The following is a 112,710-nucleotide window of genomic DNA, read 5'->3' as shown; positions in this document are numbered from 1 at the left end:
GTGACGGTACACAGGATCAGCGTCTCGGCGTTGATGTAATCGCGGGCCATGCCTTCGGGGTCGTAGAGATAGCCCATGCCCCCGGTCATGCCCGCGCCGAAGTTGGCGCCGATGCGGCCAAGGATCACGGCGACACCGCCGGTCATGTATTCGCAACCGTTCGAGCCACAGCCCTCGATCACCACTTTTGCGCCCGAGTTGCGCACCCCAAAACGCTCACCCGCACGACCTGCTGCGAACAGATAGCCATCGGTCGCACCGTAAAGCACGGTATTGCCGATGATGGTGTTCTCGGCCGCAGTCAGCGGGCTCGCCATCGGCGGCCGCACGACGATGGTGCCGCCCGACAGGCCCTTGCCGACATAGTCGTTCGCATCGCCCGAGACCTCGATCTTGAGGCCCGGTGCTGCAAACGCGCCCAGCGACTGGCCTGCCGAACCCGTCAGCCGCACCGTCAGGTGGTCGGGCTGCAGATTGTTCCGCATGCCAAAGGTCTGCACGATCATCGACGAGGTCCGCGTGCCGACCGTCCGCAGGGTGTTCCGCACCGCATAGGACAGCTGCATCTTTTCGCCATCGGAGAAGAAGCGGCTGGCGTCGCGGATGATTTCGGCATCCAGCGTGTCCGGCACGGCATTGCGCGGTTTCGAGCGGTCGTAGACGATCTTTTCCGAACCATCCACGGTGATCAGCAGCGGGTTCAGGTCGAGGTCATCAAGCGACTTGTCACCACGGCTGACCTGCGTCAGCAGATCGGCGCGACCGATGATCTCATCAAGCGAACGGGCACCGATGCTGGCGAGGATCTCGCGCACTTCGGTGGCGTAGAAGGTGATCAGGTTGACCACCTTGTCCGCCGAGCCGTTGAACATGGCGCGCAGCTTTTCGTCCTGGGTGCAGACGCCCACCGGGCAGGTGTTCGACTGGCACTGACGGACCATGATGCAGCCCATGGCGATCAGCGCGGCGGTGCCGATGCCATATTCCTCGGCCCCCATCATCGCCGCCATGACGATGTCGCGACCGGTGCGCAGGCCACCATCGGTGCGCAGCGTGACGCGGTCGCGCAGACGGTTCATCGCCAGAACCTGATGCGCCTCGGTCAGGCCCATCTCCCACGGGAGGCCGGCATATTTGATCGAGGTCGCGGGCGAGGCGCCCGTGCCGCCATTGTGCCCCGAGATCAGGATGATGTCGGCTTTCGCCTTGGCCACACCAGCCGCAATCGTGCCGACGCCCGAGGACGCCACCAGCTTCACCGTGATCTTGGCGCGCGGGTTGATCTGCTTCAGGTCATAGATCAGCTGCGCCAGATCCTCGATCGAATAGATGTCGTGATGCGGCGGCGGCGAGATCAGCGTCACGCCCTTGGTCGAGTGACGCAGCCGCGCGATCAGGTCGGTGACCTTCATGCCGGGCAGCTGGCCACCCTCGCCGGGTTTCGCACCTTGGGCGACCTTGATCTCCAGCTCTTCGCAGGCGTTCAGGTATTCGGCGGTGACGCCGAAACGGCCCGAGGCCACCTGCTTGATCTTGGCGCAAGGGTTGTCGCCATTCGGCAGCGGGTGGCTGTGTGCCGGGTCCTCGCCGCCTTCGCCGCTGTCGGATTTCGCGCCGATGCGGTTCATGGCGATGTTCAGCGTCATATGCGCCTCGGGGGACAGCGCCCCCAGCGACATGCCCGGCGTCACGAAGCGCTTGCGGATCGAGGTGATCGATTCGACTTCTTCCAGCGGCACCGGCTTGCCAAGCGCCTTGATGTCCAGAAGGTCGCGCAGGTGGATCGGCGGGTTCGCCCGCATGGTCGCAGTGAACTGCTTCCAGACGTCATAGGACGCTTTTTCGCAGGCCAGTTGCAGCAGGCGCATGGTGTTGGCTTCCCATGCGTGCTTCTCGCCCGAGCGACGCGCCTTGTAGAAGCCGCCAACCGGCAGCAACTCGGTCGCCCCGGTGTCGAAGCCCTTGGCGTGGATGCCCTCAAGCTTGGCCTGCAAGCCGTGCAGACCGATGCCGGAAATCCGCGACTGCATGCCGGGGAAATATTCCGCGACCATGGCGCGGGACAGGCCCACCGCCTCGAAGTTCAGACCGCCGCGATAGGAGGACAGGACCGAGATCCCCATCTTGGCCATGATCTTGAGCAGACCCGCATCAATCGCCTCGCGATAGTTGCGCATGTTCTCGATCAGGCTGCCGGTCAGCAGACCGCGCTCGATGCGGTCGGCAATGGTGTCCTGCGCCAGATAGGGGTTCACCGTGGTCGCGCCGCAGCCGATCAGTACCGCGAAGTAATGCGGATCGACGCATTCGGCCGAACGCACGTTCAGCGAACAGAAGGTGCGCAGGCCCTTGCGGGTCAGTCCGCTATGCACGGCGCTGGTGGCAAGGATCATCGGCAGGCCGATGCGGTCCGGCCCCAGCTTTTCGTCGGTCAGGACCAGATGGCCCGCGCCCGAGCGGACGGCATCCTCGGCCTCGGCGCGGATGCGGGCCAGGGCTTCGCCCATTGCCTCGGGGCCGGCGCCGTCGGCGAAGGTGCAGTCGATCTGCGTCACCGTCTCGCCGAACAGCTTGGTCATCTCGGCGAATTCGCCATTGGCGACGAAGGGGCTTTCCAGCACCAGAATCTCGGTCTGGGCCGAGGATTCATCCAGCACGTTCTTGAGGTTACCGAACCGCGTCTTCAGGCTCATCACGCGGGTTTCGCGCAAGCTGTCGATCGGCGGGTTGGTGACCTGGCTGAAGTTCTGGCGGAAGAAATGCGACATCGGGCGATACTGGCCCGACAGCACCGCAGGCGGCGTGTCGTCACCCATCGAGGCCAGAGCCTCTTTGCCGTCCTCGGCCATCGGGGTCAGCATCGATTCGATTTCTTCGATCGTGTAACCGGCGGCGATCTGGCGACGGCGCAATTCGTCGGCGTGGAAGACCACCTGCTCGGGCAGGTCCTTCATCACCTCGGACAGTTGCACGACCTTCTCCAGCCATTCGCCAAAGGGCTGGCTGTTGGCCAGACGGTCCTTGATGGCGCGGTCGTGGTAAAGGCGGCCCTCTTTCATGTCGACGGCGATCATCTGGCCCGGCCCAAGCGCGCCTTTTTCGCGCACGGTGGTCTCATTGACCGGAACCATGCCAGCTTCCGAGCCCGCGATCAGCAGGTTGTCGCCGGTGATGACGTAGCGCAGCGGACGCAGGCCGTTGCGGTCCAGACCGCCGCATACCCAGCGGCCATCGGTCATCGCAAGGGCGGCGGGGCCGTCCCACGGCTCCATCACGGCGTTGCAATAGGCATACATGTCGGCCCAGACCTTGGGCATGTCGGTCGTGGCTTTCGACCATGCTTCCGGGACCAGCATGGTCTTGGTCATCGGGGCCGAGCGGCCCGAGCGCACCATGACCTCGAACACCGCGTCCAGCGCCGCCGAATCCGACGATCCTGCCGGGATGATCGGCTTGATATCCTCGGCCATCTCGCCAAACGTGCGGCTGGCCATGCGGATTTCGTGGCTTTTCATCCAGTTGGTGTTGCCCTTCAGCGTGTTGATTTCGCCGTTATGGGCCAGCATGCGGAAGGGCTGCGCCAGCCACCACTGCGGGAAGGTGTTGGTCGAATAGCGCTGGTGATAGATGGCAAAGGCCGATTCAAAGCGCTCGTCTTTCAGGTCGGGATAGAATTCCGCGACCTGCTCGGCCAGCATCATGCCCTTGTAGATGATCGAGCGGCAGGACAGCGACGCGAAATACAGCCCTGCGATCTGGGCCGCGATGGCGGCTTTCTCGATCCGGCGGCGGATGATGTACAGCTCGCGTTCGAACTGTTCGTGATCGATGTCCTTTTCGCAGCGGATCAGGATCTGCTCGATCTCGGGGCGGGTGGCATTGGCCTTTTCGCCCAGAACGGCGGTGTTCACCGGAACGTGGCGCCAGCCATAGATGTAATGGCCCATGCGCAGGACTTCGGATTCCACGATGGTCCGGCAGGATTCCTGCTGCGCGAAGTTCGTGCGCGGCAAGAAGACCTGACCCACGGCGATCAGCTTGGACTGGTCGGGCTCATGCCCGGTGCGGCGAACCTGATCGTAGAAGAAGGGGACGGGGATCTGCACATGGATGCCGGCGCCGTCGCCGGTCTTGCCATCGGCATCGACCGCACCGCGGTGCCAGATCGCCTTCAGCGCGCCAATGCCGCTTTCGACCACCTTGCGGCTGGCCTTGCCGTCAAGGCTGACCACCAGACCGACGCCGCAGGACGAATGCTCGTCCTCGGCACGGTAAAGCGAGTTCTCCGCCATCCAGTCGCGGCGGGCCTGTTCCTGTTGTTCCCAGTCCATCACGTCCGTGCCTCCTTCAAGATCATAAGCTGCCTGAGCAGATCGGGCTTTCCACCCCGGACCATCTGCAGGTCGCAATCATATTCCGGCTTGGTTGCGCCAAATCCGGGCTGTCCCGGAAAGGCAAAGCTTACCGGACTGTCATTGGTATTCTCGCTGGCGCCGGTCCAATCGCTGGAGGTCTCGACGCCACCGTAAAAGCGGCCTTGCGCGCGGCTGATGAATTGCTGCCCCTCGCGCTTGATCAGCTCGTCGCCGGACTCGCTGTAGGTGCTCAGCCGGAACTTGGTGATTTCCAGCTCGACCCCGTCGATATCGACCTTGTCGCCGGTCAGCTCGTCGCGGCCGACATGGTGCAACCGCTCGCCATTGTTCGAGCGCGTCCAGAAATCGAATTCATCCGCGCCGGTCTTGATCAGGGTCGAGAATGACGCGTCATCCCTGGCCCCTTCCTCCAGCGTGTCGACCAGACCGGTGTTCAGGTCGGTGCTTTCCATCCAACGCGTCTCGCGGTCGATGCGGGACTGGTAGGTCGGCCCGTCCGGGGTGAAGTAGACCACCCATTGATCGCCCGGAGCATCCGCGCTGCAGCGATAATGCTGCGAGACCGTGCAGCCGCGGTTCTGCACCGTGACCTCCAGCTTGCAGCCTTGCGGCGGCGTGAAATTCGCCGCCATGGCGGGCAGGGCGGAAAAGGTCAGCAAGGCTGCCATTCCTGCAATCCCGCGCGCAACATGCAACGCGCGCTGCCGGTCTACGCGCGGTGTACAGCCTGTGGTCGGCTTGTGCACCATGGTCACACCCCTATTCGGCGGCAACGCGGGCAGCGCCGGTCAGGTAGCCGGCGATGCTGTCGGCGGCCTCGCGGCCGTCGCGGATCGCCCAGACCACCAGGCTTGCGCCCCGCACGATGTCGCCCACGGCGAAAACGCCGCTCAGGCTGGTCTGATGGGTCTGGAAATCGGCCTTGATCGTGCCCCAGCGGGTCACTTCCAGACCGTCCACACCCCAAAGACGCGGCAGTTCCTCGGGCTCAAAGCCAAGCGCCTTGATGACCAGATCGGCGGGCTCGTCGTAATCGGCGCCTTCGATCAGTTCCGGCGACTGGCGGCCCGTAACATCGGGCTGGCCCAGACGCATTTTCTGCACGCGGACGGCGCTGATGGTGGGCACGTCGCCGACTTCGTCCATGTCGCGTTCCTGCGCTTCCATGGCCTCGCCGGTAACATGGCCGGTGAAGGCGCCGGGGGCGGAAAGCCACACGAATTCAACGCCTTCTTCCTCGGCGTTCTGCACTTCGCGCTGCGAACCCGGCATGTTGGCGCGGTCGCGGCGATACAGGCATTTCACCGATTGCGCGCCTTGGCGGATCGCCGTGCGCACGCAATCCATCGCGGTGTCGCCGCCGCCGATGACGACGACGCGCTTGCCCTTGGCGTTCAGTTCCCCATCCAGGTAATCGGGAATCTCGTCGCCCAGATCCACCCGGTTCGAGGCGGTCAGATAGTCCAGCGCCCGCACCACGCCCTTGGCGTCGGCATTGTCCAGATCCAGATCGCGGGTCTTGTATACGCCCGTGGCGATCAGCACCGCGTCATGCTTGCCGCGGATCGCGTCAAAGCTGATATCCTCGCCGACATTGGCGTTCAGGACGAACTCGACCCCGCCATCGGCCAGCAGCTTGTTGCGACGCTCGACCACGTCCTTCTCCAGCTTGAAGCCGGGAATGCCATAGATCATCAGCCCGCCGGCGCGGTCATGACGGTCATAGACGGTGACCTGATAGCCCATGCGACGAAGCCGGTCGGCAGCGGCAAGGCCGCCGGGGCCAGCGCCGATAATGCCAATGGATTCAGGACGTTCGACAGGCGGGACAATGGACTGGACCCAGCCTTCTTCCCATGCGGTGTCGGTGATGTATTTCTCGATCGCGCCGATGGTGACGGTGCCGTGGCCCGATTGTTCGATGACGCAATTGCCTTCGCACAACCGGTCCTGCGGACAGATGCGACCGCAGATTTCCGGGAAGGTGTTGGTTTCCTGGCTGCGCAGATAGGCTTCCTGCGTGCGCCCTTCGGCGGTCAGGCGCAGCCAGTCCGGGATGTTGTTGTGAAGGGGGCAGTGGCTCTGGCAATAGGGGACGCCACATTGGCTGCAACGGCTGGCCTGTTCCTTGGCCTTCGCCTCGGCGAATTCACGATAGATCTCGTGGAAATCCTCCGAGCGGGATGCCGCGTCACGCTTTTCAGGCATTTCACGCCCGATGGTGACGAACTTGAGCATCTTTTGCGTGGCCATGGCTGCGCATCCCCCCGAAATCTGACTGGTCAGAGGGTGATAAAACACGGCTGAAATGATTAAAAGTCAGCACGACTGACCTATTTGACGATTTTTCCCGCTACAGGACTAAAATCGGCCCCGCATTAGCGAGAAATAGGTCAGCATAGTTTACCAACCTGCTGCCAGAGCCGCCAAAGCGACCACGCCCACGATGATTCGCCACCAGGCAAAGACCGCGTAGCCATGGACCGAGACGTAGTTCAGCAGCACTTTCGCCACCAACAGCGCAGACAAGAACGCGCAAATGAAGCCGATGACGATATTCCCGGCCGAGGCTGCATCGAGGATGTCGCGATTCTTGTAGAGATCATAGACAAAAGCGCCCAGCATCGTCGGCATGGACAGGAAGAAGCTGAATTCGGCGGCAGATCGCTTGTCCGCGCCCAGAAGCAGCGCACCGGTGATCGTCGCGCCCGAGCGGGACACCCCCGGAATCATCGCCAGACATTGGATCAGCCCGATGCCGATGGCGCGGGGGATCGGAATGTCCTCGGCCGAATGATAGCGGGGATTCTTGGCCATCCGGTCCACGAACAGCAGCACCACCCCGCCAAGGATCAGCATCGAGGCGATCAGCATCGGCGTCTCGAACAGGACTTCCTTGATAATGCGATGCGCCATTACCCCGATCACGGCGGCGGGCAGAAAGGCCAGCAGCACTGACGCGATGAAGCGCCGCGCGCGCGGATCATGTGGCGCGCTAGTAAAGATGCGCCACAGCCGCCCGGCATAGACGCTGAGGATCGCAAGGATCGCGCCGAACTGGATCAGCACCTCGAAGGCGCGCCCCGGTGAGTCGAAGCCCAGGAAATGCCCTGCCAGCAGGACATGTCCGGTGGACGAGACGGGAATGAACTCGGTCAGCCCTTCAAGCAGACCCAGCAGGGCGGCAACGATCGTGTTGTGTTCCATCAGCTCCGGCGCAGGTTCTTCGCAGTTGCGGTCATCGATTCGTATTGGCCCGAGGGGCGGAAGCGCCACAGGTATTCATTGATGACCGCCGAAGAGGCCGTCGGCACGATCCCCAGATCGGCAAAGGTCTTGTGGTTCCCCGAAACGACATTGGGATGGCTTAGCGAGCGCAGCTGGTCGCGGGTCAGGATGCGGTTGGTCAGCAGGCCGCCGGTCAGGAATTGCACCCCGTCCAGCACTGCGGCCATGATCCCGGCGATGAAACCCGGAACGCCCAGCACCAGCTTGCGCCGGTCGATGGCGGTCAGCACCTGCTGGGCCAGTTCACGCATGGTCACGACATCCGGGCCACCCAGCTCATAGATGCCGGGCTGGGCCTGACCACTTGCGCCCTTTGCGGCGGCGGTGGCGACATCCATGACATGCACCGGCTGCAGCTGCGCATTCGCGCCCGGCAGCGCCATGACCGGCCCCAGCCGCGACATCGAGGCGATGCGGTTGTAGAAATGGTCGTCGGAACCGAAGATCACCGAAGGACGCAGGATCACCGCATCCGGGCGCGCGGCCAGCACCGCGGCTTCGCCCCGGCCTTTCGACGCGGCGTAGTGGCTGTCCGAATCCTTGTCCGCCCCCAGCGCCGAGACATGCACGAAATGCGCGATGCCGCGTTCAGCGGACAGGCGTGCCACGCGGGCGGCTGCATCGACATGGACGGCGTCGAAGGTGTTCTTGCCTTCGTTGACCAGAATGCCCACGCAATTCACCACCGCATCGGCATCGGCCATGCAGGCTGCGACCGAGCGGTCGTCGCGGACGTTGCAGGGAACCGGCTCGATCTGGCCCGGCGCGCCATAGGTGCGCACGATGCCGGCTTCGTTGGGGCGACGGACGGCGACGCGGATGCGCCAGCCTTGGCTGGCCAGAACCTTGGCGATCTGCCGCCCGAGGAATCCGGACCCACCATAGATCGTGACAAGCTTGGCTGCGGACATGGCTCTCGCTCCTTCGCGGGGGGTCTTGGGTGGCGTGCTTTTCCGCTCATTACCCAAGGCTGTCGGCTGCGGCAAGTCGCGGGCGCATCGACGCCGCGATCTGATCCGCCACCCGCAGCGCATTCGCCGCAATGGTCAGGCTGGGATTCACCCCGTTCGAGGTCGGCATGAAACTGGAATCGGTGACGTAAAGATTGCTCAGCCCGTGCACCTTGCAGTCGCGGTCCAGCACGCTGGTCGCCGGATCGTCGCCAAAGCGCAGCGTACCGCAGGGATGGGCGAAGTTCAGTTGCGGCGCCGTGCCCATGAACATCGCCCGATGCGGATGGAAGGCTGCCCGCATCGCCTTGCGAAAGATCGCGCGGCGGCGGCGCAGTTCATCCGAGATGTCGTAGTGAAAGACAAAGCGATCCTCATCCTGTGCATCGGGGATCAGCCGGTTGGTGGGGTAGGGTAGGTCCTCCAGCACGCCGACGAACAGCTTGGCGCGCCCCAGCATCCCTGCCGCGATGCGGGCAGGAACGCGCAAACCCATCCGCAAGGGCCGGACACGGCGCAAGGCCGACATGTCGAAGCGGTTGTGCATCGCGTGCAGGATTTCGCCATAACCGGCGGTCAGGCCCATGGATTGCACCGTTCCCAGCCGCGCGCCATTGCGGAAATACAGGTCCCGCATGCTGATCGAACGCGAGGCGGCGCTTTCGTCGCGATTCTGTCCGGCCCAGATGGCGATGATCTCGCTCATGTGGAACATCAGGTTGCGGCCGACCAGATCGTTGCGATTGCCCAGCCCCTCGGGCCAATGCTCGTTTTTGGAGCGCAGCATCAGCGAGGGCGAACCCAAGCCTCCGCCCGCCAGCACATAGTGCCGCGCGCTCAATGTGATCGGCTTGCCCTCACGCAGGCACAGAAGCGAGGTGACGCCCGTTGCATCCGCCTCGATGCGCGAGACGCTGCAGCGGTCGAGCAGCGCGGCGCGTCCGGTCTCGATCGCGGGCAGTACCCCGGCCGAGCGGCCATCCATCTTGCAGCGCCGCGTGCATCGCCTGCCAAAGCAGCCCTCGCAACCCGGAACAAAGCGGGCGGCCATATGGGTCTGATAGGGGTGCATCCCGGCCCGCTTCAGATCCGCCATCAGGTCGATGTCGGATTGCGGCAAGGCGCGCGGCGGGGCGGGCAGGGTCGCCGCCTGGGGGTCCAGCGGATCGGCCTCGCCGCTGATCTGGTAATAGCGTTCGGCCAGATCGAACCAGGGCCGCATCTCATCATAGCTGACCGGCCAGCCGCCGGTCGGGTGCGGCAGGTGCTCGGCCGTGTCCAGATCGTGGCGTTCAGGGCGTTCCAGCGTTGCCGCGTAAAAGGACGAGGTTCCCCCAACGACCGAGCCGATCATGCCGTCCAGTTCGCACCATTTGCCATCCAGCCGGGCCGAGATCGTCTTGGGCCACGCCCCACCGGCAACCCGTGCGTCGGGGTCGATGGTATCGGGGGGGACCGGCGGCACGACATTGTCGCCAAGGTCCGGACCCTTTTCCAGAAACAGGACGGACAGACCCTGTTCGGCCAGTCTGCGCCCGACACTGCCGCCACCGATGCCGGTGCCAATGACGATCACGTCCCAGGTCATTGTCGCGATATCGGCCAACATCCGGTCCCCCGATGCGATTTTCTCCATAATTTCTATGCCAATACCCAAACCTTACAAGTTGCCGGAATGGTCAGTCCCGATTCCCGGCATCGCTTACGCCGATGGCGGAATCGGGCGTGCAGGAAAAATATGAAGCTTCGATGAAAAATCGACTTTCACCCCATTGACGCCCCCCGCGACTGTCTTTAATCAGCCGCTCACACCACCTGCCCAGGTGGCGGAATTGGTAGACGCGCACGGTTCAGGTCCGTGTGCCGCAAGGCGTGGAGGTTCGAGTCCTCTCCTGGGCACCAAAACGAAAACCCTCGAAAGCGTCACGCTTTCGGGGGTTTTTGCTTTCCGGATTCCACGTTTGCGGCGGGGTGGAACGGCCCTCAGAATGCCTTGTCGACGAAATCCGAAAAAACCTTCCACATCGAGTTGACGCCGCCCGCGACTGCCTTTAATGACCCGCTCATACCACCTGCCCAGGTGGCGGAATTGGTAGACGCGCACGGTTCAGGTCCGTGTGCCGCAAGGCGTGGAGGTTCGAGTCCTCTCCTGGGCACCAAAACAAAAACCCTCGAAAGCTTCATGCTTTCGGGGGTTTTTGCTTATGTGGCGTCGGGGTCGGCCCTGATCGAAAGCCCCGCGCGGGCTTGCGGATCGCACAGGCTCCGGGCAAGGCTGCGGCCGCAATGGCTGCGCTTCAGCCACGATCCGTCGAAAGGCAGCCATGATTCCCCGTTTCGGCCCTCCGCCCGGTCCTCATCCCTACCGTCATCGTGCCGGAGCCTATGCGGTTCTGATCCGTGATGGCCGGGCGCTGGTCACCTTTCAGCACGCGCCCGAGCCGGAATTCCAGCTGGCCGGAGGCGGGGTAGATCCCGGCGAATCGCCCGTCGCGGCGCTGCATCGCGAAGTGCGTGAGGAAACCGGCTGGTCCATCGGCTCGGTTCGGCGGCTGGGCAGCTATCGCCGCTATTGCTGGATGCCGGACTACGATTTCTGGGCCGAGAAACTGTGCACCATCTATCTGGCCCGACCGATCATGCGGTTGGGTCCGCCGACCGAGCCGGGCCATGATGCGCATTGGGTCGCGCTGTCGGACCTGCAGGGGCTGCTGGCCGATCCCGGCTCGCGTCATTTCGCGCGCCTCGCCTTGGCGGGGCGCTGATCGCGGTCAGATCAGGAATTCGGCCAGAACCGGATCGCGGGTGATGTCGCGATGCCCGATCCCCGCCGCCTCCAGCCGCTCGCGCAGCCGGTCGAGGTTTTCGGGCGAGGTGGTCTCGATCCCGATCAGGATCGAGCCGAAGTTCCGCGCCGATTTCTTCAGATATTCGAACCGGGCGACATCGTCATCCGGGCCGAGCAGCTCAAGGAAATCGCGCAGCGCGCCGGGGCGCTGCGGCATGCGCAGGATGAAATAGCGCTTCAACCCCGAGAAACGCTGGGCGCGTTCCTTGACCTCGGGCAGGCGCTCAAAGTCGAAATTCCCGCCCGAGCAGATGCAGACCACCCGCTTGCCCGCCAGATCGGGGATGTCGCGCAGCGCGTCGACGGCCAGCGCGCCCGCAGGCTCCAGCACGATCCCCTCGATATTCAGCATTTCCAGCATGGTGGCGCAGATCCGGTCCTCGGGGGCCAGATGGACCTGATCGGGCGAAAACCGCCGCAGATGCTCAAAGGGCAGGGCACCGATACGCGCGACCGCCGCGCCATCGACGAAAGTATCGACGGCGGGCAGGGTGACGGGCGCACCGGCCAGCAGCGCGCCTTGCAGGCTGGCGCCGCCATCGGGCTCGGCGAATTCGGCGCGGGTGCTGGGGGAAAGCTCGGCAAACAGCCGGGTCACGCCCGCGGACAGCCCGCCGCCACCAACCGGCAGCACGATCACATCCGGTGCGCCGTCCATCTGGCTCAGGATCTCAAGCCCGACGGTCGCCTGACCCTCGATGATATCGGGATCGTCGAAGGGCGACAGGAAGGTGGCCCCCTGTGCGCGGGCAAATTCCTGCGCGGCGGCCAGGGTCTGGTCGAAGTAATCGCCGGTCAGCACGATCTCGACCGCGCCGCCGCCAAAGATCCGGGTCTTGTCGATCTTCTGCTTCGGTGTCGTCACCGGCATGAAGATCGTACCCTTGGCCCCGAAATGACGGCAGGCAAAGGCCACGCCTTGGGCATGGTTTCCGGCGCTGGCGCAGACGAAATGCCCCGCAGCCCCCGCGCCGATCTTGCGCATGGCGTTGAAGGCCCCGCGCAGCTTGTAGCTGCGCACCGGCGTCAGGTCTTCGCGTTTCAACCAGATCTCGGCCCCGTATTTGGCCGAGAGGTGGTCGTTCTTCTGCAGGGGCGTCGGCTCGAAGAGGTCGCGCAGCGCGATCTCTGCCTGGCGGACAGAGGCGGCAAAGTTTTCCATGCCCGGCCAATGGCGTGAATTATGCGATTTGGCAAGGGTTTCAGCGCAGTGGTCGGGCCTCGACGTAATGCCCCCACAATGTTGTCAGCACAGACAGATAAAAGAGCACCGAAAACCAGTAAATCCCGAGTTGTGCGGCAATCCACCAGACACTGGGAAGTTTACCAAAGTTGGTATGACCGCCCGCCAGTGCTTGGAAGCCCCATTGAAACAGCATGTAGCCTAGAACGAGGATAGCCAAGGTTCGGGATGTTTTGCCCATGGCGATCCAACTGCGCTTGATCGGTTTTGCCGCGCCGATGGCCGCCCCCGGCAAAGCCGTGCTAAGCCTTAGCACAAAGATATAAAAGATGAACGTTCCCGCGACGCTGAAGAAGCGCGTGGCAGCGGGGATCGTTTCTTGGTTCACCATGCGCATGGCAGTGAGGGCAAACAGGAGCATTGGAATCGCGATAGCGGCCATCAAGACGAGCGTGAGCAGCATCGTCTTGAGATATGGCAAGATCTGACGCGGTCGAGAAAAGGCGCGTTGCACTTCGGCAAGCAGCACGAACCTATGCCATCTCGTTGCTAGCCATGCCGCCGAGAAGAGGATTGCGCCGAAGGTCAGAGCCCAGACAAAAAAGAAGAAGAAGATAGACTGTGGTGGAGCGTGCAGCCCACCCAACATGAAAATCGCCAGCCCGAGGGCGGCTGTCTGAACCAGTAGCGGCCCGATGGAAAGCAATATGGCCTGCCGCCAATTGCCCGCGAGTTGCATGAAAGAATGTCTTAGAATGCGAATTGACTGCATGATTTTCCCAAAATTTCGCAGAGCCTAATTTCCCCCGTCCCCTTGTGACAAGCGGCGAATGGTCCTATTCCCTGCGCGACATTCCAAGGGGGCTTACCGCATGACCGACGCGCCGAAGAAAGTCGTCCTTGCCTATTCGGGCGGGCTCGACACCTCGATCATCCTGAAATGGTTGCAGACCGAATATGGCTGTGAGGTCATCACCTTCACCGCCGATCTGGGGCAGGGCGAAGAGCTGGAACCGGCGCGCGCCAAGGCCGAGCTGCTGGGCATCAAGCCGGAAAATATCCATATCGTCGACGTGCGCGAAGAATTCGTGCGCGATTTCGTCTTCCCGATGTTCCGCGCCAATGCGCTGTACGAGGGGCTGTATCTGCTGGGCACCTCGATCGCGCGCCCGCTGATCTCGAAGCATCTGGTCGAACTGGCCCATAAGCACGGCGCCGATGCCGTGGCGCATGGTGCGACCGGCAAGGGCAACGATCAGGTTCGGTTCGAGCTTTCGGCCTATGCGCTGGACCCCTCGATCAAGGTCATCGCGCCGTGGCGTGAATGGGACCTGACCTCGCGCACCAAGCTGATCGAATTCGCGGAAACGAACCAGATCCCGATCGCCAAGGACAAGCGCGGCGAAGCGCCCTTCTCGGTTGATGCGAACCTGCTGCACACCTCGAGCGAGGGCAAGGCGCTGGAAAACCCGGCTGAGGCCGCGCCGGAATATGTCTATCAGCGCACCGTTTCCCCCGAGGAAGCGCCGGATACCCCCGAATTCATCGAAGTCACCTTCGAGCAGGGCGATGCCGTCGCGATCAATGGCGAGGCGCTGTCGCCCGCAACGATCCTGACCAAGCTGAACGAACTGGGCGGCAAGCACGGCATCGGTCGCCTCGATTTTGTGGAAAACCGCTTCGTCGGCATGAAATCGCGCGGAATCTACGAGACCCCCGGCGGCACCATCCTGCTGGAAGCCCATCGCGGCATCGAGCAGATCACGCTGGACGCGGGCGCGGGTCACCTGAAGGACTCGATCATGCCGCGCTATGCCGAGCTGATCTATAACGGCTTCTGGTTCTCGCCCGAGCGCGAGATGCTGCAGGCCCTGATCGACAAGTCGCAAGAGCATGTCACCGGCACGGTCCGGCTGAAGCTCTATAAGGGCTCGGTGAATTGCGTCGGCCGCTGGTCGGACCATTCGCTTTACAGCGAAAAGCACGTCACCTTCGAGGAAGATGCCGGCGCCTACGACCAGAAGGACGCGGCTGGCTTCATCAAACTGAACGCGCTTCGCCTGAAACTGATCGCGACCCGCAACGCGCGCGTCGCCAAATGATACGAAGGGCCGCGGGCGATCCCCGCGGCCCTTTCGATTCCGGCGCTCAGGTCAGGGCTTTTTCGAAATAGACCCGCTCGAACCCGTCCTCGGACCGCCTGCCTGTCTCGGTGAAGCCCAGATGCGGATAGATGGACAGGTTCGCGACCATCTTCTGGTTGGTGTATAGCTGCACTGCTGACAGCCCTGAGCGCCGCGCCTCATCCTCGCAGAATTTGATCAGCAGCTTGCCGACGCCCCGGCCCGCGGCCTCGGGCGTCACGGCCACGGCCTCCAGATGCATGGCGGTTCCGTCGGGAAAAAACACGACATAGCCCAAAAACGCGCCGTCCCTGTCGGTTGCCACATGCACCTGCCTGGCAGCGATCTGGGCGGTAAAATCCGCGACCATGGGTGCCGGAGGCCGTCCGATTGCGGCGATATAGGGGCCATAGGCGGCCGTGGCACAGGCCCTGATGGCGGGTTCATCAGCGGGGTCGGCGGGGCGGATCAGGATCGGGTTCATGCCGGTAATCGATCATGCCCGATCGCCACGGGCAACGGAAACCGCCCGCGATCTTTCATTCCCGCGCTTTCCCCGCCACTATGTCCCGGAACTGATCAGAAGGCCGCGCCATGACCCGTCCCGCCCATATCGCCATCGTCACCGTATCCGACCGCGCCAGCCGCGGCGAATATGAGGACAAGGGCGGACCGGGAGCCGAGGACTGGCTGCGCGCCACCATCACCTCGCCCATGACCATTACCCGCACGATCATCCCCGATGGCCGCGAGATCGTGGCCGAAACGCTGCTCAATGTCGCTGACCGGGAACATGCCGATCTGATCCTGATCACCGGCGGCACCGGCCCCGCCCCGCGCGACCAGACGCCCGAGGCGATGGCCGATGTCATGGAAAAGGAACTGCCCGGCTTTGGCGAGGAAATGCGCCGCGCCAGCCTGCTTGAAGTGCCGACCGCGATCCTGTCGCGCCAGACGGCGGGGATCCGGGGCCAGACGCTGATGATCACCATCCCCGGCAAGCCCTCGGCCATCGCGACCTGCCTTGATGCGGTTTTCGCGGCGGTTCCCTACTGCCTTGACCTGATCGGCGCGGCCCGGATCGAGACCGATCCCGCCCGGATCAAGGCGTTTCGCCCCAAGGCGTGACTCTTTCTTGCCCAAATATCCCGGGGGGCGCCAGACCGGCCCCATCGAGGGGCCGATCTGGCGGGGGGCAGAGCCCCCCTTTCGCGCAGCGGCTTGAAACTGGACAAAATCCCCCCGCTCGTATCGGATAGGGGAACGCCCGCGTCCTTCGCGACGTTGGCCGCAGTCAGGTGAAAGGACGCAACCGGCCATGGCCGATGATCCCTACAAGGCGCTGGGTGTCAGCAAGACCGCCAGCCAGGATGAAATCAAGAAGGCCTATCGCAAGATCGCCAAGACCGATCATCCGGACCTGACGCCCGACCCGGCCGCGCATGAGCGCTTCAAGGCGGCCTCCTCGGCCTATGACCTGCTCAAGGATGCTGATCAGCGCGCCCGCTTTGATCGGGGCGAGATCGACGCTTCGGGGCAGGAGCGCCAGCAGCGGCACTATTACCGCGATTACGCGCAGGCGGGAGACAATCCCTATCGCCCCGGCGCGCAGGATTTCGACGATCTGTCCGACGTGTTCTCGGACCTGTTCGGGCAAAGCGGTGCCTCGCGCAAGCGGGGTGGCGGCGCGCGAGGTTTCGACATGCGAGGTCAGGATCAGCGCTTCACCATGGAGATCGACTTCATGACCGCCGCGCGTGGCGGCTCGACCCGGATCACCATGCCTGACGGTGCGGTTCTGGATGTGAAGATCCCTGAAGGCGCGCGCGACGGCCAGATCATCCGCCTGCGCGGCAAGGGCGCCGCCGGCTATGGCGACGGCACGCCGGGGGACGCGCTTTTGACACTGGTCATTGCCGAAGACCCCGACTGGCGACGCGACGGCGATGACGTTGAAACCACCCTGCCGATCACGCTGGATGAGGCGGTTCTTGGCGGCAAGGTCGAGGCCGAGACCATCGACGGCCCGGTCATGCTCAGCATCCCGCGCGGAGCCAGCACCGGGCAGAAGCTGCGGCTGAAGGGCCGTGGCCTCAAGGGCGAAGGCGGCCAGCGCGGCGACCAGCATGTCGTGCTGAAAATCGTCATGCCGCCCCGTATCGACGACGATCTGGCGCGATTCATGGAAGAATGGCGGCAGAACCATGGCTATGATCCAAGGAGGGGCAAATGACGCGCAGGCATTACACCCTGACCGAAACCCTGATCGAACTGCCCGAGATGACCCGCGAGCAGTTGGAGACCTATATCAGCAGCGGCGTCGTCCAGCCGGTGCAGTCCGAAAGCGGCCCGCTGTTTCGCGATCTGGACATCGCCCGGCTGCATCTGGTGGTCGATCTGTCCGAGGGCTACCATCTGGACGATGAGGCGCTGGCGTTGGTCCTGTCGCTGGTCGATCAGTTGCACGGGCTACGCGGCGACATGCGTGCAATTCTGGACGCCGTGGCGCGCGAGCCCGCCGAAACCCGCATCCGCCTGAAAACCGCGATCCGAGAGGTGCGGGTCGTCCGTCGGGACTAAACGTCACCCAAGCGTCACCCGGCCTTCAAGGCCATGTTACATGCGCGCGCCACATCCGCGGGGACCTTGCCAACCCCCGAGGAAATCATGACGTTTCGCCTGACCCTCTGCTCGCTTGTTGCGCTGGCGGCTGCATCGCCCGCCGTCGCCGAGCCGGTTTTCAACCGCATCGCCAGCTTTGCCACCGCCGACAACATGGCCGATGGCGAGGACCGCGCCCGCGCCACCTCGGCCGAGATCATGACTGCGACCGCCGATGGCATGGAGCTGATCTATTCCGACAGCCCGCTGAACGCGATCGGGCTGATCGACATCACCGATCCCGCCGCGCCCAAACCCCTTGGCAATATCCCGATGGATGGCGAGCCGACCACGACTGTGGTGCTGGGCGGGACGGCCTTTGTCGGCGTGAATACCTCGGAAAGCTTCACCCAGCCCTCGGGCGTGCTGCGTTCGGTAGATCTGGCGTCCAAATCCGTGATCGCCAGCTGCGATCTGGGCGGGCAGCCCGATTCGGTGGCGCTGTCGCCCAAGGGCGACTGGCTGGCCGTCGCGATCGAGAATGAGCGCGACGAAGAGGTGAATGACGGCGCTCTGCCCCAGATGCCGGCGGGTTTCGTCACCCGCCTGCCGATCAAGGACGGGCAAGTCGATTGCGCCGGAAAGCAGGTCGTTGAACTGACCGGGCTGGCTGAAATCGCCCCCGAGGACCCCGAGCCCGAATATCTGGACTTCAACGCCAATGGCGATCTGGTCGTCACGCTTCAGGAAAACAACCACATCGTGGTGATCGGTGCCGATGGCAAGGTGGCCTCGCATTTCAGCGCGGGCGCGGTCGATCTGGCGGGCGTCGATACGGAAAAGGACGGCAAGCTGAACTTTACCGGCAGCCTGACCGCCGTGCCGCGCGAACCCGATACCGTCGCATGGTTGGACAATGACCACTTCGCCACCGCGAATGAAGGCGACTGGAAGGGCGGCTCGCGCGGCTTCACCATCTGGAAGCGCGACGGTTCGGTCGCCTATGAGTCCGGCGCCGAGTTCGAACATGCGCTGGTCCGCATCGGCCATTACCCCGAGGGCCGCTCGGGCAAGAAGGGCGTTGAGCCCGAGGCGCTGAAATATGCCGAGTTCGACGGGAAAAAGTTGCTGTTCGTCGGTTCGGAACGCGGCAGCGCCATCGGCGTCTATGACGTGGCCAATCCCGCCCAGCCGAAGCTGACCCAGATCCTGCCCTCGGGCATCGGGCCGGAGGGGTTGGTTGCCATCCCCGCGCGCGGCCTGTTTGCCAGCGCCAATGAGACCGATCTGGGCGAGGACGGCGCCGCCCGCTCGCATGTGATGATCTATGCCCGCACTGACGGCACGCCCGCTTATCCGACGATCGTCTCGACCGGCGATCAGCTGATCGGCTGGGGCGCGCTGTCGGGCCTGACCGTCGATCCGCAGGATGCGACCGTCGTCCATGCGGTCAGCGACAGCGCCTATGCGGCGGAACCCTCGATCTATCGTATCGAGACCGGGACCACGCCCGCCCGCATCACCTCTCGCATGATCGTCACCAAGGACGGCAAGCCCGCCGAAAAGCTGGATCTGGAAGGCATCACCGCTGACGGCAAGGGTGGCTTCTGGCTGGCCAGCGAAGGCAATCCGGAAAAGGAAATCCCGCATCAGATCCTGAATGTCGATGCGCAGGGCGCGGTCCAGCAAAGCATCGAGCTGCCCACCGATCTGGTTGCCGGTTCGACCCGTTTCGGGCTTGAGGGCATCGCGCTGGCATCGGACGGCGCGCTGTGGATGGCCGTCCAGCGCGAATGGAAGGACGATCCCAAGGGGCAGGCAAAACTGCTGCGCTTCGATCCTGCCACCAGCGAATGGGCGGGCGTCCGCTATCCGCTGGAGCAGGGCGAAGGCTGGGTCGGTCTGTCGGAACTGACCATCCATGATGGCGACATCTATCTGGTCGAGCGCGACAACCTGATCGGTCAGGCGGCCAAGCTGAAGCAGGTGACCAAGGTGGCCCTGGACGGGCTGGCCCCTGCCGCGCTGGGTGGCGATCTGCCGCTGGTCGAAAAGCAGGTCGTCCGCGACCTGATCCCCGACCTGAAGCAGTGGAACGGCTATGTTCAGGACAAGGTCGAGGGCATGGCGATCACCCCGGATGGGCTGGTCTGGACCGTGACCGACAATGACGGCGTCGACGATGCCTCGGGCGAGACCTTCCTGTGGTCCTTCCCGCTGGGCACGCAGACGGCTTCGAACTGATCTTCGGCAAAGAAAAAAGCGGCCCGCAAGGGCCGCTTTCGCACGTCACGCGAGGCTCAGCCCAGAAAACTCAACCGGTCCAGCGCGCCTTGCAGGATATAGCCCGCCGCGACCTGATCGATGACCTCGGCGCGGCGTTTGCGCGAGGTGTCGCCCTCCAGCAGGGCGCGTTCGGCGGCGACGGTGGACAGGCGTTCGTCCCAATAGCTGATCGGCAGCGGTGTCAGGCGTTCAAGATTGCGGACAAAGGCGCGGGTGGATTGTGCTCGCGGTCCCTCTGACCCGTCCATATTGCGCGGCAGGCCCAGAACCAGCCCGACCAGCGCGCGATCCGCGACGATCTTCAGCAGCGCCTCGGCGTCCAGCGTGAACTTGACCCGTCGGATCACCGTCAGCGGCGAGGCGACGCTGCGCAACCCGTCACTGACCGCGACGCCGATGGTCTTGGTGCCCAGATCCAGCCCGGCGATGGCGCCGGTGCGCGGCAGGGCGGCGGCGAATTCCTCGATCGTCTCGCAGATCATTGCAGTCCCGATTGCTTGCCCGCGGCCTCGATGGTGGCGAGCGCCTCGGGGATTGAGGCGAAACGCGTCCGCGCCTCGCCCAGGATGTCCTGCGCATGATCCTTTTGGCCAAGGACGACAAGGGCGGAAATCAGCCGCGCCCATTCCTCGGGCGTGCCACCCTGCGTCGCCAGCCGCGATTCCAGCCCCTTGACCATGCCTTGGATCATCTGCTGACGGTCTTCGGGGGTCATGTCCTGCGCCGCTGCCATCGTTTCGGCATCCGGGCCGGGCAGCGCGCCGGGCTGTGGGGCGGATTGCTGGTCGGGCGGCGTGTAATCGGGCACGCCTGCGAACCAGGCCAGATCCTTGATCGAGGCACGAACCAGCCCGTGCCAGGGCGCATTGTCGATATCCTCGACCAGCAGATGCGACCAGATCGGGAAGGCCAGATCGGGGCGGCCGCTCTGGATCTGCAAGAGGCCTGACAGGAAGCGTGCCTGTTGTTCCATCGGGTCCAAGACAAGCGCGCGGTCCAGATGGTCCTCGGCTTCGCGGGTGATCAGGCCACCCGCGGCCTCGATCGTCAGTCCGGCAAGACGGGTGTAATCGGCAGCCGAAGCCTTGTCGCCGCGCAGCGCGATCAGCCGGGTCTGCGCCTCCTTGGCGGCGACCAGATTGCCCAGACGTTCCTCGTGCTGGGCCAGCAATTCCTGCCCGCGCTGATCGTCGGGATTCTTGGCGACGGTCGCGCGCAGCTGTTCGATCAGCGCGGCATAATCCGCATCGGGTTGGGCGCGTTCGGGTTTCGGCGCGGCCTTTTCGGCCTCGGCCTGACTGGGGCGGTTGGCGTAATTGGCCTCGGCATGCGCGATGCGGGTGCCGATGGGTTCGTCCGGCATGTCGGGCGAGCCCAGATGCCGATAGAGCAGCACCGTTCCCAACAGCAGCAGGCCCAGGACCGCCAGCGCCACCGGACCACCGGCTGTGCGGCCCGAGGCGGTTTCCGTCGCCAGCGCGCGGTCGGCGGCCAGAACCTTGCGGCCGATTTCATTGCGCAGGCGCTCGGCCTCGGCGGGTTCGACGACGCGGCGCTCCAGATCGCGTTCGACCTCGCGCAGCTGGTCGCGATAGATCCGCAGGTCATAGGCGGCAGCAGGCTGTTCGCCCGCCGCGCGGCGACGCAGCAGCGGTGCGGCAATCGCAATCGCAACGATGGCCGACAAAGCCGCGCAGATCATCCAGAACATCGCATACTCCCATGGCGCCCCCGTCTTCTATCCGTTCCGGAGGCGCGGAAAAAGTCAATGTGGCGCGAGCGGCCGTGCGGAAGATCTGCGCCGCTCCCTGTCGCAATTCGACAATTGGCCCGTCGCAGGCCTGACTTGCCGGACGCCTCGCGAAAATCCACTCTGCTGACCGAGTCTTTTGCAAAGGTCACGCCCCATGTCCGCCAATCCCGCATCGAAAAGCACCGGCCGCTATTCGGTCTTTGCCATCGCGCGCGAGGCGATGCGCCTGCATTCCGGCTGGAAACGCGCCTGGGCCAGCCCCGAGCCGAAGAAGAAGTATCAGGTCGTTATCGTCGGCGCGGGCGGGCACGGGCTGGCCACGGCCTATTACCTTGGCAAGAATTTCGGCATCACCGATATCGCGATCATCGAAAAGGGCTGGCTGGGTGGCGGCAATACCGGGCGCAACACCACCATCATCCGCTCGAACTACCTGCAGGACCCCTCGGCGGCGATCTATGACAAGGCGCTGAAGCTGTATGAAAACCTGTCGCAGGACCTGAACTACAACGTCATGTTCAGCCCGCGCGGCTTGCTGATGCTGGCCCAGACCGAACATGAGGTTCGCGGCTACAAGCGCACGGTCTATGCCAACCAGTTGCAGAATGTCTCGACCGAATGGGTCACGCCCGAACGCATCAAGAAGATGCTGCCGATCATCAATATCGATGGGCCGCGCTATCCGGTTCTTGGCGGGCTGTATCAGGAACGCGGCGGCACCGCGCGGCACGATGCCGTGGCATGGGGCTATGCGCGGGCCTGTTCCGCCATGGGCATGCATATTATCCAGAATTGCGAAATGACCGGGATCGAGACCGAATCCGGTCGCGTCCGCGCCGTGAACACCGGCAAGGGCCGCATCGAATGCGACAAACTGGCGCTGGTGGTCGCGGGCCATTCCTCGGTTCTGGCAGAGAAGGCGGGCTTCCGGCTGCCGATCGAATCGATGGCGCTGCAGGCGCTGGTCAGCGAGCCGATCAAGCCCTGCTGCGATCTGGTGATCATGGCCAACACCGTCCATGGCTACCTGTCGCAATCCGACAAGGGCGAGATGGTGATTGGCGGCGGCACCGACGGCTTCAACAACTATTCCCAGCGCGGCTCGTGGCAGCATGTCGAGGAAACCATCCGCGCCCTGATCGAGACCTTCCCGATGCTGTCGCGGCTGAAGATGCTGCGGCAATGGGGCGGGATCGTCGACATGACCGGCGACCGCTCACCCATCCTGTCGACGACGCCGGTCGAGAATATCTTCGTGAACTGCGGCTGGGGCACGGGCGGGTTCAAGGCCATCCCCGGCTCGGGCTGGGCCATGGCGGAACTGGTGGCCAAGGGTCAACCGGGGCCTCTGGCTGCCGATTTCGGGCTGAACCGTTTCCGCGAGGGGCGCTTCATCGACGAAAGCGTGGCAGCGGGGGTGGCGCATTGATCCGGCAGGAAATCTGCGGGCGGCTTTCCGCCAATCGTGACGGCGCAAGAAAAATGCTGCGATTTCAATGGAACTCTTGGCGGAATAGTGCATTGGTCCCGCACGTCACCATGACCAAGGAGTTTTCTTCATGGCCGAACAAAACAAGAGCAATCTGTGGCTCATCATCGGCGCCATCATCGTCGTGCTGGCCGTCATCTACTGGTACATGTCCGGCTCGACCGAGCCGACCGCACCGGTCGATAACGGCGCCGTCACGACCCCTGCGCCGGCTACGACCGATGGCGCTGTCAGCGTCGAGCCCGCCGCTCCGGCCACGACCACGCCCGCACCGGCCGAGCCTGCTCCGGCCGCACCCGCAACCCCTGCCGAACCGGCGACGCCTGCCGAGCCTGCTGCTCCGGCAACGCCTGCTCCGGCTGGCACCACCCCGCCCGCGAACTGATCGCGCTGCGGCATTAAACAAGGATCGAGGGGCTTTCCGCCCCTCGGTCGACATTGCGGCGCGGCTGATCCACATCGGCCCGCGTAAAGTCGGGATTGCGCGCTGGCGGATAATGCCCGTCGTGACGCAGCCTGCGCCTATGGCCAGCAGCACCCGGCCTGAACTGTTTTCCCATGTCCAGAACCCCACCCGCGTCCGGCCCATGGCCTTGGCGCGACTGACCATGCGCGCCTGTCACGCAAGGAGTGAGTGATGCTGACCCTGACCTGTCCCTGCTGCGGCATCCGCGCCGAGGAGACCGAGCTTGCTCCGGGTGGCGAGGCGCATCTGAAACGCTTTGGCCCTGGGGCGAGCGACGAGGATTTCGAATCCTACCTGTTCGCGCGCAAGAACCCCAAGGGCGTGCATTTCGAGCGCTGGCGCCACGCCTATGGCTGCGGCAAGTGGTTTCTGGCCGCGCGCTGCACCGCCACGCTTGAGGTGTTCGGCACCTACAAGGCGCAGAACCCGCATCCCACCCCCGAGATCGTTGCCGCCATCCGCGCCAAGCGCCCGGATTGGACGCCTGACTGGACCGAAACCTCGCCTGCCGAAAGCCTGACCGAATGAGCGATAACGGACCCTTCCGCCTGTCCCGCGGCGGCCGCCTGATCGACCGCGCCTATCCGCTGCCCTTCCGTTTCGACGGTCGCCACCTGCGCGGGCTGCGGGGCGATACGCTGGCCTCGGCCCTGCTGGCCAGCGGTCAGCTGATGATGGGGCGCAGCTTCAAGTATCATCGCCCGCGCGGACCTCTGGCCTCAGGCGCCGAGGAACCGAACGCGCTCCTGGGACTGGGGCAGGGCGGCAGGTTTGAGCCGAACCAGCGCGCCACCACCACGGCGCTTGTCGCGGGCATGGTCACGACCAGCCAGAATTGCTGGCCCAGCCTGAATGTCGATGTGGGCGCGGTGAACAACTGGCTGTATCGATTCCTGCCGGCGGGCTTCTATTACAAGACCTTCATCCATCCCCGCCCGTTCTGGAAACATGTGTTCGAGCCGGTGATCCGCCGCTCGGCCGGTCTGGGCAAGGCCCCGACCGAGGCCGATCCTGACAGCTATGAACAGGCCTATGCCCATGCCGATCTGGTTGTGGTCGGTGGCGGCATTGCCGGGCTTCTGGCGGCGCGCGATGCCGGGCGGCAGGGCAAGACCGTCACTGTTCTGGAACAGAACCCGCATTGGGGCGGACGCACGCCGACCGATCACGCCGATGGCCAGTCGCGGATCGACGCGGCTCTGGCCGATCTGCGCGCCATGCCGAATGTCACCCTGCGCCGCAATACGATGGCGACCGGGCTTTACGACCATGGCTACCTGATCGCGCGCGAGGCCTTGGCCGATCACGATCCGAATGCCGGGCTGCCGCGCCAGCGGTTGTGGCGCATCCGGGCCGGGCATGTGGTGGTTGCCTCGGGCGCGCTGGAACGTCCGCTGAGCTTTGCCGGCAATGATGTGCCCGGTGTGATGCTGGCCTCGGCCGTGCGGGATTTCATCGCGGATTATGCCGTGGCGCCGGGGCGGCGCATTGTCGTGGTGACGAATAACGACGACGCCTATCGCACGGCGCTGGCGGCGCTGGATGCCGGGCTTGAGGTGCCTGCGGTGATCGACGCCCGCGCCAACCCTTCGGGCGCGCTTCCTCAGGCTGTCCGCGCGCGCGGCATCCGCATCCTTTCCGCCAGCGCCATTGCCGGGGTCAAGGGCGGGCAGGGCGTTCAGGTGGTGCAGGTCTGTTCGCATGTCGGGGCGGGTCAGGTGTCCGAAACGATCGAGGCCGATTGCGTCGCCATGTCCGGCGGCTGGTCCCCGGTCGTGCATCTGTGGAGCCATTGCGGCGGCAAGCTGAACTGGTCCGATGCGCAGGCGATGTTCCTGCCCGATACCAGCCGTCCGCCGACCGGCGACGATGGTGCGGCGATGGCGACCCCGGTCGGGGCGGCGGCGGGCGATTTGCTGGTCGCCGGGGCCACCGGGGCCGAACCCGAACAGCCCTTGCTGCCGGTCTGGGTCATGCCGGTCAATGCGACCAAGGCGATGAAGTTCAAGATGTGGCTGGATTTCCAGAATGACGTGAAGGTCTCGGATGTCGAGCTGGCGGCGCAGGAAGGCTATGCCAGTGTCGAACATACCAAGCGCTACACCACTCTGGGCATGGCGACCGATCAGGGTAAGGTCAGCAATATCAACGGCCTTGCCGTGCTGTCCGCCGCGCTGAAGCAGCCGATCCCGCAGACCGGCACCACCACGTTCCGCCCACCCTATACGCCGCTGACTCTGGGCACCATCGCGGCCGAGGCGCGCGGCGATCTGTTCCAGCCGCTGCGCAAGACCCCGATGCATGGCTGGCATCAGGCCAAGGGCGCGCATTGGGAACCGGTCGGCCATTGGCGCCGCCCCTATTGCTATCCACAGGCGGGCGAAACCCATGCCGCTGCGGTGGCGCGCGAAATCCGCGCCGTACGCGGGGGCGTGGGGACGCTGGACGCCTCGACCCTTGGTAAGATCGTCGTCAAGGGGCCGGATGCCGGGCGTTTCCTCGACATGATCTATACCGGGATGATGTCGACGCTGCCGGTCGGCAAATGCCGCTACGGGCTGATCTGCAACGAAAACGGCTTCCTCATCGACGATGGTGTCGCCGCACGCCTGTCCGAGGACACCTGGCTGGTTCACACCACCACCGGCGGCGCCGACCGCATGCACGCCCATATGGAAGACTGGCTGCAATGCGAGTGGTGGGACTGGAAGGTCTATACCGCCAACGTGACCGAGCAATGGGCGCAGGTCGCCGTGGTTGGCCCGCAGGCGCGCAACCTGCTGGAGCGGTTGGGCGGCATGGACCTCTCGCCCGAGGCGTTGCCCTTCATGGGCTGGGCTGAGGGTCAGATCGCCGGGATTCCCGCCCGTATCTATCGCATCAGCTTCTCGGGCGAGTTGTCGTTCGAAGTCGCCGTACCCGCCGGGCGCGGGCTGGAGCTGTGGGAGAAGCTGCACGCCGCCGGGGCCGATCTGGGCGTTACGCCCTATGGGACCGAGGCCATGCATGTCATGCGCGCCGAAAAGGGCTTCATCATGATCGGCGATGAAACCGACGGCACGGTGATCCCGCAGGATCTGGGCCTGAACTGGGCGATCAGCAAGAAGAAGTCCGATTATATCGGCAAGCGCGCGCAGGAACGCAGCCACATGACCGATCCCCTGCGCTGGAAGCTGGTCGGGCTTGAAAGCCTTGACGGACGGATGCTGCCCGATGGGGTTTACGCCGTGGACGAAGGGGTAAACCCCAATGGCCAGCGCAATCTGCAAGGGCGGGTGACCTCGACCTACATCTCGCCGACGCTGGGCACGCCGATCGCCATGGGGCTGGTCCGCCACGGTCCCGACCGCATGGGCGAGGTGCTGGAATTCCCGGTCGCGGGCGCGGAAACCTACAAGGCGCGGATCGTCGATCCGGTCTTCTACGACAAGGAAGGGAGCCGCGCGAATGGCTGAGGCTTTGGCACATATCCGCGAGATCACCGATCTGGGCATGATCCAGATCCGCGCCGATCTGACCGAGGCGGGGGCGGCCATCACCAAGGCGGCGGCCATCCCGCTGCCGGGGCCGACCTCGACCACCACCAATGGCAGCCGACGCCTGTGCTGGATGTCGCCGGATGAGTTGCTGCTGGTGTTGCCGCAGGCCGAACTGGCGGCGGCGCTGGCAGAGCTGACGACGGCGCTGGCCGGGCAGCACGTGCTGGTCCTTGACGTCAGCGACATGCGCGCGGCCTTTGCCATCGAGGGGGGCAGGGCCGATCAGGTTCTGGCCAAGCTGTCGCCCACCGATCTGGCCGCGATGCCTGCCGATGGCATGCGCCGCAGCCGCGCGGCGCAGGTGGCCTGCGGCTTCTGGCGGCAAGAGGGGGGATTCGTTCTGATCGGCTTCCGCTCGGTCGCGGATTACCTGCGCGGACTTCTGGACAATGCGGCGCGGGCGGGAACCGGCCTCGATCCGCGTTGACAGGGCGATTGCCCCCTTGTGCTTGACCGTCTGACGGCTTTGGATGGGGCCAGCACAGCTTGGGGTTCCGATGCGCCAGCTTATCACCGCCGCCGTGATCGCCGCGTTGCCGCTTGGCGTGCAGGCGCAGGACGCACAGCCCGATCTGCGGGTGATGATGTGTCAGTTGATTGATGAAAGCGGCACCGGCTGGGTGCCGGATTTCCTGATGTTCACCCGCCAGAATGCCGGGCCGCATGCCGGCCGGATCGAGGTCTATGACCCGGTCCTGCAAAAACTGGTCCGCCATCCGATCAAGGCGGTGGTGACGGTGGATGACGCCAGGGGTCGTACCTATGGCTGGGCGCTGGGCCGGGTGCGCAACAATTCCGGGCAGCGGACCGAACGGCTGGATTACCGGCTGCGCGTCAGCAAGTCCGATGGCACAGCCGAGCTGCTGGTGACGGCGCAGGGTTACCAGAACACCATGCGCGGGGTAGGGGAATGCGCCACCCCTTAGGCCGGATGCGGCGGAACCTCGCTCTGGCTGGCGCGTTGTGCCGCCTGACGCCACCGCCTTGGCATTGCCGCGATCTGAGGGCTTTTCCCTGCCCGCCGGCTGTGTCAGAACCCTGTTCCGAACCCCTTGGAAAGGACTTCGAAAATGGCCTTCACGCTTCCCGATCTTCCTTATGCCCATGATGCGCTTGCCGCAGGCGGCATGTCGAAAGAGACGCTGGAATTCCACCACGACAAGCACCACAAGGCCTATGTCGACAAGCTCAACGAGCTGGTTTCGGGCACCGAGTGGGAAGGCAAGAGCCTTGAGGACATCGTCAAGGGCACCTACCAGTCGGGTGCCGTGGCGCAGAACGGCATCTTCAACAATGCCAGCCAGCATTGGAACCACGCCCAGTTCTGGGAAATGATGGGTCCCAATCCGGGTGCGATTCCGGGCGATCTGGAAAAGGCGCTGACCGAATCCTTCGGCTCGGTCGACAAGTTCAAGCAGGATTTCGCTGCGGCAGGCGTCGGTCAGTTCGGCTCGGGCTGGGCCTGGCTGGTCAAGGATGCGGATGGTTCGCTGAAGATCACCAAGACCGAAAACGGCGTGAACCCGCTGTGCTTCGGCCAGACCGCGCTGCTGGGCTGCGACGTGTGGGAGCACAGCTACTACATCGACTTCCGCAATGCCCGCCCGAAATATCTGGAAAACTTCCTGAACAACCTGGTGAACTGGGAAAACGTGGCCTCGCGCCTCTGACCCCCGGCTTTTGCCTGTTGCCAGTGAACGCGGCCCGCCCCTTTTGGCGGGCCGTTTTCTTTCTTGTCGAAATATCCCGGGGGACGCCACAATGGCCCCATCGAGGGGCCGTTGCGGCGGGGGGCAGAGCCCCCCTCTTGCCCTTGCGGCCAAACAGGCGCATGTCCGAAACCTTGTATGGAGGCGCGCATGTCTGAATGGGGCAAGGGATTCTGGGCGATGATCGGGGTCTGCCTGACCTGGGGTCTGTCGCCGCTGTTCTATCACCAGCTTGCCGATGTCGCGGTGATCGAGGTGCTGGCCCATCGCACGCTGTGGTCGCTGGTTCTTTTCCTGGGTATCCTTGGCTGGCAGGGACGGCTGGGCGAATTCCGGCGCACGCTGTTCGGTCCTTTCCTGCCGCGACTGGCCTTTGCGGCGACGGTGATCTCGATCAACTGGGGCATCTTCATCTGGGCGGTGCAGGCGGGCTATGTCGTTGAAAGCTCGCTGGGATATTACATCTTTCCGCTGATCGCCGTGGTCATGGGATTGGTGTTCTTTGGCGAGAAACTGTTGGCCGCACAGGGCGTCGCCGTCCTGATCGCGGCGCTGGCGGTCATCCTGCTGACCTGGGGCCTTGGGGTCGCGCCATGGATCAGCCTGTCGCTGGCGATCAGCTTTGCGCTTTACGGTGTGGTCAAGAAATCTCTGCCGGTGGGTCCGGTCTTGTCGGTTGCCTGCGAGGTCGCGATCCTGGCACCTTTGGCGCTTGGCTGGCTGCTGGCGCAAAAAGCCGGGATCATGCCCGCCGCCTTGGCCCATCCGGTCAGCTTTGGTACCGACATGCAGATGTCGCTGCTGCTGGCGGCTTCGGGTGTCATCACCGCCGTGCCGTTGGTGATGTTCAGCTATGCCTCGCGCCGGGTCGAGATGTCGACGCTGGGGCTGATGCTTTACCTGAACCCGACGCTGCAATTCCTGTGCGCCGTTCTGGTCTTTGGCGAGAACTTCACCCGCTGGCACATGATCGCATTCGCGATGATCTGGCTGGCGCTGGCGATCTACTCGGCCTCGGCGCTGATCGGCCAGCGCGCTGAGGCGCGCCGCAACGCTTGATCCCCTGCCTTGCGCGCCGCCATTGGCAAAGGGGCGCATCCCCGTATAGAACAGCGCGAAAGCAGACGGGGACGACATGGCGAACCAGAACGACAGCTTCATTGACGAGGTCACCGACGAGTTGCGCCGCGACAGGCTGTTCAAGGCCTTCCGGCGCTTTGGCTGGATCGCGATCGCGCTGATCCTGGCCATCGTGGGCGGGGCCGCATGGCGCGAGCATGCCAATGGCAAGGCCCAGTCCGAGGCTCGCGCCTGGGGCGATGCGGTGCTGGCCGCGCAGGACACCAAGGACCGCGTTCCGGCGCTGGAAGCGATTGACGCCGGCGATATCCCCGGCCGCAAGCTGATGGCCGAAATGCTGGCCGCCGGCACCGAGGCCGAGGCGGGCGAAAACGGCAAGGCGTCCGAACGCCTGCTGGCTGCTGCCGATCTGCCGGGGCTTGATCCGCTGTTGCATGACCTTGCCCAGCTCAAGGCGGTGATCGTCGTCGGGCAGGAAATGGATGCGGCGCAGCGCGACACCATCCTTGCCAATCTGTCCAAACCCGGCGCGCCCTTTGAAATGCTGGCGCTGGAACAGAAGGCCGTCGCCCTGATCGGCGCGGGCCGGACCGAGGACGCGACCATGCTGATCCGCCAGATCCAGCAAAAGGACGGCCTGTCCGAGCCCTTGCGCCGCCGCCTTGCCGAGATGATGATCACGCTGGGTGCCGACCCGGACGAGGCGCAAGGCCCCGGCCCGCAATCCACCACCGTGGCCCCGTCCGAATAACGCGAAATACGCCGGCTCTGCCGGAAGAACAAAAGTAGGCGTGCCCCGTCCCGCCGCAACGAGGAGACAGCGATGACCCGGTTGCCCCTTATCGCCGCCCTGACCGGCATCGTGGCCCTTGCGGCCTGCAACAAGAACGACCAGCCCTTGCCCGGCGAACGTCTGGACCCGCGAGCGGTAATCTCGCCCGACGGTGTCCCGGTACAGGGCGCGACCGGCCCGACCACGACGGCGCTGTCGCTGCCGCCGGTGCGCGGCAATGCCGACTGGCCGCAACGGGCGGGCAGCGCCAGCCACGCCTCGGGGAACATGGCCATTGGCGCGGGCACGAATCGGGTCTTTGCGACCTCGATCGGCGCGGCATCCGACCGCCGCCACCGCATCACCGCCGATCCGATCGTGGCGGGCGGGCTGGTCTACACGCTGGACAGCCAGTCGACCGTCACCGCCTCCAGCACCGGCGGTGGCCGCGTCTGGAGCGCCAGCCTGCGTCCTTCGGCGGAAACCTCGGACAGTGTCTCGGGCGGTGGGCTGGCCTATGAGGGCGGTCGCGTCTTTGCCACCTCGGGCTATGGCGAGTTGGTCGCGCTGGATGCGCGGACCGGCGGCATCGCATGGCGGCAGCGGGTCGATGCCCCGATCAGCGGCGCGCCTTCGGTGGCCAATGGCGTGGTCTATGTGATGGGCCGCAATGCCACCGGCTGGGCGGTTCGCGCCAGCGACGGCAAGGTGCTGTGGCGCGTCTTCAGCAATAACGGCATGGCGGGCGTCATGGGCAGCGCCGCGCCTGCGGTTGCGGGCGGCACGGCGGTTTTCCCCTTCTCGACCGGGCAGATCATCGGCGTCGACACGACCGAGGGCACGCAAACCTGGCAGGCCAATGTCGCGGGTTCGCGGTTGGGCCGTTCGATCACGCTGTTCCGCGACGTGACCGGAGATCCGGTGATTTCGGGCAACACCGTCTATGCCGGGACCAGCTCGGGTCGGGTCGGTGCCTATGATCTGGAGACCGGTGCCACGAAATGGGAAGCCCCCGAAGGCGCCTCCAGCCCGGTGCTGGTCGCGGGGAATTCGGTGTTCCTCGTCAATGACCAAGCCCAGCTTTTGCGGCTGGATGCGGCGAATGGCGGGCGGGTCTGGGCGCAGAAGCTGCCCTACTTCACCAAGCAGATTGTCAGGAAGCAGGATAAGGTCTGGAATCACTATGGACCGGTGCTTGCAGGGAATCGGCTTTACCTTGCCGGCTCGGACGGGTATCTGCGCGTCTTCGATCCCGCCTCGGGCGCTTTGATCGGCACTGCCGAGATCCCCGGCGGCGCCGCAGCAGCACCGGCCGTCGCAGGCCAGACCCTTTACGTCGTCACTCATGACGGCCAACTGATAGCATATAGATGAGCTTCACCCTCGCCATTGTCGGGCGGCCGAATGTCGGCAAGTCCACGCTTTTCAACCGCCTCGTCGGCAAGCGACTGGCGCTGGTCGATGACCAGCCCGGCGTCACGCGCGACCTGCGCGAGGGAGCGGGCCGCCTTGGCGACCTGCGTTTCATCGTCGTCGATTCGGCGGGCCTCGAGCTTGTCGATGATGACAGCCTGCAAGGCCGGATGCGCCGCCTGACCGAGCGCGCCGTCGATGAGGCCGATATCTGCCTGTTCGTGATCGACGCCCGCGTCGGCGTCACCGCGGCCGACGAATATTTCGCCGACATCCTGCGTAAGCGGGCCAAGCACGTGATCCTTGCCGCCAACAAGGCCGAGGGCCGGGCTGGCGAGAACGGTTTCCTCGAGGCCTATGGCCTTGGCCTGGGCGAGCCCCTGCGCATCTCGGCCGAGCATGGCGAGGGGATGGATGACCTGTACCGCGTCCTCGTCCCTCTGGCCGATGTGTTCGAGGCTCAGAACGTCCAGCAGGCGCCGGAAACCGATGTCGATGTCTCCGAGGATGACGACGAAGACGATTCCGAGGATTGGCGCCCGAGCGCCGCGAAGCCCCTGCAGGTCGCCGTGATCGGTCGTCCGAATGCCGGGAAATCGACCCTCATCAACAAGATCCTGGGCGAAGACCGTCTGCTGACCGGCCCCGAGGCCGGGATCACCCGCGATTCGATCTCGGTCACCACCGACTTCATGGGCACGCCGACCCGCATCTTCGACACGGCCGGGATGCGCAAGCGCGCCCGCGTCACCGACAAGGTGGAAAAGCTCTCGGTCGCCGATGGCTTGCGCGCCGTGCGCTTCGCCGAGGTGGTCGTGGTGCTGCTGGACGTGGGCATCCCCTTTGAACAGCAGGACCTGCGCATCGCGGACTTCGCGGAAACCGAGGGCCGCGCTGTCGTGGTCGCCGCGAACAAGTGGGATCTTGAGGAAGAAAAGCCGCAAAAGCTCAATGAGCTGCGCGAGGCCTTTGAACGTCTGCTGCCGCAGCTGAAAGGCGCGCCGCTGGTCACCGTCTCGGCCCGCACCGGCAAGGGGCTGGACCGCCTGCACAACGCGATCCTGAAGGCGCATGAGGTCTGGAACCGCCGTATTCCGACCGCCCGCCTGAACCAGTGGCTGGGCGCGATGACCGAGGCGCATCCGCCGCCGGCTCCGGGTGGCCGCCGCATCCGCCTGCGCTACATGACGCAGGTCAAGACCCGTCCGCCGGCCTTCGTGGTCATGGCGACGCATACCGACAAGATCCCGGACAGCTATCAGCGCTACCTGATCAACGGGTTGCGCGCCGATTTCGACATGCCCGGTACGCCGATCCGTCTGACCTTCCGTGATCAGGGGACCAAGAACCCCTATCTGGCCAAGGCCAACAAGATCAATCAGTCAGGCGCGCTGTCGAAGCACAAGCACCGGCAAAAGCCCAAGGAAGCCTGATCAGGTCGTGACCCTGACAAGGGCGACGGCAATGACCGCGATGGCCAGCACGGCCATCGTGGCCAGCGCCGCCTCGACCGAGACCGAGCCCGCGGCCAGCCCGATCATCCCCCAGATGACGGCGACGCTGTAGCTGATCGTTCCTCCCAGCCGCAGCTGGACATTCACCGCGGCCAAGGCTGCGATCAGGATGGCGATGCCCGCCGCCAGCACCATCGGTGCCCGCAACTGGGTCTGCAGCAATGTCGCAAAATAGGCGCAGGTGACCAGCGTGGCCCAGCCCGCGGCGAATCCCAGTGCGCCGCTGTTCCTGATCCGGTCGCCCAGCCGCATCGCGCTGAGCGCCGCGCCCAGAAAGCCCGCCAACATCACCGCGCATAGCATGATCCCCATCATAGGGTGGCCGTCTCGCAGCCATGGCCATGTCGCCCCGGCAATCAGCCCGACGATCAGCAGCGCATATTCGTCATGGCGACCGCCCTCATCGGTCAGCAGGCAGCGGATGGCGTGAAACCCCAGCGCCAGCCATGTCACGACCAGCAGGCCCATCATGGTCAGGACGCGGGGTTGCAGAAACTGCCCGCCCAGATCCAGAAACACGTTCTCGCTTTCGAAGACCATGCCCATGCCGAATTCGGTCGCAGGCTCCAGCGCCAATGCGACCGGGCGCAGGGCATAGCCGAATGTGCTGGCGATAAAGGCCAGCGTGGCGATCAGCAAAAGGGGGGCTGCGGCTTGTCTCATGTCTGCGGAACGCCGCTCGGGTCCGCCGGGTTCGATGGCGCGGAAGGAATTCCGCACCATCGTGTCGCTTTCAGCGCTCAGACCAGCTCGCCATCCGCGCCCAGACGGGTTTTGCCGCGCAGATAGGGGTGCAGCGCCTCGGGCAGGATGACCGAGCCATCGGCCTGCTGACCGTTCTCGAGCACCGCGATCAGCGTCCGTCCGACCGCCAGGCCCGAGCCGTTCAGCGTGTGGACGAACTCGGGCTTGCCACCCGCTTCGGGGCGATAGCGGGCATTCATCCGCCGCGCCTGGAAATCGCCGCAATAGCTGACCGACGAGATCTCGCGGTAACGGTCCTGACCCGGCAGCCAGACCTCAAGGTCATGGGTGATGCGGGCGCCAAAGCCCATGTCGCCGCCGCACAGCACCATGGTGCGATAGGGCAGCCCCAGCTTCTCCAGCACGGCTTCGGCGCAGCGGGTCATGCGGCCATGTTCGGTCAGACCGTTTTCAGTATCGGTGATCGAGACCATCTCGACCTTTTCGAACTGGTGCTGGCGCAGCATGCCCGACGTGTCGCGGCCCGCGCTGCCCGCTTCCGAGCGGAAGCACTGGCTATGCGCGACCATGCGGCGGGGCAGGCTGGCATGTTCGACCAGATCGCCATTCACGGTATTGGTCAGCGTCACCTCGGATGTCGGGATCAGCCACCAGCCTTCGGTGGTCTGATAGCTGTCCTCGCCGAATTTCGGCAGCTGGCCGGTGCCTTCCATCATCTTGGACAGGACCAGAACCGGGGTCCAGGTCTCGGTCAGGCCGTGCTGGTCGACATGCAGGTCCAGCATCATCTGGGCCAGCGCGCGATGGATGCGTGCGACACCCTTCTGCAGCACGACAAAGCGCGAGCCCGACAGCTTGGCCGCGGTCTCGAAGTCCATGCCGGGCTTCACGCCTTCGATCTCGAAATGCTCTTTCGGGGTAAAGTCGAAACGACCGGGCTCACCCCAGCGGCGGATTTCGACATTGTCGTTCTCATCCGCTCCGGGGGGGACGCTGTCGACCGGCAGGTTGGGAATGCCCATCAGCAATTCGGCCAGCTTCGCGTCCAGCGCGGCAGCCTCGGCCTGAAGCAGGGCGTTTTCCTCTTTCTTGGCGGTGACGAAGGCGCGCAGCCGCTCGAACTCGGCCTCATCGCCGCGACCCTTGGCGGCACCGGCTTCCTTGCTGGCGCGGTTCTGTTCGGCCTGAGCGGCCTCGGCGGCGCTGATGCGGGAACGGCGGTCGGCGTCCAGCGACAGGATCTCGGGCGAAACCGGGGCCAGGTTGCGCAGGCTCAGGGCTGCATCAAAGGCGGCGGGGTTTTCGCGGATGGCGCGGATGTCGTGCATGGGCTGACCCGTTCATCTATCTGGTTACGGTGCCCCAGATAACGCAAGCCCGCGCAGGGCGAAAGCCTTCAGGCCGAACCGCGTGCCTGCCCGATCATGCCGCGCAGGACCGGAAAGAACCGATCGGCGCCGGGGTAGCCCTCATAACGGGCGATTTCGGCGCCGTTCTGAACAAGGATGAAGCTGGGCGTCAGCCAGGGCATCCGCGCTAGGGCCAGCCCGTCGGGATAGGGGCCATCGACATCAACCATCACCAGCGGGGCCTGCCGCCCCTCGGCATGCTGGCCATAGACCGGTCCGATCTCACGGTCCCAGCGGGCGCACCAGACGCAGCCCTTGCGCCGGATCATCAGCAGCCCCAACCCGCTCCCAGCCTGCGCGAGGGCGGTCCAGCCTCCGGCCAGGGCCAGCCCCAGCAGCGCGCGACGTGTCGGATGATGGGCTTTCCAATCCATGACCTCGACACCTAGCTCCAGCATCTTCCCGCGACAAGCCTGCGGCCCCTGCGGTTTCTTTCTTGTGAAAATATCCACGGGGGTGCGGGGGCAGTCAGCCCCCGCTGAACAGCGCCAAGGTCGAATCGATTCCCCGGTGGAATCCCCTTGCCCCAGCTGTCACGGCCATGCGATGCGGGGGCCCGCGTCAAAATCCTCGGGCAAATGCTGCATTTCGATCCCGCCTGCGCCGCAAAACCCCGGCAAAAAGACTTGACGCGCCCCCCACGACCCCGTATTTCCCCCAGACAGATTTCCGGGCGCTGCCACGCGGCGCCCTTTCATATTGCGGGCAGCCGCCCGTGCAGGATCGAATCGAAGGAATAAGATCATGTCGCGCGTTTGCGAACTGACCGGCAAGGGCCCGATGAGCGGCAACAACGTGTCCCACGCCAACAACAAGACCCGTCGCCGCTTTCTGCCGAACCTGAACGAGGTCTCGCTGATCTCGGACAAACTCGGCCGCAGCTACCAGCTGCGCATTTCGGCCCACGCTCTGCGTTCGGTCGATCACCGTGGTGGCCTTGACGCCTTCCTCGCCAAAGCCCGCGACGAAGAGCTCTCGGACCGCGCGCTGAAAATCAAGCGCGAGCTGGGCAAAGCCTGATTCACGCTGCGCCTGCCGGTCGATCGATTCGCGATCGGCGGGAATGACAGTGACGAACCCCGCCCGAAACGGCGGGGTTAAGTCAATTCAGGGATGCGCTTTGCGGAACCTGTACCGCGTTCTGCGCCTCGACCTGCTCGATCAGGTCCTCGACCTTTGGGCCCAGTTCCAGAACGATCGCCTTCACCCCGGCAGCCGAGGGATGCAGCTTGTCGGGCTGCAGCATGGTCAGCATCTCGGGCTTGGGCAGGGCAAAGAACGGCGCATACAGGTTTTCCAGCAGCAGCGCATCATGCACGCGCGCCAGCCTTGGCCAGATCGCGGCCCAGGTCCGGCCCTGCGGATTGTCCGAATCCGGCAAGGCGATTCCCACCAGCAGCAGAGGCCGGTCACCGTCCCCCGCCTGTTTCATGATGAAATCCAGATTGCGGGCGGCCTTGCCGGGGGCCGTGCCGCGCAGCAGGTCATTGCCGCCCAGCTCGACGATCACCGCGTCGGGGGCGTGTTTCTCCAGATCCTGCTTGATCCGACCCACGCCATCTGCAGTGGTCTCACCCGAGACACCCGCATTCAGCACTTCCACATCGTGCCCGCGCCCGCGCAACCAGCCTTGCAGCTGGGGCACAAGGCCGTCTTCGGCAGGCAGGCCGTAGCCCGCCGTCAGGCTGTCGCCAAAGGCGAGCAGCCGAACCGGATCGGCCCATGCCGCCAGAGGCAGACACAGGCCGATCACCAGAGCAATTGAACGAATCGTCACTTGAACCCTCGGAGCCTCAGCGCATTGGTCACCACGAAGACCGAGGATAGCGCCATGGCCCCGGCCCCCAGCATGGGGGACAGCTGCGGTCCGCCAAACGGAACCAGCACCCCCATGGCCACGGGAATCAGAGCTACATTATAAGCAAACGCCCAGAAAAGATTCTGCCTGATATTGCGCATCACCGCCCGCGACAGGCGGATGGCGCGCGAAACGCCCAAGGGATCGCCGCTGGCCAGTACGACCTCGGCCGATTCGATGGCAACATCGGTGCCGGTTCCGATGGCGATGCCGGTGCGGGCGGCGGCAAGGGCAGGGGCGTCGTTGATGCCGTCACCGACAAAGACCGTGTCCTTGCCCATCTCGCGGATCGCGCGCAGCTTGCCCTCGGGCAGGACGCCCGCGATGACCTGACCGATGCCCAGCTTTGCTCCGACCGCCTCGGCGGTGGCCTGCACATCACCCGAGAGCATCACCGTCCGCAGGCCCATCCGGCGCAGTTCGGCAACGGCCTCTTGTGCGTCGGGGCGGATTGGGTCGGCCAGCGCCATCACCGCGACATGCTGTCCGTCGATCGCCAGATGCACCGGGGTCGCGCCATCCTTGGCCCAGCCTTGGCCGCGTTCCAGCAGGTCCGCGTCGGCACTGACCCCGCCCTCGGCCAAGGCATCGGCATTGCCGATCAGCAGTGCGCGTCCCTCGACATGGGCTGTCAGCCCGCGTCCGACCGAGGCGCTGACACCCTGCGCTTCCGACAAGGCGATTCCTTCGGCCTGCGCGGCGGCAACGATGGCCGCGGCCAAGGGATGCTCGGACCGCGCCTCGGCCGAGGCCGCCAGCCGCAGCACCTCGGCCCGTTCCAGCCCGTTCGTCGCCAGATCAGTCAGGGCGGGTCGGCCCTGCGTCAGGGTGCCGGTCTTGTCGAAACCCACCACCTCGGCCTCGGCCAGATGCTGCAAGGCGTCGCCGCGCCGGAACAGCAGCCCCAGTTCCGCGCCGCGTCCGGTCCCGACCATGATCGAAACCGGCACCGCCAGCCCCATGGCACAGGGACAGGCGATGATCAGAACCGAAATCGCCGCCACCAGCGCATCACCCAGCGAACCGGTTGCGATCAACCAGCCGGCAAAGGCCAGCACCGCCAATGCGATCACCACCGGGACAAAGATAGCCGTCACCCGGTCCACCACCGCCTGCACCGGCAGCTTGGTCGCCTGCGCCTCCTCGACAAGGCGGATGATCCGCGACAGGACGGTATCGGCACCGGTCGCGGTGACGCGATAGGTCAGGGCGACATTGCCGTTGACGGTCCCGCCAGTCACGGCATCGCCCGGCGATTTGACCACCGGGACCGGTTCCCCGGTCAGCATCGATTCGTCGATTGCGCCGCTGCCTGCGGTCAGGATGCCATCGACGGCGACACGCTCGCCGGGGCGCAGATGCACGATGTCGCCGGGTTTCAACTGGTCGATGGGCAGTTCCACCGCATTGCCGTTCCGCTCGACAAGGGCGGAGTCGGGGCTGAGTTCGACCAGCCGCCGGATCGCCGCCCCGGCCTGCCCCTTGGCGCGGGCCTCAAGCCAGCGGCCCATCAGAATCAGCGTGACGATGACCGCCGCCGCCTCGAAATAGACATGGCGGGCATTTTCCGGCAGCAGGTCGGGCAGGAAAGTCGCGACGGTCGAATACAGCCACGCCGCCCCCGCACCCAGCGCGACAAGGCTGTTCATCTCGGGTGCGCCGCGCAGCAAAGCGGGGATGCCGATGCGAAAGAACATCCGCCCCGGCCCGGCCAATGCCGCCGTGGTCAGGACAAATTCGATCAGCCACAGCCGGGTCTGCCCGATCGTCCCATGCAGCCAGTGATGCAGGCCGGGCAGGGCGTGGCCGCCCATTTCTGCCAGAAATACCGGCAGGGTCAAAGCCAGCGCGATCAGGAAGTTGCGCCGCAGGGTCGCGGCATCGCCTCCGTGGTCATGCATGTGATGCGCGGAATGGTCCGCGACGACATGGGTCGGATAGCCCTTGGCGGTCACGGTCTGGGCCAGCAATCCGGCGGGCGTCGCGGGCGAATGGGTCACATGCGCGCTGCCAGTGGCAAGGTTCACGCTGGCCGAGCTGACACCCGGCACCGCCGCCAGCGCCTTTTCGACACGCCCCACGCATGAGGCGCAGGTCATCCCCTCGATCCCCAGCCGGGTTTCAAGGGGGGCGGCGGGATAGCCCGCCTTGTCCAGCGCGGTCACCGCCTCGGCCAGCGCCTGTGGCGTGGCGGCATGGAAATGCGCCTGACCGGTCGCAAGGTTCAAGCGCGGCGCGCTGACCCCCGGCACTGCTTGCAGCGCCTTTTCGACGCGCCCCACGCATGAGGCGCAGCTCATCCCGGTGACGGCCAGTTGCGCGTCACCTTGGTCGATATTCGAATGTTGTGTCATCTTTCCCGATCCTGTCTGAAGGGCGAAAATCGCTGTTCAGGCAGAAAGAGGCGGGGCCTGTGGTCGTCGCGGCGCGCGCTGCGGCATTTCCGCCACCGGCACGCGCAGCAGGCGTGGCGGTTGCAATCGTGTATGTGACAGGCGCAGCCGCGCGGTCACGTGACAGCGGCAACCGCGTAGCCCGCTGGCCCGGCACAGATACGCGGCACGCGTGGTCGCGCGGCGCGGCGGCTTGGGGGCGGGCATGGTCGCACAGCACATGGCGGGGCTCCTTCACGATGCAAGCTAGGCACGATTCCGCAGGCTTTCAAGCGTGTCACGGCGCTTTGAGTTGATCCCCGCTCAGCGAATCGTTACCGGAAACCCAAACCTTGCTTGAAGTCAGGAATGGATGATGAACCGCCGTCAGATGCTGATGCTATCGCTGCCTCTGGTCGCCGCGCCTTCGCTGGCGCTGGCCCAGAACAAGAACTTGCCGGCCGCGCCGGCAGCCAAACCCGTCGCCAAGCGTGACCCCTATGCCCCGACCGAGGTCGCGATCCGTTCGGATTTCGAAGTGGGCAGCATCGTCGTCGTGTCCAAGGACTTCTTCCTGTATCACGTCGTCGCGCCGGGCCGCGCGGTCCGCTACGGTGTCGCCGTCGGCAAGGACGAGCTGGTCTGGAAGGGCCGCGCCACCGTTGGCCGCAAGACCGAATGGCCCAGCTGGACGCCCACGCCCGCGATGATCAAGCGCAAGCCCGAGCAATACGGCAAATGGGCCGATGGCATGCCCGGCGGCCCGACCAACCCGCTGGGGGCGCGTGCGCTGTATCTGTATGACGCCAAGGGCAATGACACCTCGATCCGCATCCACGGCACGACCGAGCCGAACTCGATCGGCCGCGCGGTGTCGAACGGCTGTATCCGCATGCGCAACGAGGCGGTGATGGACCTGTTCGAACAGGTGCCGACCGGCACGCCCGTCTACGTCTACTGATTGGACATCCGTCTGAAATCCCTGTCGGATCCGGAGCTGGCCGGGTTCGACACCATCATCGACACACGCGCCCCCTCGGAATTCCTTGAGGATCACCTGCCCGGCGCGATCAACCTGCCTGTCCTGTCGGATGATGAACGCGCGCAGGTCGGCACGATCTACAAGCAGGTTTCCCCCTTTGACGCCCGCAAGATCGGCGGCGCGCTGGTCGCGGCCAATGCCGCACGCCATATCGCCGGGCCGCTTTCGGGCTTTGGTGGCGGCTGGAAACCCTTGGTCTATTGCTGGCGGGGCGGGCAGCGCTCCGGAGCATTCGCCACGATCCTGTCGCAGATCGGCTGGCGTGTGGGTCGGATCGAGGGCGGCTACAAGGCATGGCGCGCTTTGGTGGTTGCACGGGTCGAGGCCCCGGTCGCCCCTCCGGTCATCGTCCTTGACGGCAATACCGGCAGCGCCAAGACCGAGATTCTGCTGAGGCTGGCAAAACGCGGCCATCAGGTCATCGACCTTGAGGGGCTTGCCAACCATCGCGGCAGCCTGTTCGGGGCGATGCCCGGCGACCAGCCCAGCCAGAAACTGTTCGAATCACGCCTCGCCATGTCGCTTGAAGGGCTGGACCCGACCCGCCCGCTGCTGGTCGAGGCCGAAAGCTCTCGCATCGGTGAGGTGAACCTGCCGCGCGGCATCTGGCAGGCGATCATTGCTGCGCCGCGCATCCGGCTGACGATTCCCGTGCAGGCCCGCGCCGCCTATACCGCGCAAAGCTATGCCGATGCCTGTGCCGATCCGCGACGGCTGATCCGGATCGTCGACAGCTTGCGCCCGCTGCATCCCGGGGACCGCATTGATGGCTGGTTGCGCATGATCGACAACGCCGATTGGATCGGACTTTCGGCGGGCCTGATGCGCGACCATTACGACCCGCGCTATGAAAAACACCGCGCCAGGCATGATGACGGACGCGGCGCGGTGGTGGCTTTGGACAGCCTGAGCGATCTTGAGGCCGCGACCTCGGCGGTTGAGGCCGCCCTAGCCGCGCAGAAACCGGCGTAGCACCTTTTCCAGCTTGGCCGCACCCAAGGGCGCCATGGCCTTGGTATGCTCATGGCTGATCGATTCGTCCGACAGGCCGGCGCCCATATTGGTCACGACCGAAACCGCGGCGCAGCGCAGCCCAAGGAAGCGGCCAAGGATGATCTCCGGCACGGTGGACATGCCGACCGCATCCGCGCCCAGCACTTTCGCCGCCCGGATCTCAGCCGGGGTTTCAAACGACGGCCCCGAGAACCAGCAATAGACCCCTTCGGGCAGATCGACCCCTTCGGCCTCGGCCGCAGCCTTCAGTCCGGCGCGGATTTCGACGTCATGGGAATCGGTCATCGGCACGAAGCGCGCCTCGGAGGCTTCGCCGATCAGCGGATTGGTTCCGGCGAAGGCGATATGGTCCGACAGCAGCATCAGCGATCCGGGCGGCAGGTCCGCGCGCAGCGATCCGGCGGCGTTGGTCAGGATCAGCCGCTGACATCCCAGCGCCTTCAACACTTCCAGCGGCAGGCGCATGACATCGGCGCGCCCCGATTCATAGTAATGCGCCCGCCCGCCAAAGACGGCGACCCGCCGCCCCTCAAGCTGTCCGATCACCAGTTGCGGCACATGCCCCGAGACTCCGGCATGGGGAAAGCCGGGCAGGTCGGAATAGGGGATCGCAACGCCATCAACCGTCGCCGCCAGATGCCCCAGACCCGAGCCAAGGATCAGCCCATATTCCGGTGCCTCAGCCCCCGCACGGTCGCGGATCAGCGCGGCAAGCTCAGCGCTCTTTGACATAGGGCTCTCCTCCGGCGCGGGGCGGAATGGCACGGCCGACGAAGCCAGCCAGAATGATGACCGTCAGGATATAGGGCAGCGCGCTCATGAACATCGAGGGCACGGTGATGATCCCCAGATCGAGGTTCGGGAAGCGGTTCGCCAAGGCCTCAAGCAGACCGAACAGGAAGGTCGCCCCCAACGCCGCCCATGGCCGCCATTTGGCAAAGATCAGCGCGGCCAGCGCGATGAAGCCACGGCCAGCCGTCATTTCCTTGACAAATCCGGCGGAAATCCCGGTCGCCAGATAAGCCCCGGCGATGCCGCACAGCACGCCGCAGATCGCCACGGCGCCGTAGCGCAGACGCGTGACGGAAACCCCGGCGGTATCGACCGAGGCCGGATTCTCACCCACTGCCCGCAACCGCAGCCCAAAGCGCGTGCGGTAAAGTACCCACCAGGTCAGCGGCACCATGGCAAAGGCGACATAGACCAGGATCGTATGGCCGGAAATCAGCTCGGCATAGATTGGGCCAATGACCGGAACCGGGCGCAAAGCCTCGGCAAAGGGCAGGGTGATTTCCGAAAACCGTGCCGGACCCGCCAGCGCAGGCGTCCGCCCGGCAAGGCCGAAGATCTTCTGCCCCAGCAGCACTGTCAGCCCCGAGGCCAGAAAGTTGATCGCCACGCCGGAAATCAGCTGATTGCCGCGGAAGGTGATCGCGGCCAGCCCGTGGATCGCCGACATGGCCAGCGCCCCCATGATCCCCGCGCATAACCCCAGCCATGCGCTGTTCGTGGCATAGGCGACCGCCGCCGCGGCAAAGGCCGCCATCAGCATCTTGCCCTCAAGCCCGATGTCGAAGACCCCGGCGCGTTCCGAATATAGTCCGGCCAGACAGGCCAGCAGCAGGGGCGTCATCAGCCGGACCGCGGAATCAAGGATCTGCAGGATTGTCGGGAAATCCATCACGCTCTCCCCTTGCGCAGCGCCATGAAAATCCGCTCAAGCGGCATCCGCACCATGTTGTCCAAGGCCCCGGTGAACAGGATCACCAGCGCCTGGATGACCACGATCAACTCGCGCGGGACCGAGGTCCACAGCGCCAGCTCACCGCCGCCCTGATAGAGGAACCCGAACAGCAAGGCCGCCAGCAGCACGCCAAAGGGGTGGTTGCGGCCCATCAACGCCACCGCGATGCCGATGAAGCCCGCGCCCTCGACCGCGTTCAGCACCAGCCGCTCGGCCTCGCCCATGACGTTGTTGATCGCCATCAGCCCGGCCAGCGCACCGGAAATCAGCATGGCGATGACGGTGATCCGCACGGGCGAGATCCCGGCATAGACCGCCCCGCGTTCGGATTTGCCAAAGGCGCGGATCTCATAGCCCAGTCGCGAGCGCCAGATCAGCAGCCAGACCAGCAGGCAGGCGATGACAGCGACAAAGAAGGTGACATTGGCCGGGGTATTCTTGCCCCACTGCATGCCGAATGCCAGCGCCATATCCGTCAGTTTCGGCAGATGCGCTGCCTCGGGGAAGCGGGCCGAGGCCGGGTCCATGCTGCCCACCGGGCGCAGCAGGTTGACCAGCACATAGTTCAATAGCGCCGCGGCGATGAAATTGAACATGATCGTGGTGATGACGATATGGCTGCCGCGTTTCGCCTGCAGCCATGCCGGGATCAGCGCCCAAAGCGCGCCAAAGACCGCCGCCCCGACCATCGCCGCAGGCAGGGCCAGTGCCCAATGCGGCCATGGCACGGCCAGCAGCACCAGCGCGACGCCCAGACCACCCATCGCGGCCTGCCCCTCACCGCCGATATTGAACAGCCCGGCGTGATAGGCGACGGTGACGGCCAGACCGGTAAAGATGAAGTTCGTCGCGTAATACAGCGTGAATCCCCAGCCATAGCTGGAGCCCAACGCGCCCTCGACCATCACCTTCAGCGCCTCGGTGGGGCTTTCCCCGATCGCCAGGATCACCAGCGCCGAAATCGCAAAGGCCAAGACCAGAGAGATCAGCGGCGTCAGGATCACATCCGCCCATTTTGGCATTCGCTCCATCAGCATTCCCTCGTGACACTGGTCTTTCGCCGTTTTCCAAATACCCCCGCCGGAGGCCAGCAGCGCCTCATCACGCGACCCCCGCAGGGCCCATCGCGGGCGGGATCGCCTGCTCGGGCGGTGTGCCCGGCTCGACCCCGGCCATCAGGCAGCCCAGATCAGCGGTGGTCGCCTGATCGGGCAGGCGCTCGCCCATGATGCGGCCGTCGAACATGACGGCGATCCGATCCGACAGCGCCAATATCTCGTCCAGCTCGACCGAGACCAGCAGCACCGCCTTGCCCGCATCACGAAGCGCGATGATGCGCTTGTGGATGAACTCGATCGCACCGATATCGACGCCGCGCGTCGGCTGGCCGATCAGCAGCAGGTCGGGATTGCGCTCGACCTCGCGGGCGACGACGATCTTTTGCTGGTTCCCGCCCGAGAAATTCTTGGCCGCAAGCTCAGGGTTCGGGGGGCGCACGTCGAAACGCTCGATCTTGGCGCTCGCATCGGCGCGGATCGCGGCCTGATTCATCAGCCAGCCATTCTGGAATTCGGGCGCATCGTGATAGCCGAAGGCCACATTTTCCCAGGCGCTGAAATCCATGATCAGCCCCTCGACCTGGCGATCCTCGGGAACGTGACCCACGCCAGCTTCGCGCCGCGCCCGCGCATCCGATCCGGTCAGCGGCAGCGCCGCACCCTTCAGCCGTATCTCGCCTTCCAGCCTTGCACCCTTTTCGGGGTAGCCGCCAAGAATTTCCAGAAGCTGGCTTTGCCCGTTCCCGGCGACGCCCGCGATGCCCAGAACCTCGCCCGCGCGGATGTCCAGATCGATGCCGCGCAGCCGTTCGACACCCGCGGCATCGACCATGCGCAAGCCGCGCACCTCCAGCACCGGCGCGCCGGGCGTGGCCGGGGCCTTTTCGACCCGCAGCAGGACCTTGCGCCCGACCATCAGCTCAGCCAGTTGGCTTGGGCTGGTTTCCGAGGTCTTGACCGAGGCCACCATCTCGCCGCGCCGCATGACGCTGACATTGTCGGTGATCTCCATGATCTCGCGCAGCTTGTGCGTGATCAGGATGATGGTTTTGCCCTCATCGCGCAGCCCGCGCAGGATGCGGAACAGGTGATCGGCCTCGGCGGGCGTCAGCACGCCGGTCGGCTCGTCAAGGATCAGGATATCGGCCTGACGGTAAAGCGCCTTGAGGATTTCGACCCGCTGCTGATGGCCGACCGACAGATCCTCGATCATCGCGTCGGGATCGACCTGCAATTCGTATTCGGAGGCCAGACGTTTCAGCTCGCCCCGCGCTCGCGCCAAGGACGGGCGCAGCAGGCGGCCGTCCTCGGCGCCAAGGATGACGTTTTCCAGCACGGTGAAGTTCTGGACCAGCTTGAAATGCTGAAAGACCATGCCGATACCAGCGCGGATCGCGGTCTGGCTGTCATGGATGGTGATCGGCCCGCCGCCGATCAGGATTTCGCCAGCATCGGGGCGATAGAAGCCGTAGAGGATCGACATCAGCGTCGATTTCCCGGCCCCGTTCTCACCGATGATGCCGTGGATCGTGCCGCGAGGCACGATCAGGTCGATGTTCTTGTTCGCCTGCACCGGCCCGAAGGCCTTCGAGATCCCCCGCAATTCGATCGCGGGGGCCCCGTTCACGGCTTCGGGCCGCGCCGTCATTACTGCACCGGGCAGGTGTTGTCGGTCATGTAATCATGAACCTTGATCTCGCCGCCGGTGATGCCCTTGGTGGCGGCATCGACGGCTGCGGTCATGTCCTCGGTTATCAGCGGCTTGTTGTTGTCGTCCAGCGCGACCGACACCCCGCCCGAGGCCAGATCCATGACCTTGATCCCCGGCTGCACTTCGGTCCCGGCCTTGAAGGCATCATAGACGGAATTGTCGACGCCCTTGACCATCGAGGTCAGGATCTTGCCCGGATGCAGGTGGTTCTGGTTGCTGTCGACGCCGATCGACAGGATATTGGCATCGGCCGCCGCCTGCAGCACGCCGATCCCGGTGCCGCCCGCTGCCGCATAGATCACGTCAGCCCCTTGCGAGATCTGGGCCTTGACCAGCTCGCCCCCCTTCACCGGATCGTTCCACGCGGCAGGGGTCGTGCCGGTATAGTTGATGATGACCTTGCCTTCGGGATTGGCGGCCTTGAAGCCTTGGGCATAGCCGCATTCGAACTTGTGGATCAGCGGAATGTCCATGCCGCCGATGAAGCCGACCGTGCCCGATTTCGAGGCTTTTGCCGCCATCACGCCGGCCAGATACGAGCCCTGCTCCTCGGTGAAGACGACCGATTGCACGTTCGGCTGCTCGACCACCATGTCGATGATGACAAATTTGGTGTCCGGATAGTCGGGCGCGATCTGATTGAGCACCTCACCAAAGGCAAAGCCGGTCATCACGATCGGGTTGGCGCCGGTTTCAGCCAGACGGCGAAGCGCCTGTTCGCGCTGCGCCTCGGACTGCATTTCCAGTTCCTTGTAGCTGCCGCCGGTTTCGGCCTTCCACTTCTCGGCGCCGTTGAAGGCGGCCTCGTTGAAGGACTTGTCGAACTTGCCGCCCAGGTCGAAGATCAGCGCCGGATCGGCCATGGCGACCAGCGGCAGAAGGGACAGGCTGGCACCGGCCAGCAGCGACTTCATCAGGGACATTCCAGAACCTCAAGCTTTTTGCGGGCGTTCCTGCCCGGTTATGGATGGATTAGCGCGCATGGGCCGCCATGCGTCAACAGGCATCTGACGTGGCTAAAGCGCGCGGCGCATCAGGACCGCATCGATGCCGGGTGCATAATAATTCCGCCGCAATCCGACATTTGCCCAGCCATCCGACAGGTAAAGCGCGCGTGCCGCATCATTGTCCGAGGCGACCTCAAGAAAGGCCTCGACCGCGCCGCGTTCGCGCGCGGTGTCGCTGAACTCGGCCAGCAGGTCGCGGGCCACCCCCTGACGCCGCGCGTTGGGCGAGACGGCGACGGTCAGCAACTCGGCTTCATCGGCGACGGTGCGGCCGATCAGGAAACCCTGCGGGCGATGCAGCAGGAAATTCAGCTGGCTGGACAGCAGATCCTCGATCTCGGCCGCCGACCATGGCCGGGGATGTGCGCGAAAACAGCGCAGATGCAAATCGGCAAGGAAATCCGAGGTCATGTCAGGATGACGGGTCCGCGGTCGCGGGCAGGGGCTGCATCGGCTGGGCGCAGGTAGATCGGGGCAGGCCGGGGCAGGTCGGGCTGCTCGCGGCGGTCCAGCGCGATCCGCGCGATGGCCACGGCAAGGGGGTGGACAGGATCCAGAACCGGCGGGCCGGGGGGCAGGGCATGCAGCACGCCCTGATCGGGGCGGGTGTCGTGCCCGGTGCCGAAATCCTGCCAGATCACCTCGCCCGCACGGGCGGGGATGGCGACGCGGCAGGGGCGGGGCAGGTCCAGCGCCAAAGCCTCGGTCACGCCGACGCCCACGGCGGGAATGCCCAGCGACAAAGCCAGGCCACGCGCGGCGGCGACAGCGATGCGGATGCCGGTGAAATTCCCCGGCCCGGTGCCGACGCCGATCACCGACAGGTCGTGCCAGTCCACGCCGCCTTCGGCGATCACCTCGGCCAGCAAGGGGAACAGCCGTTCGGCCTGCCCTTTGGCCATGTCCTCATGGCGATGGGCCAGCACGCGTCCGCCTTGCAACAAAGCGGCCGCGCAATGCGCGGCCGATGTGTCAAAGCCTAAAGACAGTGCCTCAGGCAACGGGACGAACCTCGGTCACCTCGGGGATGTAATGGCGCAGCAGGTTCTCGATGCCCATCTTCAGGGTCAGGGTCGAGGACGGGCAGCCCGCGCATGCGCCTTGCATGTGCAGGTAGACGACGCCGCGGTCGAAGCCGTGAAAGGTGATGTCGCCACCATCCTGTGCCACGGCGGGGCGGACGCGGGTGTCCAGCAATTCCTTGATCTGGGTGACGATGTCGGCATCGGGGCCGTCCTGATCGTTATGGCCGCTGGTCGCAGCGCCTTCCATGACCGGCGCGCCGGACTGGAAATGCTCCATGATCGCGCCCAGAACAGAAGGCTTCAGATGGTCCCATACGGCACCATCGGCCTTGGTCACGGTCACGAAATCCGAGCCGAGGAAGACGCCAGCAACGCCGGGCACGGCAAAGATGCGGCGGGCCAGCGGGCTGGGCGCGGCGGCCTCGGCCTCGGGGAAGTCGGCGGTGCCGGTTCCCAGAACGGTTTCGCCGGGCAGGAACTTCAGCGTGGCAGGGTTCGGGGTGGTTTCGGTCTGGATGAACATGGGCGCGCTCCTTTGATGCGCGATATGGGGATTGAGGGGGGTATGAGTCAAGGAAAACGCGCGCTTCCATTTGTCGCGGCCAGCACAGCAAAGGTGCAGATGTTGATGGCCACATGGCAGAGCGCCGCAAAGCCGGCACTGCCCGAGGCCAGCCGCGTCGCCATTGCGCAAATGCCCAGCAGCGCCGCAGCGATCAGCAGACCCGGCGCCCCGCCCTTGGCATCCAGCGCGGCCATGGCGGCGGCAGGGGCCAGATGCCACAGGGTGAACAGCCCCACGGCGGGCAAGGCCGCCTGCCAATTGGCGCGGGGCACCAGCGCGCCACGCCAAAAGGCTTCCTCAAGCGTGCCATTGATGCAGGCCGCGATCAGCACGGTTACCAGCACATGCGGCGAAAGCTGCGGGATCGCCGGTCCGCCGAAGATGGCCGCGCTGGCGGTCAAGGCCGTCAGCGGCAACGCGGCGCGCCAGCCCGGCCAGCGCAGGTGCAAGGACCAGTCCCGGCGCCAGAACAGCGCCGCCAGCAGAAGCAGCCAATATGCGCAAAGCCCGACAAGGCAGGCGGTCAGCGGGCGCATCCCGCCTTGAGCCAGCCCGTAAAACAGCGCTGCCAGTGCCGGGATGGCCGCCAGCGCCGCCAGCGCCAGCCCGCGATCCATCAGGTGATCTGTTCCAGCCGTTCCCGAGAGATGTCGCCGGGCACGATGGTGATCGGGCAGGGCAGGGTCGCCATCTCGCGCATGAGGCGGGTGATCAGCGGTCCCGGCCCGGTGCTTTCGACCGAGGCGGCCAGGACGATGACGCCGATCTCGGGATCGTCGTTCAACTGGGCCAGCAGTTCGTTGCCCGGCTCACCCTCACGCACGATCAGTTCCGGCTCGACCCCCGGACGGTCGCGCATCCATTTGGCGAAGACCTCGAAATGGGCACGGATTCGCTCGTAAGCCTCTGCGCGCATGACCTCGGCGACGCCCATTCCGTGCTGAATCTCAGAGGCGGGAATCACCGCCAACACCTGAACTGCGCCGCCCGTTTTCGCGGCGCGCATCGCCGCAAAGCGGATCGCGTTCAGGCATTCCCGCGAATCGTCCAGAAAAACCAGGAATTTCCGCATCTTCGTCCCGTCCGTCTGGCCTGCAGATTGGCAAAGACTGGCCGAAAGGACACGCTCACGCAAGTCTGTCGCGCTTTCACCCTTGCGCGCATTTTCAATTTGGATGCCCTATGTTAAGGCACAAACGTTAACGAGCTGACCACTTACACGGGACCGCGCTGTGACAATTCATCACGATTGGGGCAGACGTCATGACCGTTCCGTGGATACGCCATCGGGCGTAGACCTGTCATGGATTGCCGAAGAAGGTCAGGGATGCCGCGTTGGCATGACCTTCGGCAAGCGCGCCTTCGATATTTTCTTTGCGATCCTGCTGCTTGTGCCGCTTTCCGTGGTGATCCTCGCGGTGGCGATCGTGCTGCTGGTCAGTCAGGGACGCCCGCTGTTCTACGTCGCGCCGCGGATGCGTGCGCCGGGCGAGAAATTCAATCTGCTCAAGTTCCGCACCATGCTGCTTGAGGCGGATGATTTCGGCGCAACCGGGGCGCATAAGCATTGGCGGATCACCCGCGTCGGTCGCTTCCTGCGCCGCTCGCGGTTGGATGAATTGCCTCAGCTTTTCAATATCTTGCGCGGCGATATGAGCTTTGTCGGCCCGCGCCCGCCGCTGCCCGAATATGTCGAGCGTTTCCCGGCGCTGTATAATCAGGTTCTCAGCAATCGGCCCGGCGTCACCGGCCTTGCGACGATGATCTATCACGCGCATGAGGACCGGATCATGGCGCGCTGCAAGACCGCCGAGGCAACCGAGGCCGCCTATTACCGGCGCTGCCTGCCGACCAAGCTTCGGCTGGATCTGATCTACCAGCGTCGCCGCAGCCTGCGCGTGGATCTGTGGATCATCTGGCATACGGTGATGACGGTGCTGGTCCCGAACTGGCAGGGTCGGGGCCGTCGTCGGCTGCCCTCGGATCAGGTTGCTCCGTCGAAAAAACGGGCACGAGTCAAAAACCAGATGCCGGCCGAGTGATTCTCTGGGGTTAAGCGCGGTCGATCCCGAACGGGTCCTGCGGATAGCCCACCCCCGACAGATACAGCCCCTGAGGCGGGCAGACCGGCCCACATGACGCACGGTCACGTGCTGCCAGTGCATCCGCCACGCGGTCGGGCGACCATGATCCCGCGCCGACGCGTTCCAGCGTGCCGACGATCGAGCGGACCTGATTGTGCAGGAAGGACCGGGCCCGCAGGTAGAAGCGATATTCGCGGCCCTGCGGGATCTGATGCTCCTCGATGCGGATCTCGTCCAGCGTCTTCACCGGGCTGTTCGACTGGCACATGGTCGAGCGGAAGGTGGTGAAATCATGCAGTCCGATCAGATGCGCCGCACCCTGCCGCATGGCATCGGCGTCCAGCGGGTTCAGCACCTGCCAGACCCGGCCCCGGTCATGGGTCACGGGCGCGCGGCGCGAGGTCAGGCGAAAGACATAGCGCCGCTCATGGGCTGAAAACCGGGCGTGGAAATCATCCTCGACGCGGACGGCGGCCAGAATGGCGACGGGGGCGGGCTTCAGGTGCCAGTTCAGCGCCTCGGACAGGCGGAACGGGTCCCAGTCGCGCTGCAGATCGGCATGGGCGACCTGCCCGGTTCCATGCACCCCGGCATCGGTACGTCCGGCGGCGGCGATGCGGGCGCCCGCCGCGAAACCGGCATCCAGCCGCGCCAAGGCGGTTTCGATAGCACCCTGCACGCTGGGCTGGTCGGCCTGCGCCTGCCAGCCGGCAAAGGGCGTGCCGTCATATTCGATCAACAGGGCATAGCGAGGCATCAGCGGCGCTGCTTTTCGCTTTCGCGGGGGATCAGCAGATCATCCATGGTCATCGGCGTTTCCAGCTCGGGCGGGGCGGCGGGGCGCAGGATGCCTTCGCGCGCCAGACGGTCGCGCAGCACGCCGATCTCGATGTCCAAGTCGGTGCGGCCACCCTCGACCAGCTTGCGGGTCTGGGCGGCGAACTGGCTTTCCAGATCGTTCAGCAGGGTTTCATAATCCTGACGGGCGCGGGCGTCATGGGTCTGCACGTAAAGGTCCGAGAACTTGACCGTCGCGTCCCGCGCGCCCTGCAAATAGACGCCCAGATAGCGGCGCGTGGCGGCAATGTCGCCGGGGTCCTGCTCGATGCGGGCGAACAGCTCGCGCGCGGTGGCGGCGAACATGCCGACGCGGGCCTCCAGACGGCGGTCTCCGGTGCGCAGGATGGCGTCCTGCATGGCCTTCAGATGGGCCTCGCCCTCACTGATAATGCGGGCGGCGCGGTCCTGCTGGAAGCTGTCGATGCCCTCCATGCCCTTGTCGCGCATCGGATCGGTGCCGAAGGACAACCAGTGCAGCACAGCGCCTGCGACGCCGATGATGCCTGCGCCCAGTTCGGCCCCCGGCACATAGGACCCAAGCGCAAGGCCAAGCCCGGTCAGGATGCCGCCGAACAGCTTGCGCGGAATGGCGGGGCGGCGGGCGACGCGGCGGGCGTCATATTCGGCCTCGGCCTGCAGGCCCTCGCGGGTCAGGAACATGCCCGCGGCCACGCCGCCAAAGGCCAGCAGATGCATGACCAGCCCGAACGGCCCCTGCCAGAAGGCGCTGATCAGGAAGGGGACCGCCATGAAGGTGATCCAGCGCGTGCGCGATTCCAGCGGGTGATGAACCGGGCGCGGCACCGGACGGGTGCCGGTCATCGCCGCATTTTGCGCATCCTGACCCCGACCAAGGGGCGAGAAGCGGCCTCCGAAACGTTTGGCCATGATCCGCCCTCAGCCTGCGCCCACGAAGGACGCGTAAAGCGTCAGCCCCATCAACAGAAAGAAGGACAGGCGTTTCGTCGCTTTCCGGGACATCTGCTTCCTTTCATGCTGGGCCGGACGGGTTTCCCGCTGGATATAGGGCCACAGCACCGCGAAAGAAAGGGCAGGACCCGTCAGTCCGCTTGACAGGACCCGCCGTCCTGCGCGAACAGGCAGTCAGCCACGGTTCCGGTCCTGCACCGGATGAAAAGGGAATGCGGTGCGCCTGCAAGGGCAAATCCGCGGCTGCCCCCGCAACTGTAAGCGGCGAGCAAGGGCCATATGCGCCACTGGAACACCGGTTCCGGGAAGGTCGGCCCAAGCGATGACCCGCAAGCCAGGAGACCTGCCGAGGCATCACCCATTTCCGGCGCGGGGCGCGTCCGGGAAGCGGCCATCCGCAGCGGTGAACCTCACCCATCTGCGGAGGCGCCATGACCGGCCCATCCCGCAACCTACCCAAGACTTGCAGGCTTGCCTGCGCAGGAAAGGCCCCGGACATGATCCGCAACCGAAGCTCTTATCTCGCCCTTGTCGCAGCATCGCTGCCCGGTTTCGCGCTGGCGCAGGACACCGCCCCTGCCGTCACCCTGGACCCGCTGGTCCTGTCGGCAGGCTTCCTGCCTGTGGCCAGCGACGGCTATGGCCGCGCCTATAGCGTCGTCACCGCCACCGAGATCGAGGAACGCGGGCTGGTCACCGTGCAGGACGCGCTGCGTGCGATGCCCGGCGTGTCGGTCAGCAGCACCGGTGCCAGCTACACGCAGGTCCGCATCCGCGGGTCCGAGGCCGACCATACCCTGATCCTGATCGACGGGATCGAGGCCGCGGGTGGTGCTGACGAATATATCCTGAGCGGGCTGGAAACCGCCAATGTCGAGCGCATCGAGGTGCTGCGCGGCCCGCAATCGGTCTATTACGGCTCGAACGCCTCGGCCGGGGTGATCAATATCATCACCGACAAGGGCGGGCCGGGGCTGCATTACGGCGGCAAGGTCGAAGTCGGGAACGGGGCCGCTGCCTCGGCCCATGTCAGCAACAACGGCGAGCGCGGCGGGATCGCGCTGAACCTCTCGGCGCGGGACGATCACGGCTGGGACCAGTCGGGCGATGGCGGCGAAAAGGATGGCATCAACCGCAAGACCATCGGCCTGTCGGGCTGGTATCAGGCGACGGACGATCTGCGCCTTGGCGGCAGTCTGCGCCGGGCCAAGGAAAAATACGATTATGACCGCGCCGATTACATGGCCACCGATGCCGACGGCTACATCGTCGATGACAGCGGCCTGTATTTCGACCGCAACGAGTTCCAGGGCGCGGCCTGGGGCGAATATTCCATGCTGGACGGTCGCCTGACCCAGCGGCTGGAATATCAGGACAGCGTGTTCAAAAGCAGCGATACCGGCGCGCCCGAAACCCGTGGCGAGACCGAGAAATGGAAATACCGTCTCAGCTATGGCTTGGACGGGCAGGCGGTCGCGGATGCCAGCCACCTGCTGAACCTGCTGGTGGAAAAGCAGAAGGACGAATCCTCGCTGGCCCCGGATTTCACGCGCGAGATGACCTCGGTTGCGCTGGAATACCGCGCGTTTCTGGAAAACGGTCTGGATATTCAGGCCGGGCTGCGTCGCGACGACAACAAGGTTTTCGAGGATTTCACCAGCTGGAACCTTGGCCTGTCATGGCAGGTGCCCGACCGTCCGTTCCGGCTGCATGCCTCGGGCGGGCGCGGGTTGGTCAACCCGTCCTATTACGAGCTTTACTCGAATGACAGCTTCACTGTCGGCAATCCCTATCTGAAGCCGGAAACCAATCGCGGCTTCGATCTGGGCGTCGAGGCGCAATTGCCCGACGACCGCGGCACCATCGACGTGACCTGGTTCCGCGAGCGGATCGAGGATGAGGTGACCTATGTCTTTGGCGGGGCACCGGATGGGCGCGCGACCTATGTGAACCAAGAGGGCGAAAGTCCGCGCGAAGGGGTCGAGATCGCCGCGCGCGTCAAGGCCACCGACAGCCTGGATCTGGGCCTGAACTACACCTATCTGGACGCCAAAAACCCCGACGGCTCGATCGAGATCCGCCGCCCGCGCCACGAGCTTGGCCTGTCGGCGACGCTGGCCCTGTTCGAGGGGCGTGGCTGGGTCACCGCCGATCTGCGCCATGTCGCGGGCAATTACGACACCCAGTTCTGGGGGATGTATGAAACCGCGGAACTGTCGGACTATACCACCGTCAACCTGTCGGGAGGCTATGACCTGACCGAGAATGTCCGCGCCACCGCCCGCGTGGTGAACCTGTTCGACGAGGAATATTCCGACGTCTGGGGTTATGCCTCGCAGGATCGCACGGTCTATGCCGGGCTTGAGGCGAAATGGTAGCCTTGCGCCTGATGGTCGCCTGCCTTGCGGGCGGCCTGACAATGGTTGCGGCGGCGGCTTTCGCCGATCCGCCGCGCCGGGTGGTCTCGATCAACCTGTGCACGGACCAGTTGGCGCTGCAGCTTGCGGCGCCGGGGCAACTGGTCTCGGTCTCATATCTGGCGCATGACCCGGCCAGTTCGGCCATGGTGACTGAGGCGGCGCATGTCCCGGCCAATCGCGGCAGCGCCGAGGAAGTGTTTCTGCTGCAGCCCGATCTGGTCCTTGCCGGGACCTTCACGCCGCCCGACACCTTGCGGCTGCTGTCGCGGCTGAACGTCCCGATCGAATTGTTCCCGCCGGAAACCAAATTGCAGGACATTCGCGACAACCTGCGCCGCATGGGCCGGGTTCTGGGGCGTGAGGCCGAGGCCGCTGCCACCATTGCCCGCTTCGATAAGGGGCTGGCCGCGCTGGGACCGCTTGAAACCCCGGCCCCCAGCGCGGCGATCTATGCCGCCAACGGCTATGTCGCCGGGCCGGACAGCCTGTCGGGCGCAATTCTGCAGGCGGCGGGCTATCGCAATATCGCCGGCGATTTCGGAATTTCCGAAGGCGGGAACATCCTGCTGGAGCAACTGGTCATCGCCGCTCCCGACCTGCTGGTGCTGGGCGCGCGCAATCCCGGCCATGCCCGCGCCGAGGAATTGCTGGACCATCCCGCCCTGCATGCGCTGGTCGCCCGCCAGCCCCATGCCGTCATCGAGGATCACAACTGGTCCTGCGGCACGCCTGCCGCGCTGGACGCCATCCGGGCCTTGCGTCACGCCGCCCCGAACGGAGCATTCGGACCATGACCCGCCAGCCGCGCCTTGCCTTCCTGTTCGCGGGATTGGTCCTGCTGGTGCTGGGGCTGGGCCTTGCCTCGTTGCTGATCGGCCCGGCCCGGCTGGGCATCGGGCAAAGCCTTGCCGCGCTCTTTGGCCACGGCCCCGAGATGCTGCAGCTGGTGATGCGCGAATTGCGCCTGCCGCGCGCGCTGCTGGGGGCGCTGGTCGGCGCGGCGTTGGGAATGTCGGGCGCGGTCATGCAGGGTTTCCTGCGCAACCCCTTGGCCGAGCCGGGGCTGATCGGGACCAGCGCCTCGGCAGCGCTGGGGGCGGTGCTGGCGATCCAGACCGGGATTGCGGCGGCATTCCCCTTGGGCCTGCCGCTGGCCGCGCTGGCCGGGGCGCTGGTTTCGGTCATGCTGGTTCTGGCGCTGGCCGGACCGCAGGGTGGGGCGTTGGCGCTGATCCTGTCGGGCATTGCGATTTCGGCCCTAGCGGGGGCGGCGACCTCGCTGGTCCTGAACCTTTCGCCCAACCCCTTTGCCGCCAATGAGATCATCTTCTGGATGCTTGGTTCGCTGGCCGACCGCTCGATGCTGCATGTCTGGATCGCGCTGCCGTTCATGGTTGTGGGTGCGGGTCTGCTGCTGACCACTGGGCGGGGACTGGATGCGCTGACCCTGGGCGAGGATGCGGCTGCCGCCAGTGGCATCGACCTGCGACAGTTGCGACTGGTGCTGGTTACCGGGACCGCCGCGCTGATCGGCGGGGCGACGGCGGTTGCGGGGGCGATCGGCTTTGTCGGGCTGGTCGTGCCCCATATCCTGCGCCGCGCGGTCGGGGCGCGGCCCTCGGCTTTGATCCCGGCCTCGGCCCTTGGCGGGGCGGCGATGGTGTTGGCCGCCGATATCGCGGTGCGGGTGGTGGCACCGACGCGCGATCTGAAGCTGGGGGTGCTGACCGCGCTGATCGGCGCGCCGTTCTTCCTGCATCTGATCCTGAAGACACGAAGGAGCGGCGCATGAAGCTGCTGGTCCTGTCCGGCCTGACCTGCGATCAGGGCCGCCGCCGTGTTCTGGACGGTATCGACCTGACCATCCGCGCTGGCGAGTTCGTGGGTCTGCTGGGGCGGAACGGCGCGGGCAAGACCACGCTGCTGCGCGCGGCACAGGGGCTGATCCCGGCGGGCGGCTGGTCCTCGCTGGCGGATATGCCCGCGCATGAGCGCGCCCGCATGGCGGCCTTCATGCCGCAGGGGCGCGAGATCGCATGGCCGATGTCGGTCGAATCACTGGTGGCGCTGGGGCGGATCGCCCATCCCGATGCGGCAGGCGCGGCGGATCTTGCCGCAACCGAACGCGCCATCGCGGCGCTGGATCTGGGGGCGCTGCGCCATCGCCCTGCCACCGGACTGTCCGGAGGCGAGCAGGCCCGCGCCCTGATCGCCCGCGCCTTGGCGCAAGAGACATCGTTACTGCTGGCCGATGAACCGATCTCGGGTCTGGACCCCGCGGCGCAAATCCGGGTGATGCGGCTGTTCGCGGCCTTGGCCAAGGACGGCAAGGGCGTGGTCGCTTCGCTGCACGATCTTGGGCTGGCGGCGCGCCATTGCACGCGGCTGGTGCTGCTGGAGCAGGGTCGGATCGTCGCGGACGGCGCGCCCTCCAAGGTGCTGAGTGCCCGCAACCTTGCCCAATGCTTTGGCATCACCGCGCAGATGACCCAGACCGCTGACGGCCTGTCGTTTCAGGTGCAGGATGTGACCGAGCCGCATTAACCCGATCTTCAGGGCTGCCCGGATAAGGTGCAGGCGTCCCGCCTAATCCGCGCGGGACACTTGGGGAGGCACATCGAAGACCGCTTGGTCCCGCCGACCGAAGATCAGATGAAGCACGCGCAATTTCTGCGTGATTAGGCCGAAGCACATCGGCCTCAGGCCGAGACGCTCAATATCCGGTCCCAGACGCAACGGAACCGGATGCTCGTATGGCTTGTGCCGGTGACAATAGGCGCGTTGATCGCCATCGCGGCAATTGTTCTGCGACCCTGAGGGCCAGCCGTTTCGTCGGAAGGAATGATGGAGCGGGTGATGGGAATCGAACCCACGTATTCAGCTTGGAAGGCTGCTGCTCTACCATTGAGCTACACCCGCATCGCCACTTTCTATAGGCAAGCGCGAAAGGGCTTGCAAGCACTTGAACGCGCGGCGATGCAGATGCTTGACGCAGCAGGATGCGCGCGGCAAGCAGGTTCGCATGATCGACATTCGCCCCGTCGCCAATACCATCGGCAAACTGGTCATCACGCTGGGGGCGGCGATGGTGCTGCCGATGTGCGTCGATTACTGGGCGGGCGACCCGCATTGGAAATCCTTCCTTGAGGCCGCGATCCTGACCATGCTGGCGGGCGGGCTGATCACGCTGGCCACCCATGACAAGAACCCGGCGATGACGCTGGAACAGGCGTTTCTGCTGACCGCCTCGATCTGGGCGGTGCTGCCTGCGGCCGGGGCGGTGCCCTTCATGGTGGGCGAGCCCCATGCCAGCTTCACCGACGCCTATTTCGAGGCGATGTCGGGCCTGACCACGACCGGCGCCACCGCATTTCCCGATCTCGACAACCTGCCCAAGGGCATCAACCTGTGGCGCGGCTTCCTGAACTGGTCGGGGGGACTGGGGATCATCGTCGTCGCGATGATCTTTCTGCCGGTGATGAAGGTCGGCGGGATGCAGTTCTTCAAATCTGAGGGTTTCGACACGCTGGGCAAGATCCTGCCCCGCGCCTTTGACATCGCGCGCGAGATGACCTGGGTTTACATCGCCCTGACCGCGATCTGCGCCATCGTCTATATCCTGCTGGGCATGAACGGGTTCGATGCGGTGGTGATGGCCATGTCGACCTGCTCGACTGGCGGTTTTTCGAATTACGACGCCAGTTTCGGGCCCTATGTCGGGCCGCTGGAATATGCGGCGGCGGTGTTCATGATCCTCGCCTCGATCCCGTTCATCCGCATGGTGCAACTGGTGCGGGGCTCGGCCCAGCCGCTGTGGCAGGATGTCCAGATCCGGGCCTATCTGCGCTGGACCTTCTATGCCATCGCCGCGATCGTCATCTATCGCCTGCTCTGGCTGGAGGCCAAGCACCCCGAGGCGATCATCCGCGAGACCGTGTTCAACGTGGTCTCGACCTTCTCGGGCACCGGGCTTGCCTCGACCGATGTCACGCAATGGGGGCATTTCCCCTTTGCCGTTCTGGTGGTGATCGGGCTGATCGGCGGCTGCACCGGCTCGACCGCCTGCTCGGTCAAGGTATTCCGCTATCTGGTGCTGTTTCAGGCGGTGAAATCGCAGCTGAAGCGCATGCAATCGCCGCATCGGGTCTATCCGCTGCTTTACGACGGCCGCCCGCTGGACCGGGACGTGGTCGATTCGGTGATGACCTTCTTTACCCTGTTCATGCTGACCTTTGGCCTGCTGATCATGGGGCTGGCGATGACCGGGTTGCATCCGCGCACCGCGCTGACCGGGGCATGGACCTCGATCGCAAACGTCGGTGTGCTGTGGGGGCCCGAGCTTAGCCCGAATGGCGCGGTCGACCAACTGCCCACCGCCGCCAAATGGATGATGACGGTGGGCATGTATATCGGTCGTCTTGAGCTGATGACTGTGCTGGTGCTGTTCCTGCCGCGCTTCTGGCGCAGCTGACCGTCAGGGGACGGGGATCGTCGCGGGGGTCGCCGCAGGGGCGGCGCTGACGGTTTCGGCGGGCGGAATCGCCGGTGCTTCGGGCACGGCCTCGCCCGCGGCGGGGGCGAAACGGCCCAGATTGTCCGAGATTTCCGCGGCGATGCGGCGCTGCTCCTCGGGGTCGGTCGCGGGCCAGATCAGGACAAAGCCCTGCACGCGGTCCTCGATCACCTTGCCCTCGGCATGGCTGATATGGGTCTGGTTGCGGCCGTCCAGCGTCACGCTGCCTTTGCGCACGTCGCGCTTCGGGGCCGGAACCCAGCCAAGCGCGGTCACAAGGCCCGCAAGGTCCAGCATCTCTTGCTGACCGCCGGGCTGCGAGAACAGGATCAACGCCGCGCCCGAGCCGTCCTTGGGACCATAGATCGACAGCGCACGCTCGGCCCGGTCGAATTGCAGCCGGTCCATCGGTGCAGGCATGGCCAGCCCGGTATGGGTGTCGCGCAGCCCGGTCAGGCCCATTTCCGCCCGCCATGCCTCGCGGCGGCGGATGAGTTCATGCATCGCGGCGGCAGTATCGGGCGAGGCGCGCAGCCGCACGATTTCCTCGGCGATGGCGTTCTGGGTCATCGGCCCGTCCTTGCCGTCGATGGCGCCATCGTAATGCCCGGCCCAACGCAGGGCGCGCTGGATATCCTCAAGCGCGGGCATTTCGGGCTTGGGGGCGTCTTCTGCAGGGGGGGCGCCCAGTTCGGGGGCGCGACCGGGAACGGCCGGGTCGCCCATGTCCGCAAGGGGGGCAAGGAAGGCGTCCTTGGGCACGGCGTTGGCGCGGCGGAATGCGGCAAGCCATGCCTTGCCGGTCGCCTCATCCATCGGGCCAATCGCCACCGCCGAGCGGCCATTCGACAGGGTCCACAGCCCGGCCTCGGGCAGGGTCTCGCGGCGTTTGGCCAGCAATTCCTCGGCCTTGTCGCGATCGGGAGAGGATTCGATACGCAGGTAATACTGGACGGGCTCTGGCTCCGGCACGGGTTCGGCGACGATCACGGGGGCGGTGGCAGCGGGATCCGTGGGGAAGGTCGAGGCCGAACCGACCGCAGGTGCGGCTTCCGGCACGGCGGGGGCCGCGGGCGTGGGGGTTGCTTCCAGCGCGGCGGTCGGCACGGCGGCGGCGGGCTGGCCGCCGACCTGCGTGACATCCCGACCGGCAGCGGGCGAAATGAAGCTGTCACCGGGAACCTTGCCGTCCGACTTCAGTGTCTGCAGGCGCGAGGTGGCCTGTTCGCGGGGCATCGGCCCCAGCGCGATTCCCGTCCAGCCGTCGCCCAAAGGGAAGGTCACGACATCGTCGAACTGGGCACCCCAGCGCTCGGCCGAGTTGCGGGCGATTTCGGTGCCGCGCTTGGCCTCGATACGGATGAGCACATCCTCGGCCAGTGCGGGCAAGACGCCGACAAGCGGCAAAGTCGCACCGAAGATGAACGCAAAGCGCCGCATGGGCAGTTCCCTCTCATTGACCCTGCGCCGCCCTCTGCCTAGAAGGCGGCTGACCTTACTTGCCAGTTATGCAAAAGGATGCAGCGATGACCAGCCCCCAGGACAATCAGACGGCGAAACCCGTCTGCTTTCAGGACGTGATCCTGCGCCTGCAGTCCTATTGGGCCGCACAAGGCTGCGCGGTGCTGCAACCCTATGACATGGAAGTTGGCGCGGGCACTTTCCACCCGGCGACCACGCTGCGTTCGCTGGGGGCGCGCCCTTGGGCGGCGGCCTATGTCCAGCCCTCGCGTCGCCCGACCGATGGCCGCTATGGCGAGAACCCGAACCGCCTGCAGCATTACTACCAGTATCAGGTCATCATCAAACCGTCGCCCGCGAACCTGCAGGATCTGTATCTGGGTTCGCTGAAGGCGATCGGTCTGGACCCGATGATCCATGACGTCCGCTTCGTCGAGGATGACTGGGAAAGCCCGACGCTGGGCGCATGGGGCCTTGGCTGGGAGGTCTGGTGCGACGGCATGGAAGTCAGCCAGTTCACCTATTTCCAGCAAGTCGGCGGGCATGATTGCCGTCCCGTCTCGGGCGAGCTGACCTATGGTCTGGAGCGCCTGGCCATGTATGTGCTGGGCGTCGAGCATGTCATGGACATGCCGTTCAACGATCCCGCCAGCGCGATCCCGATGACTTACGGCGACATCTTCCGTCAGGCCGAGCGCGAATATTCCCGCTGGAACTTCGAGCAGGCCGATACCGAGATGCTGCTGACCCATTTCAAGAATGCCGAGGCCGAATGCGCCCGCATCCTTGATGCGGCGGACACCGACAGTGCCGGTCGCGCGATCCCGATGGCGCATCCGGCCTATGATCAGGCGATCAAGGCCAGCCATCTGTTCAACCTGCTGGATGCGCGTGGCGTGATCTCGGTCACCGAGCGTCAGGCCTATATCGGCCGGGTGCGCGCGCTGGCGAAGCGCTGCGCCGACCTGTTCGTGACCACCTCGGCCGCGACCGGCGAGCCGCTGCCGGCCTTCCCGGCTGGGGCGTGACGTGAACGGCCGCATTCCCGCGCTGCTGATCCTTGGCGCCGCAGTCTTTGCGGGCGTCGGGGTCTGGTATGCGCAGGAATATGGCTTTTACGACCAGCTTGATCCGGCGGGCGTGACGATCACCGTCATGGCGAACGGTCAGGCTGTCCCGCTGCAGGCTGGCGATCTTGAGGCGATCGACGCCTCAAGCTCGCCCATCCGCTGGCGCGGCTGCTTCCGCGTAGACCAACCCTTGCCCGAGGGTGCTGAACCCTTTGCCAATCCCACGCCGCTGGTCGGCCCGAACTGGTTTTCCTGCTTTGACGCCGGACAAATCGGGGCCGATCTGCAATCCGGCGTGGCCAAAGCCTATCTGTCCCAGCCCGAGATCCGCCCTGACGTGGATCGCGTGATCGCCGTCTATCCCGACGGCCGCGCCTATGGCTGGCACCAATTCAACGACAAGACCCCCGAACGCGGAGTGATGGACTGATGCCCGACCTTCTGATCGAGCTTTTCTCGGAAGAAATCCCGGCGCGGATGCAGGCCCGCGCGCGTGAAGACCTGAAGAAACTGGTAACCGACGGGCTGGTCGGCGCGGGGCTGACCTATGCCTCGGCCGGTGCGTTTTCGACGCCCCGCCGCCTGACCCTGACCGTCGAGGGCCTGACCGCCGAAAGCCCGACCACCCGCGAAGAACGCAAAGGTCCCCGCACCGACGCGCCCGAGGCGGCGCTGGAAGGGTTCCTGCGCTCGACCGGGCTGACCCGCGATCAGTTGGAAGCCCGCGACGACAAGAAGGGTCAGGTCTGGTTCGCCACCCTGACCAAGCCGGGCCGTCCCGCCGCCGAGATCGTGGCCGAGGTGCTGACCGCGACCATCCGCGACTTCCCCTGGCCGAAATCCATGCGTTGGGGCGCGGGTTCGCTGCGTTGGGTGCGTCCGCTGCATTCGATCATCTGTATCCTGACGGATGAGGCAGGCGCGAATACCGTGCCGCTGGAGATCGAGGGCATCACCGCTGGCAACACCACCCGCGGCCACCGCTTCATGGCCCCGGACGAGATCACCGTGTCCAGCTTCGAGGATTATGCCGCGAAACTCCGCCGCGCCCGCGTCATGCTGGATTCGTCCGAGCGCGAGGCCGCCATTCGGCAAGAGGCCGCGAACCTTGCCTTTGCGCGGGGCTGGGAGATCGTCCCCGATGACGGCCTGCTGACCGAGGTCGCGGGGCTGGTCGAATGGCCGGTGCCGCTGATGGGTGCCATCGAGGACCGCTTCCTGACGCTGCCGCCCGAGGTTCTGCAAACCTCGATGAAGGAGCATCAGAAGTTCTTCTCGGCCCGGAACCCGAAAACCGGCCGGATCGAGGGCTTTGTCACCGTCGCCAATATCGAGACCCCGGATCACGGCGAAACCATCCTCAAGGGCAACCAGCGCGTTCTGGCTGCCCGCCTGTCGGATGCTGCCTTCTTCTGGGATAACGACCTGCGGATCGCGAAAACGGGCATGGAGGATTGGGCCGAGGGCCTGAAATCCGTGACCTTCCAAAGCCAGCTCGGCTCTCAGGCCGACCGTATCGCCCGCATCGCGGCGCTGGCGCGCGAGATCGCGCCGCTGGTCGGTGCCGACGCGGATCAGGCAGAGCAGGCGGCAAAGGTCGCGAAGCTTGACCTGCGCTCGGCCATGGTCGGCGAATTCCCGGAACTGCAGGGCACAATGGGCCGCTATTACGCGCAGGCTGCCGATTACCCTGCCGCCGTCGCCGATGCCGCCCGCGACCATTATTCGCCGCTGGGCCCGTCGGATGACGTGCCCTCCGCGCCGGTTTCGGTTGCCGTGGCTCTGGCCGACAAGCTCGACACGCTGACCGGCTTCTGGGCCATCGGCGAAAAGCCCACCGGCTCGAAAGACCCCTTCGCCCTGCGCCGTGCCGCGCTTGGCGTGATCCGGCTGGTGCTGACGAACAAGGCCCGCGTGAACCTGACCGAGATCATCGGCAAAGGCTATCCGGGCGCGGATGCCGCCGACCTGCTGGCCTTCTTCCACGACCGCCTCAAGGTCTACCTTCGCGATCAGGGCACCCGCCATGACATCATCGACTCGGTTCTGTCGATGCCGGGCAATGATGATCTGGTGCTGCTGGTGAACCGTGCCACTGCGCTGTCGGACGTGCTGAAAACCGAAGACGGCCCGAACCTGCTGCAGGGCCTCAAGCGCGCCTCGAACATCCTCACGCAGGCGGAATCCAAGGACGGCGTCGAATACAGCTTTGGTGCCGACCCGAAATTTGCCGAAACCGATCAGGAACGCGGGCTTTTCGCCGCCCTCGACACCGCTGAACCGGCGATCCGCGCGGCGGTCAAGGCCGAGGACTTCCCGGCAGCGATGTCGGCGATGGCCAGCCTGCGCGCCCCGATCGACGCCTTCTTCGAGGCGGTGCAGATCAACACGGACCACCAGATCGTCCGCCGCAACCGCCTGAACCTGCTGTCGCGTATCCGCGAGGCTGGCCGGCTCATCGCTGATTTCGGCCGGATCGAGGGCTGATTTCACCGTTTTCCAAATACCCGCAGGGGTGAAGGTGCGGGCCGCAAGGCCCGGACCGAGGGGGCGGCAGCCCCCTTTCTGCTACCTTCTTCGCGCTTGCGGCATAATGCTGCACACGCCTAATGTGACGGCACCATGACCGCACTCACCGATCCAGATGCCATCGTCAAAATCACCCCCACGGCGGGGATTCAGGTCGCGCGCCACGGCTGGCGGGCGAAATGCCTGCAACGCCTCGTGCGGATGGATCTGCCTGTCCCGACCAGCTTCGCCATTTCGGCCGAGGCGGTGCGCGGCATCGCTGCCGGGCATTTGCCCGATCGCGGCGCGCTTGCCGCGCTGATCGAGCGGGCCGAAGGTCTGGTCAGCGTCCGGCCCTCGGCGGCGAACCCGGCTTGGGGCGGTCCCGGCACGATCCTGAATGTCGGCATCAACAATGAATGCCATGCCCGATTGGTGCAGTCGCGCGGCAAGCCTGCGGCCGATGCGATCTATCTGGGTTTCGTGCAATCCTTCGCGGTCCATGTCGCGCGGCTTGATCCGGACATGTTCTCGGATAATGGTGGCGACCTGCAATCGGCGCTGCGGGCCTACGAATCCGAAACCGATGAGGAATTCCCCCAGGATCCCGCCCGGCAACTCGCCGAGGTGCTGCGTTCGATGGCGCGGGCATGGGATGGACCGACGGCGCGTCTGCTGCGACAGGCCAAGGGCGCGCCCTCGCAGGCACCGCTGGGGTTGATCGTGCAGGACATGGCGCTGGCGATCGGGCCGGGCGTCACCGGTTCGGGATCGATCCAGTTGGTCGACAGCGTGACCGGCGGCCCCGGCATTACCGGACGTTTCCGCGGCCAGACTCAGGGCCGGGCGCAGCGCGAGGGCACCGAGACGCTGTATCTGACCCGCGACCCGCGCGGCCCCTCGCTGGAAGAAGCGGCGCCCGAGGTCTTTGCCGATCTGGTCCGCTACGGCGTCGCCTGCCGCGAACGTCTGCGCGAGGAAATGCAGATCGAATTCGCCATTTCGGACAGCAACCTGTCGATCATCGACGCGGTGCGCGTCCAGCGCTCATCGCGCGCCAGCGTCCGGATCGCGGTCGCTCTGGCCCATGATGGCGTGATCCCTATCGAGGAAGCCGTGACGCGGGTCGAACCGCGCGCGCTGTCCGACCTGCTGCATTATCAGGTCGATCCGCGCGCCCCCCGCGACATCATCGCCAAGGGCATCAATGCCAGTCCCGGCGCCGCGACCGGGCAGATCGTCTTTACCGCCGCCGCCGCACAAGCCGCCGAGGCACGGGGCGAGCGTTGCGTTCTGGTGCGGCGCGAGACCGTCCCCGAGGATATTCGCGGCATGCATGCCGCCGTCGCCGTCTTGACCGAACGCGGCGGCATGACCAGCCACGCGGCGGTGATCGCGCGCGGCATCGGCCTGCCCTGTATCGTCGGGGCTTCGGGCATTTCCATCGACACCCGCGCCCGCACCATGCAGGTCGGCACCCGCAGCTTCCATGAGGGCGAACTCATCACCATCGACGGCACCTCGGGCGAGGTGCTGGCCGGAGAGGCCGAGATGCTGGAACCGGCGCTGGACGACAGCTTCACCCAGCTTCTGGAATGGGCGGATTCGCTGTGCCGTATCCGCATCCGCGCCAATGCCGACACCCCCGAAGATGCCCGCAAGGCGCGGATGTTCGACGCGCAGGGCATCGGGCTGTGCCGCACCGAGCACATGTTCTTTGATGACCAGCGCCTGCCCGCCATGCGCGAGATGATCTTTGCCGACAAGCCCGAGGATCGCCGCCTGTCGCTGGAACGCCTGCTGCCGATGCAGCGCAGCGATTTCGTTTCGTTGTTCGAAATCATGGCCGGTCTGCCCGTCACCATCCGCCTGTTCGACCCGCCTTTGCACGAATTCCTGCCCCATGACCGTGAGGGCATGCGGGAACTGGCGGAATCACTGGACCTGCCGCTGTCGGATGTGACCCGCCGGGTCGAGGCCCTGTCCGAATTCAACCCGATGCTGGGCATGCGCGGCGTGCGTCTGGGGATCACCGTCCCCGAGATCTACGACATGCAGGCCCGCGCCATCTTTGAAGCCACCATCGAGGCCAGCAAGAATGGCGAGCCGGTGGTCCCCGAAATCATGATCCCGCTGGTCAGCGCCCGGCGCGAGGTCGAGTTGGTCAAGACCCGCATCGACGCCGTCGCCGCCGCCGTCCGCAATGAGACCCGTCAGGATTTCACCTATCGCCTTGGCGTCATGGTCGAGACCCCGCGCGCCGCCTTGCGGGCAGGTGACATCGCCGAACATGCGGCCTTCCTGTCCTTCGGCACGAACGACCTGACCCAGATGACCTATGGCCTGTCGCGCGACGATGCCGGGCGGTTCATGGGCACCTATGTCGGGCAGGGCGTCTTTGCCGAGGACCCGTTCCATATCCTCGACCGCGACGGCGTGGGTGAGCTGGTAGCGATCGGCGCGGAACGGGCACGGGCACAGGCGCCGGGCATCATCATCTCGGTCTGCGGCGAGCATGGCGGCAACCCGGAATCGATCGCCTTCTGCCTGCGCGCCGGGGTGAATTACGTGTCCTGTTCGCCCTTCCGGGTGCCTGTCGCACGGCTTGCCGCGGCGCAGGAATCGATCCTGATGGCCCGCGAAAGCGCCGAAAGCGACCCTGCGGCAAAGTCGTAACAGTTTTCGCTTTTGGCCGGAATCTGCTTGTGGGCGTTTTTCGCCTCGGCGGGTTTCCGCCAAAACCCTTTGAATCCCTGTGGATAAGTCGATTCTCGAAAAGGACAGGTAGCAAACCCCGTCGGTTCTTTGGTCTCTGAGTCGCGAGAAGGGGGCCAAAACGGCCCGAGAACGTAACCGACCGGACAGTGAGCCGGATCCATTTAACGGGATCACCATGTCGACAATCATGTCGTGGCTGGCGCGCGTTTCCCTGTGTGTAGCCCTTGCAACCCCTGCTGTTGTTGCCGCTCCGGCGACCGCCGATACCAAATCGCCCAAGACTTCGGATCTGCAATGCCTGTCCGAAGCCCTGTATTTCGAAGCTCGTGGCGAAGGCCACAAAGGCCAGCAAGCCGTGGCCGAGGTCATACTCAACCGCGTAGACCATCCGAAGTTCCCCAAATCGGTCTGCGGCGTCGTGAACCAGAAGGGGCAGTTCACCTACAAGAAAAGCCGCATCCGCGAGCAGGGCGCCTTCAACCGCGCCCAGAAGATCGCGAAAGCCGCCCTGCAGGGCGCTCCGCGCAACCTGACCAATGGCGCGACCTATTTCCACACTGGCGGCGTGAAACCCTCGTGGTCGCGCAAGTTCGAGCGCACGACCCGCATCGGCAGCCACACCTTCTATCGTTCGGATCGCCGTCTGGCCTCGAACTGATCTAATTCTACCGGATCTGTGACGGCCCCGTCCCTTGCGGCGGGGCCGTTTTCCTGTGAAATGCACCCCATGGACCAGCCCGACCGCATCCACTTGCGCGATTACGTCATCTCGGCGGAAATCGGCGCCTTCCAGACCGAGAGGGGCCATCCTCAGCGGCTGCGTTTCAATATCGATGTGGAGCTGCGCGCCCATGTCACCGGCGTCGATGACGAGGTGGACCGCATCCTCAGCTATGACGTGCTGACCGGGGCGGTGGCGACAGTGCTGGCCGACCGGCGCTATGACCTGCTGGAGACGGTGGGCGAGCGGATCGCGGCGCAGGTTCTGTCCCATCCGCGTGCGGCGCAGGTTCAGGTCTCGGTCGAGAAGCTGGATCGCGTGCCCGGCGCGCTTGGCATCACGCTGGTGCGCAGGCAGGGCCGCGTCAAGGCGGCGGATGCCGCAGCGCCCGTCCGGGTGATCTTTCACGGGACCGGGATCGATCTGCCGAGTGGCGCGGTCGTCCTTGTTCCTGACGCGCCGGGTCTGCCGGTCCCGCAGGGGGGCAACGACCGCGAGATCGCACTGCTGGCGCTGGATCAGGCGGCATGGGCCCTGGCGGGCAAGCTGGGTCTGACTGTGGCCGACAGCCGGACCGAGCTGGATTGGGCCGCGGCCGAGGCGCGCGCCGTGGTCTGGGCCCCCGCGCGGATGACGCGCGATGTGCCGCGCCTGTCGCCGCAGCCGCATGCGCTGGCGATCTGGCTGGCCGACAAGCTGGGGGCCAGCCGCCTTGACTGGGCGCTGCCCGAGGGACAGCCCCTGCCGGAACTGCCGGCGATGTTTCACGTGACGACGGGCCGCCTGTAGCCCGCGGGTCGCGCGGGACCAACCGGCCCAAGCGAACGGACATGATGAGCCAGATCTATTACCGCCCCATTCCCGCCGAACATGGCCGCTGGCAGCTTGCCGGCGGTTGGGTGCGTTTTTCGCAATTCGAAATCCTGCGCCGGGGCGAGGCCGTGCGGATTACTGACACCGCCCCCGACGAGGTCATGGCCGCGCTGACCACGCCGCGCCCCCCGGTTCTGGGGCTCGCGATGGACCGGCCGCGGATCATGGGCATCGTCAATGCGACGCCCGACAGTTTCTCGGACGGTGGCAGCTATGATGGCGTGTCTCATGCGCGCACGCTGTTGGCCGAAGGGGCCGAGATTCTGGATATCGGCGGGGAGTCGACCCGTCCCGGTGCGCAGGACGTGCCCGTGCCGCAGGAAATCGACCGGGTCGTCCCGGTGATTGCGGCGATGCGGGGCTTGGCCGGGATCTCGGTCGATACGCGCAAAGCGCAGGTGGCGCAGGCCGCGATCAAGGCCGGGGCAGGGCTGGTCAATGACGTGTCGGGCTTTGATTTCGATCCCGACATGGCGCGGGTAGTGGCGGATTCGGGCCTGCCGGTCTGCCTGATGCATGCGCAGGGCATCCCATCGACGATGCAGGACAATCCAAGCTACGGCGACGTGCTGCTGGATGTCTATGACGCGCTGGCGCAGCGGATCGCACGCGCTGAAGCGGCGGGAATCCCCCGCGACCGGATCGTCGTCGATCCGGGCATTGGTTTTGGCAAGACCGAAGCGCATAATCTGGCCATCCTGCGGCGGATCTCGCTGTTTCACGGGCTGGGCTGCGCTGTGCTGCTGGGTGTCTCGCGCAAGCGTTTCATCGGCAGCGTGGCCGGGGTCGAGCGGGCGGCGGACCGGGCGGCCGGGTCGCTGGCGGTGACATTGGCCGGGGTCGCGCAGGGCATACAAATCCACCGCGTCCATGACGTGGAAACAACAAGGCAGGGTCTGGCCCTATGGCAGGCTGTGACCGGAGGGGACAAATGAGCAGGAAACTTTTCGGCACCGACGGTGTCCGGGGCCGGGCGAACAGCTACCCCATGACCGCCGAAATGGCGCTGCGTCTTGGCGCGGCTGCCGGTCGCTATTTCCGTCGCAAGGGCGAGGATCACCACCGCGTCGTCATCGGCAAGGATACCCGGCTGTCGGGCTATATGCTTGAAAACGCGCTGACCGCGGGTCTGACCTCGACGGGCATGAATGTGCTGCTGCTGGGGCCGGTGCCTACGCCGGCGGTGGGCTTCCTGACCCGCTCGATGCGGGCGGATGTCGGCATCATGATCTCGGCCAGCCATAACCCGGCGGCGGATAACGGCATCAAGTTCTTTGGCCCCGACGGGTTCAAGCTGTCCGATGAGGCCGAGGCCGAAATCGAGGCCATCGTCGCCGGTGACATCGCCCCGGCCCAGCCGCAGAATATCGGCCGCGCCAAGCGGATCGATGACGGGCGCGGACGCTATGTCGAATATGCCAAGACCACCTTCCCGGCCGGGCACCGGCTGGACGGGCTGAAGGTCGTGGTCGACTGCGCCAATGGCGCCGCCTATCGCGCCGCACCCGATGTGCTGTGGGAATTGGGGGCCGAGGTCATTCCGCTGGGTGTCACCCCGAACGGCCACAATATCAATGACGGCGTGGGGTCCACCCATCCCGAGGCCTGCGCCCGCGCGGTGCTGGAACATGGCGCGGATCTGGGCATCAGTCTGGACGGCGATGCCGACCGGGTGATGATCATCGACGAAAAGGGCCAGGTGGCCGATGGCGACCAGATCATGGCGCTGCTGGCGGGACGCTGGGCTGAACAGGGTCGGCTGCGTGGCGGCGCGCTGGTCGCGACGGTGATGTCGAACCTTGGTCTGGAACGCTTCCTGCAAGGTCGCGGCCTGCGGCTGGAACGCACCGCCGTCGGTGACCGCTATGTGGTCGAACGCATGCGGGCCGAGGGCTTCAATCTGGGTGGTGAACAGTCGGGCCATATCGTGATGACCGATTACGCCACCACCGGCGACGGGCTGATCGCAGGCCTGCAATTCCTTGCAGCCCTGTCCGATAGCGGCCGCAAGGCATCCGAGCTGGTCGCGCAATTCGACCCGGTGCCGCAGATGCTGAAGAATGTGCGCTATGCTGCCGGGGCCGATCCGCTATCGACCGAAGCCGTCAAGGCCGAGATCGCCCGGGCCGAGGCACGGCTGAACGGCTCGGGTCGCGTGTTGATCCGCAAATCCGGCACCGAGCCGCTGATCCGCGTCATGGCCGAGGCCGAGGACGAAATCGCCCTGCGCGAGGTCGTCGAGGGCATCGTCGCCGCAGTCGAGAGGGCGGCCTAGGCCACCTTCGTCGGATCGTAGTCGTAAAGCCAGGCAAAGCGCCCGATCAACTGGCCGGGCGCGATGCTGGAAATCATCCGCAGCCCGGCATGGGCGACGGTGCGGGCCGGGCCGGTCAGGTGATAGTTGCGGGCATTGGCATTGGCCGCATCGACAATGCGCTGGCAACGTGGGCGGCGCAGGCTCTGGAACCGCGACAGCGAAGCGCTCAAATCCTTGCGGTTCAGGCAGGCCGCCAGCACCCAGGCATCCTCGATCGCCATGACCGCGCCCTGCGCCATGAAGGGCAGGGTCGGATGGGCGGCGTCGCCGATCAGCGCCACCGCCGGTTCGTGGCCGGCCGGGCGGAACCAATGCGTGGCGACAGGATGGCGGAACAGGCCCCACAGTCCGACTTCATCGATCTGCTCCAGCCAGCCGCCAACCGGGTCGCCAAAGCGGGCAAAGGCCGCGCGCAGATCCTGCGGATCGCCGGGCTGGGACCAGCCCTCGTCCTGCCAGTCGGGACGCTCCATCACGGCCACGATATTGCGCAATCCTCCGGCCAGCGGATAGCTGACCAGATGCCGCCCCGGTCCCATGAAGACCTGCGCGACAGGGGGGGCGTCCGGTTCCGAGGGGATCAGCGCCCGCCATGCCGATTGACCGGTGAAAAAGGGCGACTCGAACCCGTTCAGCAGCGGGCGGATGCGGCTTTTCACGCCATCCGCGCCGATCACCAGATCGCAATCGGTGGGCAGGGTGCGAATGTCATGGCCCAGCTCGATGCGGACCCCGGCCTCAAGGGCGGCGGTTTCCAGCATCTCGACCAGCCGGGCGCGGTGAACGAAGCGGAAGCGGTCATGCGGGCGGTGGCGCGCCAGATCCAGCGGCGCGACCAGCGCCCCGCCCGAGTCGCGCAATTCCACGCGGGTCGAGGGCAGACTGATCGATTCGAACCGCGACCACAGGCCAAGCGCGTCGATCACCCGCACCGCGTTCGGGGAAATCTGCAGGCCGGCACCGACCTCTCGGATCGCCCCCGCGCGTTCCAGCACGCGCACCGAGGCACCGCGATGCGCCAGCGCGCAGGCCGCTGTCAGGCCGGCGATTCCCGCGCCGACAATGGTCACCGACAGGTTCAGTGAACCGGGCATGGCAGTTTCCCCAGGCATAAAAAAACCGCCCTTCCGGCGGCGTCGGACACCGCCGGGACTCGGGGGTGCGGTTTCGTCAATCGTCGCGGTAGACGCGTTCCTTGCGTTCGTGCTTTTCCTGCGCTTCCAGCGTCATGGTCGCTGTAGGTCGGGCATCGAGTCGCTTCAGACTGATCGGCTCTCCGGTTTTTTCGCAGTAGCCGTAGTCGCCGGTCTCGATCCTGCGCAGGGCTGCATCGATCTTGTTGACGAGTTTGCGTTGACGATCGCGGGTCCGAAGTTCCAGTGAGCGGTCGGTCTCCTCCGAGGCGCGGTCCGCAAGATCGGGCACGTTGCGTGCGCTTTCCTGCAGTCCTTCGAGCGTTTCAGCCGATTGATCCAGAAGCTCTTGCTTCCAGGCGATCAACTTGCGGCGGAAATACTCAAGCTGCCGCTCATTCATGAAGGGTTCATCTTCGGCGGGGCGATAGTCTTCGGGCAGAAAGGTCTGGGCTTTCATAGGTCCTCCGGGAGCCGGGCGCCTGTATGCCAGCTCCTTGCGGCCCCCATAAAGTATGGTAGGGCCTTTGTCACTAGGCCTTTCCGGCAGGAATGCATGCTGCGGTTGCGAAGACACGCCCTGCCCCCTAGGCTTCTGGATGTTGCGCAAAGGACAGGCGGATGCGGTTTTCCTCGACAGAGTCATATGTAGCCCCCCCGGATCTGACGGTCGCGGTGAATGCGGCGATCACGCTGGAACGCCCGCTGCTGGTCAAGGGTGAACCGGGGACCGGCAAGACCGAACTGGCCCGGCAGGTGGCGCAAAGCCTTGGCCTGCCGATCCTCGAATGGAACGTCAAATCGACGACCCGCGCCCAGCAGGGGCTGTATGAATATGACGCGGTTTCGCGCCTGCGCGACAGCCAGCTGGGCGAGGCGCGGGTCCATGACATCGGTAACTACATCCGCAAGGGCAAGCTGTGGCAGGCCTTTGAGGCAGATGCCAAGATCGTGTTGCTGATCGATGAGATCGACAAGGCCGATATCGAGTTTCCGAACGACCTTTTGCAGGAGCTCGACCGGATGGAGTTCCATGTCTACGAGACCGGCGAGACGATTCGCGCCCGCCACCGGCCCGTCGTCATCATCACCTCGAACAATGAAAAGGAACTGCCGGACGCCTTCCTGCGCCGCTGCTTCTTTCACTACATCCGCTTCCCCGATGCCGAGACGCTGAAGAAGATCGTCGATGTGCATTTCCCGAACCTGAAGCCGCGCCTGCTGGAGGAGGCGTTGACCCAGTTTCTGGAACTGCGTGAGGTGCAGGGGCTGAAGAAGAAGCCCTCAACCAGCGAATTGCTGGACTGGCTGAAACTGATCCTGGCCGAGGATCTGTCGCCCGAGGACCTGAAGCGTCCGGCGGGCGAGATGCTGCCCAAGCTGCATGGCGCATTGCTGAAGAATGAACAGGATGTGGCCCTGTTCGAACGTCTGGCCTTTATGGCGAGGAGGCAGAGATGATCCGCAAACTGCGTCCCGAGGACCGCGCGGGCTGGCAGCAGCTGTATCAGGGCTATCAGGCCTTTTACGGCTTTCACGAACGTCCCGCCGAGTTCTATGACAAGGCCTTTGCCCGGTTGATGGCTGCTGATACTCGGGACTTTCATGGCTTTGTCGCGGACGTGGACGGCCAGCTTCTGGGCCTTGTCCATTACGTCTTTCACCCGAACCTGTGGCGGGACGAAGGTGTCTGCTATCTGCAGGATCTGTTCACCGCCCCCGAGGCGCGGGGCAAGGGGGTTGCGCGCGGGCTGATCGAGCAGGTCTATGCCGCAGCCGACAAGGCGGGTGTTCCGGCGGTCTATTGGCTGACAGCCGAGGACAATTATGCGGGCCGGATGCTTTATGACCGGGTGGCGGTGAAGTCCCCCTTCATCCGCTACAACCGCAAGGTATGAACGGAAACAGGCGGCCCGATGGGCCGCCTGTTTCCGTTCCGGGGGGAGTCCTTATCAGCGCAGGCCGGTTTCTTCCAGCAGGCCCTTGCGCTTGGCCTCGAAGTAATAGCCGCGCGAATACCATTTCACTGCGGCGTCGTGATTGCCGCCGCCGACCAGATAGGCGCCGCGCAGGTATTTGACGCCGTATTTCAGGTTGGTTTCGGCATCCAGCAGACCGCCGGCCGGACCGCGATAGCCCATGCCGCGCGCGGTGGCGGGCAGGATCTGCATCAGCCCGTAATAGGGGCCGTTGCGCGCGCCGGGGCGGTGATGCGATTCGCGGATGATGACGCGATGGATCAGTTCCGGGGGAACCTGATACTCGGCCGAATATTTATTGATCAGCCGGCGCAGCTCCGGCGTTTCATTGGCGTGCAGGCGGGTGGTTTCCGCCTGCGAGGCGCGGGGCGCGACCAGATAGCGGCGGTCAGGATCGACCGAATTGTCACCGCATGCGCTCAGCGCAAGAACGCCGCCCAGCATGACGAGACTGATCAGAGATTTCATGACTGCCCTCGGTTTTTGGTTGGGCAGAGTTAGACACGGGGTTCCCCTTCAGGGAAACAATAAGATAAGGGCCGCCCGGTCAGGGGCGGCCCATCGGCAGAATCTCGCCACTCGTAAGTGGCCGATCCGGTGATATTTCGCCGAAATCGCGAAATCAGGCGTGAATCGCGCCGCCACCGCAGGCAAGCGCTGCCTCGCGCACTGCTTCCGAGCAGGTCGGGTGGGCATGGCAGGTCAGCGCGATATCCTGCGCCGAGGCGCCGAATTCCATCGCCACGCAGACTTCGTGAATCATCTCGCCGGCGTTCGGGCCGATGATGTGGCAGCCCAGAACCCGGTCGGTTTCCGCGTCCACGATCATCTTGACGAAGCCGTCGGCCTGGAACAGCGCCTTGGCACGGGCGTTGCCCATGAAGGGGAACTTGCCGGTCTTGACCTTGCGGCCCGATTCCTTGGCGGCTTCCTCGGTCAGGCCGACCGAGGCCACTTCCGGCGAGGTGTAGATCACGCCCGGAATGACCGAATAGTTCACATGGCCATGCTTGCCCGCGACGACTTCGGCGACGGCCATGCCCTCATCCTCGGCCTTGTGGGCCAGCATCGGACCGGGAACCGCGTCGCCGATCGCATAGACGCCGGGGACGCTGGTCTGCCAGTGATCATCGACGGCAACGAAGCCGCGATCGGTCAGCGCCACGCCCAGCTTGTCCAGACCAAGGCCCGAGACATAGGGACGGCGGCCGGTGGCGACGAGGACGGTCTCGGCCTCGATCACATGCTCGCTGTCATCCTTGCGCAGCTTGTAGGTGACTTTCGCCGCGCCGTTTTCGACGGTGGTGCCCGAAACGGCGGCGCCCATGACGAATTTCATGCCCTGCTTGGTCAGCAGCTTCTGGAACTGCTTCTGGACCTCGCCGTCCATGCCGGGGGTGATCGCATCGAGGAATTCGACCACGGTCACTTCCGCGCCAAGACGCGCATAGACCGAGCCCAGTTCCAGACCGATAACGCCTGCGCCGATGACGACCATGGATTTCGGGATCTTGGGCAGTGCCAGCGCGCCGGTCGAATCGACCACGGTGCCAGCCGCGTTGTCGACCTCGACGCCCTTCAGGGTCGAGGGCTCGGAACCCGAGGCGATGACGATGTTCTTGGTTTCATACACGGTATCGCCGACCTTGACGCGGCCCGCGGCTTCGATCTCGGCCCAGCCCTTGATCCAGTCGATCTTGTTCTTCTTGAACAGGAACTCGATGCCCTTGGTGTTCCCGCCGACGGTCTCGGTCTTGTAGGACTGCATCTTGGCCCAGTCGACATCGACATGGGCGTTCATCAGGCCCATCTTGGCGAAGTTTTCATGGGTTTCATGCAGCATGTGGCTGGCGTGAAGCAACGCCTTGGACGGGATACAGCCCACGTTCAGGCAGGTACCGCCAAGCGTTTCGCGGCCCTCGACGCAGGCGACCTTCAGGCCCAGCTGGGCGGCGCGGATGGCACAGACATAGCCGCCGGGGCCGGCACCGATCACGATCAGGTCATAGGTGGACATTCAGGACTCCTTGCATCATCGGCGCGACTGTCTGCGCCGGGTCGGTTCATGAGAATAGGGTGGTGACGATCATCACCAGGGTAGCCAGGAAGCCCATGGCCCAGATCAGCGATCGCCAGGGCGACCAGCCAAGGGCATAGGCGGGAATGTAAAGCACGCGCGCCAGCAGGTAGATCCATGCGCAAAGTGCCGTCAGCAGGCTGTCGGTATCGGTCAGCGCCACCAGAAGGCCGGCGATGGTGAACAGGATCAGCCCTTCGAAATGGTTGTCGACCGCGCGGCGCAGCCGTCCCGTCCGGGCCGAGAATTCGGGCTGCTGGTCACGGGGGCTGGTGTTCCACTCGACGCCGGCATCGCGGTTCATCGAGGCGCCAGCCAATCCGATCTGGACGGCCTGCAAAAGTGCGGCAAGGGCAAGGGCGGTGGTTTCAGCTGACATCAGGCGGTCTCGACGAAGTGGAACTCGGTGGCCGAAACCCCGGCCTGACTGTTGAAAACCCCGGCCGCGCCGTCCAGATAGGCCCGCGCCCGCAGGGCGTCCCCGACCTGATAAAGCGCCCAGGCTGCGGTATCGCTTTCACGCCAAAGCTGCAGCAGCGACAACCCGTTATTGCCTCGATCCTCGGCATCCGCGTCGAAGGCGGTGCGGAAGCGGGCGTAATCGGCGACTTTGTAATGGGCGATCATCTGGGTCATGGCTTCACTCCTGCGTTGCGGTCGGAAGCCGCCTTTGGCGAAAACGGGCGGTCCGTCGCGGTTCAACGGACCAGACCGGAAAGAGTTGCGCAGCCCCGAAACCGGGACTGCGCGCCGTCATGTTCCGCAGGACCGGATCAGAGATCCATCAGCAGGCGGCGGGGATCTTCCAGCGCTTCCTTGATGCGCACGAGGAAGGTCACGGCGCCCTTGCCGTCAACGATGCGGTGATCATAGCTCAGCGCCAGATACATCATCGGACGGATGACGATCTGACCGTCGACGACGACCGGACGGTCCTGAATCTTGTGCATGCCCAGAATGCCCGATTGCGGCGGGTTCAGGATCGGCGAGGACATCAGCGAGCCGTAGACGCCGCCGTTCGAGATGGTGAAGGTGCCGCCCTGCATTTCCGCCATGGTCAGCTTGCCGTCACGGCCCTTGGCGCCGAGTTCGGCAATTTCCTTCTCGATCTGGGCGAAGCTCTTCTGGTCGGCATCGCGCACGACCGGAACCACCAGACCGTTCGGGGTGCCGACAGCCACGCCCATATGGACGAAATGCTTGTAGACGACATCGCCGCCGTCGATCTCGGCGTTGACTTCCGGGACCTCTTTCAGCGCGTGAACGCAGGCCTTCACGAAGAAGGACATGAAGCCAAGCTTCACTTTGTGCTTCTTCTCGAACTGGTCCTTGTAGGTATTGCGCAGGTTCATCACGCCCGACATGTCCACCTCGTTATAGGTGGTCAGCATGGCGGCGGTGTTCTGCGCGTCCTTCAGGCGGCGGGCGATGGTGGCGCGCAGGCGGGTCATCTTGACGCGCTCTTCGCGGGCCGCATCCTGAGCCGACGAAGGCGCGCGCGGCGCGGCGGCCGGGGCCGGGGCAGCCGAAGCGACCGGGGCAGCAGCGGCGCGGGCCACGTCTTCCTTCATCACGCGGCCATCGCGGCCGGTGCCGGTGACGGCGTCGCGCGACAGACCCGCTTCGGCCATGGCTTTCTTGGCCGAGGGGGCATCCTCGACATCGGCACCCGATTTAGCCGGCGCGGCTGCCGGGGCAGCGGCTTTCGGCGCATCAGCCTTGGCCGGGGCGGCACCGACAGCGCCTTCGGTGATCACGGCCAGCTTGGCCACCGCATCAACGGTCTCGCCTTCCGGAGCCAGGATCTCGGCCAGAACGCCTGCGACGGGCGAGGGGACCTCGACCGAAACCTTGTCGGTTTCCAGCTCGCACAGCATCTCGTCCTGCGCGACGGTATCGCCGACCTTCTTGAACCAGGTCGCCACGGTGGCTTCGGTGACGCTCTCGCCCAGCGTGGGCACCATGACGTCGACGGATTTTCCGCTCATGTTTTTCTGTCCTTCCTGGGGCTTGGTGCCCGTTTCTGCCTTGGGCAACATTTCCTCGGGGCCGGCATTGCCGACCTCCATGATCTGGGCAAGCAGGGCGTTCGGCGTGACCGTCTCGCCTTCAGCGGCGATGATTTCGGCCAGCTTGCCTGCGACGGGCGACGGCACTTCGACCGTCACCTTGTCGGTTTCCAACTCGCACAGCATTTCGTCCACGGCGACCGTGTCACCCGGTTTCTTGAACCAGGTGGCCACGGTTGCCTCGGAGACCGATTCCCCAAGAGTGGGGACGCGCAGTTCCACAGCCATCTTACGACCCGACGGTGATGGCTTCGTTCACCAGCGATTCCTGCTCGGCCTTGTGGCGCGAGGCAAGGCCCGTGGCGGGCGAGGCGGCTGCGGCGCGGCCGACATAGCGCGGACGCGAATGCTTGGCACCGATGCGGTTCAGGACCCATTCGATGTTCGGCTCGACAAAGGTCCAGCCGCCCATGTTCTTGGGCTCTTCCTGGCACCAGACGATCTCGGCATCCTTGAAGCGCTCCAGTTCCTTCGACATCGCCTGAGCCGGGAACGGATAGAACTGTTCCAGACGCATCAGGTAGACATCGTCGGCCCCGGCGGCATCGCGGGCGGCCAGCAGGTCGTAATAGACCTTGCCCGAGCAGATCACGACGCGCTTGATCTGCGCATCGGGCTTCAGCGTCAGCGCCGAACGGCCGCGTTCCGCATCGTCCCACAACACGCGGTGGAAGTTCGAGCCGGTCTGGAACTCCTCGGCCTTCGAAATCGCCAGCGGGTGACGCAGCAGCGATTTCGGGGTCATCAGAACCAGCGGCTTGCGGAACGGACGCTTCAGCTGACGACGTAGGATGTGGAAGTAGTTCGCCGGTGTCGTGCAGTTGGCGACGATCCAGTTGTCCTCGGCCGACATCTGCAGCCAGCGCTCAAGCCGGGCCGAGCTGTGCTCGGGGCCTTGGCCTTCGTAGCCATGCGGCATCAGCATCACCAGGCCCGACATGCGCAGCCATTTCTTTTCGCCCGAGTTAATGAACTGGTCGAACATGATCTGTGCGCCGTTGGCGAAGTCGCCGAACTGGGCTTCCCATAGGGTCAGGGTGTTCGGCTCGGCCAGCGAGTAGCCGTATTCGAAGCCCAGAACCGCGTATTCCGACAGCATCGAGTCGATGACCTCGTAGCGGGCCTGACCGCCACGGATGTGGTTCATCGGGTAGTAACGCTCTTCGGTGACCTGATCGACAATGCCCGAATGGCGCTGCGAGAAGGTGCCTCGGGTCGAGTCCTGACCAGCCAGACGGACCGGATGGCCCTCGACCAGCAGCGAGCTGAAGGCCAGCGCTTCGCCGGTCGCCCAGTCGAAGCCCTCGCCGGTCTCGAACATCTGCTTCTTGGTCTCCAGCAGACGGCCAACCGTCTTGTGCAGCTCGAAGCCTTCCGGGGCGCGGGTCAGCGCGGTGCCGATCTCGGCCATGGTTTCCGGCGCGATACCGGTGGCACCGGCATTGTATTCCGCACCCTCGATCTCAAGACCCGACCATTTGCCGTCAAGCCAGTCGGCCTTGTTCGGCTTGAAGTTCTTGCCGACCTCGAACTCTTCGTTCAGGTGCGCCTGGAAGGCGGCCTTCATTTCCTCGATCTCGCCCTCGGGGACAAGGCCGTCGGCGACAAGGCGGTCGGTGTAAAGCTGCAGCGTGGTCTTGTGACCCTTGATGGTCTTGTACATCGCCGGGTTGGTGAACATCGGCTCGTCGCCTTCGTTGTGACCGAAGCGGCGATAGCAGATGATGTCCAGAACCACGTCCTTGTGGAACTTCTGGCGGAACTCGGTCGCGACGCGCGCGGCGTGAACCACGGCCTCGGGATCGTCACCGTTCACGTGGAAGATCGGTGCTTCGACCATCAGCGCGATATCGGTGCAATAGGGCGAGGTGCGCGAGAAGTGCGGCGCGGTGGTGAAGCCGATCTGGTTGTTCACCACGATATGCATCGTGCCGCCGGTGCGGTGGCCGCGAATACCCGACAGCTGGAAGCATTCCGCGACGACGCCCTGACCGGCAAAGGCCGCGTCGCCATGCAGCAGGATCGGCAGCACGGCCTGACGATGCACCTGATCCGACAGTTGGTCCTGTTTCGCGCGGACCTTGCCCAGCACGACCGGGTTCACGGCCTCGAGGTGCGAGGGGTTCGCGGTCAGCGACAGGTGCACGGTATTGTCGTCGAAGGTGCGGTCCGACGAGGCGCCGAGGTGGTATTTCACGTCGCCCGAGCCGTCCACGTCATCGGGCTTGTAGCTGCCGCCCTGGAATTCGTGGAAGATCGCGCGGTAGGGCTTGTTCATCACATTGGCCAGAACCGACAGGCGGCCACGGTGGGGCATGCCGATCACGACATCCTTCACGCCAAGCGCACCGCCGCGCTTGATGATCTGCTCCATCGCCGGGATCAGGGCTTCGCCACCGTCCAGACCGAAGCGCTTGGTGCCCATGTATTTGACATGCAGGAACTTCTCGAAGCCCTCGGCCTCGACCAGCTTGTTCAGGATGGCGCGGCGGCCTTCGCGGGTGAAGGCGATTTCCTTGCCGTAACCCTCGATCCGCTCTTTCAGCCAAGCAGCTTCCTCGGGGTTCGAGATATGCATGAACTGGATGGCGAAGGTGCCGCAATAGGTCCGCTTCATCAGATCGGTGATCTGGCGGATCGAGGCGATCTGCAGACCCAGCACGTTGTCGATGAAGATCGGGCGGTCCATGTCGGCGGCGGTGAAGCCGTAGGTTTCCGGGTTCAGTTCGCCATGATCGGGAACTTCGCGCATCCCCAGCGGGTCAAGCTGCGCATGCAGGTGACCGCGGATGCGGAAGGCGCGGATCAGCATGATGGCGCGGATGCTGTCCAGAACGGCGCGCTTCAGCACGTCGTCCGACAGTTGCACGCCCTTTTCGCCGGCTTTCGCGGCGATCTTGTCCAGCGCGGCTTTCGCCTCGGCCTTGGGCAGCATCGGCCATTCGCCGGTCAGCGCCGAGGTCATCTCGTCGGTGGGGGCCGGCGGCCAGTCGGCGCGGCGCCAGCTGGCACCCTTGGCTTCGCGGGTGACGGTGGTTTCGTCATCGCCAAGGCTGCGGAAGAATTCGTCCCAGGCTGCGTCGACGGCAGCCGGGTTCTTGGCCCATTGGCCGTAGAGCTGCTCGACATAGACCGCGTTCTGGCCCTGAAGGAAGCTGGAATCGTGGAATGTTGCGTTGGGGGATTGATCGTTCATGTGGATTGCCTCCGGGGATTCTATCCGTTCACGCCTTGATCACGGGCGGTCGCGTGGTTCGGGCCGTGACCGGAAGTCGTCTCGGTCATCAGCTGCATCTGAAAATTCTCGTACCAGTCCTGCAGGCCGTCGCGTGACTGGCGCAGCAGGGCGGGGATCTTGCGTCCGGCCAGAAGCGCGCCGCGGACCTGCGGCATGCTCCAGCGCCGCCCAGCCAGATCCTTGGGGATCTCGGCCAGCAGCATGCGCAGGTACCACAGCGCGTAACGCGCAAGGTCGCGGCCCTGCCGGGTCGAATTGCGGCGGACAAAATAGCCGATATTGAGCAGCGCCAGCGCGGTATTCACCCGGCGCTTGTCGCGGCCCGCCGCCGCTTCGAGGTGATGGATCGGGGCATCGGGCGCAAAGGCCAGCATGCCGTGGCGGCCAAAGCGATAGCTCGCGTCCAGATCCTCGGCGATGGCGCTGCCGACCAGCCCTTCGTCGAAAGGTTCGCGCAGGGCGATGCTGCGGCGCAGGGTCAGGGCAAAGCCGACGATGAAATCGACGCGGGCCAGCCCCTCGGGCAGGCGGGCGTCGCCCTGCCAGCGCTGGTCAGGCCGATCATAGGTGACGAAGCGCTGATCGGCGGGGATCATCAGCAGATGGCGCAGCGCGAAGTCGATCGCGCGCTGGACAGGAGCCGGGCGGCCCTTGACCAGATCGCCGGCGCGGTTGGTTTCCTTCAGCGCCTGCACATCGGCAGGCACGAATTCGGCGGGCGTGTTGCAAGCCGAGATGGCGACGACATGAGCATCCACATCGGCGCGGTAATATTCGACGATACGGCGCGCGCAGGCCGGGTGCAGCATGGCGTCGTCGTCGATGAGGAACAGGATATCCGCCCCGGCCAGAGCAATCGCCTGGTTACGCTGCACGGTCAGGGATTTGCGCCGCGCCGGCTCATAGCGCAGCGGGCAGCCGCCTGTCTCGGCGATGGCGGCTTCGATCATCGCGCGGTTGTCCTGCCAGTTCGTGCTGGCATCGACGATGACGATTTCCGCGGGGGGCAGGTCCGAGGCCAGCGCATGGCGCACGCAGTCGCGCAGCATTGCCGCCCGGTTGTAGGTCGAGACGCAAAGCGCCCAGTTCCGGGCCGCCGACTGGTCTGGCTCCGGCGGCGGAGGAGGGGGTTGCATGCTCATGCCGCGCTCCGCTGGCCGGAGGCGTTGGCGCAGGTCATGCCCGGTCGCCGGCCGGAACCGGTCGGGGTGATGCGAGCTGTCTGGCAAGGACGAACGAGCAATCTGACACCTGCTGAAAGGGGTTCGACGCAGCCCCAAGGTAGGTAGGGGCTGCATCTAAGTCAAAAGTCTTACGAAGACGTTACCGGCCGATGGCCTTCAGAACGGCTTCGCCCAGACCGGCGGGGCTGTCGGCAACGATGATCCCGGCCGATTTCATGGCCTCGATCTTCGATTCCGCATCACCCTTACCACCGGCGACGATGGCGCCGGCATGGCCCATGCGACGGCCCTTCGGCGCGGTGCGGCCTGCGATGAAACCGGCGGTCGGCTTCCAGCGACCCTTACGCTTCTGCTCGGCCAGGAACTCGGCGGCTTCTTCTTCGGCCGAACCACCGATCTCGCCGATCATGATGATCGACTCGGTTTCCGGGTCGTCGAGGAACATGCGCAGCACGTCGATATGCTCCATGCCCTTGATCGGGTCGCCGCCGATGCCGACAGCCGAGGACTGGCCGAGGCCAACGTCCGAGGTCTGTTTCACGGCTTCATAGGTCAGCGTGCCCGAGCGCGAAACCACGCCCACCGAACCGCGGCGGAAGATGCTGCCCGGCATGATGCCGATCTTGCATTCGTCCGGGGTCATGATGCCGGGGCAGTTCGGACCGATCAGCAGCGAGTTCGAGCCCTGCAGGGCACGTTTCACACGCATCATGTCCAGAACCGGGATGCCCTCGGTGATGGCGACGATCAGCGGAACCTGCGCGTCGATGGCTTCCAGGATCGAGTCAGCCGCGAAGGGCGGCGGAACATAGATCGCGGTCGCATTCGCGCCGGTCATCGCCACGGCCTCGTGGACCGAGTTGTAGACCGGCAGACCCAGATGCTCGGAGCCGCCTTTGCCGGGGGTGACACCGCCGACCATTTTGGTGCCGTAAGCGATCGCCTGTTCGGTGTGGAAGGTCCCCTGCGAGCCGGTGATGCCCTGACAGATGACTTTGGTGTTTTTATCTACGAGAACGGCCATGGAAAATTACCCCTTCACCGCTTTGACAATTTTCTGAGCGGCGTCCGACAGATCGTCGGCGGCGATCACGTTCAGGCCGGATTTCGAGATGATCTCTTTGCCCAGCTCGACGTTGGTGCCTTCAAGACGGACGACCAGCGGAACCTGCAGGCCGACTTCCTTCACGGCGGCGATGATGCCTTCCGCGATGATGTCGCAGCGCATGATGCCGCCGAAGATGTTGACCAGAATGCCTTTGACGTTCGGGTCCGAGGTGATGATCTTGAACGCCTCGGTGACTTTTTCCTTGGTCGCGCCGCCGCCGACATCAAGGAAGTTGGCCGGCTCGGCGCCGAACAGCTTGATGATGTCCATGGTGGCCATGGCCAGACCGGCGCCGTTCACCATGCAGCCGATTTCACCGTCCAGCGCGATGTAGTTCAGGTCGAACTTCGAGGCAGCCAGTTCTTTCGGATCTTCTTCGGTCTCGTCGCGCAGCGCCATGACGTCGGGCTGGCGGTAGAGGGCGTTGTTGTCAAAGCCCATCTTCGCGTCGAGGCACTTGATGTTGCCTTCGGGCGTGACGATCAGCGGGTTGATCTCCAGCATCTCCATGTCTTTTTCGATGAACATGCGATACAGGTTTTTGACCAGCGCCACGCATTGCTTGACCTGACCACCGGTCAGACCCAGCGCGAAGGCAACGCGGCGGCCGTGGAAATCCGACAGACCCGAAGCCGGATCGACCGAGAAGCTGACGATCTTTTCCGGGGTATGGGCAGCGACTTCCTCGATGTCCATGCCGCCTTCGGTCGAGGCGACGAACGACACGCGCGAAGTTTGGCGGTCAACCAGCAGCGCCAGATACAGCTCGCGCTCGATGTCGCTGCCGTCTTCGATGTAGATGCGGTTGACTTGCTTGCCAGCGTCGCCCGTCTGGTGCGTGACCAGCGTGCGGCCCAGCATCTGGCGGGTCAGCTCTTCGGCCTCTTCAACCGACTTGGCCAGGCGGACACCGCCCTTTTCGCCAGCTTCGGCTTCCTTGAAGTGGCCCTTGCCGCGACCGCCGGCATGGATCTGGGCTTTGACGACCCAAAGCGGCCCGTCGAGCTCGCCAGCTGCCGTTTTGGCCTCGTCGGCCTTCATCACGATGCGGCCGTCGGAAACCGGCGCGCCGTAATGGCGCAGCAGCGCCTTGGCCTGGTATTCGTGGATGTTCATGCTACTTCCCCGCAATTATCGGTTGGCGGGCTTTTTGCACATTCGGATGGTGCTCTAAAGCGATTAGGGCCGTGCGGGCGGTAAAATCCGCTTGTTTCGGCAGTTTGTGATCACACTCATTCTGGCTGTGATCGCAAATATTTCCATTGTTAACGCAAGCATGTCCGACGCGTCGCGACTCTGTGCGGAAGGGACGAAAAAACCCCGCGGCAGGATGCCGCGGGGTTTTCATCTTGTACGACTGGCGGCGTCGGATCAGGCCAGCGAGCCGTCGATGCCTTTGCAAGCGGCGACCAGACCTTTGACGGCGTCGACCGATTTGTCGAACATCGCCTGCTCGTCCTTGTTTAGCTTGATGTCGATGACCTTCTCGATGCCGTTGGCACCGATCACGGTCGGGACGCCGACATAAAGACCGTTCAGGCCGTAAGCGCCGTCCACATAGGCCGCGCAGGGCAGGACGCGCTTCTGGTCTTTCAGATAGGCTTCCGCCATCTCGATGGCCGAGGTCGCCGGAGCGTAGAAGGCCGAGCCGGTTTTCAGCAGGCCAACGATCTCGGCACCGCCGTCGCGGGTGCGCTGGACGATCGAGTCCAGTTTCTCCTGGCTGGTCCAGCCCATCGAGACCAGATCCGGCAGCGGGATGCCGCCAACGGTCGAGTAACGGGCCAGCGGGACCATGGTGTCGCCGTGGCCGCCCAGAACGAAGGCGGTGACGTCGCGCATCGAGACGCCGAATTCCAGCGACAGGAAGTGACGGAAACGCGCCGAGTCCAGCACGCCGGCCATGCCGACGACTTTCTCATGCGGCAGGCCCGAGAACTCGCGCAGAGCCCAGACCATCGCGTCCAGCGGGTTGGTGATGCAGATCACGAAGGCGTTCGGAGCGTGCTTGGCAATGCCTTCGCCGACCGATTTCATGACCTTGAGGTTGATGCCCAGAAGATCGTCGCGCGACATGCCCGGCTTGCGCGGAACGCCAGCGGTCACGATGCAGACATCGGCACCAGCGATATCGGCATAGTCGTTGGCGCCCTTCATCACGGCGTCGAAGCCTTCGGACGGGCCCGACTGCGCGATGTCCAGTGCCTTGCCCTGAGGCGTGCCCTCGGCGATGTCGAACAGGACGACGTCGCCCAGTTCCTTCATCGCGGCCAGGTGCGCCAGCGTGCCGCCGATCTGACCTGCGCCGATGAGAGCGATCTTGGGTCGGGCCATGGTAAACCTCCGATTTCCATGATTGGTTCGCGCGGTGGCGTATTCCCTTGCTTGGCAATTCGCAAGCCTTGCCCGTCAAATCCTGCATATTTCACCGTGATCCGGCAGGGTCCCGCCTGCTTTCCCAGCAGGTTAGCGATAGCAGGCCGCAAGGGTCCTGCGCATTGCATCGCGTCCAGCCATGGCCTAGTCCGGCTACGGGGCAGGGAGCATGCGCAATGGGACTGGATGTCTGGGGCTGGGTCTTGGGAATCGTCGCGGCCTTTGCGGTCGGGCTGGCCAAGGGCGGACTGGCGATGGTGGGGGTGATCTCGGTCCCGCTGATGTCGCTGGTCATGTCGCCGGTGCAGGCGGCGGGGATATTGCTACCTGTCTATATAGCGTCAGATATCGGCGGGCTGATCGCCTTTCGCCGCAGCTTTGACCGGCGGGTGCTGGCGACGCTGCTGCCCGGTGCCGTGGCAGGGATCGGGCTGGGCTGGGCTACGGCGCATCTGGTCGATGACAGTTTCGTCGGGCTGATCATCGGGGTGATCGGGCTGGTCTTTGCACTGAACGCGCTGCTGCGTCCGGCGCATCTGGGGCTTGGCCGTGCGCCCGACATGGGGCGCGGCACCTTCTGGGGGCTGCTTTCGGGCTATACCAGCTTTGTGTCGCATTCCGGCGCGCCGCCCTATCAGGTCTATGCCCAGCCGTTGCGGCTGGAGCCGATGGTCTTCGCAGGCACGACGACGATCTTTTTCGCCATCTGCAATGCGGTCAAGCTGGTCCCCTATGCCTTTCTTGGCCAGCTTTCGCTGCATAACCTGTCGGTGGCGGCAGTGCTGATGGTGCCGGGGGTGATCGGCGTGATCTGCGGGTTGTGGATCATCCGGCGCATGCCCTCGACCGTATTCTACAAGTTCATCACCTGGGCGCTGATCCTGGTGTCGCTGCGGCTGATCTGGGTGGCGCTGTGACGCGTCCGGCCAAGGCTTGCGATTCGACCGCTTTGCCGTCAGCGTCGCCCACGACATCCGACCCGAGGTAACGATGACCCGACCCTGCCGCTCAGTCCTTTATATACCCGCCGCAAATGCTCGTGCGATGGATAAGGCGCGCAGCCTGCCTGCGGATGCGATCATCTTTGATCTTGAGGATGCGGTAACGCCTGCCGAAAAGCCCGCCGCACGGGTGCTGCTGGCGCAGGCTTTGCAGCAGGATTACGGCGGGCGGCTGCGCATTGTGCGGATCAACGGTTTGGACAGCGCGTGGGGTGCCGATGACGCCCGCGCCTTCGCGACCGGGGCCGATGCGGTGCTGGTCCCCAAGGCGTCGCGTCCCGAGGATCTGGATGAGGTCGCGGCCCTGATCCCCGACACGCCGCTATGGGCGATGTTGGAAACCGCCGCGGGCATGCTGAACGCGGCACAGATTGCCGCCCATCCCCGGCTGCAGGGCATGGTCATGGGCACGAATGATCTGGCCAAGGAACTGAACGCCCGTTTCCGGGCCGACCGGCTGCCGATGATGGCGGGTCTGGGCCTGTGCCTGCTGGCCGCCCGCGCGCATGGGCGTATCATCGTCGATGGTGTCTTCAATGCCTTCAAGGATGACGAGGGCCTGCGCGCCGAATGCGAGCAGGGCCGCGACATGGGTTTTGACGGCAAGACCCTGATCCATCCCGCTCAGCTGGCCATCGCCAACGCGGTCTTTGGCCCGTCCGAGGCCGAGATCGATCTGGCCCGCCGCCAGATCTCCGCGCATGAGCAGGCCGCCGCGCAGGGTCTGGGCGTCGCCGTTCTGGACGGCCGCATTGTCGAGAATCTGCATGTCGTGACCGCCCGCGCCACCTTGGCCAAGGCCGAGGCGATTGCCAAAATGACGGCCTGACGCCAACCTGCCCGCAAATGCATCCAGCAAGGGAATAGCCAGATGTTGATCCTGATCCTTGGCGTGGCCCTGTGGTGGGGCGCGCACCTGTTCAAGCGTGCCGCCCCAGGAACCCGTGCCGGCATGGGCGAAAAGGGCAAGCGGCTGGTGACGGCGGTGCTGATCGCCTCGGTCCTGCTGATGATCCTTGGCTACCGGATGAGCGACGGTCCCTATTGGTGGGGTGCGAGCGCTCCCCTGAAGGGTATCAACAACCTGCTGGTGCTGGCGGCCTTCTATCTTTTCGCGGCGGCGGGGATGAAGACCCGCATCACCCGCAGCCTGCGCCACCCTCAGCTGACCGGCTTTGCGCTATGGGCCTTTGCCCATCTGCTGCCCAATGGCGACCTGCCCAGTTTCATCCTGTTCGGTGGGCTGCTGCTCTGGGCCTTGGCGGAAATGGCGGCTATCAACCGGGCCGAGCCGGGCTGGACCCCGCCCGCCGGACCCTTCCCGGTGAAAAAGGAAATCATGGCGGTGGTTGGGGCCGTCATCGTCATGCTGGTGGTGGGGCTGGTCCATCGCGGGCTTGGCTACAACCCATTCGGAGGCTGACATGCCCAAGATTTACCGCCTGCTGACCGAGGATGACACGTCGGAATTCTGCCACAAGGTCAGCGCGGCATTGTCCAAGGGCTGGGAACTGCATGGCGCGCCCTCGATCGCCTTCGACGCGGCGCGCGGCGTCATGCGCTGCGCGCAGGCTGTGACCAAGGAAATCGCGGATGATTATCACCCCGAGATGAAGCTGGGCCAGCAGTGACCCGCAGGGGGCGGCGCTTTGCGTGATGGAATCGCTCAGGTTTCCGCGTGAAGTTTCCGTTCCGTCACTGATACCGCAACCAGCCGCAGGGGCAGTTGTCAGCTGTGATCACGGGCGGCAACAGCGTGATCACAAACCGCAATTTTTCGTGAATATCCCCCTTTCCGTCGGCTTCGTCCCGTGACAGTGACGGCAAAACGACTAGAAGCAGAGCCAATTTCTCGGCCAGCCCTTGCCGCCAGCCGCCGCGCGAGCTTGGGCCCCTGAACGCAGGAGAGCGCATCATGGCTGACGTCAACCGGGGCAACCGGCCGCTGTCACCCCATCTGCAGGTTTACCGCCTGCCACTCGCCGCCGTCACCTCGATCATGACCCGGATCACCGGTCATGCGCTGGTTGCCGGCATCGTGCTGATCGTCTGGTGGCTTGCCGCCGCCGTGGCCTCGCCGGGCGCTTTCGCCTGCGTCGACTGGCTGGTGCGGTCCTGGCTGGGCTTCATCATCCTGACCGGCTCGATGTGGGCACTGTGGTACCACCTGCTCGCCGGTCTGCGTCACATGTTCTATGACGCGGGTTACGGTCTTGAGATCGAGCAGGCGCAAAAATCCAGCCAGGCGATCATCGCTGGCTCGGTTGTGCTGGCCGTGCTGACCCTGATCATTTTCTTCGCGTTCTGAGGAAAGGCGGCACCATGCGTTACATCACCCCCCGCAAATCCGCCCAAGGCCTTGGTTCGGCCCATGAAGGCACCCAGCATCACTGGGCGATGACGGTCACCGCCGTCGCGCTGCTGATCCTGACGCCGCTGTTCATGATCACCATCGCCCGCGCCATCGGTCTGCCGCGCGAACTGGTTCTGGCCTATTTCGCCCGTCCCTTCCCGGCGCTGATCACCGGTCTTTTCGTCATCGTGGGCATGCTGCACTTCATCAAGGGCACGCGCATCATGATCGACGACTATTTCCAGGGTGGGGTGCGCAAGGGCGCCATCATCCTTTCCGTCATCTTCGGCTGGGCGGTCATCGCCACCGCCGTTTACGCGCTGGCCCGCATGGGCCTGGGCGCGATCGTCGTGCTTTGAGGTTCCCCAATGGCTGCTTATAAATACGAAACGCACGAATATGATGTCGTCGTCGTGGGCGCCGGTGGGGCTGGTCTGCGCGCGACGCTGGGCATGGCCGAACAGGGCCTGCGCACGGCTTGCGTGACCAAGGTCTTCCCGACCCGTTCGCATACCGTCGCGGCACAGGGCGGCATTGCCGCTTCGCTGTCGAACATGGGCCCGGACAGCTGGCAGTGGCACATGTATGACACCGTCAAGGGCTCGGACTGGCTGGGCGATACCGACGCCATGGAATATCTGGCGCGTGAGGCCCCCAAGGCCGTCTACGAGCTTGAGCATTACGGCGTGCCCTTCTCGCGCACCGAGGAAGGCAAGATCTACCAGCGTCCCTTCGGCGGCCACACCACCGAATATGGTGAAGGCCCGCCGGTGCAGCGCACCTGCGCCGCTGCCGACCGCACCGGCCACGCCATCCTGCACACGCTGTATGGCCAGTCGCTGAAGGAAAAAGCCGAGTTCTTCATCGAATATTTCGCGCTGGACCTGATCATCACCGACGGGAAATGCACTGGCGTCGTCTGCTGGAAGCTGGATGACGGCACCATGCATGTCTTCAACGCCAAGATGGTCGTTCTGGCCACCGGCGGTTATGGTCGCGCCTATTTCAGCGCGACCTCGGCCCATACCTGCACCGGCGACGGTGGTGGCATGGTCGCCCGCGCCGGTCTGCCGCTGCAGGACATGGAGTTCGTGCAATTCCACCCGACCGGCATCTATGGCTCGGGCTGCCTGATCACCGAGGGCGCCCGCGGCGAAGGCGGCTACCTGACCAACTCGGAAGGCGAGCGTTTCATGGAACGCTATGCGCCGACCTACAAGGATCTGGCCTCGCGCGATGTGGTGTCGCGCTGCATCACCATGGAAATCCGCGAAGGCCGCGGCGTGGGTGAGCACAAGGACCACATGTTCCTGAACCTGATGCACCTGCCGCCGGAAAGCCTGGCCGAGCGTCTGCCGGGCATCTCGGAATCGGCCAAGATCTTTGCCGGCGTCGATGTGACGCGTGAGCCGATCCCGATCCTGCCGACCGTGCACTACAACATGGGTGGCATTCCGACCAACTACTGGGGCGAGGTGCTGAACCCGACCGAGGAAACCCCGGACGCCGTCTTCCCCGGCCTGATGGCGGTGGGCGAGGCCGGTTGCGCCTCGGTCCACGGGGCAAACCGTCTGGGTTCGAACTCGCTGATCGACCTCGTGGTCTTTGGCCGCGCCGCCGCGATCCGCGCCGGTCAGGTTGTCGACCGCGACTCGCCGATCCCGGTCACCAATACGGAATCGGTCGACAAGGCGCTGGAGCGTTTCGACCGCATCCGCAATGCGAATGGCTCGATCTCGACCGCCGAGCTGCGTCTGGAAATGCAAAAGACCATGCAGGCCGATGCTGCCGTCTTCCGCACCGATGCCACGCTGGCCGAGGGCATGGAGAAGATGAAGGTCATCGCTGCCAAGATGGATGACCTGAAGGTCACCGACCGCAGCCTGATCTGGAACAGCGACCTGATGGAAACGCTGGAACTGACCAACCTGATGCCGAACGCGCTGGCGACCATTGTCGGGGCCGAGGCGCGCAAGGAAAGCCGCGGCGCCCATGCCCATGAGGACTGGCCCGAGCGGGATGATGCCAACTGGCGCAAGCACTCGCTTGCGTGGATCGAAGGCAACGATGTTAGACTGGCCTATCGCCCCGTCCATCTCGAGCCTCTGACCACGGCCGAGGAAGGCGGGATCGATTTGAAAAAAATCGCACCCAAAGCGAGGGTTTATTGATGCGTCTTCCTCTTGTCCTGACCGTTGCCGCGCTGGCCCTTTCGGGCTGCGTGGTGCAAGGCCCGACGACCGCGCCGGCACCCGTGCCGCAGGTCCAGCCTCCGAAACCCGCGCCCGATGCGGCCGTGCGCTCGAATGCGCGCGTCGTCATCAACCGCGAGATGGCCAAGCGCCTCCCGGGTGCGAATGTCGCGCCCTATACCGATTGCGTGATCCAGAACGCGACCACGGCCGAACTGGCCGGCATCGCGGACTCGGGCGCGACCGGGGCCAGCGATGCGGTGGCCTCGATCGTCAGCCGTCCCTCGACGACGCAATGCATCGCGGGTGCGGCAGCCGCGGCCAAGACGGCCGCCTGATGGCAGGGCGCGGCGCGCTGATGGCCCTGATCCCCGGCTTTCTGGGGATGGCCGCCTGCGCGCCGGTGCCGGTCGAACAGGCCGAGCGGAACTGCCTTCAGGCCGCCCGCGACGCCACCGGACCCCGCACCGAGATCGGTCTGGGGTTGGGATCGGGCGGCTATCGCAGCGGCTATGTCGGCTTCGAGGTTTCGTCGGATTACCTTTACGGGCGCGATCCCGCCGAGGTTTTCGACGCCTGTGTCCGTCGCCGCTCGGGCCAGCCGCCTAAGCGGCCGCTACAAGAACAACCGGGCTGGAGCGCGTGATGTCGCCCCTCAGCCATGCTACCCAGCCTACCGCATGACGGCGGTCTGACCACCAGGAGTTACCCAATGGTCCAACTTACCCTTCCCAAGAACAGCCGCATGCGGGTCGGCAAGACCTGGCCCAAGCCCGAAGGCGCCAAGAACGTCCGCCGCTTCAATATCTACCGCTGGGACCCGGATACCGGGGAAAACCCGCGTATCGACACCTATTTCATCGATCTCGACAAATGCGGCCCGATGGTTCTGGACGCGCTGATCAAGATCAAGAATGAGATCGACCCGACCCTGACCTTCCGCCGCTCCTGCCGCGAGGGGATCTGCGGCTCCTGCGCGATGAACATCGACGGCGGCAACCGTCTGGCCTGTATCTTTGGCATCGACGAAGTGACCGGCAAGGACGTGAACATCTATCCGCTGCCGCATATGCCGGTGGTCAAGGACCTGATCCCGGACCTGACCCATTTCTATGCCCAGCACGCCTCGGTGAACCCCTACCTGATCACCGAGACGCCGACCCCGGACAAGGAATGGCGCCAGTCGATCGAGGACCGCAAGAAGCTGGACGGTCTGTATGAATGCGTCATGTGCGCGTCCTGCTCGACCTCGTGCCCCAGCTACTGGTGGAACGGCGACCGTTATCTGGGCCCGGCGGCACTGCTGCATGCTTACCGCTGGATCATCGATTCGCGCGATGAAGCGACCGGCGAGCGTCTGGATGCGCTGGAAGATCCCTTCAAGCTCTATCGCTGCCACACGATCATGAACTGCACGAACACTTGCCCGAAGGGTCTGAACCCGGCCAAGGCAATTGCTTCGATCAAGCACATGATGGTCGATCGCATCGTCTGATTTGCCATCAGGGCATGGCCGCTATGCGGCCAATTGCCCAGGAAATCGTGGCGCCGCACTGGATTTCGGTGCGGCGCGACGCTATCTGACCGGGCAGGGAGGATTGGATTCGTTCGATCCCGGAGCTGCCAGATGACGACCCCCGAGACCCTGAAAGACGCCGCCAAGATCGCCGTGCTGAACCGTGCCGCCGCCCCGGCTGCGACCGAAGCCATGGCCGTCCTTGAACAGATGTATGGCTATTTCAGCTTTGAACCGCTGCCCTATGAGGCTGCAGAAGAACGCCTCGCCGCCTGATCGCGACGACTGGTTGATGATGATGGCGTGGCTTTTCGGCCGCGCTTTTGTCATTTCACCGTCCTACCCTGCCGGGTATTCGTGAAACGGTGAGTGTCACGCGGTTGCGTTGATCTTCACCGTTTTTCAAATACCCATGCCGAGCTTTCCGCAGGCGCGGCGGTCAGAACTCGATCGGTGTCATCACCACGGGCTCGATCACCTCGACACCGGGTAGGCCCGCCTTCAAGGCATCGGCTGACTGCTCTAGCAGCGGGAAGGTCTTGTAATGGCAGGGGATCACGGTCTTGAAGTCGAAGTATTTCCGTGCCGCCCATGCAGCGCGCTTCATGTCCATGGTGAAATGACCGCCCGCTGACAGGATGCCGATATCGGGTTGGTGATATTCGCCCATCCACCCCATATCGGCCATGATGTCGGTATCGCCCGAGACATAGATCACATGGCCCTCGCCCGCGATCATGTAGCCGGATTCGTGACCGGCATAGATCGGGCCCTCATTGCCTTCGAGCGATGAGGAGTGGCTGGCATTCACCATGGTGACCTTGGCCCCGCCCAGATCGACCGTGCCGCCCTTGTTGAAGCCGACCCCCTGGATGCCCTGATGGGTTTCCCAGGTGCTGATCAGGTCATAGATGCCGACAACCGGGATTTTCAGCTCGCGCGCGATGGTCAGCGTGTCACCGGTATGGTCGCCATGTCCGTGGGTCAGCAGGATATGGGTGGCACCCGCAATAGCCTGATCGCGGCTCTCGGCGGGAAAGACCGGATTGCCGGACAGCCAGGGGTCGATCAGGATTACGGCGTTCTCGATCTCAAGCCGGAAGCCGGAATGGCCAAGCCAGGTCAGTTTCATGGGGAGGGTTCCTTTCCTTCGCCGTGGCATCCTGCCAAGCGGTGCCGCCGCCGTAAAGTTCCATGCGGGGCGGGGCCTCCCGGCGCTTGCCCCGACCCGGCGCGGGGGGTAAACCCACGCCCAAGCGAAAAGGAGCCCCCATGTCGATCACAGAGGACGAAGCCCGCAAGGTCGCGCATCTGGCGCGCATCGCGGTTGCTGATGCGGACCTGCCGGCCTTGGCGCAGGAGCTGAATGGCATCCTGCATTTCATGGAACAATTGAACGAGGTCGATGTCGAGGGTGTCGAGCCCATGACCGGCGTCGAGCCGATGCGCCTGAAGCGGCGCGAGGATGTCGTCACCGACGGCGAACAGCAGGATCTGGTCCTGAAGAACGCGCCCGATGCGCGTGAAGGCTTCTTTGCCGTGCCGAAGGTGGTGGAATGAGCGATCTGAACAAACTGACCATTTCCGGGGCTCGCGACGCGCTGGCCAAGGGCGAAACCACCGCGGTCGAACTGACCGAGGCCTGCATTTCGGCGATCGAGGGCTCGGGGGCGCTGAACGCCTTCGTCCATAACACGCCCGAGATGGCGCGTGACATGGCTGCTGCCGCCGATGCGCGGATCAAGGCGGGCGATGCCAAGGCCATGACCGGGATTCCGGTTGGCGTGAAGGATCTGTTCTGCGTGAAAGGCGTGCCCAGCCAATCGGCCAGCCGCATCCTTGAAGGCTTCGTCCCGCAATATGAATCGACCGTGACCCAGAACCTTTGGGATCAGGGCGCGGTCATGCTGGGCAAGCTGAACCAGGATGAGTTCGGCATGGGCTCCTCGACCGAGAACAGCGTTTACGGCCCGACCGTCAACCCGTGGAAACTGGGTGATGGCGTGGACCGTACGGCAGGTGGCTCCTCGGGCGGCTCGGCGGCGGCGGTAGCGGCGGATCTGTGCCTTGCCGCGACCGCGACCGATACCGGCGGCTCGATCCGCCAGCCTGCGGCATTCACCGGCACGGTGGGCCTGCGCCCGACCTATGGCCGCGTCAGCCGCTGGGGCGTGATCGCCTATGCCTCGTCGCTGGACCAAGCCGGGCCGATCACCAAGACGGTGCGCGATGCGGCGATCATGCTGGGCGCGATGGCCTCGGTCGATGCCAAGGATTCGACCAGCGCCGACCGTCCGGTTCCGGATTACGAATCCGCCCTGACCGGCGACATCCGCGGCAAAAAGATCGGTATCCCGAAGGAATATCGCATCGACGGCCTGTCGGACGAAATCGACGGGCTGTGGTCGCGCACCGCGGAAATGCTGCGCGATGCCGGGGCCGAGGTGGTCGATATCAGCCTGCCGCATGCGAAATACGCGCTGCCCGCCTATTACGTCATCGCTCCGGCCGAGGCATCCTCGAACCTCGCGCGCTATGACGGCGTGCGCTATGGCCGCCGCGCCAAGCTGGGCGCAGGCGATGGCGTGGTCGAGATGTATGAGCGCACCCGCGCCGAAGGCTTTGGCCCCGAGGTCCAGCGCCGCGTCATGGTCGGGACCTATGTCCTGTCGGCAGGCTTCTACGACGCCTATTACAACCGTGCCCGCAGGGTTCGCGCGTTGATCAAGCGCGATTTCGATCAGGCCTATGCCGCCGGGATTGACGCAATTTTGGCGCCGACCACCCCCAGCGCGGCCTTTGGTCTGGGCACGGCGGATAAAAGCAATCCGGTCGAGATGTATCTGAACGACGTCTTCACCGTGACGCTGAACCTTGCCGGTCTGCCGGGGATTTCAGTTCCCGTGGGGCTGGACAAGCAGGGTTTGCCGCTTGGAATGCAACTGATCGGACGTCCCTGGGACGAGGGTGGGCTGTTGAACCTTGCGCAATCACTGGAAACTGCGGCAGGATTTGCATCAAAACCGGCGCGCTGGTGGTAAGCAGCCCGGAACTGGAGGGTGCGTGATGCAACGACTGGCGATCCTGACCATGCTGGCCTCGGTTCTGGCGGTGGCGGGCTGTAACGAGAATACCGGCTGGAATCCGAATTACAGCGCGATCCGCAACGGGACGCCCTATGCGGCCTATTTGCAGAAGCGTGAGGTCGCATTGGTCGGGCAGGGTCCTGTTCCGCAGGTGATCCCGGTCCAACTGCCTGCCAACGCCCCTTCGGTTCTGGATCTGGGTGCAACGCCGACCTCGACCACGCCCGCCAAGGCCGTTCTGGTCGAGGGCAGCCGCGCGCCTGTCACCACCACTGGCCCCTATGCCGGGACCACGCCGGTTCTGGTGAAATACGCTCATCAGGAACAGCAAAATCCCGGCACGTCGCTTTACAAGCGGACCGGCGGTTCGGTCGCGCAATCGGCGCGGCTGTGCAGCAACTATCCTTCGGTCGATGCGGCGCAGCGCGGCTTCATCGCCAATGGTGGGCCGCTTCTGGACCCGCGTGGCATGGACCCGGACGGGGACGGCTTCGTCTGTGGCTGGGACCCGCGCCCGGTCAGGCAGTCGAACGGGCTTTGAGCCCTTCGCCCAATCACGGCGACCGGCGCGGGCAGCGCCCGGAACTGGTCGTCCTGCACTATACCGGCATGGCGGATGGGCCATCGGCCCGGGCGCGTCTATGCGACCCGGAAGCCGAGGTCAGCGCCCATTGGCTGATCCATGAGGACGGCGCGACCGAGGCCTTGGTCCCCGAGGATCGCCGGGCTTGGCATGCCGGGGCTGGAAGCTGGCAGGGGCGTGAGGATGTGAACTCGCGTTCCATCGGGATTGAGTTGGTCAATCCCGGCGACCGGCCCTTTCCCGAACCTCAGATGGCGGCTTTGGAAGCATTGTTGCCTTTGATCATGGCGCGCTGGGATATTCCGGCCGCCGCGATCATCGCTCATTCCGACATGGCCCCGGATCGCAAGATCGATCCCGGTCCGCGTTTCGACTGGCGCAGGTTGGCCTTGCAGGGGCTGGCCGACTGGCCGAAAGCGCCGGGACCGGACCTGCCGCTAACCGCCAGCCTGACCGCCATCGGCTATCCCGACAACCCGGTTGCGCTGTCGGCCTTTCGCCTGCGCTTCCGTCCCTGGGCCGATGGCCCCGAGGATGCCACCGACCGCTGCTTGGCTGCGGGTCTGGCGGCTCAGCGGTAAAGTGCCGCGATCCTTCGGGCCTCGTCCTGCAAGCCATAGGGCGGGTTCAGCACGAACATTCCCGAGCCAACCATGCCGTGACCGGGCCGTGCAGGCGGGAAACGCACCTCTGAGAGCAGTGCCTCGGGGTGATCCTTCATCAAGGCGCGGACCATCGGGGCCTGCCGGTCATCGATCAGGATCGGATACCACAGCGCGATGACGCCGACGTTCCATTTGCGATGCAGCAGCCCGATCTGGCGGGGAACCGCGTCGTAATCGGCCTTGACCTCATAGCTGGGGTCGATCAGCAGCAGCCCGCGACGCGGCATCGGCGGGCAAACCGCCTGCGCCATCGCAAAGCCGTCCTGCTTGTGCAGATAGGCAAAGCCACCGACGCGGGACAGGGCCTCATGCTCGGCCGGGTGCAGCTCGGCCAGATGGGCATTGTCCTCGGGGCGCAGGAAGTAGCGCGCGATCAGCGGTGAGCCGGGATAGGCATTCGGCCCGTGCATATGGCGGATCTGCTCCAGCGCGGCTTGCAGCGGGTGATCCTGGGGCAGCCAGTTTTCGGCCAGCGCCCGGGTGATGCCGGCGCGTGCTTCCCCGGTCTTTTCCGATTCCGGGCCGGACAGGTCGTAAAGACCGCGCCCGGCATGGGTTTCGATATAGCTCAGGGCTTTTGGCTTGGCGGTCAGGTAATCCAGCATCCACGCAAGCAGCGCGTGCTTGTGCAGGTCGGCCAGATTCCCGGCGTGATAGGCGTGCTGATAGGACAACATGTCCCGGCAATATCCGTCTTGTGCAGAAATGAAAAGCGGCGGTGCCCAGGGAGGAGGAGGGGCACCGCCGCGTAACGCCGGCCCAGGGAGGAGGAGGGGCCGCGTATGGGGTGCGGTCCATGGCAGGGAGGAGGAGCCATCGACCGCGAGCAGACGACCCAGGGAGGAGGAGGGGCCGTCGCATTCGAATTTCCCGAACGGTGGTTTTTCGGCGGCACCCTCAGGGAGGAGGAGGAGGGTGCCGCCTGAACCGCGAAGCCCAGGGAGGAGGAGGGGCTTCACCGTATAAGGTCGGCGACACCCTCAGGGAGGAGGAGGAGGGTGTCGCCTGAACTGCAAGGCCCAGGGAGGAGGAGGGGCCCTACGGTATAGGATAGGTGGCACCCTCAGGGAGGAGGAGGAGAGTGCCACCTGAACTGCAAGGCCCAGGGAGGAGGAGGGGCCTTACGGTATAAGGTCGGTGGCACCCTCAGGGAGGAGGAGGAGGGTGCCACCTGAACTGCGAAGCCCAGGGAGGAGGAGGGGCTTCACGGTATTAGGGCGGCGACATCCTCAAGGGAGGAGGAGGAGAGGATGCCGCCTGAACCCGGACCCAAGGGAGGAGGAGAGGGTCGGGTATTCTATTCTTTTATTTCGACCCCCAGGCGGCTTCGTAAGCCACGCTGCGGATCATCGAGCGGTTGATCCCCAGATCGGCAAGCTCGCGACCGGTCAGGTCGTTCAGCTCGCGCACGGTCTGGCGAAACAGCGCCCGGCGAGAGAAGTAATCGCGCAGATCGGCCAGAAGGTTCCCGAAACGTCCTTCGGCAACTTCGTTTTTGCGAGCCGCGCCTTGGTTCAGTTCGATAACAGCCATATCAACCACTCTTACATCGTGTGAACTTCGGAAAAGCCCGTCGTTCTGTTAGGGCGAACATGCTCTTTCTGCTGCAAATGCACAAGAGACGGGGGCGTGATGCTGCTATGCAGAAACGGAATGGCTTTCGATTAACGGGGTCGCAAATCCTTCATAACTATTAACTTTTTCTGAAGTCATTGGTTCAGTATCAACGAAACCATGATAATCCGGCGCAAGTTGCGCTAGGTTTCAGTGGGTTATCACGACCAATCGGGCCGTGCTTGCCGAGGACAGTCAAAATTGACATGCTGCGGACGCTTTGAATTCCGGGGGTCGAAATGACGATATCACGAGAACGTGTGCTTTCCGAACTGCAACAGATCGCGGTTCCGGGAGGTGGAAATCTGGTTTCGGCCGACCTCGTGCGCGCACTTTCCATTGAAAACGGCACGGTTCGATTCGTCATCGAGGCCGCCGATGCCGATGCCGCCCGCGCCATGGCGCCTGTCGAGGCCGAGGCCGAACGCCGGTTGCGGGCGATTCCCGGTGTCGAAAAGGTGCAGATCGTCATGACTGCCCCCGCCGGGCCGCGCCGTGCGCCCCCTGCCGGGGCCGAAGTCGTTGCGCGCTCTGGTCAGGGTGAGCCGCCGCCCAGTCTCAAGATCGGTCGCCACCCGACCCCCCAGGCCGGTCCCGCGCCGGTCAGCGGCGTTGCCCGCATTCTTGCCATCGGTTCGGGCAAGGGCGGCGTTGGCAAATCGACGCTGACCTCGAACCTCGCGGTGGCGCTGGCGCGCGCCGGGCGCCGGGTGGGCTTGCTGGATGCCGATATCTACGGTCCCTCGCAGCCGCGCATGCTGGGTCTGACCGGGCAGCGCCCGACCAGCGAGGGCGACATGATCCAGCCTTTGCATGCCCATGGCGTCACCGTCATGTCGCTGGGTCTGATGATGAAGGAAGGCGAGGCCGTGGTCTGGCGCGGCCCGATGCTGATGGGCGCGCTGCAGCAGATGCTGGGTCAGGTGAATTGGGGCGAGCTGGACGTGCTGCTGGTCGACCTGCCGCCCGGCACCGGCGATGTGCAACTGACGCTGTGCCAGAAGGCGCAGGTCAGCGGCGCGATCATCGTCTCGACCCCTCAGGACGTGGCGCTGATCGATGCCCGCCGTGCCATCGACATGTTCAACAAGCTGAAGACGCCGGTTCTGGGTCTGGTCGAGAACATGTCCACCTATATCTGCCCGAATTGCGGCCATGAGGCGCATCTGTTCGGTCATGGCGGCGTCGCCGCCGAGGCGCAGCAGTTGGGCCTGCCTTTCCTGGGTGAGATTCCGCTGAACCTTGAGGTGCGTCTGGCGGGCGATGGCGGCACGCCGATCGCGGCGACGGACGGCCCGGTCTCGGACGCTTTCACGCGTCTGGCACAGCGGCTGATTGGCGGCGGGATGGCCTGAGGCTGATTCGCCCATAGGTAGAATAAGGCAAGGGGCCCGGCGCGGCCCCTTTGTCATGCCCGACATCCGGGATCAGCGGCTGGGAATTCACGGGAATGAGGTGGGAATCACGAATCACCGTGGCGTGAGCCAATGTGAGTTGTCGGAATTTACCGCGAATCCCGAAGCGCGCAGCCGGCCCTGATAACGGCTATCCCGGCGCTTGGCAGCCCGTTTCATCCGCTTTCTGGGAAAATGTGGGATTTTTGCCGCAGCTATTTTTAACTACCATATGTAGTGGTCTGGTCTCGCAAGAATTCCAAACCTTCCATTTGTGAATCTGAGGTGACAATTCGTTCCCCCGGATTCGACGGGCGGAACCCCGCCAAGACAGGGTTTCGCGCCAAACAAACCCATTGCGTCCCATGCAATCCCATGTCATCCCTTTCATCACGGAAACGGGCTTCAAGGGGCAACAAGACCCCGAAGGCGACAAGCAGGCTTCATACAGGCAACCCGCTTCCGAAACGGCCCTGTGGCGCGCGAGCAGCACCTCCCCCAGGTGGCGCAAACACAGGATCGATCCCCGAAACTACGGGGCCCAGAGATGGGAACGAGGGCGGCGGATCGGGCAGTGGCAGCAGCCCGATCCGCCCTTTCCATTTTCAGAAGACCGGAAAGGTCGGGACAGTGGAAGGAGTGCGGGCCAGTGGCGCGCAGCAGGTTCAGAGGATCCGAGGAGGTCAAGGTCGACGCGAAAGGTCGCGTTTCGATCCCGGCCAAGTTCCGGCGGGTCTTTGAAGCCTGTGACGACGACTGGGGCACCGGCAAGCGGGCGCGTCTGGTCATCGTGTTCGGTACCCGCGACTGGAAACATCTTCAGCTTTTCACCATGCAGGCGATGGAAGAGATCGATCAGCAGATCTCGGAACTTCCGCGCGGCAGTGCCGAACGCAACCTGCTTGAAAACATCTATTACGGACATGCGGAAGAAACCGAGATCGACAATGACGGTCGTCTTGTGCTGCCGCAGAAGCTGCGCGACAGGATCGGCCTGAGCGACAGCGCCTTCTTCATCTCATCGGGTGACAGCCTCAAGGTCTGGAGCCCCACGAATTACGAAGCGCAGGAGAGCGCCCTGGAAGACCTCGTCCCCAATTTCGAACCGGGCGCCGACCCGCTTTCCCTGCTGTCCTCAGCACCCAAGGCTGAGGCCTAGGATGTCGAGCGTGGATGATCCTCATATCTCGGTTCTGCTTGGCCCGCTTCTGCGGGCAGTGGCACCTGTCTCCGGCACTTGGGTCGATGGCACTTTCGGCGCGGGCGGCTATGCGCGCGGGCTTCTGGCACAGGGCGCGGACAAGGTCATCGGCATCGACCGCGATCCTTCGGTGTTCAGCATGGCGCAAGAATGGGCCGGGGAATATGGCGACCGCCTGAAGCTGGTCGAGGGCACGTTTTCCGACCTCGATGCACTGGCGGGTGAGCAGGTCGATGGCGTCGTGCTGGATCTGGGCGTCAGCTCGATGCAGCTGGATCAGGCCGAGCGCGGTTTCTCGTTCATGCGCGACGGGCCGCTGGACATGCGGATGGGCGGCGACGGGCCGACGGCGGCCGATCTGCTGAACACCATGCCCGAGCAGGTCATCGCCGATGTGCTGTATCTGTACGGGGAAGAGCGCGCCTCGCGCCGGATCGCCAAGGCCATCGTGGCCGCGCGCCCGCTGAGCCGCACCGGGCAGCTTTCGGATATTGTCGGTGGCTGCCTGCCGCGCCCCAAGCCCGGCCAAAGCCATCCCTCGACCCGCACCTTTCAGGCGATCCGCATCTGGGTGAATGACGAATTCGGCCAGTTGGTCGCGGGCCTGTCGGCGGCCGAGCGCGCGCTTCGTCCCGGTGGCAAGCTGGCCGTGGTCAGCTTCCATTCGCTTGAGGACCGGATCGTCAAGCGCTTCATGCAGACACGCTCGAACAGCGCCGGGGGTGGCAGCCGTCATGCGCCCGAGGTGGCGCAGGACGAAGCGGCCTTTACCCTGCCGTTCCGCCGCGCCATCGGCCCGGATGACGCCGAACTGGCCGCCAACCCGCGTTCGCGCTCGGCGCTGCTGCGGGTCGGGATCAGGACAACGGCCCCCGCGGGTCGGGTCGATTCCCAGATGCTGGGCCTGCCCCGGCTGAGTGAAAGGGGGGTCTGATGCGCTCGGTCCTGTATCTGCTGACAACCTTGGCAGTGATGGGAATGGCGTTCTGGGCCTATCGCGAGAATTACAGCACGCAGGCTGCGCTGACCGAAATGGGATCGGTCCAGCGCGAGATCGCCACGCTCCGCGAGGATCTGGGCGTGCTGCGCGCTGAATGGGCCTTTTTGAACCGGCCCGACCGGCTGCAGGATCTGGTCAACCTGAACTTCGACAAGCTCAAGCTGATGCCCTTTGATTCCAGCCAGTATGTCGATGTGGTGCAGGTCAGCTTTCCCAAACCGAAACCGGCGGCCGCGCCGCTTGATCCGCTGGGGCTGCTCACCAGCCCGGACAATGTGCCCGTCGAACGTCCCGCGGGCTTCCCGCCCATCAGACCACAGGAGAGGACGCCATGATCCGCACCCCCCTGCGACCTCTGGCGCGCATCCTTCGCGCCCGCGAAACCGGCGAAAATCCCGACGCGATCGAGGCCGAGAACCTCGCCCAGCGTCACGCGGTCATTCAGGACGGGGCGCGGAACCGCGCGCAGGGCCGGCTGTTCATCATGGCGATGGCCTTTGTCGCGGCCTTCGCCACCGTGGGGATCCGCATGGGCGCGATGGCTGCCAGCCAGCCCAGTGAGCCACGTGCGCAGGCGACAGGCGCGCAGATCATCTCACAGCGGGCGGACATCACCGACCGTCATGGCCGCGTGCTGGCGACGAACCTGCTGACCCATTCGCTTTATGCCCATCCCCGGCAGATGGTCGATCCCAATGCTGCCGCCGAAAAACTGGCTGCGATCTTTCCCGACCTGAAGGCCGAGCGGTTGAAAGAGGATTTCTCGGGCAAGCGCAGTTTCCTGTGGATCAAGAAAAAGATCTCGCCCGAGCAGATGCAGGCCGTCCATGACATTGGCGAGCCGGGCCTGCTGTTCGGCCCGCGCGAGATGCGCCTTTACCCCAATGGCCGCATCGCCAGCCACATCCTTGGCGGCTCGACCTTTGGCAAGGAAGACGTGGCCAGCGCCGAGGTGGTCGGCGTCGCCGGCGTCGAGAAGGCCTTTGATCGCTGGCTGCGCGACCCGGCCAATGACGGCGCACCGCTCAGCCTGTCGGTGGACCTGACCGTGCAGGCCGCGATGGAGGAGATGCTGTCGAACGGCATGAAGGTCATGCAGGCCAAGGGTGCCACCGGCATCCTGATGGAGGTCAAGACTGGCGAAATCGTCGCCATGGCCAGCCTGCCGGATTTCGACCCGAATGACCGTCCGCGTCCGCTGCTGACCGGCGACCCGTCGGACAGCCCGCTGTTCAATCGCGCGGTGCAGGGCCAGTATGAGCTTGGCTCGACCTTCAAGATTTTCCCGGTGGCGCAGGCGCTGGACCTGAAGCTGGTCAACGCCAACACGATGATCAACGCCAATGCCCCGATGCGGATCGGGAAATACCTGATCAACGAATTCCGCAATCACAATTACGGCACATTGTCGGTCACGGACATCATCGTGAAATCCTCGAACGTGGGGACGGTGCGGGTTGCACAACTGCTGGGGGCCGAGCGTCAGCGCGATTTCCTTGAGCGTCTGGGCTTCTTCGAGCCGACCCCGGTTGAGATGAGCGAGGCCCCGACCGGCAAGCCGCTGGTGCCCAAGCGTTGGCCCGCAGTTACCTCGGCCACGGTGTCCTTCGGCCACGGTCTGGCCGCCAGCCCGCTGCATCTGGCCACCGCCTATGCCACCATCGCCAATGGCGGCAAGCGCGTCTCGCCGACCTTGGTGCATGAGCGGAGCCGTAAGGAGGGCGAGCAGGTCCTGTCGCCGCAGGCCGCGCAGACCGCCGTGCAATTGCTGCGTCAGGTCGTCGTCCGGGGCAGCGGTCGCAGCGCCAATGTCGAGGGCTACGAGGTTGCCGGCAAGACCGGTACCGCCGACAAGCCGCGCCCCACGGGTGGCTATTACAAGAACAAGGTGGTTTCGACCTTTGCCTCGGTCTTCCCGGCCAGCAACCCGGAATATGTGCTGGTGGTGTCACTGGATGAGCCGACTTCGACCGGTGCGGGTGGCGAAAGCCGCACCGCCGGCGCGACCTCGGCCCCCGTTGCCGGAGAGATGGTTCGTCGCCTCGCGCCGCTTCTGGGCCTGCGCCCGATCACCGAGACCCCGCTTCCCGTGGTTGAACGCCCGCTGGCGGATGGGATAAAGCTCGTCTCGAACTGAGAAACGAGGTTTCCGTGACTGACCGGGCCATGCGACTGTCCCTTCTGGGGCTACGAGGGGACAAGGGGCGCGACCCCGATGTGACGGGAATCAGCGTCGATTCACGCGAGACAAGGCCCGGACATCTGTTCGCGGCCCTGCCGGGATCGGCACGTCACGGGGGCGAGTTCATCCAATATGCGCTGCGACAGGGGGCAGGCGCGATCCTGACCGACCGTCAGGGCGCGGACATTGCCGCGGCCGAACTGGCTGCATCCGACGCCGCGCTGGTCGTGGCCGAAGACCCGCGCGCGGCGCTGGCAGGGGCTGCGGCCCTGTGGTTCGCGGCTCAGCCGGAAACCATGGTCGGAATCACCGGCACCTCGGGCAAGACCTCGGTTGCGACCTTCACCCGGCAGATCTGGCAGGAGTTGGGGCATAAGGCGATCAGCCTTGGCACGATGGGGGTGCAGGGCGACTATCAGGCGAAACTGGCGCATACGACGCCCGATCCCCTGACCCTTCACCGTGTTCTGGCCGAGGCCGCAGCGGCGGGGGTCACCCATGCCGCGATGGAGGCAAGTTCCCACGGGCTGGACCAACGGCGTCTGGACGGGGTCAGGCTGAAGGCCGGTGGTTTCACCAACTTCAGCCAGGACCATCTGGATTACCACAAGGACTTCGACGACTACTTCTCTGCCAAGGCTTTGCTTTTCAACCATATTCTTGATGAAGGCGCAGGCGCGGTCATCAATATCGACGATCCGCGCGGCCGCCAGATTACCCAGATCGCGCGGGATCGCGGGCTGGCCCTGACCACGGTTGGCCGCGACGGCGCGGCGGATCTGCGCATTCTTGGTCAGCGCTATGACGCGACCGGGCAGGATCTGCGCTTCAGCTGGCAGGGACAGGCGCATCTGATCCGCCTGTCGCTGATCGGCGGTTTTCAGGCCGAAAACGTGCTGGCCGCCGCTGGGCTGGTGATCGCAGCGGGCGATGATCCGTCGCGGGTCTTTGACACGCTGCCGCAACTGACCACCGTGCGTGGCCGGATGGAGCTGGCCGCGATGCGCGACAATGGCGCCGCGGTGTTTGTCGATTACAGCCACAAGCCGGGGGCATTGGCCTCGGCACTGCAATCCCTGCGTCCGCATGTGATGGGCCGCATCATCGTGGTCTTTGGCGCGGGCGGCGATCGTGATCGCCTGAAACGTCCGCTGATGGGCGAGGCGGCGCGTGAATTCGCCGATCTGGTCTTTGTCACCGACGACAACCCGCGCAGCGAAGACCCGGCCGCGATCCGCGCCGAGGTCATGGCCGGTGCAGGCCCCGAGGCCATCGAGGTCGGCGACCGGGCCGAGGCGATCCTGCGCGGTGTCGATGCCCTGCAACCCGGCGATGCGCTGTTGATCGCGGGCAAGGGTCACGAGACCGGCCAGATCATCGGCAATGACATTTATCCCTTTGATGACGCAGAGCAGGCCTCGGTTGCCGTGGCGGCGCTGGATGGCAAGATATGACGCTTTGGACTTCGCAGGACGCGGTTGCCGCAACCGGGGGCCGCGCCACCCGTGATTTCGTGATCACCGGCGTCTCCATCGATACCCGGACCATCCAACCCGGCGATCTGTTCGTGGCGCTGGCCGCCGCGCGGGATGGGCATGATTTCGTGGCGCAGGCGCTGGAAAAGGGCGCGGGCGCGGCTTTGGTCAGCCGCATCCCCGAAGGCGTCGCGGATGACGCCGCCTTGCTGGTCGTGCCCGATGTGCTTGAGGCGCTTGAGGCGCTTGGCCGCGCCGGTCGCGCGCGCATGCAGGGCAAGGTCATTGCCATCACCGGTTCGGTGGGCAAGACTTCGACCAAGGAAATGGCCCGCATCGCGCTGGCCGGGCAGGGGCGCATCCACGCCGCTGAGGCCAGCTACAACAACCATTGGGGCGTGCCGCTGACGCTGGCCCGCATGCCCGCAGACACCGATTTCGCCATTATCGAGATCGGCATGAACCATCCCGGCGAGATTGAGCCTCTGGCCCGTCTGGCCCGCCCGCATGTCGCCATGATCACCACCGTCGCCGCCGCCCATCTTGAGGCTTTCGGCGCGATCGAGGGCATCGCCCACGAAAAGGGCGCGATCTTCCGGGGGCTGCTGCAACCCGGCACGGCCATCGTCCCCGAGGATCTGCCCGTGACCCAGATCCTGCGCGATTGTGCCGACGATTCGGGGGCCATCGTCATCGGCTTTGGTCAGCAGGGCATGGCCCGCCCGATCAAGGCCGAGACGGTCGACGGCGTGACGCAGGTTCGGGCGCGGGTGCTGGGCGAGACGATCGATTTCACCCTGGCCAGCGCCGGCACGCATTTCGTGATGAACGCGGTTGGTGTGCTGGCGGCACTGGGGGCCGCAGGGGCCGATGTTGCGGTCGCTGCCAAGGCGCTGTCCGACTGGCGCCCGCCGCTGGGCCGCGGCGCGGTCGAGGATCTGGACGGTCTGCGCCTGATCGACGACGCCTATAACTCCAACCCGACCTCGCTTTCGGCCGGACTGGCAACGCTGGCTCGGCTGACCGGGGGGCGCCGCGTGGCGATTCTTGGCGACATGCTGGAGCTTGGCCCCGATGAGATCGCCATGCATCGCGGCATGGCGGAGGATCCGGCCATGGCCTCGGTCGATGTGGTCCATACCGCCGGGCCGCGCATGCGTGCCCTGCACGACGCCCTGCCCGAGGCGCGCCGCGGTATCCATGCCGAAACCGCATCAGAGCTGGCCGCGCGGGTCGGGGAGCTGGTAGGCCTCGGCGATATCGTGCTGGTCAAGGGCTCGAAATCCTCGAAAGTCTCGACAGTGGTTGACGCCCTGCGGCGGACGCGGCAAAGCACGCCGCCTGGCGAAAGGAACAAGTAATGCTTTACTGGCTTGCGTCCCTCTCTGACGGCGGTGATTTTTTTAACCTTTTCAGGTATATCACCTTCAGGGCGGGCGGCGCTTTCTTCACGGCGCTGATCTTTGGATTTTTCTTCGGCCGACCTCTGATCGACCTGTTGCGTCGCAAGCAGAAAAAGGGCCAGCCGATCCGCGACGATGGCCCGCAGAACCACTTCTCCAAGGCCGGGACCCCGACCATGGGCGGGTTGCTGATTCTGGCGGCGCTGGCCGTCGGCACGCTGCTTTGGGCACGGCTGGACAATGGTTATGTCTGGATCGTGCTGCTGGTGACGCTGGGCTTCGCGGCGATCGGCTTTGCCGATGACTATGCCAAGGTCACCAAGCAGCACCATGCCGGGTTGTCGGGCCGGGTGCGGCTGTTGATCGGGCTGTGCATCTCGGCGGGCGCTGCAGTGGCTGCGGCCTATCTGCATCCGCCGGCGCTAAGCGGCCAGCTGGCGCTGCCCTTCATGAAGGACGCGCTGCTGAACCTGTCGATCCTGTATGTGCCGTTCTGCGTTCTGGTGATTCTGGGTGCCGCCAATGCGGTGAACCTGACCGACGGTCTGGACGGGCTGGCGATCATGCCGGTGATGATTGCGGCGGCCAGCTTTGCCATCATCGCCTATATGGTCGGGAACGCGAATTTCGCAAATTACCTGGGCGTGCATTTCGTGCCGGGCACGGGTGAGTTGGCGGTCTTTGTCGCGGCGCTGATCGGCGGGGGCCTGGGCTTCCTTTGGTACAACGCGCCGCCTGCGGCGGTGTTCATGGGTGATACCGGCTCGCTGGCTTTGGGTGGTGCGCTTGGTGCCATCGCTGTCGTGACCAAGCACGAGATCGTGCTGGCGATCGTCGGCGGGCTGTTCGTGGTCGAGGCGCTGTCGGTGATCATTCAGGTGCTGTATTTCAAGCGCACCGGAAAGCGGGTCTTCCTGATGGCCCCCATCCACCACCACTTCGAAAAGAAAGGCTGGGGCGAGGCCCAGATCGTGATCCGCTTCTGGATCATCGCGCTGATCCTCGCGCTGATCGGGTTGGCAACGCTGAAACTGCGCTAAGCCCCTCGTTGCGGTGCGCTCAAGCGCACCCTACGATGCCGCGAATGTTCCGTAGGGTGCGCTTCAGCGCACCGTCCCTGAGGTGAAGAATGATCCCCGTCCAAGGCATCGAAAACCAGACCATCGCCGTGCTCGGCCTTGGCCGCTCCGGCCGCGCCACCGCCGCAGCCCTTGCCGAGGGCGGAGCCAAAGTCGTTGTCTGGGACGATGGCGCCGATACCCGCGCTCAGGCCGAGACCGATGGCCTGACCGTCCTCGACCTGACTCGCGACGCGAACTGGGATGGCGTCTCTGCCCTGATCACCAGCCCCGGCATCCCGCATCTTTACCCGAAGCCCCACCCGGTCATTGCCAAGGCCTATGAGCTTGGCGTGCCGGTGGACAATGATATCGGCCTGTTCTTCCGCAGCTTTGCGACCCGCGACTGGGACCAGTTCGACACGGCCCCCCGCGTCATCGCCATCACCGGCTCGAACGGCAAGTCGACCACCACCGCGCTGATCCATCACATCCTGAAGGAAGCCGGTCGCCCGACCCAGATCGGCGGCAATATCGGGACCGGTGTCCTGTCCCTGGAACCGGCCATCGATGGCGAGGTGGTTGTGCTCGAACTGTCCAGCTACCAGACCGACCTTGCCCGCGCGCTGACCCCGGACATCGCGGTCTTCACCAATCTCTCGCCCGACCATCTGGACCGCCACGGTGGCCCCGGTGGTTATTTCGCGGCCAAGCGTCGCCTGTTTGCCGAAGGTGGCCCCGACCGCGCCGTGATCGGCGTCGATGAGGTCGAGGGGCGCTACCTTGCCGACCAACTGGCCATGGGGCCGGCTGACGACCGCGTCATCCGCATCTCCTCGGGGCAAAAGCTTGAACGCTTCGGTTGGTCGGTCTTTGCCCGCAAGGGCTTCCTGTCGGAATACCGCAAGGGCCGTCAGGTCGCATCATTGGACCTGCGCGAGGTGACGGGCCTTCCGGGCGAGCACAACCACCAGAACGCCGCTGCTGCCTATGCCGCGACCCGCGCCGTGGGCATTGCCCCGCGCGAGATCGAGCGCGCCTTCCACAGCTTCACCGGCCTTCCGCATCGCAGCCAGACCATCGCCGAAATCGACGGTGTCCGCTGGGTCAATGACAGCAAGGCGACCAATGTCGATGCCGCGGCCAAGGCGCTGACCGCCTTCCAGAACATCCGCTGGATCGCTGGTGGCATGGGCAAGGACGGCGGGATCGAGGCACTGGCGCCGCATCTGGGCCAGGTGGTCAAGGCCTATCTGATCGGCCATTCCGCCCGCGATTTCGCCTTGCAGATCGGCCAGACCCCTTACGAAATCGCGGAAACCATGGATCAGGCCGTCGCCCGCGCGCGCGCCGAGGCCCAGCCGGGTGAAACCGTGCTGCTCGCCCCCGCCGCCGCCAGCTTCGACCAGTATCCCAATTTCGAAAAACGCGGAGAGCATTTCACCGCGCTGGTGCAGGCGCTGAAGCCCTGATTTCTTCGTTTCCTAAATACCCGCCACGGCATCGCGACCGGGCGCAGCGATAAATATGAAAAGGCCCCGGCGCGAACCGGGGCCTTCTTTATTCATGTCCGGGCAGGGATCAGAACGAATAGCCGACGCGGATACCCGCACCCCAAAGCTCGTTGTCATCGGTCTTGCCGACTTCGGTCTTGTTGCCGGAATAGCCGACGCCCAGATCCGCATCACCCAGCTTGGAGTAGTTGATCCCGGTCGAGATCTTGATGTTGTCGATCGTATAGATCGCGGCAACCTGGATGCCCTTGCGCCCGTCATAGGGTGCCAGCGGCGAGATCAGCCCGCCCACGCTTGGCTCATAGATGAAGGCGACCGAACCCGACCAGTTCTCGTTGAACTTGCGGCCCACGCCGATGGTGTAGGTGGTGGTGTCTTCCAGCTCGACCAGCGGGATTTCCCCAAGCGGGGTCACGATCGGGAACAGGAAGTTGTCGACCTTGAATTCCGACCATTTCACCCAGCGGATCGAGCCGAACAGCAGCGTGTCCGCAGCCACGCCGGTCTGACCTTCCAAGGTCCAGCTGCGCGGCGTGGTGACCTCGTACGTGCCATCCATGGTTACCGGCAGCGGGCCGCCGCTTTCGCTCTGGTCGAAGTCGTGGTCGATCTGCGAGTTATAGGTCAGCGAGACCCGCGCGGCATATTCCGGGATCTCATAGGCAACGCCTGCGACCCAGCCCATGCCCCATGCGCCGTCGATGTCCAGGTTGTAGCCCGCAGTCGACTGATAGCCTGCGCCGTCCAGCGTCACGCCGCCATCGGCATGCGAGGCGCGGATACCGCCATGGACCGAGAAATTGTTCTGGAACTTGTAGCGCAGCACGGCGGTATAGGTGGTCGAGTTCACCTCGACCCGCGTGCCGCCCAGAACCGGCGAACCGCCATCGGTCGCCAGCGGGTAGCGCAGGTCCGAACCGAAGGGCTGCTCCATGATGAAGGCGCCCGACAGGTTTTCGGTGAACTGGTGCTTGTAGGCGAGGCCATAGAAGCCATAGCCCTGCGCCACGTCTCCGGTCTTGAAGCCCAGAATGTCATGGCCCTGAACGGTCGGGTTGACGCCACCAAAGCTCAGTTCGGCATAATTCCCATTTTCGAACAGAACGGCCAGCGACTGCGGTGCGCGCTCGATTCCCCCTGCCAGTGCCGGGGCCGTGCTGATCAGCAACAGGCCCAGCCCGGTCATCGTGTTTTTCATGTCTTCCTCCCATGCGTGGCCCGTGCGGGGGCCTCAATCGAGCATTTCGCAAGCTTTCCGTTCACGTCAATCTTATCGGGCAGTTGACGCGACGTCGCACCCCCCATTCACATCCTAAGAGTGTGACTGCGGCGCACATACAACAGCCTTTGGAGGGCCGCCGATGCGGCAAACTGACCGCCAGATTCGTTCTGAGGCTGGACATTCCTCGCGGCCCGTGAAATGGGAAACTGCCAAACGAACCCCTGATAGGATGCTCCCATGCAGATTCGTGAGGCTCTGACCTTCGACGATGTTCTTCTCGTACCTGCGGCTTCCTCGGTGATGCCCTCGACGGCGGATGTGACGACTTTTGTCACCAAGCAGATCCGGATGAATATTCCGCTGCTCTCCAGCGCGATGGATACGGTCACCGAAAGCCGCATGGCGATTGCCATGGCTCAGGCGGGCGGGATCGGCGTGATCCACCGCAACCTGACTGCCGAACAGCAGGCCGACGAGGTCCGCCGTGTCAAACGCTTCGAATCGGGTATTGTCTATAACCCGATCACCCTGACGCCCAATCAAACCATTGCCGATGCGAAAGCCCTGCAGGAACGCTACAACGTCACCGGCTTCCCGGTCGTGGATGAAACCGGTCGTGTGGTCGGCATCATCACCAACCGCGACATGCGCTTTGCCAGCGACGACCGCACCCCGGTCGGCGCGATCATGACCGGCGACAACCTTGCCATCCTGCACGAGCCCGCCGACCGC

106 protein-coding genes, 3 tRNA genes and 1 riboswitch (2 of these 110 running past the window's edge) are annotated in these 112,710 nt (G+C 64.8%); of the genes, 63 read left to right on the top strand and 46 right to left on the bottom strand.

The genetic code is table 11. The features are described 5' to 3' along the window. From gltB to GL300_RS04480, 6 genes are all read right to left on the bottom strand, one after another. Positions 1 to 4,331, bottom strand: the 5' portion of a protein-coding gene (gene gltB, locus GL300_RS04505; protein ID WP_155038345.1) for a glutamate synthase large subunit. It extends 202 nt beyond the left edge of the window; only the first 4,331 of its 4,533 coding nucleotides appear in the window; it begins with the start codon at positions 4,329 to 4,331; the stop codon falls past the left edge of the window. After that, positions 4,331 to 5,044 carry a hypothetical protein gene (locus GL300_RS04500; RefSeq protein WP_246195071.1) on the bottom strand — a complete coding sequence of 238 codons (714 nt, stop codon included), beginning with the start codon at positions 5,042 to 5,044 and terminating at the stop codon, positions 4,331 to 4,333. Before GL300_RS04500 ends, gltB begins: the two co-directional genes overlap by 1 nt. Before the next feature lie 91 nt (positions 5,045 to 5,135). After that, on the bottom strand, positions 5,136 to 6,629 hold the full coding sequence (locus GL300_RS04495) for an NAD(P)-dependent oxidoreductase (protein WP_155038344.1): 1,494 nt from the start codon (positions 6,627 to 6,629) through the stop codon (positions 5,136 to 5,138). 150 nt (positions 6,630 to 6,779) lie between these two features. Beyond that, a complete protein-coding gene (locus GL300_RS04490) occupies positions 6,780 to 7,583 on the bottom strand; it encodes an undecaprenyl-diphosphate phosphatase (RefSeq protein WP_155038343.1) in 804 nt (267 codons plus the stop codon). Continuing rightward, entirely contained in the window at positions 7,583 to 8,575 is a 993-nt protein-coding gene (locus GL300_RS04485; RefSeq protein ID WP_155038342.1) for a complex I NDUFA9 subunit family protein, read from the bottom strand. The genes GL300_RS04490 and GL300_RS04485 overlap by 1 nt, the downstream gene beginning before the upstream one ends. Positions 8,576 to 8,624: 49 nt before the next feature. After that, positions 8,625 to 10,223, bottom strand: a complete 1,599-nt coding sequence (locus tag GL300_RS04480; protein ID WP_170297596.1) for a GMC oxidoreductase — start codon at positions 10,221 to 10,223, stop codon at positions 8,625 to 8,627. A 208-nt stretch (positions 10,224 to 10,431) separates the two neighbouring features. Between GL300_RS04480 and GL300_RS04475 the strand changes: the two genes are divergently transcribed. From GL300_RS04475 to GL300_RS04465, 3 genes are all read left to right on the top strand, one after another. Next, positions 10,432 to 10,516 (top strand) — tRNA-Leu (locus GL300_RS04475). Positions 10,517 to 10,688: 172 nt separating this feature from the next. Further along, positions 10,689 to 10,773: transfer RNA gene (locus GL300_RS04470), tRNA-Leu, on the top strand. A gap of 165 nt (positions 10,774 to 10,938) precedes the next feature. Continuing rightward, complete coding sequence (locus tag GL300_RS04465; protein ID WP_155038341.1) at positions 10,939 to 11,379, top strand: NUDIX domain-containing protein; 441 nt, start codon at positions 10,939 to 10,941, stop codon at positions 11,377 to 11,379. Positions 11,380 to 11,385: 6 nt separating this feature from the next. Here the strand turns inward: GL300_RS04465 and ilvA are convergent, their stop codons facing one another. Then, positions 11,386 to 12,624, bottom strand: a complete 1,239-nt coding sequence (ilvA, locus tag GL300_RS04460; RefSeq protein ID WP_155038340.1) for a threonine ammonia-lyase IlvA — start codon at positions 12,622 to 12,624, stop codon at positions 11,386 to 11,388. A 40-nt stretch (positions 12,625 to 12,664) separates the two neighbouring features. Continuing rightward, positions 12,665 to 13,384, bottom strand: a complete 720-nt coding sequence (locus GL300_RS04455) for a hypothetical protein (protein WP_155038339.1) — start codon at positions 13,382 to 13,384, stop codon at positions 12,665 to 12,667. A 133-nt stretch (positions 13,385 to 13,517) separates the two neighbouring features. Here GL300_RS04455 and GL300_RS04450 point away from each other — a divergent pair, with 133 nt between their 5' ends. Beyond that, positions 13,518 to 14,747: an argininosuccinate synthase gene (locus tag GL300_RS04450; RefSeq protein ID WP_155038338.1), complete on the top strand. Its 1,230-nt coding sequence runs from the start codon at positions 13,518 to 13,520 to the stop codon at positions 14,745 to 14,747. Positions 14,748 to 14,793: 46 nt separating this feature from the next. Here the strand turns inward: GL300_RS04450 and GL300_RS04445 are convergent, their stop codons facing one another. Next, positions 14,794 to 15,252, bottom strand: a complete 459-nt coding sequence (locus GL300_RS04445; RefSeq protein ID WP_155038337.1) for a GNAT family N-acetyltransferase — start codon at positions 15,250 to 15,252, stop codon at positions 14,794 to 14,796. A gap of 110 nt (positions 15,253 to 15,362) precedes the next feature. Here GL300_RS04445 and mog point away from each other — a divergent pair, with 110 nt between their 5' ends. From mog to GL300_RS04425, 4 genes are all read left to right on the top strand, one after another. Continuing rightward, complete coding sequence (gene mog / locus GL300_RS04440) at positions 15,363 to 15,896, top strand: molybdopterin adenylyltransferase (protein WP_155038336.1); 534 nt, start codon at positions 15,363 to 15,365, stop codon at positions 15,894 to 15,896. Positions 15,897 to 16,086: 190 nt separating this feature from the next. Further along, positions 16,087 to 17,001, top strand: a complete 915-nt coding sequence (locus GL300_RS04435; protein WP_155038335.1) for a DnaJ C-terminal domain-containing protein — start codon at positions 16,087 to 16,089, stop codon at positions 16,999 to 17,001. Then, positions 16,998 to 17,348, top strand: a complete 351-nt coding sequence (locus tag GL300_RS04430) for a hypothetical protein (RefSeq protein WP_155038334.1) — start codon at positions 16,998 to 17,000, stop codon at positions 17,346 to 17,348. The genes GL300_RS04435 and GL300_RS04430 overlap by 4 nt, the downstream gene beginning before the upstream one ends. Before the next feature lie 87 nt (positions 17,349 to 17,435). Beyond that, positions 17,436 to 19,613, top strand: coding sequence for an esterase-like activity of phytase family protein (locus tag GL300_RS04425; RefSeq protein ID WP_155038333.1), 2,178 nt, complete (start codon positions 17,436 to 17,438; stop codon positions 19,611 to 19,613). Positions 19,614 to 19,669: 56 nt separating this feature from the next. Here the strand turns inward: GL300_RS04425 and ruvX are convergent, their stop codons facing one another. Together ruvX and ccmI are read right to left on the bottom strand one after the other, a co-directional pair. Then, a complete protein-coding gene (gene ruvX, locus GL300_RS04420) occupies positions 19,670 to 20,137 on the bottom strand; it encodes a Holliday junction resolvase RuvX (RefSeq protein ID WP_155038332.1) in 468 nt (155 codons plus the stop codon). Further along, on the bottom strand, positions 20,134 to 21,366 hold the full coding sequence (gene ccmI / locus GL300_RS04415; protein ID WP_155038331.1) for a c-type cytochrome biogenesis protein CcmI: 1,233 nt from the start codon (positions 21,364 to 21,366) through the stop codon (positions 20,134 to 20,136). Before ccmI ends, ruvX begins: the two co-directional genes overlap by 4 nt. 196 nt (positions 21,367 to 21,562) lie before the next feature. Between ccmI and GL300_RS04410 the strand changes: the two genes are divergently transcribed. The 11 genes from GL300_RS04410 to der all read left to right on the top strand — a co-directional run bounded on the left by GL300_RS04410 (position 21,563) and on the right by der (position 33,309). Beyond that, positions 21,563 to 22,837 (top strand): sarcosine oxidase subunit beta family protein, encoded by a 1,275-nt coding sequence (locus GL300_RS04410; protein WP_155038330.1) that lies wholly within the window; start codon positions 21,563 to 21,565, stop codon positions 22,835 to 22,837. 130 nt (positions 22,838 to 22,967) lie between these two features. Further along, the gene (locus tag GL300_RS04405) at positions 22,968 to 23,282 is read left to right on the top strand and encodes a flagellar basal body-associated FliL family protein (protein ID WP_155038329.1); all 315 of its coding nucleotides are present in this window, start codon (positions 22,968 to 22,970) and stop codon (positions 23,280 to 23,282) included. Positions 23,283 to 23,534: 252 nt separating this feature from the next. Beyond that, positions 23,535 to 23,891: a sarcosine oxidase subunit delta gene (locus GL300_RS04400; RefSeq protein WP_155038328.1), complete on the top strand. Its 357-nt coding sequence runs from the start codon at positions 23,535 to 23,537 to the stop codon at positions 23,889 to 23,891. Then, entirely contained in the window at positions 23,888 to 26,818 is a 2,931-nt protein-coding gene (locus tag GL300_RS04395) for a sarcosine oxidase subunit alpha family protein (protein WP_155038327.1), read from the top strand. The genes GL300_RS04400 and GL300_RS04395 overlap by 4 nt, the downstream gene beginning before the upstream one ends. Further along, entirely contained in the window at positions 26,811 to 27,329 is a 519-nt protein-coding gene (locus GL300_RS04390) for a sarcosine oxidase subunit gamma (protein WP_155038326.1), read from the top strand. Before GL300_RS04395 ends, GL300_RS04390 begins: the two co-directional genes overlap by 8 nt. A gap of 70 nt (positions 27,330 to 27,399) precedes the next feature. After that, complete coding sequence (locus GL300_RS04385) at positions 27,400 to 27,828, top strand: hypothetical protein (RefSeq protein ID WP_155038325.1); 429 nt, start codon at positions 27,400 to 27,402, stop codon at positions 27,826 to 27,828. A 144-nt stretch (positions 27,829 to 27,972) separates the two neighbouring features. Continuing rightward, positions 27,973 to 28,572, top strand: coding sequence for a superoxide dismutase (locus GL300_RS04380; RefSeq protein WP_155038324.1), 600 nt, complete (start codon positions 27,973 to 27,975; stop codon positions 28,570 to 28,572). A gap of 189 nt (positions 28,573 to 28,761) precedes the next feature. Next, complete coding sequence (rarD, locus tag GL300_RS04375) at positions 28,762 to 29,670, top strand: EamA family transporter RarD (RefSeq protein ID WP_155038323.1); 909 nt, start codon at positions 28,762 to 28,764, stop codon at positions 29,668 to 29,670. A 76-nt stretch (positions 29,671 to 29,746) separates the two neighbouring features. Continuing rightward, entirely contained in the window at positions 29,747 to 30,442 is a 696-nt protein-coding gene (locus tag GL300_RS04370; protein ID WP_155038322.1) for a tetratricopeptide repeat protein, read from the top strand. 72 nt (positions 30,443 to 30,514) lie between these two features. Then, on the top strand, positions 30,515 to 31,837 hold the full coding sequence (locus tag GL300_RS04365; RefSeq protein ID WP_155038321.1) for a PQQ-like beta-propeller repeat protein: 1,323 nt from the start codon (positions 30,515 to 30,517) through the stop codon (positions 31,835 to 31,837). Then, a complete protein-coding gene (gene der / locus GL300_RS04360) occupies positions 31,834 to 33,309 on the top strand; it encodes a ribosome biogenesis GTPase Der (protein ID WP_155038320.1) in 1,476 nt (491 codons plus the stop codon). Before GL300_RS04365 ends, der begins: the two co-directional genes overlap by 4 nt. Here der and GL300_RS04355 read toward each other — a convergent pair whose 3' ends face one another. From GL300_RS04355 to GL300_RS04345, 3 genes are all read right to left on the bottom strand, one after another. Continuing rightward, positions 33,310 to 34,113 carry a hypothetical protein gene (locus tag GL300_RS04355; protein ID WP_225612032.1) on the bottom strand — a complete coding sequence of 268 codons (804 nt, stop codon included), beginning with the start codon at positions 34,111 to 34,113 and terminating at the stop codon, positions 33,310 to 33,312. It lies immediately after the preceding gene. A gap of 17 nt (positions 34,114 to 34,130) precedes the next feature. Continuing rightward, entirely contained in the window at positions 34,131 to 35,423 is a 1,293-nt protein-coding gene (gene serS / locus GL300_RS04350) for a serine--tRNA ligase (protein ID WP_155038319.1), read from the bottom strand. A gap of 68 nt (positions 35,424 to 35,491) precedes the next feature. Continuing rightward, positions 35,492 to 35,902: a thioredoxin domain-containing protein gene (locus tag GL300_RS04345; protein ID WP_246195070.1), complete on the bottom strand. Its 411-nt coding sequence runs from the start codon at positions 35,900 to 35,902 to the stop codon at positions 35,492 to 35,494. A 346-nt stretch (positions 35,903 to 36,248) separates the two neighbouring features. Between GL300_RS04345 and rpmB the strand changes: the two genes are divergently transcribed. Next, positions 36,249 to 36,524, top strand: coding sequence for a 50S ribosomal protein L28 (gene rpmB, locus GL300_RS04340; RefSeq protein ID WP_155038318.1), 276 nt, complete (start codon positions 36,249 to 36,251; stop codon positions 36,522 to 36,524). An 82-nt stretch (positions 36,525 to 36,606) separates the two neighbouring features. Here rpmB and GL300_RS04335 read toward each other — a convergent pair whose 3' ends face one another. Continuing rightward, positions 36,607 to 37,281, bottom strand: coding sequence for an arylesterase (locus GL300_RS04335; protein WP_343042890.1), 675 nt, complete (start codon positions 37,279 to 37,281; stop codon positions 36,607 to 36,609). Then, positions 37,278 to 39,716, bottom strand: a complete 2,439-nt coding sequence (locus GL300_RS04330) for a heavy metal translocating P-type ATPase (RefSeq protein ID WP_155038317.1) — start codon at positions 39,714 to 39,716, stop codon at positions 37,278 to 37,280. The genes GL300_RS04335 and GL300_RS04330 overlap by 4 nt, the downstream gene beginning before the upstream one ends. 394 nt (positions 39,717 to 40,110) lie before the next feature. Between GL300_RS04330 and GL300_RS04325 the strand changes: the two genes are divergently transcribed. Together GL300_RS04325 and mnmH are read left to right on the top strand one after the other, a co-directional pair. Beyond that, positions 40,111 to 40,695: a L,D-transpeptidase gene (locus tag GL300_RS04325; protein ID WP_155038316.1), complete on the top strand. Its 585-nt coding sequence runs from the start codon at positions 40,111 to 40,113 to the stop codon at positions 40,693 to 40,695. Beyond that, complete coding sequence (mnmH, locus tag GL300_RS04320; RefSeq protein ID WP_155038315.1) at positions 40,696 to 41,748, top strand: tRNA 2-selenouridine(34) synthase MnmH; 1,053 nt, start codon at positions 40,696 to 40,698, stop codon at positions 41,746 to 41,748. On the opposite strand, the gene GL300_RS04315 is transcribed toward mnmH, so the two are convergent. The 10 genes from GL300_RS04315 to GL300_RS04270 form a co-directional block, all read right to left on the bottom strand. Beyond that, the gene (locus tag GL300_RS04315; RefSeq protein ID WP_155038314.1) at positions 41,725 to 42,522 is read right to left on the bottom strand and encodes a purine-nucleoside phosphorylase; all 798 of its coding nucleotides are present in this window, start codon (positions 42,520 to 42,522) and stop codon (positions 41,725 to 41,727) included. The genes mnmH and GL300_RS04315 overlap by 24 nt on opposite strands. Further along, positions 42,506 to 43,471 (bottom strand): ABC transporter permease, encoded by a 966-nt coding sequence (locus GL300_RS04310; RefSeq protein WP_155038313.1) that lies wholly within the window; start codon positions 43,469 to 43,471, stop codon positions 42,506 to 42,508. Before GL300_RS04310 ends, GL300_RS04315 begins: the two co-directional genes overlap by 17 nt. After that, entirely contained in the window at positions 43,471 to 44,565 is a 1,095-nt protein-coding gene (locus tag GL300_RS04305; RefSeq protein WP_155038312.1) for an ABC transporter permease, read from the bottom strand. The genes GL300_RS04310 and GL300_RS04305 overlap by 1 nt, the downstream gene beginning before the upstream one ends. 70 nt (positions 44,566 to 44,635) lie before the next feature. After that, positions 44,636 to 46,240 carry an ABC transporter ATP-binding protein gene (locus tag GL300_RS04300; RefSeq protein WP_155038311.1) on the bottom strand — a complete coding sequence of 535 codons (1,605 nt, stop codon included), beginning with the start codon at positions 46,238 to 46,240 and terminating at the stop codon, positions 44,636 to 44,638. Next, entirely contained in the window at positions 46,240 to 47,226 is a 987-nt protein-coding gene (locus tag GL300_RS04295) for a BMP family lipoprotein (protein ID WP_155038310.1), read from the bottom strand. Before GL300_RS04295 ends, GL300_RS04300 begins: the two co-directional genes overlap by 1 nt. 93 nt (positions 47,227 to 47,319) lie before the next feature. Beyond that, positions 47,320 to 47,721, bottom strand: a complete 402-nt coding sequence (gene rimI, locus GL300_RS04290; RefSeq protein WP_155038309.1) for a ribosomal protein S18-alanine N-acetyltransferase — start codon at positions 47,719 to 47,721, stop codon at positions 47,320 to 47,322. After that, entirely contained in the window at positions 47,718 to 48,311 is a 594-nt protein-coding gene (gene tsaB, locus GL300_RS04285; protein ID WP_155038308.1) for a tRNA (adenosine(37)-N6)-threonylcarbamoyltransferase complex dimerization subunit type 1 TsaB, read from the bottom strand. Before tsaB ends, rimI begins: the two co-directional genes overlap by 4 nt. Then, positions 48,304 to 48,858, bottom strand: a complete 555-nt coding sequence (locus tag GL300_RS04280) for a NifU family protein (protein WP_155038307.1) — start codon at positions 48,856 to 48,858, stop codon at positions 48,304 to 48,306. The genes tsaB and GL300_RS04280 overlap by 8 nt, the downstream gene beginning before the upstream one ends. Positions 48,859 to 48,905: 47 nt before the next feature. Then, entirely contained in the window at positions 48,906 to 49,517 is a 612-nt protein-coding gene (locus GL300_RS04275) for a CPBP family glutamic-type intramembrane protease (protein WP_155038306.1), read from the bottom strand. Continuing rightward, complete coding sequence (locus tag GL300_RS04270) at positions 49,517 to 49,972, bottom strand: universal stress protein (RefSeq protein ID WP_155038305.1); 456 nt, start codon at positions 49,970 to 49,972, stop codon at positions 49,517 to 49,519. The genes GL300_RS04275 and GL300_RS04270 overlap by 1 nt, the downstream gene beginning before the upstream one ends. 268 nt (positions 49,973 to 50,240) lie before the next feature. Here GL300_RS04270 and GL300_RS04265 point away from each other — a divergent pair, with 268 nt between their 5' ends. Then, positions 50,241 to 50,942 (top strand): sugar transferase, encoded by a 702-nt coding sequence (locus GL300_RS04265; RefSeq protein ID WP_155038304.1) that lies wholly within the window; start codon positions 50,241 to 50,243, stop codon positions 50,940 to 50,942. Between the two features lie 10 nt (positions 50,943 to 50,952). Here the strand turns inward: GL300_RS04265 and truA are convergent, their stop codons facing one another. Together truA and GL300_RS04255 are read right to left on the bottom strand one after the other, a co-directional pair. Continuing rightward, entirely contained in the window at positions 50,953 to 51,741 is a 789-nt protein-coding gene (gene truA / locus GL300_RS04260) for a tRNA pseudouridine(38-40) synthase TruA (RefSeq protein WP_155038303.1), read from the bottom strand. Further along, complete coding sequence (locus GL300_RS04255; RefSeq protein ID WP_155038302.1) at positions 51,741 to 52,712, bottom strand: 5-bromo-4-chloroindolyl phosphate hydrolysis family protein; 972 nt, start codon at positions 52,710 to 52,712, stop codon at positions 51,741 to 51,743. The genes truA and GL300_RS04255 overlap by 1 nt, the downstream gene beginning before the upstream one ends. A 207-nt stretch (positions 52,713 to 52,919) precedes the next feature. After that, positions 52,920 to 53,119: riboswitch (cobalamin riboswitch) on the top strand. 132 nt (positions 53,120 to 53,251) lie between these two features. Here GL300_RS04255 and GL300_RS04250 point away from each other — a divergent pair. Genes GL300_RS04250 through GL300_RS04235 form a run of 4 tightly spaced genes read left to right on the top strand, consistent with a single transcriptional unit; the run spans position 53,252 to position 57,718 of the window. Beyond that, complete coding sequence (locus GL300_RS04250) at positions 53,252 to 55,132, top strand: TonB-dependent receptor plug domain-containing protein (RefSeq protein ID WP_155038301.1); 1,881 nt, start codon at positions 53,252 to 53,254, stop codon at positions 55,130 to 55,132. Continuing rightward, entirely contained in the window at positions 55,126 to 55,968 is an 843-nt protein-coding gene (locus tag GL300_RS04245) for an ABC transporter substrate-binding protein (RefSeq protein ID WP_246195069.1), read from the top strand. Before GL300_RS04250 ends, GL300_RS04245 begins: the two co-directional genes overlap by 7 nt. Continuing rightward, positions 55,965 to 56,966: a FecCD family ABC transporter permease gene (locus GL300_RS04240; protein WP_155038300.1), complete on the top strand. Its 1,002-nt coding sequence runs from the start codon at positions 55,965 to 55,967 to the stop codon at positions 56,964 to 56,966. Before GL300_RS04245 ends, GL300_RS04240 begins: the two co-directional genes overlap by 4 nt. Then, a complete protein-coding gene (locus tag GL300_RS04235; RefSeq protein ID WP_155038299.1) occupies positions 56,963 to 57,718 on the top strand; it encodes an ABC transporter ATP-binding protein in 756 nt (251 codons plus the stop codon). The genes GL300_RS04240 and GL300_RS04235 overlap by 4 nt, the downstream gene beginning before the upstream one ends. 301 nt (positions 57,719 to 58,019) lie before the next feature. Here GL300_RS04235 and GL300_RS04230 read toward each other — a convergent pair. Next, positions 58,020 to 58,093 (bottom strand) — tRNA-Gly (locus GL300_RS04230). A 103-nt stretch (positions 58,094 to 58,196) separates the two neighbouring features. On the opposite strand from GL300_RS04230, the gene GL300_RS04225 reads away from it, so the two are divergent. After that, positions 58,197 to 59,645: a TrkH family potassium uptake protein gene (locus tag GL300_RS04225; protein WP_155038298.1), complete on the top strand. Its 1,449-nt coding sequence runs from the start codon at positions 58,197 to 58,199 to the stop codon at positions 59,643 to 59,645. Between the two features lie 3 nt (positions 59,646 to 59,648). Here GL300_RS04225 and GL300_RS04220 read toward each other — a convergent pair whose 3' ends face one another. Continuing rightward, on the bottom strand, positions 59,649 to 61,127 hold the full coding sequence (locus GL300_RS04220) for a peptidoglycan-binding domain-containing protein (protein ID WP_155038297.1): 1,479 nt from the start codon (positions 61,125 to 61,127) through the stop codon (positions 59,649 to 59,651). A gap of 86 nt (positions 61,128 to 61,213) precedes the next feature. Here GL300_RS04220 and GL300_RS04215 point away from each other — a divergent pair, with 86 nt between their 5' ends. The 8 genes from GL300_RS04215 to glmM all read left to right on the top strand — a co-directional run bounded on the left by GL300_RS04215 (position 61,214) and on the right by glmM (position 71,313). After that, positions 61,214 to 62,176, top strand: a complete 963-nt coding sequence (locus tag GL300_RS04215; protein ID WP_155038296.1) for a glycine--tRNA ligase subunit alpha — start codon at positions 61,214 to 61,216, stop codon at positions 62,174 to 62,176. Between the two features lies 1 nt (position 62,177). Further along, positions 62,178 to 62,648: a DUF6446 family protein gene (locus tag GL300_RS04210; protein ID WP_343042889.1), complete on the top strand. Its 471-nt coding sequence runs from the start codon at positions 62,178 to 62,180 to the stop codon at positions 62,646 to 62,648. Continuing rightward, positions 62,648 to 64,705 (top strand): glycine--tRNA ligase subunit beta, encoded by a 2,058-nt coding sequence (gene glyS, locus GL300_RS04205; RefSeq protein ID WP_155038294.1) that lies wholly within the window; start codon positions 62,648 to 62,650, stop codon positions 64,703 to 64,705. Before GL300_RS04210 ends, glyS begins: the two co-directional genes overlap by 1 nt. A 135-nt stretch (positions 64,706 to 64,840) precedes the next feature. After that, positions 64,841 to 67,402 (top strand): putative PEP-binding protein, encoded by a 2,562-nt coding sequence (locus tag GL300_RS04200; protein ID WP_155038293.1) that lies wholly within the window; start codon positions 64,841 to 64,843, stop codon positions 67,400 to 67,402. Positions 67,403 to 67,619: 217 nt separating this feature from the next. Beyond that, positions 67,620 to 68,102, top strand: a complete 483-nt coding sequence (locus GL300_RS04195; protein WP_155038292.1) for a cell wall hydrolase — start codon at positions 67,620 to 67,622, stop codon at positions 68,100 to 68,102. 69 nt (positions 68,103 to 68,171) lie between these two features. Next, the gene (locus GL300_RS04190) at positions 68,172 to 68,954 is read left to right on the top strand and encodes a dihydroneopterin aldolase (protein ID WP_155038291.1); all 783 of its coding nucleotides are present in this window, start codon (positions 68,172 to 68,174) and stop codon (positions 68,952 to 68,954) included. 44 nt (positions 68,955 to 68,998) lie between these two features. Next, a complete protein-coding gene (folP, locus tag GL300_RS04185; RefSeq protein ID WP_155038290.1) occupies positions 68,999 to 69,973 on the top strand; it encodes a dihydropteroate synthase in 975 nt (324 codons plus the stop codon). Further along, the gene (gene glmM / locus GL300_RS04180; protein WP_155038289.1) at positions 69,970 to 71,313 is read left to right on the top strand and encodes a phosphoglucosamine mutase; all 1,344 of its coding nucleotides are present in this window, start codon (positions 69,970 to 69,972) and stop codon (positions 71,311 to 71,313) included. Before folP ends, glmM begins: the two co-directional genes overlap by 4 nt. Here the strand turns inward: glmM and GL300_RS04175 are convergent. Next, a complete protein-coding gene (locus GL300_RS04175; RefSeq protein WP_155038288.1) occupies positions 71,310 to 72,449 on the bottom strand; it encodes an FAD-dependent monooxygenase in 1,140 nt (379 codons plus the stop codon). The genes glmM and GL300_RS04175 overlap by 4 nt on opposite strands. Before the next feature lie 76 nt (positions 72,450 to 72,525). After that, the gene (gene dksA / locus GL300_RS04170) at positions 72,526 to 72,948 is read right to left on the bottom strand and encodes an RNA polymerase-binding protein DksA (RefSeq protein WP_155038287.1); all 423 of its coding nucleotides are present in this window, start codon (positions 72,946 to 72,948) and stop codon (positions 72,526 to 72,528) included. Positions 72,949 to 73,109: 161 nt separating this feature from the next. Here dksA and GL300_RS04165 point away from each other — a divergent pair, with 161 nt between their 5' ends. Both GL300_RS04165 and GL300_RS04160 read left to right on the top strand, forming a co-directional pair. Further along, a complete protein-coding gene (locus GL300_RS04165; RefSeq protein WP_155038286.1) occupies positions 73,110 to 73,949 on the top strand; it encodes an AAA family ATPase in 840 nt (279 codons plus the stop codon). After that, positions 73,946 to 74,386 carry a GNAT family N-acetyltransferase gene (locus GL300_RS04160; protein WP_155038285.1) on the top strand — a complete coding sequence of 147 codons (441 nt, stop codon included), beginning with the start codon at positions 73,946 to 73,948 and terminating at the stop codon, positions 74,384 to 74,386. The genes GL300_RS04165 and GL300_RS04160 overlap by 4 nt, the downstream gene beginning before the upstream one ends. Before the next feature lie 54 nt (positions 74,387 to 74,440). On the opposite strand, the gene GL300_RS04155 is transcribed toward GL300_RS04160, so the two are convergent. From GL300_RS04155 to mdh, 10 genes are all read right to left on the bottom strand, one after another. Next, positions 74,441 to 74,935, bottom strand: a complete 495-nt coding sequence (locus tag GL300_RS04155; RefSeq protein WP_155038284.1) for a lytic transglycosylase domain-containing protein — start codon at positions 74,933 to 74,935, stop codon at positions 74,441 to 74,443. Positions 74,936 to 75,089: 154 nt separating this feature from the next. Next, positions 75,090 to 76,484, bottom strand: coding sequence for a dihydrolipoyl dehydrogenase (gene lpdA / locus GL300_RS04150; protein WP_155038283.1), 1,395 nt, complete (start codon positions 76,482 to 76,484; stop codon positions 75,090 to 75,092). 46 nt (positions 76,485 to 76,530) lie between these two features. Continuing rightward, positions 76,531 to 76,923, bottom strand: a complete 393-nt coding sequence (locus GL300_RS04145) for an MAPEG family protein (protein ID WP_155038282.1) — start codon at positions 76,921 to 76,923, stop codon at positions 76,531 to 76,533. Then, positions 76,923 to 77,180, bottom strand: coding sequence for a hypothetical protein (locus GL300_RS04140; RefSeq protein WP_155038281.1), 258 nt, complete (start codon positions 77,178 to 77,180; stop codon positions 76,923 to 76,925). The genes GL300_RS04145 and GL300_RS04140 overlap by 1 nt, the downstream gene beginning before the upstream one ends. A 137-nt stretch (positions 77,181 to 77,317) precedes the next feature. Further along, complete coding sequence (odhB, locus tag GL300_RS04135) at positions 77,318 to 78,841, bottom strand: 2-oxoglutarate dehydrogenase complex dihydrolipoyllysine-residue succinyltransferase (RefSeq protein ID WP_155038280.1); 1,524 nt, start codon at positions 78,839 to 78,841, stop codon at positions 77,318 to 77,320. A 1-nt stretch (position 78,842) separates the two neighbouring features. After that, a complete protein-coding gene (locus GL300_RS04130; RefSeq protein WP_155038279.1) occupies positions 78,843 to 81,809 on the bottom strand; it encodes a 2-oxoglutarate dehydrogenase E1 component in 2,967 nt (988 codons plus the stop codon). A gap of 20 nt (positions 81,810 to 81,829) precedes the next feature. Further along, on the bottom strand, positions 81,830 to 82,993 hold the full coding sequence (locus GL300_RS04125; RefSeq protein ID WP_155038278.1) for a glycosyltransferase family 2 protein: 1,164 nt from the start codon (positions 82,991 to 82,993) through the stop codon (positions 81,830 to 81,832). A gap of 181 nt (positions 82,994 to 83,174) precedes the next feature. Beyond that, entirely contained in the window at positions 83,175 to 84,059 is an 885-nt protein-coding gene (gene sucD / locus GL300_RS04120) for a succinate--CoA ligase subunit alpha (RefSeq protein ID WP_155038277.1), read from the bottom strand. 6 nt (positions 84,060 to 84,065) lie between these two features. Then, positions 84,066 to 85,259: an ADP-forming succinate--CoA ligase subunit beta gene (gene sucC / locus GL300_RS04115; protein WP_155038276.1), complete on the bottom strand. Its 1,194-nt coding sequence runs from the start codon at positions 85,257 to 85,259 to the stop codon at positions 84,066 to 84,068. 255 nt (positions 85,260 to 85,514) lie between these two features. Then, positions 85,515 to 86,477 carry a malate dehydrogenase gene (mdh, locus tag GL300_RS04110; protein ID WP_155038275.1) on the bottom strand — a complete coding sequence of 321 codons (963 nt, stop codon included), beginning with the start codon at positions 86,475 to 86,477 and terminating at the stop codon, positions 85,515 to 85,517. A 224-nt stretch (positions 86,478 to 86,701) separates the two neighbouring features. On the opposite strand from mdh, the gene GL300_RS04105 reads away from it, so the two are divergent. The 11 genes from GL300_RS04105 to GL300_RS04055 all read left to right on the top strand — a co-directional run bounded on the left by GL300_RS04105 (position 86,702) and on the right by GL300_RS04055 (position 93,857). After that, the gene (locus GL300_RS04105; RefSeq protein WP_155038561.1) at positions 86,702 to 87,436 is read left to right on the top strand and encodes a sulfite exporter TauE/SafE family protein; all 735 of its coding nucleotides are present in this window, start codon (positions 86,702 to 86,704) and stop codon (positions 87,434 to 87,436) included. Between the two features lie 73 nt (positions 87,437 to 87,509). Next, on the top strand, positions 87,510 to 88,349 hold the full coding sequence (locus GL300_RS04100; RefSeq protein WP_155038274.1) for an HpcH/HpaI aldolase/citrate lyase family protein: 840 nt from the start codon (positions 87,510 to 87,512) through the stop codon (positions 88,347 to 88,349). 42 nt (positions 88,350 to 88,391) lie between these two features. Further along, complete coding sequence (locus GL300_RS04095; RefSeq protein WP_155038273.1) at positions 88,392 to 88,943, top strand: NnrU family protein; 552 nt, start codon at positions 88,392 to 88,394, stop codon at positions 88,941 to 88,943. A gap of 1 nt (position 88,944) precedes the next feature. Beyond that, positions 88,945 to 89,151, top strand: a complete 207-nt coding sequence (locus GL300_RS04090; protein WP_155038272.1) for a DUF1737 domain-containing protein — start codon at positions 88,945 to 88,947, stop codon at positions 89,149 to 89,151. Positions 89,152 to 89,435: 284 nt separating this feature from the next. After that, the gene (sdhC, locus tag GL300_RS04085; protein ID WP_155038271.1) at positions 89,436 to 89,828 is read left to right on the top strand and encodes a succinate dehydrogenase, cytochrome b556 subunit; all 393 of its coding nucleotides are present in this window, start codon (positions 89,436 to 89,438) and stop codon (positions 89,826 to 89,828) included. 14 nt (positions 89,829 to 89,842) lie between these two features. Continuing rightward, positions 89,843 to 90,232 (top strand): succinate dehydrogenase, hydrophobic membrane anchor protein, encoded by a 390-nt coding sequence (locus tag GL300_RS04080; RefSeq protein ID WP_155038270.1) that lies wholly within the window; start codon positions 89,843 to 89,845, stop codon positions 90,230 to 90,232. A gap of 9 nt (positions 90,233 to 90,241) precedes the next feature. Next, on the top strand, positions 90,242 to 92,044 hold the full coding sequence (gene sdhA / locus GL300_RS04075) for a succinate dehydrogenase flavoprotein subunit (protein ID WP_155038269.1): 1,803 nt from the start codon (positions 90,242 to 90,244) through the stop codon (positions 92,042 to 92,044). Further along, on the top strand, positions 92,044 to 92,403 hold the full coding sequence (locus GL300_RS04070; protein ID WP_155038268.1) for a hypothetical protein: 360 nt from the start codon (positions 92,044 to 92,046) through the stop codon (positions 92,401 to 92,403). The genes sdhA and GL300_RS04070 overlap by 1 nt, the downstream gene beginning before the upstream one ends. Then, positions 92,403 to 92,711, top strand: a complete 309-nt coding sequence (locus tag GL300_RS04065) for a hypothetical protein (protein WP_155038267.1) — start codon at positions 92,403 to 92,405, stop codon at positions 92,709 to 92,711. Before GL300_RS04070 ends, GL300_RS04065 begins: the two co-directional genes overlap by 1 nt. Positions 92,712 to 92,777: 66 nt before the next feature. Next, complete coding sequence (locus GL300_RS04060) at positions 92,778 to 93,560, top strand: succinate dehydrogenase iron-sulfur subunit (RefSeq protein WP_155038266.1); 783 nt, start codon at positions 92,778 to 92,780, stop codon at positions 93,558 to 93,560. Between the two features lie 132 nt (positions 93,561 to 93,692). After that, positions 93,693 to 93,857, top strand: a complete 165-nt coding sequence (locus GL300_RS04055) for a hypothetical protein (RefSeq protein ID WP_155038265.1) — start codon at positions 93,693 to 93,695, stop codon at positions 93,855 to 93,857. Between the two features lie 163 nt (positions 93,858 to 94,020). Here the strand turns inward: GL300_RS04055 and GL300_RS04050 are convergent, their stop codons facing one another. Further along, the gene (locus GL300_RS04050) at positions 94,021 to 94,713 is read right to left on the bottom strand and encodes a metal-dependent hydrolase (protein WP_155038264.1); all 693 of its coding nucleotides are present in this window, start codon (positions 94,711 to 94,713) and stop codon (positions 94,021 to 94,023) included. A 140-nt stretch (positions 94,714 to 94,853) separates the two neighbouring features. Between GL300_RS04050 and gatC the strand changes: the two genes are divergently transcribed. From gatC to GL300_RS04030, 4 genes are read left to right on the top strand one after another with little or no spacing between them, the layout of a single operon-like run. Continuing rightward, entirely contained in the window at positions 94,854 to 95,141 is a 288-nt protein-coding gene (gene gatC, locus GL300_RS04045; protein ID WP_155038263.1) for an Asp-tRNA(Asn)/Glu-tRNA(Gln) amidotransferase subunit GatC, read from the top strand. After that, complete coding sequence (gene gatA / locus GL300_RS04040; protein WP_155038262.1) at positions 95,138 to 96,622, top strand: Asp-tRNA(Asn)/Glu-tRNA(Gln) amidotransferase subunit GatA; 1,485 nt, start codon at positions 95,138 to 95,140, stop codon at positions 96,620 to 96,622. The genes gatC and gatA overlap by 4 nt, the downstream gene beginning before the upstream one ends. A 25-nt stretch (positions 96,623 to 96,647) precedes the next feature. Further along, positions 96,648 to 97,208, top strand: a complete 561-nt coding sequence (locus GL300_RS04035) for a hypothetical protein (RefSeq protein ID WP_155038261.1) — start codon at positions 96,648 to 96,650, stop codon at positions 97,206 to 97,208. Further along, a complete protein-coding gene (locus GL300_RS04030) occupies positions 97,205 to 97,831 on the top strand; it encodes an N-acetylmuramoyl-L-alanine amidase (protein ID WP_155038260.1) in 627 nt (208 codons plus the stop codon). The genes GL300_RS04035 and GL300_RS04030 overlap by 4 nt, the downstream gene beginning before the upstream one ends. On the opposite strand, the gene rlmJ is transcribed toward GL300_RS04030, so the two are convergent. Both rlmJ and GL300_RS04020 read right to left on the bottom strand, forming a co-directional pair. Next, positions 97,822 to 98,592 carry a 23S rRNA (adenine(2030)-N(6))-methyltransferase RlmJ gene (rlmJ, locus tag GL300_RS04025; RefSeq protein ID WP_155038259.1) on the bottom strand — a complete coding sequence of 257 codons (771 nt, stop codon included), beginning with the start codon at positions 98,590 to 98,592 and terminating at the stop codon, positions 97,822 to 97,824. The two genes, GL300_RS04030 and rlmJ, sit on opposite strands and share 10 nt — an antisense overlap. 628 nt (positions 98,593 to 99,220) lie before the next feature. Continuing rightward, complete coding sequence (locus GL300_RS04020) at positions 99,221 to 99,448, bottom strand: DUF1127 domain-containing protein (protein ID WP_155038258.1); 228 nt, start codon at positions 99,446 to 99,448, stop codon at positions 99,221 to 99,223. A 320-nt stretch (positions 99,449 to 99,768) separates the two neighbouring features. Between GL300_RS04020 and GL300_RS04015 the strand changes: the two genes are divergently transcribed. From GL300_RS04015 to murD, 9 genes are all read left to right on the top strand, one after another. Further along, positions 99,769 to 100,884 (top strand): Mrp/NBP35 family ATP-binding protein, encoded by a 1,116-nt coding sequence (locus tag GL300_RS04015; protein ID WP_155038257.1) that lies wholly within the window; start codon positions 99,769 to 99,771, stop codon positions 100,882 to 100,884. 688 nt (positions 100,885 to 101,572) lie between these two features. Then, positions 101,573 to 102,082, top strand: coding sequence for a division/cell wall cluster transcriptional repressor MraZ (gene mraZ / locus GL300_RS04010; protein WP_192335638.1), 510 nt, complete (start codon positions 101,573 to 101,575; stop codon positions 102,080 to 102,082). A gap of 1 nt (position 102,083) precedes the next feature. Then, entirely contained in the window at positions 102,084 to 103,058 is a 975-nt protein-coding gene (gene rsmH, locus GL300_RS04005; protein ID WP_155038256.1) for a 16S rRNA (cytosine(1402)-N(4))-methyltransferase RsmH, read from the top strand. Further along, the gene (ftsL, locus tag GL300_RS04000; RefSeq protein WP_155038255.1) at positions 103,058 to 103,459 is read left to right on the top strand and encodes a cell division protein FtsL; all 402 of its coding nucleotides are present in this window, start codon (positions 103,058 to 103,060) and stop codon (positions 103,457 to 103,459) included. The genes rsmH and ftsL overlap by 1 nt, the downstream gene beginning before the upstream one ends. After that, positions 103,456 to 105,261: a peptidoglycan D,D-transpeptidase FtsI family protein gene (locus GL300_RS03995; protein ID WP_155038254.1), complete on the top strand. Its 1,806-nt coding sequence runs from the start codon at positions 103,456 to 103,458 to the stop codon at positions 105,259 to 105,261. Before ftsL ends, GL300_RS03995 begins: the two co-directional genes overlap by 4 nt. A gap of 29 nt (positions 105,262 to 105,290) precedes the next feature. After that, positions 105,291 to 106,760, top strand: a complete 1,470-nt coding sequence (locus tag GL300_RS03990; RefSeq protein WP_155038253.1) for a UDP-N-acetylmuramoyl-L-alanyl-D-glutamate--2,6-diaminopimelate ligase — start codon at positions 105,291 to 105,293, stop codon at positions 106,758 to 106,760. Beyond that, positions 106,757 to 108,142, top strand: a complete 1,386-nt coding sequence (locus GL300_RS03985; RefSeq protein WP_155038252.1) for a UDP-N-acetylmuramoyl-tripeptide--D-alanyl-D-alanine ligase — start codon at positions 106,757 to 106,759, stop codon at positions 108,140 to 108,142. Before GL300_RS03990 ends, GL300_RS03985 begins: the two co-directional genes overlap by 4 nt. After that, positions 108,142 to 109,224, top strand: a complete 1,083-nt coding sequence (gene mraY, locus GL300_RS03980; protein WP_155038251.1) for a phospho-N-acetylmuramoyl-pentapeptide-transferase — start codon at positions 108,142 to 108,144, stop codon at positions 109,222 to 109,224. The genes GL300_RS03985 and mraY overlap by 1 nt, the downstream gene beginning before the upstream one ends. Positions 109,225 to 109,313: 89 nt before the next feature. Continuing rightward, positions 109,314 to 110,714: a UDP-N-acetylmuramoyl-L-alanine--D-glutamate ligase gene (murD, locus tag GL300_RS03975; RefSeq protein WP_155038250.1), complete on the top strand. Its 1,401-nt coding sequence runs from the start codon at positions 109,314 to 109,316 to the stop codon at positions 110,712 to 110,714. Positions 110,715 to 110,823: 109 nt separating this feature from the next. Here murD and GL300_RS03970 read toward each other — a convergent pair whose 3' ends face one another. After that, entirely contained in the window at positions 110,824 to 111,954 is a 1,131-nt protein-coding gene (locus GL300_RS03970) for an OmpP1/FadL family transporter (RefSeq protein WP_155038249.1), read from the bottom strand. Between the two features lie 261 nt (positions 111,955 to 112,215). On the opposite strand from GL300_RS03970, the gene guaB reads away from it, so the two are divergent. Beyond that, positions 112,216 to 112,710, top strand: partial view of an IMP dehydrogenase gene (gene guaB, locus GL300_RS03965; protein WP_155038248.1) — the 5' end (the start) only. The gene runs 954 nt beyond the window's last position; the window shows 495 of its 1,449 coding nt (coding positions 1–495); its start codon is at positions 112,216 to 112,218; its stop codon lies off the right edge, out of view.

It is taken from the genome of Paracoccus litorisediminis, from assembly GCF_009711205.1.
GTDB lineage: Bacteria > Pseudomonadota > Alphaproteobacteria > Rhodobacterales > Rhodobacteraceae > Paracoccus > Paracoccus litorisediminis.
Note: the sequence above shows the minus strand (reverse complement) of the source record. Positions and strands in the feature narration are given on the sequence as shown.

What these genes read in the sequence shown, in the direction of transcription:
- GL300_RS04160 (WP_155038285.1), top strand. Translation starts at nt 73,946, where the DNA reads ATGATCCGCAAACTGCGTCCCGAGGACCGCGCGGGCTGGCAGCAGCTG.
- GL300_RS04345 (WP_246195070.1), bottom strand. Translation starts at nt 35,902, where the DNA reads ATGCTGGAGCTAGGTGTCGAGGTCATGGATTGGAAAGCCCATCATCCG.
- GL300_RS04410 (WP_155038330.1), top strand. Translation starts at nt 21,563, where the DNA reads ATGTCCGCCAATCCCGCATCGAAAAGCACCGGCCGCTATTCGGTCTTT.
- dksA (WP_155038287.1), bottom strand. Translation starts at nt 72,948, where the DNA reads ATGAAAGCCCAGACCTTTCTGCCCGAAGACTATCGCCCCGCCGAAGAT.
- GL300_RS04280 (WP_155038307.1), bottom strand. Translation starts at nt 48,858, where the DNA reads ATGTTCATCCAGACCGAAACCACCCCGAACCCTGCCACGCTGAAGTTC.
- GL300_RS03985 (WP_155038252.1), top strand. Translation starts at nt 106,757, where the DNA reads ATGACGCTTTGGACTTCGCAGGACGCGGTTGCCGCAACCGGGGGCCGC.
- GL300_RS03995 (WP_155038254.1), top strand. Translation starts at nt 103,456, where the DNA reads ATGATCCGCACCCCCCTGCGACCTCTGGCGCGCATCCTTCGCGCCCGC.
- GL300_RS04175 (WP_155038288.1), bottom strand. Translation starts at nt 72,449, where the DNA reads ATGCCCGGTTCACTGAACCTGTCGGTGACCATTGTCGGCGCGGGAATC.
- GL300_RS03990 (WP_155038253.1), top strand. Translation starts at nt 105,291, where the DNA reads ATGCGACTGTCCCTTCTGGGGCTACGAGGGGACAAGGGGCGCGACCCC.
- GL300_RS04015 (WP_155038257.1), top strand. Translation starts at nt 99,769, where the DNA reads ATGACGATATCACGAGAACGTGTGCTTTCCGAACTGCAACAGATCGCG.
- mraY (WP_155038251.1), top strand. Translation starts at nt 108,142, where the DNA reads ATGCTTTACTGGCTTGCGTCCCTCTCTGACGGCGGTGATTTTTTTAAC.
- GL300_RS04145 (WP_155038282.1), bottom strand. Translation starts at nt 76,923, where the DNA reads ATGTCAGCTGAAACCACCGCCCTTGCCCTTGCCGCACTTTTGCAGGCC.
- GL300_RS04450 (WP_155038338.1), top strand. Translation starts at nt 13,518, where the DNA reads ATGACCGACGCGCCGAAGAAAGTCGTCCTTGCCTATTCGGGCGGGCTC.
- GL300_RS04140 (WP_155038281.1), bottom strand. Translation starts at nt 77,180, where the DNA reads ATGACCCAGATGATCGCCCATTACAAAGTCGCCGATTACGCCCGCTTC.
- GL300_RS04500 (WP_246195071.1), bottom strand. Translation starts at nt 5,044, where the DNA reads ATGGCAGCCTTGCTGACCTTTTCCGCCCTGCCCGCCATGGCGGCGAAT.
- GL300_RS04050 (WP_155038264.1), bottom strand. Translation starts at nt 94,713, where the DNA reads ATGAAACTGACCTGGCTTGGCCATTCCGGCTTCCGGCTTGAGATCGAG.
- GL300_RS04275 (WP_155038306.1), bottom strand. Translation starts at nt 49,517, where the DNA reads ATGGATCGCGGGCTGGCGCTGGCGGCGCTGGCGGCCATCCCGGCACTG.
- GL300_RS04330 (WP_155038317.1), bottom strand. Translation starts at nt 39,716, where the DNA reads ATGACACAACATTCGAATATCGACCAAGGTGACGCGCAACTGGCCGTC.
- GL300_RS04165 (WP_155038286.1), top strand. Translation starts at nt 73,110, where the DNA reads ATGCGGTTTTCCTCGACAGAGTCATATGTAGCCCCCCCGGATCTGACG.
- odhB (WP_155038280.1), bottom strand. Translation starts at nt 78,841, where the DNA reads ATGGCTGTGGAACTGCGCGTCCCCACTCTTGGGGAATCGGTCTCCGAG.
- GL300_RS04405 (WP_155038329.1), top strand. Translation starts at nt 22,968, where the DNA reads ATGGCCGAACAAAACAAGAGCAATCTGTGGCTCATCATCGGCGCCATC.
- GL300_RS04220 (WP_155038297.1), bottom strand. Translation starts at nt 61,127, where the DNA reads ATGCGGCGCTTTGCGTTCATCTTCGGTGCGACTTTGCCGCTTGTCGGC.
- truA (WP_155038303.1), bottom strand. Translation starts at nt 51,741, where the DNA reads ATGCCTCGCTATGCCCTGTTGATCGAATATGACGGCACGCCCTTTGCC.
- GL300_RS04265 (WP_155038304.1), top strand. Translation starts at nt 50,241, where the DNA reads ATGACCTTCGGCAAGCGCGCCTTCGATATTTTCTTTGCGATCCTGCTG.
- GL300_RS04370 (WP_155038322.1), top strand. Translation starts at nt 29,747, where the DNA reads ATGGCGAACCAGAACGACAGCTTCATTGACGAGGTCACCGACGAGTTG.
- GL300_RS04100 (WP_155038274.1), top strand. Translation starts at nt 87,510, where the DNA reads ATGACCCGACCCTGCCGCTCAGTCCTTTATATACCCGCCGCAAATGCT.
- GL300_RS04310 (WP_155038313.1), bottom strand. Translation starts at nt 43,471, where the DNA reads ATGGATTTCCCGACAATCCTGCAGATCCTTGATTCCGCGGTCCGGCTG.
- serS (WP_155038319.1), bottom strand. Translation starts at nt 35,423, where the DNA reads ATGCACGACATCCGCGCCATCCGCGAAAACCCCGCCGCCTTTGATGCA.
- GL300_RS04240 (WP_155038300.1), top strand. Translation starts at nt 55,965, where the DNA reads ATGACCCGCCAGCCGCGCCTTGCCTTCCTGTTCGCGGGATTGGTCCTG.
- GL300_RS04245 (WP_246195069.1), top strand. Translation starts at nt 55,126, where the DNA reads ATGGTAGCCTTGCGCCTGATGGTCGCCTGCCTTGCGGGCGGCCTGACA.
- GL300_RS04095 (WP_155038273.1), top strand. Translation starts at nt 88,392, where the DNA reads ATGTTGATCCTGATCCTTGGCGTGGCCCTGTGGTGGGGCGCGCACCTG.
- rarD (WP_155038323.1), top strand. Translation starts at nt 28,762, where the DNA reads ATGTCTGAATGGGGCAAGGGATTCTGGGCGATGATCGGGGTCTGCCTG.
- GL300_RS04355 (WP_225612032.1), bottom strand. Translation starts at nt 34,113, where the DNA reads ATGGTGCGGAATTCCTTCCGCGCCATCGAACCCGGCGGACCCGAGCGG.
- sucC (WP_155038276.1), bottom strand. Translation starts at nt 85,259, where the DNA reads ATGAACATCCACGAATACCAGGCCAAGGCGCTGCTGCGCCATTACGGC.
- GL300_RS04020 (WP_155038258.1), bottom strand. Translation starts at nt 99,448, where the DNA reads ATGGCTGTTATCGAACTGAACCAAGGCGCGGCTCGCAAAAACGAAGTT.
- ruvX (WP_155038332.1), bottom strand. Translation starts at nt 20,137, where the DNA reads ATGATCTGCGAGACGATCGAGGAATTCGCCGCCGCCCTGCCGCGCACC.
- GL300_RS04065 (WP_155038267.1), top strand. Translation starts at nt 92,403, where the DNA reads ATGGCAGGGCGCGGCGCGCTGATGGCCCTGATCCCCGGCTTTCTGGGG.
- glmM (WP_155038289.1), top strand. Translation starts at nt 69,970, where the DNA reads ATGAGCAGGAAACTTTTCGGCACCGACGGTGTCCGGGGCCGGGCGAAC.
- GL300_RS04490 (WP_155038343.1), bottom strand. Translation starts at nt 7,583, where the DNA reads ATGGAACACAACACGATCGTTGCCGCCCTGCTGGGTCTGCTTGAAGGG.
- GL300_RS04325 (WP_155038316.1), top strand. Translation starts at nt 40,111, where the DNA reads ATGAACCGCCGTCAGATGCTGATGCTATCGCTGCCTCTGGTCGCCGCG.
- GL300_RS04055 (WP_155038265.1), top strand. Translation starts at nt 93,693, where the DNA reads ATGACGACCCCCGAGACCCTGAAAGACGCCGCCAAGATCGCCGTGCTG.
- GL300_RS04445 (WP_155038337.1), bottom strand. Translation starts at nt 15,252, where the DNA reads ATGAACCCGATCCTGATCCGCCCCGCCGACCCCGCTGATGAACCCGCC.
- murD (WP_155038250.1), top strand. Translation starts at nt 109,314, where the DNA reads ATGATCCCCGTCCAAGGCATCGAAAACCAGACCATCGCCGTGCTCGGC.
- GL300_RS04485 (WP_155038342.1), bottom strand. Translation starts at nt 8,575, where the DNA reads ATGTCCGCAGCCAAGCTTGTCACGATCTATGGTGGGTCCGGATTCCTC.
- GL300_RS04035 (WP_155038261.1), top strand. Translation starts at nt 96,648, where the DNA reads ATGCAACGACTGGCGATCCTGACCATGCTGGCCTCGGTTCTGGCGGTG.
- GL300_RS04125 (WP_155038278.1), bottom strand. Translation starts at nt 82,993, where the DNA reads ATGAGCATGCAACCCCCTCCTCCGCCGCCGGAGCCAGACCAGTCGGCG.
- GL300_RS04395 (WP_155038327.1), top strand. Translation starts at nt 23,888, where the DNA reads ATGAGCGATAACGGACCCTTCCGCCTGTCCCGCGGCGGCCGCCTGATC.
- GL300_RS04130 (WP_155038279.1), bottom strand. Translation starts at nt 81,809, where the DNA reads ATGAACGATCAATCCCCCAACGCAACATTCCACGATTCCAGCTTCCTT.
- GL300_RS04295 (WP_155038310.1), bottom strand. Translation starts at nt 47,226, where the DNA reads ATGTCCCTGATGAAGTCGCTGCTGGCCGGTGCCAGCCTGTCCCTTCTG.
- GL300_RS04385 (WP_155038325.1), top strand. Translation starts at nt 27,400, where the DNA reads ATGCGCCAGCTTATCACCGCCGCCGTGATCGCCGCGTTGCCGCTTGGC.
- sdhA (WP_155038269.1), top strand. Translation starts at nt 90,242, where the DNA reads ATGGCTGCTTATAAATACGAAACGCACGAATATGATGTCGTCGTCGTG.
- GL300_RS04255 (WP_155038302.1), bottom strand. Translation starts at nt 52,712, where the DNA reads ATGGCCAAACGTTTCGGAGGCCGCTTCTCGCCCCTTGGTCGGGGTCAG.
- ccmI (WP_155038331.1), bottom strand. Translation starts at nt 21,366, where the DNA reads ATGTTCTGGATGATCTGCGCGGCTTTGTCGGCCATCGTTGCGATTGCG.
- rlmJ (WP_155038259.1), bottom strand. Translation starts at nt 98,592, where the DNA reads ATGTTGTCCTATCAGCACGCCTATCACGCCGGGAATCTGGCCGACCTG.
- GL300_RS04060 (WP_155038266.1), top strand. Translation starts at nt 92,778, where the DNA reads ATGGTCCAACTTACCCTTCCCAAGAACAGCCGCATGCGGGTCGGCAAG.
- GL300_RS04155 (WP_155038284.1), bottom strand. Translation starts at nt 74,935, where the DNA reads ATGAAATCTCTGATCAGTCTCGTCATGCTGGGCGGCGTTCTTGCGCTG.
- gatA (WP_155038262.1), top strand. Translation starts at nt 95,138, where the DNA reads ATGAGCGATCTGAACAAACTGACCATTTCCGGGGCTCGCGACGCGCTG.
- GL300_RS04300 (WP_155038311.1), bottom strand. Translation starts at nt 46,240, where the DNA reads ATGACGGCGCGGCCCGAAGCCGTGAACGGGGCCCCCGCGATCGAATTG.
- GL300_RS04380 (WP_155038324.1), top strand. Translation starts at nt 27,973, where the DNA reads ATGGCCTTCACGCTTCCCGATCTTCCTTATGCCCATGATGCGCTTGCC.
- gatC (WP_155038263.1), top strand. Translation starts at nt 94,854, where the DNA reads ATGTCGATCACAGAGGACGAAGCCCGCAAGGTCGCGCATCTGGCGCGC.
- der (WP_155038320.1), top strand. Translation starts at nt 31,834, where the DNA reads ATGAGCTTCACCCTCGCCATTGTCGGGCGGCCGAATGTCGGCAAGTCC.
- GL300_RS03970 (WP_155038249.1), bottom strand. Translation starts at nt 111,954, where the DNA reads ATGAAAAACACGATGACCGGGCTGGGCCTGTTGCTGATCAGCACGGCC.
- GL300_RS04455 (WP_155038339.1), bottom strand. Translation starts at nt 13,384, where the DNA reads ATGCAACTCGCGGGCAATTGGCGGCAGGCCATATTGCTTTCCATCGGG.
- folP (WP_155038290.1), top strand. Translation starts at nt 68,999, where the DNA reads ATGAGCCAGATCTATTACCGCCCCATTCCCGCCGAACATGGCCGCTGG.
- ilvA (WP_155038340.1), bottom strand. Translation starts at nt 12,624, where the DNA reads ATGGAAAACTTTGCCGCCTCTGTCCGCCAGGCAGAGATCGCGCTGCGC.
- glyS (WP_155038294.1), top strand. Translation starts at nt 62,648, where the DNA reads ATGCCCGACCTTCTGATCGAGCTTTTCTCGGAAGAAATCCCGGCGCGG.
- GL300_RS04235 (WP_155038299.1), top strand. Translation starts at nt 56,963, where the DNA reads ATGAAGCTGCTGGTCCTGTCCGGCCTGACCTGCGATCAGGGCCGCCGC.
- GL300_RS04315 (WP_155038314.1), bottom strand. Translation starts at nt 42,522, where the DNA reads ATGTCAAAGAGCGCTGAGCTTGCCGCGCTGATCCGCGACCGTGCGGGG.
- GL300_RS04425 (WP_155038333.1), top strand. Translation starts at nt 17,436, where the DNA reads ATGACGTTTCGCCTGACCCTCTGCTCGCTTGTTGCGCTGGCGGCTGCA.
- GL300_RS04400 (WP_155038328.1), top strand. Translation starts at nt 23,535, where the DNA reads ATGCTGACCCTGACCTGTCCCTGCTGCGGCATCCGCGCCGAGGAGACC.
- GL300_RS04495 (WP_155038344.1), bottom strand. Translation starts at nt 6,629, where the DNA reads ATGGCCACGCAAAAGATGCTCAAGTTCGTCACCATCGGGCGTGAAATG.
- GL300_RS04225 (WP_155038298.1), top strand. Translation starts at nt 58,197, where the DNA reads ATGATCGACATTCGCCCCGTCGCCAATACCATCGGCAAACTGGTCATC.
- GL300_RS04080 (WP_155038270.1), top strand. Translation starts at nt 89,843, where the DNA reads ATGCGTTACATCACCCCCCGCAAATCCGCCCAAGGCCTTGGTTCGGCC.
- ftsL (WP_155038255.1), top strand. Translation starts at nt 103,058, where the DNA reads ATGCGCTCGGTCCTGTATCTGCTGACAACCTTGGCAGTGATGGGAATG.
- sucD (WP_155038277.1), bottom strand. Translation starts at nt 84,059, where the DNA reads ATGGCCGTTCTCGTAGATAAAAACACCAAAGTCATCTGTCAGGGCATC.
- sdhC (WP_155038271.1), top strand. Translation starts at nt 89,436, where the DNA reads ATGGCTGACGTCAACCGGGGCAACCGGCCGCTGTCACCCCATCTGCAG.
- GL300_RS04200 (WP_155038293.1), top strand. Translation starts at nt 64,841, where the DNA reads ATGACCGCACTCACCGATCCAGATGCCATCGTCAAAATCACCCCCACG.
- mog (WP_155038336.1), top strand. Translation starts at nt 15,363, where the DNA reads ATGACCCGTCCCGCCCATATCGCCATCGTCACCGTATCCGACCGCGCC.
- GL300_RS04390 (WP_155038326.1), top strand. Translation starts at nt 26,811, where the DNA reads ATGGCTGAGGCTTTGGCACATATCCGCGAGATCACCGATCTGGGCATG.
- GL300_RS04305 (WP_155038312.1), bottom strand. Translation starts at nt 44,565, where the DNA reads ATGGAGCGAATGCCAAAATGGGCGGATGTGATCCTGACGCCGCTGATC.
- lpdA (WP_155038283.1), bottom strand. Translation starts at nt 76,484, where the DNA reads ATGTCCACCTATGACCTGATCGTGATCGGTGCCGGCCCCGGCGGCTAT.
- GL300_RS04365 (WP_155038321.1), top strand. Translation starts at nt 30,515, where the DNA reads ATGACCCGGTTGCCCCTTATCGCCGCCCTGACCGGCATCGTGGCCCTT.
- rsmH (WP_155038256.1), top strand. Translation starts at nt 102,084, where the DNA reads ATGTCGAGCGTGGATGATCCTCATATCTCGGTTCTGCTTGGCCCGCTT.
- GL300_RS04215 (WP_155038296.1), top strand. Translation starts at nt 61,214, where the DNA reads ATGACCAGCCCCCAGGACAATCAGACGGCGAAACCCGTCTGCTTTCAG.
- GL300_RS04190 (WP_155038291.1), top strand. Translation starts at nt 68,172, where the DNA reads ATGGACCAGCCCGACCGCATCCACTTGCGCGATTACGTCATCTCGGCG.
- GL300_RS04070 (WP_155038268.1), top strand. Translation starts at nt 92,044, where the DNA reads ATGCGTCTTCCTCTTGTCCTGACCGTTGCCGCGCTGGCCCTTTCGGGC.
- GL300_RS04270 (WP_155038305.1), bottom strand. Translation starts at nt 49,972, where the DNA reads ATGCGGAAATTCCTGGTTTTTCTGGACGATTCGCGGGAATGCCTGAAC.
- rimI (WP_155038309.1), bottom strand. Translation starts at nt 47,721, where the DNA reads ATGACCTCGGATTTCCTTGCCGATTTGCATCTGCGCTGTTTTCGCGCA.
- rpmB (WP_155038318.1), top strand. Translation starts at nt 36,249, where the DNA reads ATGTCGCGCGTTTGCGAACTGACCGGCAAGGGCCCGATGAGCGGCAAC.
- GL300_RS04465 (WP_155038341.1), top strand. Translation starts at nt 10,939, where the DNA reads ATGATTCCCCGTTTCGGCCCTCCGCCCGGTCCTCATCCCTACCGTCAT.
- GL300_RS04250 (WP_155038301.1), top strand. Translation starts at nt 53,252, where the DNA reads ATGATCCGCAACCGAAGCTCTTATCTCGCCCTTGTCGCAGCATCGCTG.
- GL300_RS04090 (WP_155038272.1), top strand. Translation starts at nt 88,945, where the DNA reads ATGCCCAAGATTTACCGCCTGCTGACCGAGGATGACACGTCGGAATTC.
- GL300_RS04195 (WP_155038292.1), top strand. Translation starts at nt 67,620, where the DNA reads ATGTCGACAATCATGTCGTGGCTGGCGCGCGTTTCCCTGTGTGTAGCC.
- GL300_RS04480 (WP_170297596.1), bottom strand. Translation starts at nt 10,223, where the DNA reads ATGTTGGCCGATATCGCGACAATGACCTGGGACGTGATCGTCATTGGC.
- GL300_RS04435 (WP_155038335.1), top strand. Translation starts at nt 16,087, where the DNA reads ATGGCCGATGATCCCTACAAGGCGCTGGGTGTCAGCAAGACCGCCAGC.
- mdh (WP_155038275.1), bottom strand. Translation starts at nt 86,477, where the DNA reads ATGGCCCGACCCAAGATCGCTCTCATCGGCGCAGGTCAGATCGGCGGC.
- GL300_RS04430 (WP_155038334.1), top strand. Translation starts at nt 16,998, where the DNA reads ATGACGCGCAGGCATTACACCCTGACCGAAACCCTGATCGAACTGCCC.